The 115343-nt window shown below is 45.7% G+C and carries 94 protein-coding genes and 1 riboswitch (1 of these 95 running past the window's edge); of the genes, 29 read left to right on the top strand and 65 right to left on the bottom strand.

All coding sequences use genetic code 11. The features are described 5' to 3' along the window. Together MHZ95_RS07075 and MHZ95_RS07070 are read left to right on the top strand one after the other, a co-directional pair. Positions 1-837, top strand: partial view of a DUF2804 domain-containing protein gene (locus MHZ95_RS07075; RefSeq protein WP_239389904.1) — the 3' portion only. The gene continues 183 nt to the left of window position 1, outside the view; only the last 837 of its 1020 coding nucleotides appear in the window; its start codon lies off the left edge, out of view; the stop codon is at positions 835-837. Positions 838-1055: 218 nt separating this feature from the next. Beyond that, positions 1056-1526, top strand: a complete 471-nt coding sequence (locus tag MHZ95_RS07070) for a YusW family protein (protein WP_239389903.1) — start codon at positions 1056-1058, stop codon at positions 1524-1526. A gap of 699 nt (positions 1527-2225) precedes the next feature. Here the strand turns inward: MHZ95_RS07070 and MHZ95_RS07065 are convergent. Together MHZ95_RS07065 and MHZ95_RS07060 are read right to left on the bottom strand one after the other, a co-directional pair. Continuing rightward, positions 2226-4055 (bottom strand): ABC transporter ATP-binding protein, encoded by a 1830-nt coding sequence (locus MHZ95_RS07065; protein ID WP_239389902.1) that lies wholly within the window; start codon positions 4053-4055, stop codon positions 2226-2228. Continuing rightward, positions 4036-5778 carry an ABC transporter ATP-binding protein gene (locus MHZ95_RS07060; protein WP_239389901.1) on the bottom strand — a complete coding sequence of 581 codons (1743 nt, stop codon included), beginning with the start codon at positions 5776-5778 and terminating at the stop codon, positions 4036-4038. Before MHZ95_RS07060 ends, MHZ95_RS07065 begins: the two co-directional genes overlap by 20 nt. A gap of 281 nt (positions 5779-6059) precedes the next feature. On the opposite strand from MHZ95_RS07060, the gene MHZ95_RS07055 reads away from it, so the two are divergent. From MHZ95_RS07055 to MHZ95_RS07040, 4 genes are read left to right on the top strand one after another with little or no spacing between them, the layout of a single operon-like run. Beyond that, positions 6060-6446 carry a GntR family transcriptional regulator gene (locus MHZ95_RS07055; RefSeq protein ID WP_239389900.1) on the top strand — a complete coding sequence of 129 codons (387 nt, stop codon included), beginning with the start codon at positions 6060-6062 and terminating at the stop codon, positions 6444-6446. Next, positions 6433-7341 (top strand): ATP-binding cassette domain-containing protein, encoded by a 909-nt coding sequence (locus MHZ95_RS07050; RefSeq protein ID WP_239389899.1) that lies wholly within the window; start codon positions 6433-6435, stop codon positions 7339-7341. The genes MHZ95_RS07055 and MHZ95_RS07050 overlap by 14 nt, the downstream gene beginning before the upstream one ends. Continuing rightward, positions 7313-8053, top strand: a complete 741-nt coding sequence (locus tag MHZ95_RS07045; protein ID WP_239389898.1) for a hypothetical protein — start codon at positions 7313-7315, stop codon at positions 8051-8053. The genes MHZ95_RS07050 and MHZ95_RS07045 overlap by 29 nt, the downstream gene beginning before the upstream one ends. Beyond that, complete coding sequence (locus MHZ95_RS07040) at positions 8050-8763, top strand: hypothetical protein (protein ID WP_239389897.1); 714 nt, start codon at positions 8050-8052, stop codon at positions 8761-8763. Before MHZ95_RS07045 ends, MHZ95_RS07040 begins: the two co-directional genes overlap by 4 nt. A gap of 26 nt (positions 8764-8789) precedes the next feature. Here MHZ95_RS07040 and MHZ95_RS07035 read toward each other — a convergent pair whose 3' ends face one another. Next, entirely contained in the window at positions 8790-9692 is a 903-nt protein-coding gene (locus MHZ95_RS07035) for a DMT family transporter (RefSeq protein ID WP_239389895.1), read from the bottom strand. 297 nt (positions 9693-9989) lie between these two features. On the opposite strand from MHZ95_RS07035, the gene MHZ95_RS07030 reads away from it, so the two are divergent. Then, positions 9990-11642 carry a sensor domain-containing protein gene (locus MHZ95_RS07030; RefSeq protein WP_239389894.1) on the top strand — a complete coding sequence of 551 codons (1653 nt, stop codon included), beginning with the start codon at positions 9990-9992 and terminating at the stop codon, positions 11640-11642. 48 nt (positions 11643-11690) lie between these two features. Here the strand turns inward: MHZ95_RS07030 and MHZ95_RS07025 are convergent, their stop codons facing one another. From MHZ95_RS07025 to MHZ95_RS06990, 8 genes are all read right to left on the bottom strand, one after another. Next, positions 11691-12143 carry a threonine/serine exporter family protein gene (locus tag MHZ95_RS07025; RefSeq protein ID WP_239389893.1) on the bottom strand — a complete coding sequence of 151 codons (453 nt, stop codon included), beginning with the start codon at positions 12141-12143 and terminating at the stop codon, positions 11691-11693. Between the two features lie 20 nt (positions 12144-12163). Further along, a complete protein-coding gene (locus tag MHZ95_RS07020; RefSeq protein ID WP_239389892.1) occupies positions 12164-12910 on the bottom strand; it encodes a threonine/serine exporter family protein in 747 nt (248 codons plus the stop codon). Between the two features lie 690 nt (positions 12911-13600). After that, a complete protein-coding gene (locus MHZ95_RS07015; RefSeq protein ID WP_239389891.1) occupies positions 13601-15517 on the bottom strand; it encodes a beta-propeller domain-containing protein in 1917 nt (638 codons plus the stop codon). A 114-nt stretch (positions 15518-15631) separates the two neighbouring features. After that, the gene (phnX, locus tag MHZ95_RS07010) at positions 15632-16453 is read right to left on the bottom strand and encodes a phosphonoacetaldehyde hydrolase (RefSeq protein WP_239389890.1); all 822 of its coding nucleotides are present in this window, start codon (positions 16451-16453) and stop codon (positions 15632-15634) included. Further along, positions 16450-17544, bottom strand: a complete 1095-nt coding sequence (phnW, locus tag MHZ95_RS07005; protein ID WP_239389889.1) for a 2-aminoethylphosphonate--pyruvate transaminase — start codon at positions 17542-17544, stop codon at positions 16450-16452. Before phnW ends, phnX begins: the two co-directional genes overlap by 4 nt. Before the next feature lie 18 nt (positions 17545-17562). After that, positions 17563-18540, bottom strand: a complete 978-nt coding sequence (locus MHZ95_RS07000; RefSeq protein ID WP_239389973.1) for an ABC transporter substrate-binding protein — start codon at positions 18538-18540, stop codon at positions 17563-17565. A 22-nt stretch (positions 18541-18562) separates the two neighbouring features. Next, positions 18563-20182 carry an ABC transporter permease subunit gene (locus MHZ95_RS06995; RefSeq protein ID WP_239389888.1) on the bottom strand — a complete coding sequence of 540 codons (1620 nt, stop codon included), beginning with the start codon at positions 20180-20182 and terminating at the stop codon, positions 18563-18565. Beyond that, complete coding sequence (locus MHZ95_RS06990; protein ID WP_239389887.1) at positions 20175-20927, bottom strand: ABC transporter ATP-binding protein; 753 nt, start codon at positions 20925-20927, stop codon at positions 20175-20177. Before MHZ95_RS06990 ends, MHZ95_RS06995 begins: the two co-directional genes overlap by 8 nt. 217 nt (positions 20928-21144) lie before the next feature. Here MHZ95_RS06990 and MHZ95_RS06985 point away from each other — a divergent pair, with 217 nt between their 5' ends. Continuing rightward, positions 21145-21906 carry a DeoR/GlpR family DNA-binding transcription regulator gene (locus tag MHZ95_RS06985; protein ID WP_239389886.1) on the top strand — a complete coding sequence of 254 codons (762 nt, stop codon included), beginning with the start codon at positions 21145-21147 and terminating at the stop codon, positions 21904-21906. A 54-nt stretch (positions 21907-21960) separates the two neighbouring features. Here the strand turns inward: MHZ95_RS06985 and MHZ95_RS06980 are convergent, their stop codons facing one another. Next, positions 21961-22674, bottom strand: a complete 714-nt coding sequence (locus tag MHZ95_RS06980) for a TerC family protein (protein ID WP_239389885.1) — start codon at positions 22672-22674, stop codon at positions 21961-21963. Between the two features lie 279 nt (positions 22675-22953). On the opposite strand from MHZ95_RS06980, the gene MHZ95_RS06975 reads away from it, so the two are divergent. After that, on the top strand, positions 22954-23835 hold the full coding sequence (locus MHZ95_RS06975) for an SDR family oxidoreductase (protein WP_239389884.1): 882 nt from the start codon (positions 22954-22956) through the stop codon (positions 23833-23835). Between the two features lie 465 nt (positions 23836-24300). Here the strand turns inward: MHZ95_RS06975 and MHZ95_RS06970 are convergent, their stop codons facing one another. Next, a complete protein-coding gene (locus MHZ95_RS06970) occupies positions 24301-24870 on the bottom strand; it encodes a TetR/AcrR family transcriptional regulator (RefSeq protein ID WP_239389972.1) in 570 nt (189 codons plus the stop codon). A 246-nt stretch (positions 24871-25116) separates the two neighbouring features. Then, on the bottom strand, positions 25117-25746 hold the full coding sequence (locus tag MHZ95_RS06965) for a LysE family translocator (RefSeq protein ID WP_239389883.1): 630 nt from the start codon (positions 25744-25746) through the stop codon (positions 25117-25119). 155 nt (positions 25747-25901) lie between these two features. Continuing rightward, a riboswitch (TPP riboswitch) is annotated at positions 25902-26003 on the top strand. Positions 26004-26081: 78 nt separating this feature from the next. Between MHZ95_RS06965 and MHZ95_RS06960 the strand changes: the two genes are divergently transcribed. Continuing rightward, positions 26082-27389: an acetylornithine deacetylase gene (locus MHZ95_RS06960; RefSeq protein WP_239389882.1), complete on the top strand. Its 1308-nt coding sequence runs from the start codon at positions 26082-26084 to the stop codon at positions 27387-27389. Positions 27390-27772: 383 nt separating this feature from the next. Next, positions 27773-30244, top strand: a complete 2472-nt coding sequence (gene uvrA / locus MHZ95_RS06955) for an excinuclease ABC subunit UvrA (protein WP_239389881.1) — start codon at positions 27773-27775, stop codon at positions 30242-30244. A gap of 94 nt (positions 30245-30338) precedes the next feature. On the opposite strand, the gene MHZ95_RS06950 is transcribed toward uvrA, so the two are convergent. Both MHZ95_RS06950 and MHZ95_RS06945 read right to left on the bottom strand, forming a co-directional pair. Then, positions 30339-32072, bottom strand: coding sequence for an ABC transporter ATP-binding protein (locus MHZ95_RS06950; protein WP_239389880.1), 1734 nt, complete (start codon positions 32070-32072; stop codon positions 30339-30341). A gap of 189 nt (positions 32073-32261) precedes the next feature. Continuing rightward, a complete protein-coding gene (locus tag MHZ95_RS06945; protein WP_239389879.1) occupies positions 32262-33437 on the bottom strand; it encodes an aminotransferase class I/II-fold pyridoxal phosphate-dependent enzyme in 1176 nt (391 codons plus the stop codon). Between the two features lie 435 nt (positions 33438-33872). Here MHZ95_RS06945 and MHZ95_RS06940 point away from each other — a divergent pair, with 435 nt between their 5' ends. The 3 genes from MHZ95_RS06940 (at position 33873) to MHZ95_RS06930 (ending at position 36956) form a co-directional block, all read left to right on the top strand. Beyond that, entirely contained in the window at positions 33873-34820 is a 948-nt protein-coding gene (locus tag MHZ95_RS06940; RefSeq protein WP_239389878.1) for an agmatinase family protein, read from the top strand. 88 nt (positions 34821-34908) lie between these two features. Beyond that, positions 34909-35553, top strand: a complete 645-nt coding sequence (locus tag MHZ95_RS06935; protein WP_255726631.1) for a helix-turn-helix transcriptional regulator — start codon at positions 34909-34911, stop codon at positions 35551-35553. Positions 35554-35687: 134 nt separating this feature from the next. Then, positions 35688-36956 carry an Nramp family divalent metal transporter gene (locus tag MHZ95_RS06930; protein WP_239389876.1) on the top strand — a complete coding sequence of 423 codons (1269 nt, stop codon included), beginning with the start codon at positions 35688-35690 and terminating at the stop codon, positions 36954-36956. Positions 36957-37009: 53 nt separating this feature from the next. Here MHZ95_RS06930 and MHZ95_RS06925 read toward each other — a convergent pair whose 3' ends face one another. The 3 genes from MHZ95_RS06925 to MHZ95_RS06915 are packed head-to-tail and all read right to left on the bottom strand — an operon-like array spanning position 37010 to position 40202. Further along, the gene (locus MHZ95_RS06925) at positions 37010-38236 is read right to left on the bottom strand and encodes a Zn-dependent hydrolase (protein ID WP_239389875.1); all 1227 of its coding nucleotides are present in this window, start codon (positions 38234-38236) and stop codon (positions 37010-37012) included. Beyond that, entirely contained in the window at positions 38233-38988 is a 756-nt protein-coding gene (locus MHZ95_RS06920; protein WP_239389874.1) for an L-2-amino-thiazoline-4-carboxylic acid hydrolase, read from the bottom strand. Before MHZ95_RS06920 ends, MHZ95_RS06925 begins: the two co-directional genes overlap by 4 nt. Further along, positions 38976-40202 (bottom strand): trans-sulfuration enzyme family protein, encoded by a 1227-nt coding sequence (locus MHZ95_RS06915; RefSeq protein ID WP_239389873.1) that lies wholly within the window; start codon positions 40200-40202, stop codon positions 38976-38978. The genes MHZ95_RS06920 and MHZ95_RS06915 overlap by 13 nt, the downstream gene beginning before the upstream one ends. Before the next feature lie 130 nt (positions 40203-40332). Between MHZ95_RS06915 and MHZ95_RS06910 the strand changes: the two genes are divergently transcribed. Further along, a complete protein-coding gene (locus tag MHZ95_RS06910) occupies positions 40333-41202 on the top strand; it encodes a LysR family transcriptional regulator (RefSeq protein WP_239389872.1) in 870 nt (289 codons plus the stop codon). Between the two features lie 161 nt (positions 41203-41363). Here MHZ95_RS06910 and MHZ95_RS06905 read toward each other — a convergent pair whose 3' ends face one another. The 15 genes from MHZ95_RS06905 to MHZ95_RS06835 all read right to left on the bottom strand — a co-directional run bounded on the left by MHZ95_RS06905 (position 41364) and on the right by MHZ95_RS06835 (position 64427). Further along, complete coding sequence (locus MHZ95_RS06905; protein ID WP_239389871.1) at positions 41364-42065, bottom strand: AIM24 family protein; 702 nt, start codon at positions 42063-42065, stop codon at positions 41364-41366. A gap of 278 nt (positions 42066-42343) precedes the next feature. Continuing rightward, positions 42344-43546 (bottom strand): acyl-CoA dehydrogenase family protein, encoded by a 1203-nt coding sequence (locus tag MHZ95_RS06900; RefSeq protein ID WP_239389870.1) that lies wholly within the window; start codon positions 43544-43546, stop codon positions 42344-42346. A gap of 14 nt (positions 43547-43560) precedes the next feature. After that, positions 43561-44715 (bottom strand): CaiB/BaiF CoA transferase family protein, encoded by a 1155-nt coding sequence (locus MHZ95_RS06895; RefSeq protein ID WP_239389868.1) that lies wholly within the window; start codon positions 44713-44715, stop codon positions 43561-43563. 454 nt (positions 44716-45169) lie between these two features. Beyond that, positions 45170-46444 (bottom strand): Zn-dependent hydrolase, encoded by a 1275-nt coding sequence (locus MHZ95_RS06890; RefSeq protein WP_239389867.1) that lies wholly within the window; start codon positions 46442-46444, stop codon positions 45170-45172. A gap of 21 nt (positions 46445-46465) precedes the next feature. Further along, positions 46466-47911, bottom strand: a complete 1446-nt coding sequence (locus MHZ95_RS06885; RefSeq protein ID WP_239389865.1) for a sodium:solute symporter family protein — start codon at positions 47909-47911, stop codon at positions 46466-46468. 15 nt (positions 47912-47926) lie between these two features. Further along, positions 47927-49588, bottom strand: a complete 1662-nt coding sequence (locus MHZ95_RS06880; protein WP_239389864.1) for an amidohydrolase — start codon at positions 49586-49588, stop codon at positions 47927-47929. 128 nt (positions 49589-49716) lie between these two features. Beyond that, positions 49717-51165: an NAD-dependent succinate-semialdehyde dehydrogenase gene (locus MHZ95_RS06875; protein WP_304648949.1), complete on the bottom strand. Its 1449-nt coding sequence runs from the start codon at positions 51163-51165 to the stop codon at positions 49717-49719. 27 nt (positions 51166-51192) lie between these two features. Further along, a complete protein-coding gene (locus MHZ95_RS06870; protein ID WP_239389863.1) occupies positions 51193-53169 on the bottom strand; it encodes a hydantoinase B/oxoprolinase family protein in 1977 nt (658 codons plus the stop codon). Positions 53170-53181: 12 nt separating this feature from the next. After that, positions 53182-55221, bottom strand: a complete 2040-nt coding sequence (locus tag MHZ95_RS06865) for a hydantoinase/oxoprolinase family protein (RefSeq protein WP_239389862.1) — start codon at positions 55219-55221, stop codon at positions 53182-53184. 101 nt (positions 55222-55322) lie between these two features. Continuing rightward, complete coding sequence (locus MHZ95_RS06860; protein ID WP_239389861.1) at positions 55323-56795, bottom strand: APC family permease; 1473 nt, start codon at positions 56793-56795, stop codon at positions 55323-55325. Between the two features lie 82 nt (positions 56796-56877). Beyond that, on the bottom strand, positions 56878-58233 hold the full coding sequence (locus tag MHZ95_RS06855) for an aminotransferase family protein (protein WP_239389860.1): 1356 nt from the start codon (positions 58231-58233) through the stop codon (positions 56878-56880). 363 nt (positions 58234-58596) lie between these two features. Then, positions 58597-59787: an acyl-CoA dehydrogenase family protein gene (locus MHZ95_RS06850; RefSeq protein ID WP_239389859.1), complete on the bottom strand. Its 1191-nt coding sequence runs from the start codon at positions 59785-59787 to the stop codon at positions 58597-58599. Between the two features lie 16 nt (positions 59788-59803). Then, positions 59804-60970, bottom strand: coding sequence for a saccharopine dehydrogenase family protein (locus MHZ95_RS06845; protein WP_239389858.1), 1167 nt, complete (start codon positions 60968-60970; stop codon positions 59804-59806). 24 nt (positions 60971-60994) lie between these two features. Beyond that, positions 60995-62473 carry an aldehyde dehydrogenase family protein gene (locus MHZ95_RS06840; protein WP_239389856.1) on the bottom strand — a complete coding sequence of 493 codons (1479 nt, stop codon included), beginning with the start codon at positions 62471-62473 and terminating at the stop codon, positions 60995-60997. A gap of 439 nt (positions 62474-62912) precedes the next feature. Next, positions 62913-64427 carry a DHA2 family efflux MFS transporter permease subunit gene (locus tag MHZ95_RS06835; RefSeq protein ID WP_239389853.1) on the bottom strand — a complete coding sequence of 505 codons (1515 nt, stop codon included), beginning with the start codon at positions 64425-64427 and terminating at the stop codon, positions 62913-62915. A gap of 188 nt (positions 64428-64615) precedes the next feature. Between MHZ95_RS06835 and MHZ95_RS06830 the strand changes: the two genes are divergently transcribed. Next, positions 64616-65518 (top strand): TetR/AcrR family transcriptional regulator, encoded by a 903-nt coding sequence (locus MHZ95_RS06830; protein ID WP_239389851.1) that lies wholly within the window; start codon positions 64616-64618, stop codon positions 65516-65518. A 69-nt stretch (positions 65519-65587) separates the two neighbouring features. Further along, the gene (locus MHZ95_RS06825) at positions 65588-66388 is read left to right on the top strand and encodes a TIGR00266 family protein (protein WP_239389849.1); all 801 of its coding nucleotides are present in this window, start codon (positions 65588-65590) and stop codon (positions 66386-66388) included. A gap of 109 nt (positions 66389-66497) precedes the next feature. On the opposite strand, the gene dmpG is transcribed toward MHZ95_RS06825, so the two are convergent. The 7 genes from dmpG to MHZ95_RS06790 form a co-directional block, all read right to left on the bottom strand. Continuing rightward, positions 66498-67502 (bottom strand): 4-hydroxy-2-oxovalerate aldolase, encoded by a 1005-nt coding sequence (gene dmpG, locus MHZ95_RS06820; protein WP_239389848.1) that lies wholly within the window; start codon positions 67500-67502, stop codon positions 66498-66500. Further along, positions 67502-68389 carry an acetaldehyde dehydrogenase (acetylating) gene (locus tag MHZ95_RS06815; protein WP_239389846.1) on the bottom strand — a complete coding sequence of 296 codons (888 nt, stop codon included), beginning with the start codon at positions 68387-68389 and terminating at the stop codon, positions 67502-67504. Before MHZ95_RS06815 ends, dmpG begins: the two co-directional genes overlap by 1 nt. Positions 68390-68689: 300 nt before the next feature. Continuing rightward, entirely contained in the window at positions 68690-69451 is a 762-nt protein-coding gene (locus MHZ95_RS06810; RefSeq protein WP_239389844.1) for an IclR family transcriptional regulator, read from the bottom strand. A 130-nt stretch (positions 69452-69581) separates the two neighbouring features. Beyond that, the gene (locus MHZ95_RS06805) at positions 69582-71090 is read right to left on the bottom strand and encodes an APC family permease (protein ID WP_239389842.1); all 1509 of its coding nucleotides are present in this window, start codon (positions 71088-71090) and stop codon (positions 69582-69584) included. A gap of 199 nt (positions 71091-71289) precedes the next feature. Then, positions 71290-73110 carry an SEC-C metal-binding domain-containing protein gene (locus tag MHZ95_RS06800; protein WP_239389841.1) on the bottom strand — a complete coding sequence of 607 codons (1821 nt, stop codon included), beginning with the start codon at positions 73108-73110 and terminating at the stop codon, positions 71290-71292. 136 nt (positions 73111-73246) lie between these two features. Continuing rightward, positions 73247-73660: a VOC family protein gene (locus MHZ95_RS06795; protein WP_239389839.1), complete on the bottom strand. Its 414-nt coding sequence runs from the start codon at positions 73658-73660 to the stop codon at positions 73247-73249. Between the two features lie 128 nt (positions 73661-73788). Continuing rightward, the gene (locus MHZ95_RS06790; protein ID WP_239389837.1) at positions 73789-74670 is read right to left on the bottom strand and encodes a LysR family transcriptional regulator; all 882 of its coding nucleotides are present in this window, start codon (positions 74668-74670) and stop codon (positions 73789-73791) included. Between the two features lie 128 nt (positions 74671-74798). On the opposite strand from MHZ95_RS06790, the gene hutG reads away from it, so the two are divergent. From hutG to MHZ95_RS06775, 3 genes are all read left to right on the top strand, one after another. After that, positions 74799-75773: a formimidoylglutamase gene (gene hutG, locus MHZ95_RS06785; RefSeq protein WP_239389835.1), complete on the top strand. Its 975-nt coding sequence runs from the start codon at positions 74799-74801 to the stop codon at positions 75771-75773. After that, the gene (gene gltS, locus MHZ95_RS06780; RefSeq protein ID WP_239389834.1) at positions 75757-76947 is read left to right on the top strand and encodes a sodium/glutamate symporter; all 1191 of its coding nucleotides are present in this window, start codon (positions 75757-75759) and stop codon (positions 76945-76947) included. The genes hutG and gltS overlap by 17 nt, the downstream gene beginning before the upstream one ends. A 264-nt stretch (positions 76948-77211) precedes the next feature. Further along, the gene (locus MHZ95_RS06775) at positions 77212-78573 is read left to right on the top strand and encodes a sodium-dependent transporter (RefSeq protein ID WP_239389831.1); all 1362 of its coding nucleotides are present in this window, start codon (positions 77212-77214) and stop codon (positions 78571-78573) included. 66 nt (positions 78574-78639) lie between these two features. On the opposite strand, the gene MHZ95_RS06770 is transcribed toward MHZ95_RS06775, so the two are convergent. Continuing rightward, entirely contained in the window at positions 78640-79602 is a 963-nt protein-coding gene (locus MHZ95_RS06770; protein ID WP_239389830.1) for a 2-hydroxyacid dehydrogenase, read from the bottom strand. Between the two features lie 119 nt (positions 79603-79721). Between MHZ95_RS06770 and MHZ95_RS06765 the strand changes: the two genes are divergently transcribed. From MHZ95_RS06765 to MHZ95_RS06745, 5 genes are all read left to right on the top strand, one after another. After that, complete coding sequence (locus MHZ95_RS06765; RefSeq protein WP_239389828.1) at positions 79722-81320, top strand: ATP-binding protein; 1599 nt, start codon at positions 79722-79724, stop codon at positions 81318-81320. After that, positions 81317-82009 (top strand): response regulator, encoded by a 693-nt coding sequence (locus MHZ95_RS06760; protein ID WP_239389825.1) that lies wholly within the window; start codon positions 81317-81319, stop codon positions 82007-82009. The genes MHZ95_RS06765 and MHZ95_RS06760 overlap by 4 nt, the downstream gene beginning before the upstream one ends. A gap of 338 nt (positions 82010-82347) precedes the next feature. Then, the gene (locus MHZ95_RS06755) at positions 82348-83361 is read left to right on the top strand and encodes a Bug family tripartite tricarboxylate transporter substrate binding protein (RefSeq protein WP_239389822.1); all 1014 of its coding nucleotides are present in this window, start codon (positions 82348-82350) and stop codon (positions 83359-83361) included. Between the two features lie 50 nt (positions 83362-83411). Then, entirely contained in the window at positions 83412-83861 is a 450-nt protein-coding gene (locus MHZ95_RS06750) for a tripartite tricarboxylate transporter TctB family protein (RefSeq protein WP_239389820.1), read from the top strand. A gap of 18 nt (positions 83862-83879) precedes the next feature. Then, the gene (locus MHZ95_RS06745; protein ID WP_239389818.1) at positions 83880-85406 is read left to right on the top strand and encodes a tripartite tricarboxylate transporter permease; all 1527 of its coding nucleotides are present in this window, start codon (positions 83880-83882) and stop codon (positions 85404-85406) included. A gap of 318 nt (positions 85407-85724) precedes the next feature. Here MHZ95_RS06745 and moaA read toward each other — a convergent pair whose 3' ends face one another. The 6 genes from moaA to MHZ95_RS06715 are packed head-to-tail and all read right to left on the bottom strand — an operon-like array spanning position 85725 to position 89737. Next, positions 85725-86735, bottom strand: a complete 1011-nt coding sequence (gene moaA / locus MHZ95_RS06740; RefSeq protein ID WP_239389816.1) for a GTP 3',8-cyclase MoaA — start codon at positions 86733-86735, stop codon at positions 85725-85727. Further along, positions 86716-87312, bottom strand: coding sequence for a molybdenum cofactor guanylyltransferase (locus tag MHZ95_RS06735; RefSeq protein ID WP_239389815.1), 597 nt, complete (start codon positions 87310-87312; stop codon positions 86716-86718). Before MHZ95_RS06735 ends, moaA begins: the two co-directional genes overlap by 20 nt. Continuing rightward, positions 87309-87542: a molybdopterin converting factor subunit 1 gene (gene moaD, locus MHZ95_RS06730; RefSeq protein WP_239389813.1), complete on the bottom strand. Its 234-nt coding sequence runs from the start codon at positions 87540-87542 to the stop codon at positions 87309-87311. The genes MHZ95_RS06735 and moaD overlap by 4 nt, the downstream gene beginning before the upstream one ends. Further along, positions 87539-87985 (bottom strand): molybdenum cofactor biosynthesis protein MoaE, encoded by a 447-nt coding sequence (locus tag MHZ95_RS06725; protein WP_239389812.1) that lies wholly within the window; start codon positions 87983-87985, stop codon positions 87539-87541. The genes moaD and MHZ95_RS06725 overlap by 4 nt, the downstream gene beginning before the upstream one ends. Continuing rightward, a complete protein-coding gene (gene mobB, locus MHZ95_RS06720; protein WP_239389811.1) occupies positions 87972-88484 on the bottom strand; it encodes a molybdopterin-guanine dinucleotide biosynthesis protein B in 513 nt (170 codons plus the stop codon). Before mobB ends, MHZ95_RS06725 begins: the two co-directional genes overlap by 14 nt. Next, entirely contained in the window at positions 88481-89737 is a 1257-nt protein-coding gene (locus MHZ95_RS06715) for a molybdopterin molybdotransferase MoeA (protein WP_239389809.1), read from the bottom strand. Before MHZ95_RS06715 ends, mobB begins: the two co-directional genes overlap by 4 nt. A 61-nt stretch (positions 89738-89798) precedes the next feature. Between MHZ95_RS06715 and moaC the strand changes: the two genes are divergently transcribed. Then, on the top strand, positions 89799-90290 hold the full coding sequence (moaC, locus tag MHZ95_RS06710) for a cyclic pyranopterin monophosphate synthase MoaC (RefSeq protein ID WP_239389808.1): 492 nt from the start codon (positions 89799-89801) through the stop codon (positions 90288-90290). Positions 90291-90494: 204 nt separating this feature from the next. Here moaC and MHZ95_RS06705 read toward each other — a convergent pair whose 3' ends face one another. The 15 genes from MHZ95_RS06705 to MHZ95_RS06635 form a co-directional block, all read right to left on the bottom strand. Beyond that, on the bottom strand, positions 90495-91010 hold the full coding sequence (locus tag MHZ95_RS06705; RefSeq protein ID WP_239389804.1) for a MogA/MoaB family molybdenum cofactor biosynthesis protein: 516 nt from the start codon (positions 91008-91010) through the stop codon (positions 90495-90497). A 15-nt stretch (positions 91011-91025) separates the two neighbouring features. After that, on the bottom strand, positions 91026-92045 hold the full coding sequence (locus tag MHZ95_RS06700) for a ThiF family adenylyltransferase (RefSeq protein ID WP_239389801.1): 1020 nt from the start codon (positions 92043-92045) through the stop codon (positions 91026-91028). A gap of 76 nt (positions 92046-92121) precedes the next feature. After that, the gene (locus tag MHZ95_RS06695) at positions 92122-93636 is read right to left on the bottom strand and encodes a nitrate/nitrite transporter (RefSeq protein WP_239389800.1); all 1515 of its coding nucleotides are present in this window, start codon (positions 93634-93636) and stop codon (positions 92122-92124) included. Between the two features lie 184 nt (positions 93637-93820). Continuing rightward, positions 93821-94348, bottom strand: a complete 528-nt coding sequence (locus MHZ95_RS06690) for a hemerythrin domain-containing protein (RefSeq protein WP_239389799.1) — start codon at positions 94346-94348, stop codon at positions 93821-93823. A 21-nt stretch (positions 94349-94369) separates the two neighbouring features. Further along, positions 94370-95017, bottom strand: a complete 648-nt coding sequence (locus MHZ95_RS06685) for a response regulator (RefSeq protein ID WP_239389797.1) — start codon at positions 95015-95017, stop codon at positions 94370-94372. Next, complete coding sequence (locus tag MHZ95_RS06680; RefSeq protein WP_239389795.1) at positions 94995-96080, bottom strand: PAS domain-containing sensor histidine kinase; 1086 nt, start codon at positions 96078-96080, stop codon at positions 94995-94997. Before MHZ95_RS06680 ends, MHZ95_RS06685 begins: the two co-directional genes overlap by 23 nt. Further along, positions 96077-96541 carry a GAF domain-containing protein gene (locus MHZ95_RS06675; RefSeq protein ID WP_239389793.1) on the bottom strand — a complete coding sequence of 155 codons (465 nt, stop codon included), beginning with the start codon at positions 96539-96541 and terminating at the stop codon, positions 96077-96079. Before MHZ95_RS06675 ends, MHZ95_RS06680 begins: the two co-directional genes overlap by 4 nt. A 47-nt stretch (positions 96542-96588) precedes the next feature. Next, entirely contained in the window at positions 96589-97269 is a 681-nt protein-coding gene (gene narI, locus MHZ95_RS06670; protein WP_239389792.1) for a respiratory nitrate reductase subunit gamma, read from the bottom strand. Further along, on the bottom strand, positions 97262-97831 hold the full coding sequence (narJ, locus tag MHZ95_RS06665) for a nitrate reductase molybdenum cofactor assembly chaperone (protein WP_239389791.1): 570 nt from the start codon (positions 97829-97831) through the stop codon (positions 97262-97264). The genes narI and narJ overlap by 8 nt, the downstream gene beginning before the upstream one ends. Then, complete coding sequence (gene narH, locus MHZ95_RS06660) at positions 97824-99422, bottom strand: nitrate reductase subunit beta (RefSeq protein ID WP_239389790.1); 1599 nt, start codon at positions 99420-99422, stop codon at positions 97824-97826. The genes narJ and narH overlap by 8 nt, the downstream gene beginning before the upstream one ends. After that, positions 99412-103098: a nitrate reductase subunit alpha gene (locus MHZ95_RS06655; protein WP_239389788.1), complete on the bottom strand. Its 3687-nt coding sequence runs from the start codon at positions 103096-103098 to the stop codon at positions 99412-99414. Before MHZ95_RS06655 ends, narH begins: the two co-directional genes overlap by 11 nt. A 479-nt stretch (positions 103099-103577) precedes the next feature. After that, positions 103578-104639, bottom strand: coding sequence for a ribonucleotide-diphosphate reductase subunit beta (locus MHZ95_RS06650; RefSeq protein ID WP_239389785.1), 1062 nt, complete (start codon positions 104637-104639; stop codon positions 103578-103580). Continuing rightward, on the bottom strand, positions 104594-105037 hold the full coding sequence (locus tag MHZ95_RS06645) for a flavodoxin (RefSeq protein ID WP_239389970.1): 444 nt from the start codon (positions 105035-105037) through the stop codon (positions 104594-104596). The genes MHZ95_RS06650 and MHZ95_RS06645 overlap by 46 nt, the downstream gene beginning before the upstream one ends. Further along, entirely contained in the window at positions 105022-107244 is a 2223-nt protein-coding gene (locus MHZ95_RS06640; protein ID WP_239389782.1) for a ribonucleoside-diphosphate reductase subunit alpha, read from the bottom strand. The genes MHZ95_RS06645 and MHZ95_RS06640 overlap by 16 nt, the downstream gene beginning before the upstream one ends. Before the next feature lie 454 nt (positions 107245-107698). Beyond that, entirely contained in the window at positions 107699-108556 is an 858-nt protein-coding gene (locus tag MHZ95_RS06635) for an MBL fold metallo-hydrolase (protein WP_239389780.1), read from the bottom strand. A 202-nt stretch (positions 108557-108758) separates the two neighbouring features. Between MHZ95_RS06635 and MHZ95_RS06630 the strand changes: the two genes are divergently transcribed. The 3 genes from MHZ95_RS06630 to MHZ95_RS06620 all read left to right on the top strand — a co-directional run bounded on the left by MHZ95_RS06630 (position 108759) and on the right by MHZ95_RS06620 (position 112393). Beyond that, positions 108759-109256, top strand: coding sequence for a DUF3231 family protein (locus MHZ95_RS06630; protein ID WP_239389779.1), 498 nt, complete (start codon positions 108759-108761; stop codon positions 109254-109256). A gap of 291 nt (positions 109257-109547) precedes the next feature. Next, a complete protein-coding gene (locus MHZ95_RS06625) occupies positions 109548-111611 on the top strand; it encodes a catalase (protein WP_239389778.1) in 2064 nt (687 codons plus the stop codon). 194 nt (positions 111612-111805) lie between these two features. Further along, positions 111806-112393 carry a DUF4352 domain-containing protein gene (locus MHZ95_RS06620; RefSeq protein ID WP_239389777.1) on the top strand — a complete coding sequence of 196 codons (588 nt, stop codon included), beginning with the start codon at positions 111806-111808 and terminating at the stop codon, positions 112391-112393. A gap of 59 nt (positions 112394-112452) precedes the next feature. Here the strand turns inward: MHZ95_RS06620 and MHZ95_RS06615 are convergent, their stop codons facing one another. Both MHZ95_RS06615 and MHZ95_RS06610 read right to left on the bottom strand, forming a co-directional pair. Next, entirely contained in the window at positions 112453-113856 is a 1404-nt protein-coding gene (locus MHZ95_RS06615) for an alanine/glycine:cation symporter family protein (protein WP_370642932.1), read from the bottom strand. A gap of 179 nt (positions 113857-114035) precedes the next feature. Next, positions 114036-115070, bottom strand: coding sequence for a hypothetical protein (locus tag MHZ95_RS06610; RefSeq protein WP_239389775.1), 1035 nt, complete (start codon positions 115068-115070; stop codon positions 114036-114038). Between the last annotated feature and the right edge of the window lie 273 nt (positions 115071-115343).

The raw sequence follows: 115343 nt of genomic DNA, 5'->3' as shown, positions 1-115343 counted from the left end.
GCTGCAATCAGTCATCTTGACTACGCGGCGATCTGTTTTGTCTATATATTGGATTATGAAACGCAGCGGTTCTATGAAAAACAGGTGACCATTCCGATAGGCCGCAGTGTGAACATGCCTGAACAAGTTCTGGACAGCATCAAATTCACGAACCCGTCCATGACGGTGCAAACGATACATATTCAAGGTGAAACCCATCTATCCGTGACCATTCCGGATTTTGATAATGAAGTGCTCCATGCTGATCTTCATATCCTGCATCCTGAGCAGGACGAATCCTTGAACGTCGTAATCCCCAAAAGCCGGGATCTTTTTCAATTTACTGCGAAGCACCACACATTGCCTACATCAGGCTTTGTGAAGATTGGGGAGAAGCGCTATGATTTCAATCGGGATCATAGCTTCGCTGTGTTCGATTATGCACGTGGTATCTGGCCGCGCAAGGCCGACTGGAATTGGGCGATGGCTTCCCAACTTGTAAGAGGGCGCCGTATCGGCCTCAACTTTGGCGGGACGTGGACAGACGGCACCGGCATGACGGAAAACGCCATTTTTATCGATGGTGCCATGACAAAAATTCATGAAGATGTACTTTTCACTTATAACCGAAAGAATTTTATGGTCCCTTGGAAAATTCGTACGAAGTTTTCGGACTCTGTTGAACTGACGTTTACACCGTTTTTCGAACGTGTCGCAACGACAAATGGCCGACTTTTCCGTACGGAAATTCACCATCTTGTCGGCTATTTCGATGGGTCCGTCAAAGTCCAAGACGGCTCCGTTCTTCAAATTCGAAAAATGCTCGGTTGCTCGAAAGAATATCTTGCAAAATGGTAACGAAAACAATTGATTTTGCTCTTCATATTTTATTTCTCAACCGGCTATCTGGCCGGTTTTTCGTTGTCCGTCTATCCATGCTCTCTACATTGTCCAACTTAATGACACATAGAATTTGCGTCTTCTTTTAGCCATTTCTTCTCCACGCAATTGTTTAACATTTTGTATTTGAGGCAAAATAAGAAGAACAGGCATAATTATGAAAGGCAGTGAATGGGATGAAGTTCTTTAAATTGACAACGACTGTTACACTGACTGGCGCTTTATTGCTCAGTGGATGTGGTAATTTCGGCAAAAATGCCGATGAGCCAAACCGGGAAGATGCGGACATTATCCATGAACATGAAAAAGAAGGCGGTTCTCTTGAAACAGGGGATGGCTATGGATTTTCAACATTTGACCTTGAAATCGATGTGGATGGAAAAGATGCCATTGATGTGGATTATGATGTAACCGAAAGAGCAGATGCCGATTATGACAATAAACTAAAAAATATCAAGCTGCAGGGTAATGAAGCGATGGACCAGCTGAACAAGCTATTCCTGGATATTCTCATTACAAAAGATACGCCAAAACAAGAAGTGATCGATAAGATTTTAGACTGGTATCAATTGGACGCTTATTCGAAGTTCGATTTGGAAGTCAATTTTGATGATGGAACAAAGTTAAATATTGAAGATGTCCAATAAATGGAAAAGGCTATGAGACGATTTACTTCTCATAGCCTTTTTGTTTGGCTTGGTATTAGGTATGAGCGTTCGAGGTTACACTTTGATCAAGCTCATTTCTCGTATGAGCGCGGGCGGAAATCTTTGATCACTCTTACACCTCGTATGAGCGCACGCGAAAATCTTTGATCACTCTCACTCCCCTTATGAGCGCCTGCGGAAATCTTTGATCACTCTCACACCTCGTATGAGCGCTCACGAAAATCTTTGATCACCCACACACACCTTATGAGCGCACGCGAAAATCTTTGATCACCCTAACACCCCTTATGAGCGCCTGCGGAAATCTTTGATCACTCTCACACACCGTATGAGCGCGCACGAAAATCTTTGATCACTCTCACTCCCCGTATGAGCGCACGCGAAAATCTTTGATCACCCTAACACCCCTTATGAGCGCCTGCGGAAATCTTTGATCACTCTCACACACCGTATGAGCGCGCACGAAAATCTTTGATCACTCTCACACCCCGTATGAGCGCGCACGAAAATCTTTGATCACTCTTACACCTCTTATGAGCGCGCACGAAAATCTTTGATCACTCTCACACACCTTATGAGCGCGCGTGGCAAACTTTGATCTCCCTAACACACCTTATGAGCGCCCCCAACACTCCACAGAGCGATTAAACACTGTATTCACAGCATCATTCTCCCCATTCAAACCTTCGATTCCTTCAACATATTGTAATAAACGCCTTGCTGCTTGATCAGTTCTTCCTGTGTGCCGGATTCGATCAGTTTGCCTTGCTCCATGACATAGACTTGATCCGCTTTTCGCACGGTATTCAGTCGATGGGCAATGACAAAACTGGTTCTGCCTTCCATGAGACGATCAAGCGCTTCTTGAATCTCCAGTTCGGTTACGGTATCGATGCTGCTGGTCGCTTCATCGAGAAGTAGTAGGACGGGATCGGCTACGAGAGCTCTGGCGATGGATAATAATTGCTTCTGCCCTTGCGAAATTTCGCCGCCATCCGCTGTCAACACCGTATCATAGCCGTTTTCCAACCGGCTGATAAAGTGATGGGCATTCGCTTTTTTCGCGGCTTCCACCACTTCTTCATCTGTCGCATCCAATTTTCCATAGCGAATATTTTCGCGGACGGTCGCTTCGAAGAGAAACGGATCTTGCAGGACAAAAGCGATTTGGCTACGCAACGTTTGGCGTGGCAATTCCCCGATCGGAATGCCATCGATCAAGATGGTCCCTTTATCCGCTTCGTAAAATCGGGCGAGCAACTGCATGACCGTCGTCTTCCCGGCACCTGTTGCTCCAACAAAGGCCGCCGTTTCCCCCGCTTTCACGTGGAATGAAACATCGTCGACCGTGTAGCCATCCGTTTCTACAGCGTAACCGAAAGAAACGTTGCGGAATTCGACATCCCCTTGGAGAATCACTCCTTGATGCCCCGTTGCTTCGTCCTTCTCTTCGGGCTCATCCATAATCTTAAAAACACGCTCCGCACCTGCAATCGCAGAGAGTACCGTGTTGAATTGATTGGCCAAATCATTGAGAGGCCGTGTGAACTGCCGGGCAAATTCTGCAAAGATGACGATTGTCCCCACAGTCACAACGCCGTCGCCTTTCAACGCCAATAAGCCGCCAACCCCTGCGACAATTGCGAAACTTGCGTTGTTCAGCATATTCATCACTTTGGGAATAAAACCGGAATACGTCTGCGCCCAAAAACCGGTTCGGCGCAGACGTTCACTTTTTTGCGCAAACTCTTCCAATACACGCGCTTCCTGGGAAAATGCTTTAACGATGCGTTGTCCGGAAATCGTCTCTTCAATCATTCCGTTCAATTCGCCGACCGCCCGTTGCTGTTCTCTGAATAATAATCCGGTCCGCCTCGTGATCCAGCGCATCGCCGTGAACATAACCGGGACAATGATCATCGTCAACACGGTTAGCAACGGACTTAAATAAAGCATCACCGCCAAAGTTCCCGTCAATGTCAAGATACTTGAAAACACTTGGATGAACGATGAATTCAACGTTTGACTGACATTTTCGATGTCATTTGTCAGCCGACTCATCAATTCGCCGTGCTGTCGCTTATCAAAAAACGGGACCGGCAATTTCTGCAAATGTGCAAACAGACCGGTCCGTAAACGAAACACAGTTTGCTGTGCAATGCCAACCATCCAGTAATTCTGAAAATACATCGCGGAAGACAATCCGCAATAAATCGCAATGAGCAGACCAATTTTTGCACCTAAGCCGTCAACTTGCATCGGTATGATATGCGTATCAATAATTTTCCCGATCAGAATCGGGCCAAGAAGTGCCAAAATTGAACTGACAAACACGAGTGCGAGGACTGCAATGAGGTATCCCCGCTGTTCATCGACCAATTTCCAAATTCGGTAAAGGGTAGATCGCCAATCGTTTGCGCGTTCTTTCTTCTTCCTCCCGGCACCTTTCAGATCCTTTTTTTGAATGATCGGTTCATAGCCGAACGGTTTACGAATGGTCCGTAGCATCCGGGGCCACCTCCCCTTCCGTTTGGGATTCCGCAATTTTCCGATGAAGTGCGGACTGTTCCATCAATTCTTCATGCGTTCCATAGCCGACCACTTCCCCTTCATCAAGAAGAAGGATTTTATCCGCACCTTGCGCTGTCCGAATTTTTTGCGTCACCACAAGCATCGTGGCCGTTTCTCCTTCCAGTGCATCCCATAAGGCCGTTTCGGTTTTCACGTCAAGTGCGCTCGTGCTATCGTCCAAAATGAGCAAGGACGGTTTGCGAACAAGGGCCCGCGCAATGGAAAGCCGCTGTTTCTGCCCACCGGACAAGTTAACCCCTTTTTGCCCGACACGTGTGCCATATTTTTGCGGGAACAAGTCGATGGACTCATGGATCTGCGCTTTCTTGGCCGCCTCTTCCAACTCATCCACATGTGCTTCTGCGTCTCCCCACGCCAAATTCTCCAAGATGGACCCTGTGAATAACACGGATTGTTGTGGCACCAGTCCGATTGTGGCGCGCAACTCTTTTAACGACCATTCCGCCACATCCACGCCACTGACATAAATTTTCCCTTCTGTCGCTTCGAAAATTCGGGGAATCAAATTCAGCAAAGTCGATTTTCCGGAACCCGTCGCACCCATAATCGCCAGTTTTTCACCCGGAGACACATGAAAAGAGATATTTTTCAATATCGGTTCGGCTTTTCCAGGGTAATGGAACGACACATTTTCAAACCGTAACTCGCCTTCCATGGAATCAAATCCCGAGCTTTCCGAACGATCTTTTTCCAAGTTTTCATCCGTCTGCAGCACTTCTTCGATCCGCTCGGCGGAAGCCTTCGCGCGGGAGAACGCGATGATAATAAAAGAAAACATCGAAAATGAACCCGTCATCCGCATCGCATAGTTGACGATGGCCACCAGTTCTCCCACTTGCACGCCACCATCACGCACTTCCACCGCTCCGAACCAAAGAACCGCCATGAGACTCACATTCATAACGAGCAATAAAATCGGTAAAATCATTTCCATCATGCGCATCGCTTTCACTGTGTCTTTCCGAAGCAAGTCGGACACCTTTGAAAAGCGACTCGCCTCATACATACAGCGTAAATACGCTTTGATCAATCTGACCGCCTGCAAATTTTCCTGAATGACCCGGTTGACCCGATCCAATCTCCGCTGTACTTGTGCAAAATAGCGGACCCCTTTTCTTGTCATGAACACAAGGAAAACCAGCAGAAATGGCGCCGCAATCACTAAATAAAAAGCCAGCTTCGCATCAACGACAAAAGCCATCACCAAGCTGCCGATCACGAGTAACGGTGCGCGCATCATAATGCGCAGCCCCATGAACAGCACATTCTGTACCATCGTCACGTCACTCGTCAAACGTGTAATCAGGCCCGCCGTCGGAAACCGTAAAAAAGTGGCCATGGAAAATGCTTGGATTTGCCGGAATAACGCTAACCGCAAATCAAAACCGAAACTTTGTGCAACATGAGCAGCAAAATAAGAATTGACCACCCCGGACACGAGCGCGACAAACGCAAGAGCCATCATGGCGCTTCCCCACGTCCAAATAACCCCCTCATTCCCTGTCACAATGCCATCATCAATAATTTTCGCGATCAGCAATGGCTGAATCAGCTCGACGGACAATTCGATGAGCATCAGGCAGAGCGCTATGACGATCGGCCATTTATATGGTTTTGCATAAGAAAATACCTTTCTCACCCCATCGCCCCCAAAACCCTTTCGATTTACGAATTAATTTCATAGTCCTTATTATGCCATAGGGATAGAGGGGTGTATAGCTGACCAACCCATTTACAACAGACAAGCATAATCGAACCCGTGGCGGTCATAAACACCTCCGCGACGAGCATAAGGCGTCCTCTGCCGGTTGTAATAGGAAACGACATATGCCAAATCAAAATATATGCGTTGATTTTTATCTCCAAATAGCATATAGTACATTACAACAGTAATGCACTGATTAACAGGAGGTGACGCGGATGCTCGATATGGATGATGCAAAGCCGATTTACGTTCAAATTGCGGAATGGATTGAAAAAGGCATTATCGATGGCACACTCCAAGCCGACGAAAAAGTTTATTCACAATACCAGCTTGCGGAGCTTTTCAATATTAACCCGGCGACTGCAGGCAAAGGGCTCACCTTGTTGCTCGACGCTGAAATTGTGTATAAGCGCCGGGGTCTTGGCACGTTTGTTTCGCCGAATGCACGGACAAAACTGCTTGCGAAACGGAAACAAGATACTTTACAAAAACTCATTAAAGAATTGCTGAACGAAGCAGAGTTGCTCGATGTCGATGACAAACAATTACTGTCCATGATCGATGCAGAGCGGAAAAGGAGGGAATCACATGACAGTCATTGAGTTCCACAATGTAAAAAAATCATTCAAGTTCAATACAGTCTTGAATGATCTCAATTTCACGATTGAAAAAGATGTATTGACCGGAATCATCGGTCGGAACGGGGTTGGTAAATCGACGCTGATGAAAATAATTGCAGGCTTCATCAAGGAATCAAGCGGGGACGTGCAAGTTTTCGGGGAGCATCCTTTCAATAGTTTAAAAGTGTCGGCGAATTCGATTTTCATCGACGACACGATGAGTTTTCCAGAGAAATTGAATTTAACAGACATTTTACGAGAGGCAAAGCGCTTTTACAGCAACTGGGATGCCCCGCTTGCTGAGCGGCTTTTCGAGTACTTCAGCTTTCATCCGAATGCCCATTACAGCCAGCTATCCAAAGGTAAAAAGAATACGTTCAATGCCATTATCGGCATCGCAGCCCATTGCCCGCTCACGATTTTCGATGAGCCGACAAACGGCATGGATACAGCCGTGCGTAAAGATTTTTACCGTGCATTATTAAAAGATTATCTCGCGCATCCGCGGACGATTTTATTATCCATCCATCATCTGGAAGAAATCGAGGACTTATTGGAAGATATTTTGCTCATCCATAACGGCACTGCTCACTTCCACGGCCCCATTACAGAACTCCAAGAGATGTACGTAAAACTAGTTGGCCATCCACAGCACTTGCCCGTCCATCTGACGAACAAAAAAGTGAAAGAGCAAAAAACAACTGGCTTATCCAGTGAAGCAATCGTGGAAAACAAATTCTCTACGGAGGAAAAAGCTCGTTTGACAGAGGATGGCATTAAAATAATCCCCGTTTCAGCCAATGACGCATACTTGCAACTCACAAAGGGAACGAAAGGAGGAATCGACGATGTATTTGACAGAACCGCGACTCATTGATGTTGTGAAACAGCAATTCCGCTATAAATTGAATGCCTATACAGGCGTATTTACATCTTTACTCGTCATGCAGCTGATCGGGATTTTTATAAGTTTCGAAAATAGTAGTAGCATGGGCTTAGGTTCTTTGACGATCATCCAGAGATTTTCTTCGAATGATGCTGCTGTTGGTTTCACATTGATATGGGCGTTGTCCATGGGGATTCTTTTGACAACGATTGCCCATCGCAACGATGCATTCTCATTTGTATCCAACCGGATGAGCCACCATCTTGCGAGCATCCTATTTCTGTTATCGATTTCTACAATCGGAGGGATTACGGCAAGCCTTTCCGGCTCACTGATCCAATTTGTCACGATGATTCGGAACCATTCCGCCATCATTGAATCCGCTGGTATGTTCGACACACCATATGACTTTTCCATCCGTATTTTGACGGCCATTCTATACACAGTGTTATTTGCAGGCCTAGGGTATATGATCGGGGCTTTCATCCAGCGAAGCAAACTCGTCATTCCACTCATTCTCGTCGCCATTTTCGTTTTCCCTTATTTTCTACTGGGCATAGGGGGAGGCTTTTTGGAAGAAGTAGTGTTGTTCTATGGTGCGGAAACGTCATTTCTACTCTTTCTTCTAAAAGTGTCGTGCACTGTAGCTGCCTTTTTCATCATTTCAATGGCCATTACGAATAAAATGGAGGTGAGAAAATGATCGCCTTCATGCCCATTCTTTTGTTAATATTGCTTGTGTTAGGCGCAGTATATGGCGGCATACGTGTTCGACCGAAAATGTGGCAGATGAACCGAAAAATGACCTATGTTTTTTTCAGCGCCTATGTCGTGATTCTCCTTCTTGCAACGATAGCCATCAGTGTCATGGATAAGACTTCTTCTGCCGAATATCCACAACAGCTTACAATGAAAGAAGCCGATCAAATCGATCAGAGTTTACGTGATAAAATACTGAGCAAAGACCTTTCGTCCATCGACCCTTCGCTCATTTTAGAAAGCCGGACACATCCGACAGGAGAAACGTTACGATTAAAAAATGCTACTTATGATAGCTACGATGAACCTCCTTCCATTTATATCGAAAGGAAAAGTGAACACGACGACTTAATCGAAGAGACGATTTACAAGCCGCTCTTCATTGCGGATAACCTCGATTTCTCTGATCTCATGGGCTATGCGCTTCCCGAATGGAATCGGGACGAAGTCGTTTTCCATTCGCCTCCCGAAAAAGAAATTGTCTATACGTCTTATCAAGATGCTTATCTATTGAGTCAATTCACTAAAACACAGGCGGAAAAACGTGGCAATTTCGGTGGCATGTCGCGGCAAATCATCGTCCACCTGCTCGTCCCGGCCTCTACCGAAATCGAGGCGGATGACAGCCTAATGATCTCTTATTTGGAAGACTAAAGAAAGAACAATAGGGAGCCGCTTCCCTATTGTTCTTTCGCCTTCCCTCCCGCAATGGAAAGCCAAGTCACCCCGCCCAGCATAATGATGGCTCCTGCGGTTTGCCAGATGCCGAGCATTTGCCCGAGCCAGAGGACGGATATGACCATCGCTGTCAGTGGTTCAAAACTAGATAAAACACTCGTCTCCACAGGCGATATATATTTCATGCTCGCCAAGAACAGCACGAACGCCAACGTTCCGACGATAATGACAAGGACCAGCATCCCCGCCATCCTCCATTCCAGCAAATGATGGAGTTCCTTGAAAAATGTCACGCTATTCATCGCAAAGAGCACCAGTCCGCCAATGAGCATCGCCCAGCCGACCATCAACAGCACGCCCCACTCCTGCATCAGACGGACAGGATACAAGGTGTAAAAGGCAAACGCCAAGCCGACGACAATTCCCCAGAACAACGCTATCTTACTGAGCGTGAAGCCCGCTAACGATCCATTCGTCAGCAATAAAAACAATCCTATAAATGTCACGGCAATCCCGAGCACTTGTGCAATCGGCGGCCATGCTTTTTGTCTCAATGAAATAAAAAGTATAATATAAATGGGCGCGAGAAATTGAAACAGTGTCGCAATCACTGCATTACTTTCGTCAATCGACGCCAAAAATGCATATTGGACACCCAGCATTCCGAATACCCCAAAAATGACCAATTGCCGGACCCACACTTTTTGGCGTAACGGAAGCGTAATTTTTTGACCTTTTATTTTCAAAAAAGCAAGGATTAACAAACCAGCTAACAAGAGACGGATAATGAGCACGGAAGGAACAGACATCCCACTATTCACAAGAATCCATTCCAACATGGGGCCAGATGCTCCCCAAAATATGCCCCCTAATACAATCATCACAATACCTTTTAATCGACCCATCTCTTCACCTCTACCTCTATACTACTCTCCATTTGCATTTTTTGTATGCGATCTTATATTTAAAACCCTAGACTGAATGAACTTTACGAATCATCAACAATTACAGTAATTCGTTAGGAATTGTTACAATTATGATGTACACTTAGAAGATGTGTTTTATAATAGAACGTATCTAAGTATGCCTTGCTAGATTTTCAACAGCCACTTATGGAAGTGGTGACTTCTGTAGCTGACGCATTGCTTTCAGTACAAAAAGATTTGCTGAATCAAGTTAAATTGACTGAAGGAGACATCGATATGAAAACGGAGAACGGACAATTCATACTGGAATTTCCGGACATCATGAAAAGTCTTGAACAATTTTATATGGTGACCCGAACAGATGCTGACGGTATGATCACTTATGCCAATAAAAATTTTCTCACCACGAGCAAATGGACACCGAAAAGGATTCTCGGAAAAAGTTTTTGGCACATGTTTCCCGAAACGGAAAGTGGCCAAAACCAAGCCCATGAGATTTGGGTTAGTCTAAGCCGTGGGAAAACATGGTTTGGCACAGCTGAAAAAATGACCCGCTCCGGCGAACCTTATTTTGTCACGATGCTAGCCATTCCCGTACAACAATCAGACGACAAACAATTCTCCCACACTTTTTTGGAACTCGATATTACGAACGATATCCAGCTGCGCGATCAGCTTCAGCAAGTCGCATTCATCGACTTTGAAACAGGCTTGATGAGCCGCTACAAATTGGAGTTGACCGCCAATACATATATCGAGGAAGGAAAGCACTTCTCTTTCGTATTTATCAACATCGATCACTATTATACATTGAAAGACCTGCATTCGTATGAATTGGAAAAAGAACTTGTGAAATCATTTTCCAATCGATTGAAAAGATATTTTCAAAACAACCCGATTGCCAGAGTAGGTGTCAACGAGTTTGTCGTCCTTACTCCTTTTGGCGATTGGTATATCCAAGGTTTTCTGGATTTCTTGGAGCAGCAACCGATCTACATCGACCATAAGGCATTGCCTTTATCGATTAGTGGAGGGATTGTCCGTTATCCTGAAGATCAAAAGACGTATACGCATTTGATGATGACGGCGCTAACCGCCACAAAAGAAGTGATCCAGCAAGGAGGCCGAAAAATCGTCTCCATGTCCTCCAAAATGCATCAGGAACTGAATCGACGGGCTATGATTGATCGAAAAATGCTTACAGCGCTCAATCTGAATAATTTTCAAGTCGTCTACCAGCCACAACTGGATATTGCATCCGGTCGATTTACAGTCTTCGAAGCCTTAGTCAGATGGGAAGACGACGAGCTCGGTAATATTTCACCCGACGAACTGATCCCGATTGCTGAAGAAAACGGCCTGATTCTTGAAATTGGTGCATTTGTGCTGGAAGAAGCGACAAAACTGGCCATTGAGTGGGATCAAAAAGGACAGCCTATCCAGCTTTCCGTCAATTCCTCGGTCCGGGAATTCAGCCATTCCCGTATGAAAGATCGAATCACTGATATCCTTGCAGCCACCGGATGCCCTCCCAATCGGATCCAACTCGAAATCACGGAGAATTTTGCTTTTCAAGCCGAAGAAGAACAATCCATCTTTCGTCAGATGAAAGAATTGCAAGAACAAGGCATTGAATTTGTGTTGGATGATTTCGGAACGGGCTATGCTTCCTTCCGGTATATGCAACAGCTGCCCATCTCCAAAATCAAAATCGACCGGATTTTCACGAACTCCTTACTAACACATCCTAAAACACAGCAGTTAGTGGAAGGGATGATCCAGTTCGGTAAATCGATGGGACTGTATGTCATCGCAGAAGGCGTCGAAACGAAAGAACAGTTCGAGCTATTAAAAGAAATGGGCGTTGACGCTGTTCAAGGATATTATATCGGCCTACCTGTCACGGCAGACAACATCCAATTTGAATAAAAACAAAGATAAAACGGAATGCCTTTTCCAATCAGGCACTCCGTTTTTTCACATGATCCTTTTCCCCTTTTTTGCAATCGAACGGAAAATCAATTGGATGATGACTTCCGCAAAAACAAGCCCCATCGCAATGGCGCCTGACACCATAAAGGCGCGAGAGGCAAATGAAATCGCCGATAAATAATCGTTCTCCACCGTATGACGCATCGCATTATACGCCATTCCACCCGGTACAAGCGGAATAATTCCCGCCACGCTGAAAATGATCATCGGCATCCGGAACCGACGTGCAAAAATATGAGCCACAATCGCAACGACAAACGCCCCAAGAAACGAAGCTTGCATCGGATCATCGGACCATCCGACATAGACGCTATACATGAGCCACCCTGTCATCCCGACCAACCCACAGTAAAACAACATTCTGCGCGGCGCATTAAACAGGATGCCGAATCCTGCAGCCGCGAGGAAACTAAGCATCCCCTGTACGATCCAAGTCAAACCTTGCTTCACCTTCTCTCCTAAAAAGAAAACACCAATGCTACTCCTGCGCCGATGGCAAATGCGGTGAGGAAGGCTTCCGCCCCTTTTGACAAGCCCGACACAAAATGCCCAGCCATCAAATCCCTGACCGCATTCGTAATCAAAAGTCCGGGGACAAGCGGCATCACCGATCCGATAATTATCTTATCGAGCTCTGTACCAAGACCTGTCTGCACAGCAAAGTATCCGATCAACCCAATAAAAAGCGCCGCAATGAACTCAGCGAAAAACTTCACCTTCGTTAACTCCTGAATAACGATTACAATACTATAACCGACACCCCCGGCAACGATTGAAGCGGGAACATCCCCCCAGACACCTTCATACAAAACTAAGAAACAGCCGCTCGCAATAGCGGCAGCTATGATTTGCAACCATAACGGAAACGTGACATACCCTCTTTCGATTTCCCGTAATTTGGCATAAGCCTGTTCCAAGGTATATTCACCCGAAGACAACTTACGAGATACATCATTCACCAAGGCCACTTTTTCCAAATCCGTCGATCGATTCTTAATACGAATCAGTTTTGTATGATAAGGATTTCCCGGCGTGAAGATGATCCCCGTCGGTGTGACAAAACTCTGAGTGGAAGGAAGTTGTTGAGTTTCAGCCATGCGCTCCATCGTATCTTCCACCCGGTATGTTTCTGCGCCAGCTTCCATCATCAGGCGCCCAGCCAACAAACAACACTCGATCGCTAGTTCTTTATCAACAACGGACATGTTACGCCTCCCGCGAAAGCTCTTTTCCATTATCTTATCGAAGGAAAGCGTAAATGACAACGAACTGAAGCCGAAAACATCGCCTCATTATTTCCCTTTTTATAAGCGCGAGGAGTGGTGTTTTGAGCGTTGAAGGCTTACTTTGATCACGTAGCGCTTTCTTTGAGCGTTGGAGGATGACTTTGAGCGCACGACGAGTTCTTTGAGCGCTGGTGGATGACTTTGATCACAAGACGAGTTCTTTGAGCGCTAGGGGTTTACTTTGATCACGTAGCGCTTTCTTTGAGCGTTGGAGGATGACTTTGAGCGCACGACGAGTTCTTTGAGCGCTAGAGGATGACTTTGATCACACGACGAGTTCTTTGAGCGCTGGTGCATTACTTTGATCACATGGCGAAATCTTTGAGCGCTAGATTCTTACTTTGATCACATGGCGGACTCTTTGAGCGCTGGTGCATTACTTTGATCACACGGCGAAATCTTTGAGCGCTAGATTCCTACTTTGATCACATGGCGTATTCTTTGAGCGCCGGCGGCCTACTTTGATCACGCGACGCTTTCTTTGAGCGCTGGCGGCCTACTTTGATCACGCAACGAGTTCTTTGAGCGCTGGATTCCGACTTTGATCGCGCAACGCCTAATCAAATTGAAAAGGTCCGGCACAAGGCCGGACCTTTTCACATTTCCCTATCAATCAATCTTCACATTTCCAATCGGCTCAAATGTATCGAGGGAGTAGTTATTGATTTCCTTCATGGAAAGGGTGTAAAGTTCGTCTTTACTGTACAGCATGCGCTGGACTTCCTTTTCCCACTCGCCATATTGTTCCCCTGCTTTTTTCGCTTTTACTAGGTCACCTTTCAAGACAATGCCTTTTTCAGGTGTAATTTCATAGACGAGCGCACCGGACCCTTGGTAATCTACATAATGTTCTTTCTCGCTTTCGCTATAGGTAACGACTGGGAAGCCATAGAGATTCCGTTCCTTATGCTGGAATAGCGCTTTGTGATCATACTGAATTGGTGAGTAGGTTCCTCGCCCGCCAATAATCTCCGTATCCTTCTCTTTCGGATTTTCAAAATCAGTCACATCGAATAGGGAGACTTTCATGCCCATCGTTAAAATCAGCGGTTCGTTGCCTCCCGGATTTTTCTTCGCTACCGTTTCATAGCCGAATCCGATCAGATGATTTTCATCCAGTGGATGCAAGTAGTTGCTGAAGCCCGGGATTTTCAATTCTCCGAGTACTTTCGGAGCAGCCGGGTCTGCTACATCAATGACAAAGAGCGGATCGGTTTCACGGAATGTGACCATATATGCTTTGTCGCCCATGAAGCGGGCGGAATAGATGCGCTCTCCTTTTGCCAGTCCTTCCACAGAACCGGTGACGTTCAGCTTTTCATCCAAAATGAAGAGATGGTTTTTGGACGGGTTTTTTTCATCCCACATATTACCTTCCGTTGTGACCACCCGGAAATGGCCGTTATGCTCATCCATTGAAAACTGATTGAGCAAATGTCCTTTCAACTTAGCCGAACTGTCGAATTTGACAGTCGTCCCATCCAATGTGAATTTGAATAATTCACTATTGGCATTCCCTGGATTCCAAATCATCGAACTAGAGGTAGCATCGGAAGACGTGCTAGTTTCATAGATCGTAGACGTCAAGTACAAGTTTTCTTTCGACATATAGAGCTGTTCACTACTGCCAAGATAGCCTTTCGTTACGACTTTATTGTCCACAGGCGATGACAGATCAATTGCAGTAATGACCGAATACGATGGCTCCATCGCGCCCGGTAGAATGGCGATGTCCTTATAATCGATCGGTTCCGGTTGCTCCCCTTCCATAGTATCGAGTACACGAGGACGGAGGGCATCCCCTTCGAGATCCTCCATAATCCAGAAATTCGGTTGAACATTTGTCACCACATAGAGCAAGTCCCCTGTTTTCCGGGCACCATTCAAATAGCCTTCCGCCCCGACTTCCCGAATCAGTTTCGGCTTTTCCGGTTGTTCAACGGAATAAAACCGCAACATTGTCATGCCGTTCATCATTGGCATGATGCGCGCATCTGCTTTTTCGTCATAAGGGTAGGGCTCATATTTACTGCCCAAGACGATCAGGGTTTGCTCATGCAGGAAAAGTTGGCTCGGGTAAAACCCTTCTTCCATGTTAATTTCCGCGGCTTTTTTCATTTTTTTCGGATCACGGATATCTGTGATGACGACTTTGCCATTGCCAAGTGTGGAATAAATGTAATCCCCATCCGTCTTGACCAAGTCCGCTTCGTCGATCCCTTCCACCTGATTATTTGTCGTGGAATGATCTCCAGCTGCGTTCGCCGTATCGCTTGACTCGGATTTCGCAGTTGACTCCGCAGATTCCTGTTCAACCACCCCGGACTGGTTCATCCATGAAAGTTTCTTTTTCGCTTGCTCAAAATACGCTTTCAACTCATCCGCCGATGTGACGGTTTCAATCGTTTCCTGCGACGGCTTTGTTGAAAATGCCGTCACCGTTTCTTTATTGCCCCAAAACATAAACGAGGCGCCTGCAATGGTTACTAAGGCTGTTAAGGCAATCCAAATAGATGATTTCTTCACTATAACCAACCCTTTCTATTTTGTTAGTTATAGGATTAGACTGTGTGGGATCATTTTCGTTACAACAAATTGAAAATTATTTCTGAAAGTTCCCATCCCTATTTCCTAGCAAACTCAATGTTCTATTGAATGGGGTCTGTGTCCTTCTGATAGAAGTTGATTGATCGTAGCGATCAGCTCTGGAAGTTCACGCATTGTTCGGATTGTAAAGTCCGCGCCCTTTTCCTTAAAAACACTTGTCGTTTTAGCAATGATCGCTTCTTGCTCGGATTGTGTCAAAGCCTGATATTCATCCAAGCTTAAGCCCATTTCCGAGCTACCGATCACAACGCCGACTGACCAAACACCCGCGTTCACGCCTTCTTGAATATCTGAAACCGTATCGCCCACTTTGACGACTTTCCACGGAGCGGATAATGTAAGCTGCTCCATATTCCGATAAATCATGTACGGATGCGGTCTACCCAAACCATTCGTATCATCTGCGGTCACATAACAGTCCGGACCATAGCCTTTGTTCAAGGCATTCGGAACGACGACATCCATCATCGTCGCCGTATAGCCTGTTGTTGAGCCAATCTTTAACCCTTGCTTCCGTAAGGCTTCGACTGTCTCAACGACTCCCGGAATTGGATCAGTATAATCAGCTAATGAAGCCATCAATGCAGGCTCAAATTCAGCATACAACTTGTCCACATCTTGCTCACTAAAAGCTCTTCCGTATTTTTCTTCCCATAATGCAGCAACTCTTGGCATGGATAGCATCGCACGGATATGGTCGATTTTCAGCATGCCCATCGGCCCTCTCGCTTCTTCCATCGTGACGTCAATGCCCGCATTTTTAAAGATATCTACAAATACATTAACAGGTGCAAAACAGCCAAAATCCACTGTTGTCCCGGCCCAATCAAAAATAACGCCTTCTACTTTATTCATGCTACCACCACTTTCATATATTCTTCGATAATCGTGCATAATTCGTGGATATCTTCTTCATAGATTTCACCAATATTGCCGATGCGGAATGTATCGACATCCGTCAGCTTGCCTGGATAGATGACATAGCCTCGCTCTTTTACATAGGCATAAAATTGTTCAAAGCTGAATTGTTCACTTGGAAACAGGAAGGTTGTAATGATCGGCGATTGCTTGTCGGCTGATATATAAGCATGGATACCCACTTTTTCCAGTTGCTCTCGCAACAGGTGATTATTCTGTTGATAGCGTGCAAATCTGGCAGGGATGCCGCCTTCTTCCACTAACTCTTCCATCGCCTTCGCGAATGCAGCCACTACATGTGTCGGTGATGTGTAACGCCATTTTCCGTCCTTGTCCATCTCTTTCCATTGGTCGTATAGATCGAGTGACAAACTGCGCGCATTCCCTTCACACGCTTTAAGCTTCTCGAGATTGGCGATGACAAAGCCAAACCCCGGAACTCCTTGAATACATTTATTGGCACTGCTGATCAAATAATCAATCCCTAGCTCAGCCACATCAATGTCGATCCCACCAAAGCTGCTCATCGCATCAATGATCAACGTCTTATCAAATTCCTTCACCAGCTTCGAAATCATATCAAGCGGATTCAAAATCCCTGTCGTGGTTTCACAATGTACCATTACAATATGCGTAATCCGCTGATCTTCTTCTAAAATGCGTCTAATATCCTTTTCCTCTGGGTACTCATTGTAAGCCACGCCGTATTCAACATAATCTAGTCCAATATATTGAGCCATCTTCACAATCCGTTCCCCATACGCGCCATTCGTGACAATTAACACCTTATCTTGTTCACCAATTGCCGTTGTCAGCACAGACTCCACAACGAATGTACCACTTCCTTGCATGAGCACCGTCGTGTATAACTCTTGTGGAGCGGATGCGAATTCAAGCAATTGCGTTCTGATTTTTTGCGTGATGTCTTTATACTCTTGATCCCATGTACAACGGTCTAAAAGCATTTCCTCTTTCACCGTTTTTGTCGTTGTCAATGGACCTGGTGTCAATAATTTATAAGTATTCATTTGCTTCCACTCCTCATTTTATTTAGCAGATTTGAAAAATTCCTGATGTTGTTGTAACAACTCCACCGTTAACGGTTGTTCAAATTTCATGGAATGTGCTGGTTTGTTCACATCGGTCACCGTTTCTCCTTCATAGAGTGCGACCGGATAATGTGTGAGCAACTCTTTTCGGGCATCTTGAATGATGACTTCTGCCATTTCCATTGCTAATGTCGTTGTTGCTTCATCTTTTTTGACAACAGCCACTGATTCTGTCAGTGAAAAATTGCCCTCTATCGGATCGATAAAGTCAATTGGCAAGCCGTTTTCTTTCGCCATCACGGCTTGATAACGCAATCCGAAACCGGCAGCCACTTCTCCCGCTTGCACTTTCTTAATCGGACCTGAACCTGAACTTTCAACATGCGGACCACTATTGGCAACTAATGCTTGCAAAATCGTTTGTCCCTCTTCTTCTCCGTATTGGCTAATGATCGCTTGGATCAACAACCAGCCCGTTGAGGAATCCATAATATTTGGAATGGACACCAGCCCTTGAAATTCCGGTTTTGCTAAATCTTTAATCGATGTGGGTATTGGCAATTCTTTTTGCTTCAGCACTTCTGTATTGACAAAAATGGCACCTGTATTGGCCAAAACCGGTGTATAATACGCTGGATACTCATCTAATGCCGTTGTACTAAATGTTAAATCTTTGAACATCTTATGTTGCTGCTGCGCACTTTCGATGAAATACGAACTCATCGTTACGAGATCAGCCTCGATGTGATCGCCCTCAGCCAGCAGTTTTCCGCCTAATTCCGAAGTACCTACTGATTGAAGCACATATTGCCCTTCGTACCCCGCCCCATCCAATGCACGCTTCATCGCTTCAGACGCTGCTTCATCTCCATTCGTATAAATGATAATTTCCCCTCCGGCGGCTTTGCCGCTACTACAGCCTGCTACGATAGCCAGTAAGCTTAGAATGACTAACGACAGTAAAATCCCCTTCATCTTTTTCACAAAAACAACCTCCTCATAGATGTTTAAGTTTCCTTTTTTGATAATAATCAGCAAGCAATTTTACAGCTAAATTTGTTATGAAAATCAAGATGGATAAGATGAATATTTCATTGAATTTAGCAAAATGTTGCAGCTCTTTAATCTTACTCGCGACTAATGACGTTTGCGCTGTCACTAAAAAGATGATGCCGCTGATGGTGACCATTGCATTGATAAAATAGTAGCTGAACATTTCCACTACGGTCGCCGCTGCGTTGGGAAGGATGACCCGGTAAACGGTTTTGATCCAGCTATCGCCCAATAACTCGCCAGTCGTTTCCCAAGACGGGTTCATCTTCGCTAAAGCGTTTTTCGCCATTAAATAAGGTGTTGTGAAATAATGGACAATGTTACAAAGCACAAGAATAAGAAATGTCCCTTTTAAACTACTGCCATTGAAAAATAGTAAATACGATAGACCTAACACCATGCCGGGCACTGTATTCGTCATCATGGATGTGATGTCCATTGACGATTTCCCTTTTATACCTGTCCGGACATTTAAAACCGCCGAACAAAACGCGATGCACGTACCGAATACGGCTGTCAATAATGCCACGAACAATGAGTTTTTATAAACCGTCGTTAAATCACTCGATTGGAATGTGTCCACAAAATGTTGCAGCGTAAACGATAGATCGTATGGGAAACTGTTGAGAAATGGCGCAATAAACATCACCGCAAAAACGGAAAGCATGCCCGTTACAATCACCGTCGAAATCATCCCAAAGCTAATATCTCTTCCTTTATGTTGCATGGGCTCCATTTCGGTAAACTTGTCATAGTGGAAATTCAATTTCTCGAGATAGTTCAATAACAACACACCAAATACTGCCGGCAGCAACATCAGAACCGCAATGACAGCGCCATGATTAAAATTCGGGATGGAACCGAGCATGACTTGATACAACTGCGTCGCTACGACCGTATACGTCCCTCCGATGGAAGCCGGTATGCCGAAATCCGTAAAACTCAAGATGAAGGACAGAACAAAGGCCCCACCTAAAGTTCCCACTAATGGACGAATAATGGTATTGCTAAAACTCCTTAGGATGCCATCTCCCATCAACTTGGAAACAACGATGAATTTTTTATCGATATACTTGAACGAGTTATGTATGAGCAGAAACGCCGCTGGTACTGTATAGATGACATAGCCGATCAGTAACCCGTTAAATCCGTAAATCTCAAACAGGTTGCGTCCGATGATTTTTGTAAGTAATCCTTGATTACCGAAAGAATAGATAATCGCAAATCCATACGTAATCGTAGGAAGAAGCATCGGAAGCAGAATCCCTATTTTAATCGCCGCTTTTAAAGGTCGGTATATTCTTGTGCAATTGACGGCGTAGGCCAAGGTAAAGGCTAAAACAGTCGTAATAACAGCCGCAAGACCCGAGATTTTAATACTGTTGCCGATGGACATCATCAGCTCCCCATTTGACAGGACTGCCACATAATTCGAGAGATTGAATCCCTCCCCCGTTTCAAATGAACGGACAAACAACACGCCGAGCGGCACAACTAGAAAAGCTGCAAAGAATAATAAGATCGGAATATAAATGGCCCGCATTGCCGGTTTGACATTAGGCATTTTTGTCACCAAATAAGTGATAGATATTTTGTCTCTTGATCTGTAATTGCTTCAAAATAAATTCCTTCACAAAATCATTGCTTGGCTCGTTGATGATTTCATGCGGTGTGCCAAATTGAGCAATCGATCCTTCATTGATGATTAAAATTTTATCCGACAATGTCAGCGCCTCTTCGGGGTCGTGCGTCACAATAATCGTTGTCAGTTTAAATTCTTTGGCAATCGATTGAATGCGTTGTTTAATGGATTCTTTAATGACACCGTCCAATGCGCTCAATGGCTCATCCAATAATAATAGTTTCGGCTTCGTGACCAATGTACGCGCAAGCGCGACCCGCTGTTTCTGACCACCTGACAATTCTCCAATTTTCTTTGTTAAATGGGGCTGCAATCCTAAGAATTCAATGTAATCCTGAAGTTCCTTCTCTGTCACAGTCCCCTTCTTGTTTCTTAATCCATAGACGATATTGTCGTACGCATTTAAATGCGGGAATAACGCGTAATCCTGAAAAACAATATTAAACCCGCGGCGCTTCATGGGAACATTCGTCAAATCCTCGCCATTAAAAATGATTTTGCCGCTGTCCATCTTCGTTAACCCTAAAATAATATTCAATAATGTTGTTTTCCCACTCCCGCTCGGACCTAATAGAGAAACAATCTCCCCTGCCTGAATGTCCAGATGAATCCCATCCAAAACAACTTTTTGATCAAATTGTTTGCCGATGTTTTGTAATTGCAGCAAACGTTCCACCTCCCCGAAACACAACTTTAGTATAAAAGGGGATTGTAAATACACATCATGATTTATGTAAATATCCTGTAAATTATGAACAACTCTTTACTAACTCGTGGTCATATTATGTAGTATTTACATACTCTTTACGCAAGACTGTTGAACAGTTAATGAACAATGCGTACACTTCAATTAAGCGATCTTAAACACAGAGAGAGGTGTCTATATGTTTCCACTGGAGAGACAAAAGAAGATTCTTGATTTACTGATGATAAAAAAAGTCCTTAAAATAGCCGAGCTGGCCAAAGAACTGAATATTTCTGTCGAAACATTACGGAGAGATATCAATCAACTTGCTTCGGAAGGGAAAATCGAAAAAATTTACGGAGGCATTAAATCGGTTGAATCGAATTTCGGGGAGTCCACCATTGATCTACGTATGATCAGTCGGCTAAAGGAAAAAGAACGGATTGCACAAAAATGCAGTGAATCTATTCATGACGGCGATTGCATTTATTTGGATAGCGGCTCAACAACCTACCAAATCGCAAAATATATTAAAAGCAAAAAAAATCTCACTGTTGTAACCAATTCCATTCCCGTAGTAAATGAATTGCTCACAAGTGACGTTGAATTGTTTATTATCGGAGGAAAAATAAGAAAGAATGAACAATCTGTAACCGCCTTTGAATTCTTATTTAATTTTGATGAATTAAATATACTGAAAGCATTTATCTGCGCCAGTGGCATCACTGTTGAAAAAGGGATCTCCGACTACAACTTGGAAGAAGCCATCACCCGAAAAAAAATGATCGAATTATCAAAAGAAGTATATGTGGCCGCTGATAGTACGAAGTTCGATAAAAATGTCACCATCGGGATTGCCCCTCTTGAAAAAATTGACTACATCGTGACAGATCACCTTCCAAAGGAAATCGCTGATCCATTCAAAAATACAAATACAACTTTAATCATTGCAGAATCGTAAAAAAAAGGCTGTCCAGAAAATCAGTTTAAACTGACTTTCTGAACAGCCTTTCCATCAACCGGCTTGATTCACTTCTCTCGTTGCAACTTTTTTATTTGCTAAATAACCTAAGCCCAATACAAGAGCTGTTAAAGCAGCAACGATCAAATATGTAACAACTCCACTTTGGATGTCTAAGAACGCAACTACTTGCTTGTCCTTAAGAATCATCTCGCCTGCCGTCCAAGCAAGAATCCCTGATCCGATATAACCGATCCAGCTATATTTATCCATCGCTTTGACGATAAATTTCGAACCGAAAATCATAATCGGAATACTGATCGCAATACCGACTGCAATCATAATAATATGGCCATCTGCCGCACCTGCAACTGCAATAACATTATCCAGACTCATCACCACATCGGCTAAAATGATTGTCCCAATTGCAGCCTTCAAGCCAGCGTGTGCAGAGATATTCGCATCCTCTTCACCGCCGACAAGCACTTTATAAGCGATCCATAAAAGAAGCAATCCCCCGATCAAATTGACAAAAGGAATTTTCAGTAACCAAACGATGATGATTGCAAATAGGATACGTAGCGCAACAGCCCCACCTGTTCCCCATAAAATTGCTTTGTTTCGCAGTTCTGTTGGTAAATTACGAGTCGCCATCGCGATGACGATCGCATTATCACCAGATAGAACGATATCAATCGCAATAATCTTCAGCAAAGCAATCATTGCTGCTGATGAAATTGTGATTCCCAATAAAGTAGCAAATTCCATTTTTTCTCCTTCTTCCCCTTGATATTTATTGCTGACGTCTACTAACTATTTTGTAATCAATTAATATCTTAATTATGTATAATAGCCCTCTCTATGTTATCAGAATGTCAACTATTTTATAAGCCTTCTTTTATTAAAAGGGTAAAATTCTTTAAAATCATTTTGTTCATAAAAATCAAACGGATATGTGCCGTTCGACACTTCGGCAAGCTGCAAATTGTTTATTGAAATCGATTCGGGGAATAGTTCTTTTAGAGATCAATTGAAGGAGGAATTATTTTGTCACAAGATCAATTTGAAAAAATCAACAACAAAGTGCCCCCGCAAACACAGAACGAGCAACCCGGTATCGAATCGGAAATGCAACCCGAGCCGATCTATGACGATAAAAATTATAAAGGATCAGGTAAATTGAAAGGGAAAAACGCTTTGATTACAGGCGGGGATAGTGGAATTGGACGTGCCGTCGCGGTCGCCTTTGCCAAAGAAGGTGCCAACGTCGCCATCGCCTATCTCGATGAAAAAGAAGACGCAGACGCCGCCAAAACCGTACAGCTTATTGAGGGATATGGTGGAAAAGCGTTAAAAATTCGGATCGATATTAGCGAAGAAGAACATTGCGAGCAACTGATTGACGAAGTCATCGATGAATTAGGCAGCTTGAACATTCTTGTCAACAATGCCGGTAAGCAGTTTCCGCAAAATGATATTTCCGCAATCTCAGCCGATCAACTGCGCGAAACATTCGAAACGAATTTCTTCGGACTATTCTACTTGTCGAAAGCGGCATTGGCCCATATGACCAAAGGGGATACCATCATCAACACCTCTTCCGTCACGGCCTATAACGGTTCAGCAGGGCTGATCGATTATTCGGCGACCAAAGGAGCGATCACTTCATTCACCCGTTCACTCGCACTGAACCTCGCGCCAAAAGGAATCCGCGTTAACGCCGTCGCACCCGGTCCCATCTGGACACCGCTCATCCCAGCGACATTCGATGCACAAAAAGTGGCCCAGCACGGAGCAGACACACCTGTGCAACGCCGCGGTCAACCCGCCGAAAATGCTCCTGCTTATGTATTCCTAGCTTCAGGAGATTCCACTTACATCACAGGTCAGACAATCCACGTCGATGGCGGCGATTTTGTAGGCTCGTAAATAAGGATAAGCCCCTTGAAGAGAATTTCTCCAAGGGGCGTTTTTGGGGTGGAGCGTTGTTTCTTGTTCCACTCTGCACCTGTCATTGCTTTTTCTCAAGCTTACTGATTGATCATTTTACCCAAACCGGCATATATAAATCAATTACGCCTCGGCGTAATTGCGTCCAGATTTTTTCGAGCTCGCTCGCATCTAGCTCCGGGCGCCAGGAGCTCGGGTCATAAGTCAAAGTTGCTCTGTGGCAAAAAACGCCACGCCGCATCTTCGCCTTATGCCTGTCGCACCTAAGCAGGCGCCCTTCGCTTTCGGGAGAAAAGCTCCTCCAAAAAATCTGTGACATCCGCCGGAGGCTTTATCTTCGTTCAGCGGGCGTTTGGACACCCGCTGAACAGGAAAACAAAACCGCATTCATCTCACCACCTATAGAGGTGGGAGCCTTCTGCTGAATGAAGATAAAAAAAAGCCTCAAACTAAGAGACTTTTAAAAATGGTTCCACTTAATAACGTAGCAATCCGCTCTTCGCCAAGCTCTTCATCGTGATTTTTGCTCCAATCCGCGACAAGGGCAAGGTAAGATTTGAATAGCAAGTAGGCGACCAATTCGGTATCGCAAGGCTTCAACTCGCCTTTCGCAACCGCCTTTTCAATTTTTTCTTTAATATAGGTAACAATTTCTTGCTCGATCGCCTGTAAAACTTCGCTTACGGCAGGGGTACGCAATTCTTTTTCTTCATCAATCAATTTGGCATATAATTGGTGGGTCTTACGAAACTTGAGCATGCGCATCAATCTGGCATGTGCATTTTGCTCAAACGACGCGCCTTCCATAGAAACGGCATCCGCCTCTTCTCGCATTTCATCGATCATTTTAAGCACGACGGCATTGAACAATTCCTCTTTATTCGAAAAAAACGTATAGATGGTCCCTTTGCCGACATTTGCAATTTTGGCAACCTGATCCATCGTCGTCGCCTTGTAGCCGAACAGTGAAAATGACTTGGCTGCCGCTGCCATGATCTCCTGTCTACGGTCCATTTCTCCACCTCGCTTCAAAAGGAGTCCTCCTTATGACCAAAATACATTCCCGGTCACTTGGTCACTATAATACATCCAACGCTAAAATGATGCAAGTGTTTGCTTTAGAAGAGACTAATCAGCGCTCGAGGTGCCAATATCAGCGTTTCCCTATCACATATCAGTGAAACAGGACTTTGGATTCAATAAAAAACGAATTATGCTGGCGACTGCCCCTACACAATCAAGCTTGTCCTTAGTATTCGCTTATCGGCTTTGGAAGACTACCCGTAAACCGATGACGATATAGACCAAACCGACAAATTTATTGCCCCACCGGCCAAACCCGGATGACCCCCGCTTCATCCATCGCGTGATTGTTCCCGTACCAATCGACAAAGTCGATGTATAGAGGATACTCATTACAACAAAAATGACTCCGAGCGTTAAAAATTGGGCAAGGGTCGATCCTTTTTCCGGATGAACGAATTGCGGGAATAAAGCTAAAAAGAAGAGTGCAGATTTGGGATTCAAAGCCTCTACCAAAACCCCATGTCCATAAGCGCGTGCTGCAGAAACATGTGATACATCCGGCATCTTTGAGGTTGCCGTTTTCGCGAAAATCGCACGAATCCCCATATATAATAAATAAGCTGCTCCCACAAATTTCACGACATTAAACGCAACCGCAGAAGTCATAAGTATTGCCGAGAATCCGACAGCGGCAAGCAATACATGTAGAAAATCGCCCGTGGCAATGCCAAGCCCCGTCATAATTCCCGTTTTATGACCTCCCTGCGCTGCTCGTGTGATTGTTAAAAATACAGCAGGCCCCGGTATCAAAAACAAACCGATAACCACAACAATAAATGCACCTAAAGTAGACAAGTCAAGCACGTTACTTCCCCTTTCAACTAATTCATTTACCTAATCATAATTATCTTTCACCTTTGCATCAACCCCCAAAACGGCGATAACTATCCGCATCATCCCGCTGATTGACTTAATTTTCAAACCATGCGATGGTAAAGATAGATTCATTTCAATTATCATCGATACCCTAGGGGTGCTGCCCAGCTGAGAGAGAACCATGTTCTCAACCCTAATCACCTGACCTAGATCATGCTAGCGTAGGGAAGTGGTACAACTTGTTCACGCATTTTTCGTTGTGTGTAACCACTTTCCATTCTGTGAAAGTGGTTTTTTCATTTCAAATAAGGGGAGGATTATTTATGCGCTCAATTGAGCAAGTCATTGCACAAGTGGAAGAACGACAAGATGAGCTCGTCCATCTTGCAAAGACGCTGATTCAGTTTGAAACGCCAAGCCCGCCAGCGCGGAACACGAAAGAAGCACAGGAGTTTATTGCTAACTTTTTAAGAACACTGGACTTTGCAATCGACCAGTGGGATGTGTATCCTAATGATCCGAACGTTGTAGGTTTACTAAAAGGGACAGATGCCAAACTACATAATAGCCTTATCATTAACGGGCATGTCGATGTAGCTGAAATTGACGTACAGGAGCAATGGGCTACAAGCCCCTTTCAACCGACGATTCAGGACGGACATTTGATCGGACGAGGTGCGGCAGATATGAAAGGCGGATTAGCCGCTTCCCTGTTTGCCATTCAATTATTGAAAGAGGCCAACCTCGAACTTGCAGGCGATTTGATTTTCCAATCTGTAATTGGTGAAGAAGTAGGCGAAGCCGGAACACTAGCGTGTACGCAAAGGGGCTATACTGCCGATTTCGCGGTCGTTGTCGATACATCCGATCTTCATATCCAAGGGCAAGGCGGCGTCATCACCGGATGGGTGACGATCAAAAGCCCAACAACACATCATGACGCTACGCGAAGAAGTATGATTCACGCAGGTGGTGGTCTTCACGGTGCAAGCGCCATAGAAAAGATGATGAAAATGATTGCTGGATTACAAGACTTGGAACGACATTGGGCTGTTATGAAAAGTTACCCCGGATTCCCAGCCGGCTCCTCAACCATTAACCCTGCCGTCATTGAAGGTGGCAGACATCCAGCTTTTATCGCGGATGAATGTCGATTGTGGATTACCGTTCATTTTTATCCCGATGAAACACATGAACAAGTAGCAGAAGAAGTCGAAATGCATTTACGTAAAGTCGCCGAAAGCGATAGTTGGCTACGCGATAATCCACCGATATTTGAATGGGGTGGGACGTCGATGATTGAGGACAAGGGTGAGATCTTCCCTTCATTAGAAATAGACCCGGAAGCGCCCGGCGTCCAATTATTGTCACGTTGTCACGAATCCCAATTGAACATCCCAGCCATTGTCGATTACTCCCCTACCGTTACCGATGGTGGATGGCTTGGAGATGCAGGAATTCAAACCGTCATTTACGGTCCAGGAGACTTACAAAACGCGCATGCAGTAAATGAAAAAGTCCGCATTGAACAGCTCGTGGATTTCACGAAAGTGATGATTCGGTTCATTTATGAATGGTGTAACACCCCGAAAAATGGGTTAAGTGATACCCCTACCCTTCAAAATCTGTGACATCCGCCGGAGGCTTGGGCCAACAGGATGTTGGTCACTCAGGCGTTGCCAATCAAACAGCGAAGGGTTTGATTTGCCGTATTTCTGCGTTTTATTTGCGGAAATTAAGGCACTTTCATTCAGGACGCGGCGAACTTAGCCTGAGTTCCTCTAATCAGCAAATGTTTTTGTACTGAAAGCGAAGCGTCAGCTACAGGGAGTTTGGACTCCCTCTGATTGAAATGCCTTCTGGCATCCATCCCGCCACTTATGGAAGTGGGGGACTTCTGCTGAATCAAGTTAAATACCAATGATGATTTTATACGGTTTAATTCCCGGGTAACTTTATCATTTGCCTCATGTATGATAATAGAGAGATCCACTGAATTGGAGGGAACTTTATCTTGAAAAACAGCATTCGAATCAATGGCGCACGCGAACATAATTTGAAAAACATTTCACTTGATATTCCAAAACATCAATTTGTCGTGCTGACAGGTCCGTCAGGCTCCGGCAAATCCACTCTTGCGATGGATATTTTGCAACGGGAGTGTCAAAGGCAATATATGGAGTCCAGCGGTTTGACAACGGACGCCATTAGCAAACCGAATGTCGATTCGATTATCGGGCTTTCCCCTTCCATCAGTATCGGGCAGCATGTCACGAACCGCAATCCGCGTTCGACGGTCGGCACAGTCACCGATATGTACACGTATTTGCGATTGATCTACGAAAAAATCGGTGAACGCCCTTGTGAAAACTGTGGGACAATCATACCACCGACAAATGAAGTCATTACCAACGAGGAGGAGCCGTTTAGCTTCGACCAATTCATCGATTGTCCCCATTGTGACCATCGGCAACTGAAATTGACACGATCCCATTTTTCATTCAACACACCGGATGGGGCTTGCGGGACTTGTGACGGCATGGGAACAGTCGCCAATATCGATCTCGAAGCCGTCTTCAATGAGGAACTGAGCATCATGGACGGCGCCATCACATTTTGGTTCGAAACGTACAATACGTATCAAAGCAATATTTTGCAAGCCGCTGCCAAACATTACGGCTTTGATTTTGATATTCACGCCCCACTGAAAGACTACACACAAGTTCAACGCGACTTGCTTTATTATGGCGCTGAAGATGAACGATTCGCTTCCCATTTCCCAGATATCAAGCCGCCGAAAAGCGTTACGAAAGGGAAATTCGAAGGGGTCATCACCGGAATGTGGAGAAGGTACAAAGAGAAAGAAGGGAATTCCGGGGAAGCAGAATTTTTCTACGAGCAAACATGCCCGGAATGCGAAGGGCGACGCTTGAAAAGAGAAAGCTTGCTCGTCAATGTTTCCGGAACTTCCATTGCCGATGTTTCCCAATACTCCCTCGAAAACATGATGAAATGGCTTCGGCAAGTCGATCAGAAACTGACCGCAGAAAACCGTCAAATGGTCGAGACATTTCTGCATGATTTAACGATCAAATTGCAACGCATCATAGATGTAGGGCTCGGCTACCTTTCCCTCGACCGACAAGCCGTCACATTATCCGGCGGTGAATCACAGAGATTGCGGTTGGCATCAATTCTTGGCTCGGGACTGACGGGCGTGCTCTACATCTTGGACGAACCGACGACAGGCTTGCATCCGAAAGATACACAAGGCTTAGTGAAAGTGATGAAACAGCTCCGTGACTTGGACAATACGGTGCTCGTCATCGAACATGATGTCGCCGTTATGGAGGAGGCCGACCACATCATCGATATGGGACCAGGCGCAGGCCGTTTAGGCGGAAGAATTGTCGGAGAAGGTCTTCTGCACGCATTAAAAGAGCAACCTGATTCTGTGACAGGTGCTTATATCAAAAATGACACAGTCGTTCCAAACAACAGGCGGAAAGGGACAGGTCAACAATTGACCATCCATAATGCCCATAAACATAATTTGAAAAACATCGATGTTTCATTCCCACTCGGTTGCCTTATTTCCGTCACCGGTGTATCAGGATCAGGCAAATCGACACTGCTATTTGATGTCCTTTCCGCCAATGAAACAACAAAGAATCACTACAATGGCTGCGATGACATTACCGGCTTTGAAGCGATCACAAAAATGATCACAGTCGGCCAATCTCCAATGGGTCGCATGAAACGTTCCAATATCGGAACCTATACAGAAGTCTTTACCCTGCTTCGCAACTTATTTGCAGCATTGCCGGAAGCGAAGGCAAAAAAATTGACTCCAAAACATTTCTCCTTCAATACAGCGGGAGGGCGATGCGAAAATTGTGAAGGACTTGGATATGTGCTAGTAAATATGCACTTTCTTCCTGACTTGGAAGTTACATGTCCGGTATGTCACGGAAAACGTTTCAAAGATGAAGTACTAGCCGTCACGTACAAAGGGTACACGATCTCAAGCATCCTCGATTTGAGCATCGAAGAAAGTTTACCTTTATTTAAAGAGAATAAGAAAATCACCAAAATCGTCCAGTTATTGAATGATGTCGGACTCGGCTACTTGCAATGGGGCCAATCTGTCACAACGCTATCAGGCGGTGAAGGGCAACGGCTGAAACTGGCCCGCGAATTGAGCAAGCCGGCATCAGGCCACACCCTTTACATTTTGGACGAGCCGTCCACAGGCCTCCATCCGAATGATGTAAAGAAGCTATTAGTCCTGTTGAACAAACTCGTCGATGCCGGCAACACCGTTATCATTGTCGAGCATAATAGCGACATCATCCAAGCTTCCGATTGGGTAATCGACATCGGACCGGCAGGCGGTGAAGCAGGCGGTAGGGTTGTTGCCGAAGGGACGCCAGAGGAAATTGCAGCGAATGAAAATTCATTTACAGGGGCTTATTTGAAGGTTTGACCCTATTTAAAAAGAGTGCCAAATATCGATGATTCGGCACTTTTTTTATGTGTTCAATTGGTTTTATTGTTACCCTGAGGGGTACTATATTTCATTACGCCAATTGCTGCTCCGCAAATTCCCGGTACAATGCATGGGATTGCGTCAATTCTTGATGGGTTCCCATACCCGTCACTTGCCCATCTTCAATGAAGATAATTTTATCCGCATCGACAATTGTGGATAGCCTGTGGGCGATAACAAATGTTGTGCGTCCCTCCATTAATCGCGTGAGTGCTTCTTGGACGACACCTTCCGATTGGCTGTCGAGGCTTGCGGTCGCTTCGTCCATCATCAATATTTTCGGATCTCGCAAAAAGGCACGGGCAATGGCGATCCGTTGTCTTTGACCGCCTGACAGTTTCACACCACGTTCCCCTACTTCAGTATCCAATCCGTTCGGGAAAGTTTTGATGAATTCATCGGCATAGGCCATTCCCGCGACTTCCCATAACCGTTCGTCTGTAATGTCTTCCATCTCTTTCAAGCCGTAGCATAAGTTTTCACGGATTGTGCCGGCCATCATGGCGCTTTCTTGTGAGACATAACCGATCTGACTGCGCCAGGACGCCATCGATAACGCTTTGACTGGCGTATCGTCGATTCGGATCTCCCCTGCCGTCGGTTCATAAAAGCGTTCCAACAATCCGAACATTGTCGTCTTGCCGCCGCCACTCGGACCGGCAAAAGCGACCATTTCACCAGGTTGTGCTTCAAAGGAGATGCCTTTCAGCACCGGTTCGTCCGCTTCATAAGCGAAAGATACATTGGCAACGTGAACCGGTTTGTTGGCGATATCCATTTCCAGTCCATCCTGCCCTTCTTCCAACGGCAATTCCAAAATATCGATGATGCGCTCTGTGGCTCCTTTCGCTTTTTGCAGTTGCGTAAAGAACATGGCAAAAGAGGTGATTGGAAAAATGATCTGGAATAAATAGAGCAAAAATGCAACAAGTGCACCTGTTGTCATCGTTCCATTCGCCACACGCATCCCGCCATAGCCGATGATCATGACAATGACTACCATGACAACTAAATACATAAGTGGCGCGATCAGCGCCGTAATACGGGCTTCCTTCAATCCAAATCCAAGCAATTTCCCAATACCGGCTAATCCTTTCGCCTCTTCATTCTGTTCGGCATTGGATGCTTTCATTAAGCGGATTTCACCGAGCGTCTGTTGGATATGGCCCGTAAACACCGCTGTTTCATCTTGCAACCCCCGCGAAATCTTCGCCATTTTCGTGCCGAGCGGAATCATGATAGCGACTGTAATCGGCACAGAAATTAACATAATAAGCGTCATTTTCCAGTCCATGATAAGTAAAATCGTCACCGCACCGATAATCGAAATGATGCCTGTGATAAATTGTGGTAAATGTTGTGAAATCAACTCCCGCACGATTCCCGTATCATTGACAACACGACTGACCGTTTCACCGCTCGTTTCCTTATCAAAATGGCTGACAGGCAAGCGGATCAGTTTTGTCCACATCCGATCGCGCAACCGAGCCACCACTTTTTGTCCCACATAACTGAGCGAGTAAATGGAAATCCCGTTAATGATTGCTTGAACGATAAAGGCCGCCCCAATCCCAATCATCAGCGGAATGCTTAAAGAAGCAACTTCAAAACCGTCTACTAAATTTTTCGTCAGCAACGGAACAACTAGCCCGGCTAGCGTAGTGAGAACACTTGCCGTTAAACCAACAATGAGTGCCAGCTTGGGGATTTTTGTAGATAAAATAAGTGTGAAAAACGGCTTTAAACCGCCTTGTTTCTTTTCCAATATACAGAACTCCAATCAATCTTTTTTTGATAAACACATCTTACTAAACAAATGTAAACCCAATATAAATTGAACGACTTATTTTAAATGCATCCAAGCGAAAATGATTGGCGAGCTATTGCGGGCTAAAAAAAAGTTAGGTTGGACACATACACACATGTCCTTCCTAACCTTATACAGGCCATTCATTTAATCTTTCATAAAAACTTCTAGTTTGCTTAGTTGTTCAACAGCTTTTTGCAAGTCTTCCACACTTTGGATGAGCGCCAATCGAACATACCCTTTTCCTTCTGTCCCGAAGATACTTCCGGGCACCATGACAACACCGCATTGATCGATTGCTTTAAAGACGAATTCCTTATCTTCCATATCAAATGGATATTTCGCCCATACAAACATGCCGCCAGTCGAAGGTGCTGCTTCCCAGCCAATTTCCTTCAAGCCGTTCATCAATACATGATGACGCACCGAAAACTCCTGACGTAAACGGTCCGTAATTTCTTCTGCATGATCAAGCGCTGTTACGGCCGCTTCCTGAATCGGTCCAAATGTCCCGAAATCTAAGTTCGATTTCAACTCTTTAAAAATACGGATCACCTCTGCATTGCCGACAATATAGGCAATACGGGCGCCTGCAAGGCTGAAACTTTTAGACAATGAATTGATTTCCACTCCGACTTCCATTGCGCCTGGCGTCGACAGGAAACTGATCGGCGAATCGCCTGCAAAGTAATATTCCGAGTAAGCCGCGTCATGGAGAACAAGAATATTATGCTTCCTTGCAAACGCCACGACCTTGTTAAAGAATTGTGCATCCGGAACGGCTGGAACTGGATTTCCCGGTAAATTTAAAATAAGGATCTTCGCCTGTTGTGCAACGTCTTCTGGAATGGCATCCAGATCAGGTAAAAAGCCGTTTTCCGCTCGCAACGGCATTTCGTATGGAACCGCCCCTGCCAACTTAATACCTGCTTCGTACGCTACATAAGCGGGATTTGTCGTCAAAACGATATCCCCTTCATTGCAAAAAGCGAGTGGCAGATGGACCAAACCTTCTTGGGATCCCATCGTTTGAATGATTTCCGTTTCTGGATTGAGCGTTATACCCGAACGGCGTTTATAGTAATTGGCAACGGCTTCATGGAACCGTTTTGTACCGCCAAGCGTGTAGCCATATGTAGTTGCTTGAGCGCTTTGTTCTGCTAATACTTGTCTCACTTTTTCATCCGGTGGCAGATCGGGACTTCCAAGGCTTAAGTCAACCGTTTCTGCACCCGTCGCTCTTTTCGCTTCGGCTGCCGCTTTCAAGTCTGCGAAAATAGCAGGTTCAAAAATGGACATTTTTAACGAAGGTTCAAACTTCATTGATGAGCACTCCTTAATTGTTTAGAAATTATTTTTATGAGTAAGTTTATCATAAACTACAGGGCGATTGATCAATAACACCTCAAATAATCGCATTCCCCATTTATTTCCTCCTTCTAAACACCCAGACATAAATTTTCCGTATAAGGAAAATGGCCGAGAAAACATCTCCCCGAACTTGTAAAATTATTAAAGACACTCTTAAGGTCGGCAGTAACTTTTAATTTTTTTAAAACTTCTTCTCACCCTACAAACAATAGATAAAACAAGCTCCAAAGGCTATTTCAGGCAATTTTAAGACGTAAACCCAATGCGTCCATCATAATTAATCTTTAAAAATCACAAAAATCAATTTGACTTTTTTTAAAAAAGCGAGTACGATTCAGTTATGGATTGACAAAATACTAGTACTATTGCGAAAGGGTTTGAACATATATGACTACTACTTTATACGGAAACACGCCTTGCTTCCTCGGTGCAAAAAATATCTCCAAAGAACAGTCTTTCGAAGGTATTGATGCGGTTGTTTACGGAATTCCTTGGGAAGGTGCAGTCACATGGGGCGACTATACAGGCTGTGAACTCGGACCAAAAGTAATGCGTCTCACATCTGGCCGATACAGCGGCTATTTACCTGAACTTGACCATATTGACGTATTTGAACATATGAAACTGGGAGATATCGGTGATATCGATGTTGTACCTGCAGATGTCGACGAAACAATGACACGCATTACTAATTTCACTCGTAAACTTTGGGATAGCGGAAAATTCCTTGTCGGCTTGGGCGGAGATCACGGGGTAACTTTCCCGATCGTGAAAGCGCTTGCCGAATCAGGCAAAAAAGTAGGGATCATTCACCTCGATGCGCATTATGATAACTTGCCATCCCATAACGGTGACCAATATGCACGTTGTAGTCCATTCGCTCGACTTTACGAGCAAGAAGGCGTCAGAAATGAAAGCATTATCCACACAGGCATTCACGGACCTCGTAATGAGCCTCAAGCTGGGCGCAATGCAAAAGAGGCCGGCGCTGTAACAGTCACAGTAAACGATATCCGCAACGCCAAGGATTTAAAACAGCTAGCAGTCGAATTGCATGCAATGGCTAGCAAAGACGTGGATTGTGTCTACTTGAGCATTTGCAGTGACGTCCTCGACTTTGCATTTAACCCAGGCGGACCTGTTGACGGAAACGGATTGACTTCTTACGAATTGCTCACACTTGTGCATGAAATTTGTAAACAAGGTGTCATCGGTATGGACTTCGTGGAGGTTTATCCACAACAAGATTCAAACCAAAATTCAGCACACTTTGTTTCAACAGTTGTGCTCTATGCACTTGCTGGTGTTATTGCAAACAAAGCTGAGCAAAAATAATGTTTGCCGGCACTATCGTTATCCCCTACAATAACAGGAAGAATTAAAATAATCTTCCAAATGATTTTTAAAGAAACAGGTGATAACGTTGGAAACTACACATGATGAAAATCTCAAAATTCTAGATCGCTATAAGCCGATTGCCGATATGATCTATGCCACATTCGGCAGCAACTGCGAAGTCGTCGTGCATGATTTGCACGACGTCCAAGCGTCTCTCATCTATATAAAAGGGACTTTGACGGGAAGAGAACTCGGGGCACCGACAACTGAAGTTATCTTAAAAGAGTTGCGGCAACATGGCGATCAAGTAAAAGATAAACTCGGCTACACAACGCGGACAAAGGAAGGCAAACTCGTTAAAACGTCCATTTCCTTTATCCGAAATGATCGTTCGGAAGTGATTGGCTTTTTGGGGATTAACTTTGATATCACGGCCTTTTCATTGGTCAATCAAATTATTAAAGATTTTTCCTCCACGACGGATTTCAATCACGCCGACCATCATTCAAACGAATCCTACGCAAAAAATATTGATGAAGTCTTTGATTATTTAATCAACACGGCACTTATCGAGATAGGCGTTCCACTTCAGGAAATGTCGAGAGAGGATAAAATCCGATTTGTTCAGAACCTAGAAGAAAAGGGTACTTTCCTCATTCAAGGTTCCACCGAACGGATTGCAAAAGTGCTCAGTGTTTCAAAGCAAACCGTATATAATTACTTGGAGTAAATGAGCATCCACAATCCAATGCCTGAGAACTATACCTGTAACAACAAGACTTGTTACAGGTATCTTTCCCTCCAGGATGACTGAATTTTACAAACTACGGCAAAGGGAATGTGGAGAGAAATGGGGGAAAAGAAATGACACGTATTGATGATATAAATGTAAACGCAAACATGTCTAAAGAAAAAAAATCTTTCATCGATAGACTTAAAATAATAGGCCCAGGGGCAATCATTACTGCATCCTTTATCGGACCTGGTACGGTCACGACCGCAACACGTGCAGGGGCTTCATTCGGATTTGCACTTTTATGGGCAGTTTTGTTCTCGATTATCGCAACGATCGTCTTGCAAGAAATGACCGCGCGACTGGGGATCATCACTCGGAAAGGCCTCGGTGATGCAGTTCGGGAACAATTCACGAATCCGATCTTAAAATACGGTTCGATGTGGCTTGTCATGATTGCCATTAGTGTCGGTTGTGCAGCTTATATGGCAGGGGACCTACTCGGCACTTCACTCGGAATTACGACACTAACTGGAATTCCTTCAAATATTCTTGGTCCAATCGTCGGGGTTATTATTCTATTTCTTGGTTTGAGCGGTAGTTACAAATTGATTGAACGCGTTATGATTACCCTTATCGTCGTGATGAGTTTTACATTCATTACCACTATGATTATCGCAAAACCGGATTTAGGTGAATTATTCAAAGGGGCATTCATTCCATCTATGCCTTCCGGTTCCATCATTATGGTTATCGCGCTTATCGGAACAACGGTCGTTCCTTACAACTTCTTCATGCATTCCACGATGGTGCAAGAACGTTGGAATAAGCCGTCCGATTTAAAAGAAGCACGTTGGGATACGATCATCTCTATCAGTATTGGCGGTTTTATTACAGCAGCGATTTTGATCACGGCAGGTGCGATGATCCAAGGTATGGAAGTATCAAGTGCTGCTGATTTGTCTGTTCAACTTCAGCCAATATTAGGCGATTGGGCGAAAGTGTTCATGAGTCTTGGCTTATTTGCGGCTGGTTTCTCTTCTGCGCTCGCGTCTCCGCTTGGAGCAGCGATTACGGTAAGTAGCGTTTTGAAATGGGAAAACGGTATGAAGGACAAGCGATTTAAAACTGTATTCATTACGATCATGGCCATCGGAATCATTTCTTCCGGTCTTGGATTCAATCCACTGGATGTATTGCTTTTCGCACAAGCTTTGAACGGTATTTTATTGCCAGTCATCGCGATCTTGTTATTGATTTTCATGAATAACAAAAAACGTCTTGGCCAATATACAAACTCTTTGAAAGCCAATATCCTTGGTGGTGTCGTCGCCTTAATTTGTACAGGCCTTGGTCTTTACAGTTTAATCGATGCGATCAAAGCATTTATGGGCGCTTAACATATTTATGAAAAAGGGTGCTACATCCATTAGGATCTAGCACCCTTTTTCGTTTATTCAATAGCAAGCGCTAACACGGTTTCGTATAAGATTTCCGTACCTTTTCCACAGTCCTCTATTGAACTCCATTCAGCCGGATTATGGCTGATTCCGTCTTTGGAACGGATGAAAATCATTCCGATCGGGCAATAATCCTTAAACTGCATGCCGTCATGTCCCGCGCCGCTTGGCAATTGGAAAGGTTCAACATCCACTTTGTTAAACGCCTTCTGGATAACATTTTGAATCGATTCTGAACAAGGAACCGGTTCAACCCGCTGCATGGTTTCTAGCCTCAATTCGACAGCCCGTTTACGGCTTACTTCCTGCGCATGAGCTGTTATGCTTGCTTCAACCTGATCGCGGGTCTTTTCATCGATATCGCGAAGATCGAGTGTAAATTCCACTTCAGCTGGAATGACATTGACCCCGCCCGGCTTCACGGAAATCTGTCCGATTGTCGTTACGGCATTCGGATATTTTTTCGCTTCCGCTTCTATAAACTGCATCATTTCCGCTGCTGCCATGAGTGGATCTTTGCGGATCGCCATTGGTGTCGCACCCGCATGACCGGCTTCTCCGGCGATGGTCCATTTCATCCAATGCGGACCGGCAATTCCTGAGACGATCCCCGCTGCAAGTCCCCGCTGCTCAAGGACGCGGCCCTGTTCAATATGCAACTCCACATACCCTTTAACGGTAGCTGGCTCTTTCGCTGCATCCTTATACTGTTCCGGATCGAATCCGGCTTCTTTCATCGCTTCTGCAATCGACACACCATTCGCATCGCGGTGTTGCAACTCCTCGCTCGTCAAAATACCCGCAAGGCCACGGCTGCCGACCATTCCGAAACCGAAGCGACTCCCTTCCTCATCTGTAAAGGCATACACTTCGATTGGATGATCATGCTGGATTTGCTGCTCATGCAAAGTTTGAGCCACTTCGATCCCTGCGATGACGCCAAGCGCTCCGTCAAACCGTCCGCCATCCGGAACCGTATCGATATGTGAACCGATCAGAACAGCGGGTGCATCCTTCCGCTGCCCTTCTTTTCGGCCAATCAAATTCCCGACAGCATCTTCTCTTACTGTCATCCCCGCCTCTTCCATATAAGAAGCGACCAATGCTTTCGCTTTCTTCTCTTCTTCCGTAAAAGAGAAACGGGTAATTCCGCCACTTGCTTGTTTTCCAAATTCACTTAGTTCCTCTAAGCGGTTCCATAATCGTTCTTGGTTGATCATCGACTAACCTCCACTTTCGTTTCGTCCTCCTCTTTCATTTGAAATCGGAAATGACAGACGCCTTCTTTTAACACGTATTGATCATGAATCACTTCAAAATTCGGATTGAATCCTTTCGCAATCGATGGATCGATCATATGGCAGTACAAAATCCCGAAGTCTTCCATCCCATCTTTTTTCCACTGTTCTGCAAAGGCACATTTCGTGAACGTTTGTTCAATTTCAGTCGGATGGAATAGTGTTTCATATTCAAACAGGTCACTGCGGCCCATATCATAATTGGACAAATAATGATCCATCGTATTCGGCTTCCCGACGGCAGCGGCACGACGCGCGATGTCTCGGCCACGTTCCTCGCCGAATGCACCGACACTATCCATCATTGCTTTTTCCCCTTCTTCTTTGCCGTAACGCTCTACGATCGCTTTTGCAATTTGGGCAAATAACTTCGCCATAATCGCAAACATCGTCCATGGTTCTTTGCCTGCTTGCTTTTGCGCTTCACTGTATGCAAGAAACGCTGTCTCAATTTTACCATCATCAAACAGTTTGTCGAATGAAAATAGCATGTTTTCTGTCAACTGACCATTCAATTCGGTAGATTGTTCATCTACGACCTGTTGAACACCTGCTTGTATGCTAGCCTTTCCTTCTTCTCCAAATCGAGTTGTGACGATGTCCACGATATGCGTCATCAGTTTAGCCGTAATGGTATACATCGTTACCGGTGTCAAGTTTGTTATTTCGCCCATGCGTATGCACTCCGTTCTATATGGTTTACTTCGTTTACTTGATTGAATGCTTGCGTTAAATCTTCCAGAATATCCTCTATATCCTCAAGCCCCGCAGAAAGACGGATCAAACCATCTGTAATACCTGCCGCCACCCTTTCCGCTTCAGGTATCGACGAATGCGTCATCGTCGCTGGATGCTGAACAAGCGTTTCCGGATCCCCCAAGCTGAAGGAGATCATCGCCAATTGCAAAGTATCCAAGAACGTTTTTGCCGCCTCGCCTCCCCCTTTCATTTCAAACGATACGATCCCACCCATGCCGTTCATGTGCTTTTGTGCAATCTCATACTGTGGATGTGATTGGAGACCTGGATAATAGACTTTGTCTACCATCGGATGCGCCTCTAGAAAGGCTGCAATCTGTTCCGCGTTGCGACAATGTTTTTCCATTCTGACACCTAACGTTTTCATCCCCCGCAAGATTAAAAATGCATCCCACGCGCTCAATACTTGTCCTAAGTCACCCATGATTTGTTGGCGCATGAACTGGATGCGTTCCGCACTCGCCACAATCGCACCTGCCACGACATCCCCATGCCCGTTCAAATATTTGGTCGCACTATGAATGACGATGTCCACCCCTAAATCAAGCGGCTTTTGCAAATAAGGTGACATAAACGTATTATCCGCAATAAGTGGAATTTGATAGTGCTTCGTCACTTGCGCAATTGCTTCAATATCCAAAATGGTTAGCACCGGGTTGGATGGCGTTTCAATATAGACCGCTTTTGTATTGGGCTGCATTGCTTCCACTATGTTTTCGACATTTGTACAATCGACTAAACTGTATGTAATACCACAGCGCGCTGCCAATGTCGTTAAAAAGTGGTACGTGCCTCCATAGACATCTTTTGTGACAATGAGATGATCACCATTTTGTAAGACACTAAACAGCGCAGTCGAGATGGCTGCCATTCCCGATCCTACGCAGAGAGCTGCTTCGCCATGCTCAAGCGCCGCCATTTTATCTTCTAACGCGCGCAGCGTCTCATTCCCATAACGGCCATAATAAATGCCGTCCTTTCTCCCGGCCACTGTATCAGCGGCAGCCTCAAGATTTCCAAACGAATAGGCAACTGCCGGTACAATCGGCTGCGCGACAGCACCCGTTTTCCTCTCCGAAGCATGCTGATCATGGATAAGCGCCGTGCTCATCCCCCACCTTCTCATCATCTTCCAACCTCCTATGTTTCACAATTCACTTACTATTCTTATCTCTATTATAAAATCTCTCTTTTGCATAAATCAAATGAATAGTTATAATAAGAAGTATGAAGAAAATTAATAGTTAAAGGTGAGTTACATGTCACTAATCAAATTCGAGATTTTTAGAACCGTTATCGAATCAGGCACTCTCTCAAAAGCCGCAGAAACGCTGAAACTAACGCAATCTGCAGTGAGCCATGCCATTGCAAGCCTTGAAAATGAATTGGGCTTTACATTATTAATCCGAAATCGCACAGGCGTCATATTGACGGAAAACGGTTCAAAGATGCTGGCCTATATAGAGGAAATGTTGAAACTCAACGAACAAATGATGCAAGAAGCTGCCAAAATCAACGGAATTGAAACCGGTGTTGTCCGAATTGGAACGATTCCAAGCGTCTCCATCCAATGGATTCCATCGATTATTAAACAATTCCGAGAAGCATTTCCACTCATCGACTTGAAGTTATATGAAGGTAATTATGACGAAATCACCCAATGGATTATGGACGGTAAAATTGATTTCGGCTTTCTCTCACTCCCTGCTTCCAAATCATTTGAAACGATTCCTATCAAAAATGACCCTTTGCATTGCATCGTGCCAGATACACATCCACTCTTTCATCATGAGAAAATCCAGTTCAAAAACTTGGATAACGAACCATTTATCATGCCAAAGTCGACGATCGATAATGACGTCAGGAGAATCTTAAAAAAACATAAAATCACTCCTCACATCCAATACGAAATTGCAGAAGATCAAGCCATCATTTCCATGGTACAAAACGGGCTCGGCATCAGTATTCTGCCATCGATGATTTTATACCGCCTCCCCGAAAACGTCCGTGCCATTCCATTGGAAAGCAATGATTATCGCTCCATCGGTATAGGAGCAACTTCGTTTACACATATTTCACCAAGCGCGAGAAAATTGGTGGAGTTTATTCAAAAACTGTTTCAGGAATGAACGCTTGATCGCTTATTGAAGAAATGTCAGCGTTTGAAGTACAGTTATCAGCGTTCAACGGTCACTTATCAGCGAAACATAACCTTTGACCTATCTCATCCCCAAGAAAAAACCTTGACGGGAGCCAACTCTCATCAAGGTTTTTCCATTTTCACCTTCTATCAAGACGAAGAGCCATTCCCCGTCATATACACCTCTTCAAATGGCTGAATGATGACAAACCCCTCACCTGAAAACTCCATTTGAATGGATTCCCCACTGCCACGACCAAGGAATGTTCTAAAACTGATATCTGTCCGAAATTCCGGTTCTAAATGGCCCGACCAAGCGACGGTTGCATTCGGATCCGTTATGACAGGGGCCCCCGGCTGGACGAGTAGCGTCAATGGCTCGAAATGAGTGGTAATCGCTACTTTGCCTTTGCCTCGCAACGTCACATTGAACAATCCGCCAGACATCATTCCTGCCACTTTCCGCATCAGTTTAATATCCCATTCAATGCCCGATTCAAATGCAAGCAGGTCATTGCCATTCACCGTGATTGATTCATTGTCCAAATCGAAAATGGTGATCTTTTTTCCTTGATCCGCCAAATACAAACGACCATTGCCTGTCGCTTTCATTAATGAGGTCCCTTCACCTGTGAATGCTTTTTTGAACATCATCCCCACCCCATGCTCAAGCATTCGCTCCCGCTCGAATTTAATATTTCCTGTATAGGAAACCATCGAACCGGTCTTCGCCCACACAAGGTCGGTTAAATTCACTTCTAAAATACGCGGTGTTTCCAACTCAAAATACTCGCTCTCCCGCTCATCCTGTTGCGTCTTTTTGATGAATTCATTAATCGTATACTTCCCCATTCATTACGCCCCTTTCGCACATGCTAACTGCCTATACATACGTTTGAACCCAATAAAAGATTCAACCTATCAGTTATTCCACGACCATTTTTATAAAGTTGCAGGGTTATTGACGGTCAGCGCCGAGTTATTGGCGTTCGACCAACATAAATTGGCGTTCACCTCTGAGTTATTGGCGCTTAACCGGCACTTATCGGCGAAACATGACCTTTGACCTAAAATCTCCCCAAGAAAAAACCTTGATGAAAGACTTCCCATCAAGGTTTCATTTCCATATTTCAATTATATTGTAATTCTTCTTCCCAAGCAGGCAACATTTTACTCAACTGCTTATCCTCCCGGTACCCAAGGACATATTCCGCCTGCATAATCGTATGGATTTCGCGCGTCCCTTCGTAGATAACCGGCGCTTTCGAGTTACGCAGGAAACGCGCGACCGGATACTCGTCCGAATAGCCGTAAGCTCCGTGGATTTGGAAGGCATCGTCCGCCGCTTTGTTAGCAAAATCACATGCTTGCCATTTTGCAAGGGACGTTTCTCGCGTGTTGCGCAATCCTTTGTTTTTCATTTCCCCCGCGCGGTAAACAAGAAGACGGCTCATTTGATAGCCCGCTTCCATATTGGCGATCATTTGCTGGACGAGTTGATGTTTGCCGATCGCTTTACCGAATGTTTCGCGCTGGTGGCAATATTTCACGCTTTCTTCCAGACAGCCCATGATCAATCCGACAGCCCCCGCCGCTACGGTAAAGCGTCCGCTATCGAGTGCAGACATGGCAATTTTAAATCCTTCTCCTTCTTTTCCAAGCAGATTCTCCGCTGGAATCCGCATATCTTCGAAGAATAGTTCCCCGGTGTTGCCCGCGCGAATACCGTATTTCCCTTTGATCGCCTTGGAGGAGAAGCCCGGTGTTGTTCGTTCGACGATAAACGCACTGATGCCCGAGTGTTTTTTCGATTTATCCGTATAGGCAAAGACGAGGAAATGGTCCGCGACATCGCAAAGTGAAATCCATGTTTTCTGCCCATTCAATACATAATGATCCCCGTCGCGCACCGCCGTCGTCGCCATCCCGGCAACATCCGATCCCGCGCCTGGTTCCGTCAAGCCGAAAGCACCGATTTTCTCACCCTTCGCCTGAGGAACAAGATATTTCTGTTTCTGCTCTTCCGTCCCCCATTGCATAAGCGTCATCGAGTTCAAGCCAATATGAACAGATACTGCCGTCCGGAATGCCGTATCTCCACGTTCCAATTCTTCACACAGAATCGCGAGTGAATTATAGTCCATCCCGCTACCTCCGTATTGTTCAGGCACACAAACGCCCATAAACCCGAGATCCGCAAGCTTCTTCCAAATCGCTGGATCAAACCCGCCTTCCGAATCCCATTTCTGGATATGCGGCATGATTTCCTCATCCACAAATTGACGCGCCGTTTTTCTTAATAATTGTTGTTCCTCTGTAAATTCAAAGTTCATCTCAACCACTCCTATTATTTGTTTTTTTCGAATAAGTTTCCGATGATTTCATCGTTATGTTCTCCGGGACTTGGCGGGTGATGTTTTACGGCAACCGGTGTCCTTGAAAGCTTTAATGGACTGCCGATCATTTTGATCGTTCCCGCCGTCGGATGCTCGTGTTCAATGAACATATTGCGTGCTTGCAGTTGTGCATCGTTCACGACCGCTTCCAAATTCTGTATCGGTCCTGCCGGAATATTTTGTTCGCGGCATTTTTCGTACCAATAGGCAGTTGGTTCGTTCAAAAACTCCTTTTGCAATAAAGGAACCAATTCCTCCCGATGCAATACACGATCCGGATTCGTAAGGAAGCGCTTATCATCCGCATACTGCGGTACGTTCAACACTGTACACAATGCTCTGAACTGATGATCATTCCCGACCGCGATGACCATTTCGCCGTCCTTTGTCCGGAATGTCTGATACGGCACGATGTTGGCATGCTCATTGCCAAGCGCCTTCGGAATCTTGCCTTCCATCAAATAATTGCTGCCGATATTGACCAGCGCACTCACGGCAGAGTCATACAGCGAAATATCGATTTTTTGCCCCTTTCCAGATTGAGCCCGTTCCACTAACGCCGCTTGGATCCCGATACAAGCATATAAACCCGTCAACACATCCGTAATGGCGACACCTGATTTCAGCGGTCCCGATTGATCCGTCCCCGTAATACTCATCAACCCGCTCATCGCCTGGATAATAAAATCATAGCCGGGTACATGCCGATCCGGACCTGTCTCCCCGAACCCCGTAATCGAACAGTAAACAATGCCCGGATTGATGGCTTCTAGCGTGGCATAATCCAAGCCGAACCGCTCCATCGTCCCCGTTTTGAAGTTATGGATGATGACATCACTTTCGCTAACCAGTTTTTTAATGATGTCGACGCCTTCAGCCGATTTTAAATCGACCGTGATCGCCTTTTTGTTACGATTGGCACTTAAATAATAAGCACTGATCCCATTTTTAAATGGTGGCCCCCATTTACGCGTATCATCACTTCCCCCCGGCCCTTCCACTTTGATCACTTCGGCCCCTAAATCACCCAAGATCATCGTGCAGTACGGCCCCGCAAGCACACGCGATAAATCGATGACCCGAATATTCTCTAACGCTCCAGTCACATTCCCACCCCCTGTTATGGAAAAAGAAAAAGCCAATTCAAAAAGACAACAGATTTCTGTTAGTCAAATTGAACTGGCTTGTATCTGTGTTGTATAACCCGGTAAGGCTTTCAGCAGATTAGGCAGTACTAGCTATTCATTTCCCTGATTTCAATCGATCATGTGTAATGAACGTTTCTGCGTTTCAACATGATTCAATCAATCACGCCTTGGCGTGATTGCGTCCAGATTTTGAATTGCGCTTGCGCAATTAACTCCCTTCAAAATCCGTGACATCCGCCGGAGGCTTAACTTGAATCAGCAGAGAGTTTGGACTCCCTCTGATTGAAATGCATACTGACATTCATCCCACCACTTATAGAAGTAGGGGACTTCTGCTGAATCAAGTTATTTATTATTCTACTACATATCCTTAATTTTGTAAATATTTAATTTTCAGTTTTCTCATCGCGAATTAATGAATCGATTCCTTTATTTTAGTAGTCAATTCTTCTTTCCCTGATAATTGCAGAACACAATGCAGTAAAACATTGGCCCCTTTCTCAATATCGTCGTCTAAAGTTAACTCGCTTTCAATATGACTCTTCCCACCAATGCTCGGCACGAAAATCATACCCGTCGGTGCAATTTGGTTTATATACTTGGCGTCATGTCCTGCCCCACTAACCATTCTTGTAACGGAACAATCAAATTCCTTGGCGCTTTTAACAATCTGTTCAATAATTTCAGGATGAAAAGCAGTCGCATTAATGTCCCATAGATCAGTTATTTCAAGTTGTACTTGTTCTTGTTGGCATATCTGTTCCATCTCTTCTTTTATTTCGGCAACAAATTCTTTCCTAACCTGATCATCTATATGTCTAACATCTAAAGAAAAAACAACTTCTCCCGGTATACAATTTGCGACATTCGGGTAGATCGACATCCGACCAATGGTCATGCTTATATCTTCATCACTACTTTTGGCTTTCTCTTCGATATGAACAAAAAGTTTCGAGGCTGCCATCAAAGCATCTCTTCTCATCGCCATTGGTGTAGGTCCCGCATGCCCTGATTCTCCACTGACTTTTATCTCTAACCAAGTCATTCCTTTAATTCCCTCAACCGCACCAATAGCGATTTGCTTATTCTCTAAAACCGGTCCTTGCTCAATATGAAGTTCAATATAAGAATGGATCCTTTGTAGCCTATTTTTTATACTGCCTTTATATCCTATTTTGTTTAATTCTTCCTCAAATGTTTTTCCTGCGTTATCTTTTCGGCTATACACAAATTCCTTGTCAAAGACTCCGACTAATCCACCTGAGCCTAACAAAGGTGGCTCAAATCGTGCACCTTCTTCATTTGTGAAATTCACAATTTCAATAGGCCTGTCTGTTTCAATACCATTGTCATTTAGTGTATGAATCACCTCAAGGGCTGCTAATACACCAAGAATGCCATCAAATCTCCCTCCGTTCGGTTGAGTATCCAAATGCGAACCGATTACAACTGGAGCCAAGTCACTCAAACCTTCTCTTCTACCATAAATATTTCCGAAATCATCGACTCTAGTTGTTAAACCTACATTTTCCATCCACTCCAGAAAGAGACCCCGCATCTCTTTATCTTCTTTCGTTAAAGCCAATCGACATAACCCATTGCCTGGAATTTCACCTATTTGGGCACTTTTATCAATTGTCCTCTTTAATCTGTCTATATTCACCTGCATATTATTGGTTACTGTCATTTTAATACCTCCGTCACGTTTCTACTTTTCGGATAATCCCATATTCGTAATAATATTTTTCTCTGGTTGTGTTGATAACAGAGAAATCGTAACGATCGTTATAAGCGATAGTGGCAAGCCGATAAAAACAGGATGTAAGCCAAAAGGATGTCCTGCAATCTGCCAAATGACCGCGATTAATAACCCAACCCACATGGAGGTCACCCCAGCCTTACGCGTCGCCTTTTTCCAAAATAATCCGAGAAGGACGGGAGCCAATAGACCAGATACAAGCATGGCAGTCCCTGTTACCCATAGATTAACCAATTCAGGAATATATAAAGATAGTAATAGAGCCAATATTGAAACAATTAAAACTGAAATTCGACTATAAAACAGTAGTTTTTTGTCATCTTTATTTCGAAGTCTCGGTTTAATCACATCATTGACAATAGAAGAAGCACCAGCCATAAAGAATGAATCTGCTGTAGAGATAACCGTCGCCAAAAGCGCGATAACCATCACAATGATCATTGAATAAGGGAAAACATGGCCGATGACCTCATAATAAATCAACGTTGGATTGACATTTTCCAAATTCAGGCCGAAACGACCTGCTACTCCAATTACAATAACGACAGCTCCTGTCAAAAATGCAACGATTATCGAGTACCAATATCCTTTCACTGCAGTTTTTGAATCTTTAGCTGCCCAAAAACGTTGCCACAAATCCTGTCTGACAAATTGGTAAGCACCAATTGTAAAGAGATAGATGAATACTTCCGCCTTTGAGATATTAAAAAGACTTAGATTGTTCCCCGCATTGGATAAGGCAGCGTTTTCTTGGATATTACTCCACCCGCCAGATACAATTATCACCACAACAAACAAAATGAATATCCCGACGGTTTGTATCGTGCCGTGAAATGCATCTTGCCAAATAACCGATTTCATACCGCCAAAGTATGTTTTTAAAGTAAGTAAAATCCAACTGATGACAATACCGGTTGTCATGCTCAAGCCAATGGTTAAATTTAAGATGGTTGCGATCGCAACAAATTGCATACCAGTAATTGCACAATACGCGACGAGAATGCTGATCACTGTAGGAATCCTGGCACCTTCACCAAAGCGCAATGCCGTAAAATCACCAATCGTAACCATATTATATTTTTCCCCAAGTTGTCTAAGGCGTTTGACCAGGAAAAATGCAATTAGAACTCCAGCAAAAAGAGTGCCCAAATTCAGCCACTGCTCTCCCTGCCCAAAACTATAACCATTCGCCATGTATCCTAATAGTGTTGCTCCGCCAATTGCCGTACCGACAAAAGTTAAGATCAAAGGAAAGATGGAAACTGACCTTCCCGCAACATTATAATCGTCATATGTTTTAATACTTCTATTAATCAGCAAGGAGACCACAAAAAGAAATAGGAAATAGGAAATAACGATAATTCCTAATATCATACGTTCTTGTTCAGAATACATACTACTCCCCCTCTATCAAACTTCTACGCTTTCTTTCAATTCACTATCGCTTTGAACATTCCTACTTGAATACACTTGTTTCCCATCCACAAATGTACGTTCAACTTGTATATCTTTTATTTTTTCAGTCTCTATTTTGAAAGGATCATCAGATACGACTATGATATCCGCCTTTGCAGATGGTTTAATCACACCTAATGTTTGTTCTTCGAAGGAACTATACGCTGCATCCGTCGTATAGGCTTTCAAAGCGTCGTCTATTGTTATATTTTGAGTTGTATCTAGAACTTGTCCTGTTATCGTTTTTCTCGTTACAGCAGTATAGATGCCGGTCCAAGGGTTTCCTCCAGTAACAGGCAAATCAGAATTTCCAGGGGCTACAATACCATGTTCTTTAAATGACTTATGCGGATAGACTCTTTTCATCCTTTCAGGACCTAAATTGTTCATATAGCTATCACCAATATGATGGAGGAATCCAATGGAAGAGGCTGCAATCAATTCAAGGTTTTTAACTCTTTTCAACTGATCATCTGTTGGAAGGGCGCAATGTTCGATACGGTTACGCATATGAGTAATATCCATATTTTCATTCACCTTTTCAAACGCTTGAACAGCCACTTCTATCGCCCGCTCTCCGATACCATGTACGGCAACCCGAAGGCCTGAAGCGATTGCCTTTTCGAAAGATGGATAAATATCCTCTACACCGCAATACAGAATTCCCAACTCCGCATCATCGACATACGGCTCCGCTACTGCCGCTGTTCTCCCCCCAACACTTCCATCTAGCATGAACTTCACACCTTGGATTTTGATAAAGTCATTTCCAAATCCACTTCTAATCCCCATAGAAAGTATCTGGTCTAATAGCCCCTCCCAGCCATTTTGATTGATTGCCCATATCCATGGCCTCACTCTGACTTTTAACTTGTCTGCGCCTTGCAAGTGTTGGTACACTTGCATGTCCTTCGTCTGCGTGGACATATCATGAACCGTAGTAATTCCCCATTTAGCAAAATCTTCTTGGGCTAACTCCATTCCATGTACAATATCTTGAAAACCATACTTAGGAACAGCAATCCAATCTCGCGCTGCTTCTTTCAGTAACCCTGTTAACTCACCGGTTTCCGCATCACGTTCGATATATCCGCCTGGCGGATTTTTCGTATCTTTCGAAATTCCGCTTAGCTCTAATGCTTTAGAATTCAAAACAGCCATATGCTCACATGTCCGCGTCAGTACAACTGGATGATTCGGCGCGACCTTGTCCAAATCCCAACGAGTCGGATAGCGCTTTTCCTTCAGTTTGCTATCATCCCAACCCCAACCTCTTATCCATTCACCGACCGGAACCTTCTTCGTTGAATCACTGATCAATTCCAGTATTTCATCGATGGATGATACTGATTGTGATCGGCAATCCAGTTCTAACAGATACACTCCATAGATCGTGGGGTGTATATGGCTTTCAATAAAACCTGGTAATGTGGTTTTACCTTCCAAATCCATAACCTCAGTATGTTCCCCTTTAAATTTCAAGCCTTCCTCATTTGTGCCTACATGGATAATTTCTCCCTTTTTAATGACGATCGAGTTGGCTCTAGGAAGTTTCACATCCATTGTTATGACATTACCGTTAATAAGTATTAAATCTGCCGAATCAATAGTCGTCATCTTGATACCCACAATCCCTTCTATTCTCCAGATTTGAAAAACGTCTTACCAAACGTAAATCATCTTATTCATCCTATAATTAGGAAGAGTCATTGACTCAATTCGCTGAGCCAATGACACACCAATCCTTAATTCACACCAATCGAAACAAATTGCGTCTCCAAATAGTCTTCGATTCCTTGATGGCCGCCTTCCCTTCCGATCCCGCTTTCTTTCATGCCGCCGAACGGGGCTTGGACTGCTGTCGGAACGCCGTCATTCCAACCGACAATCCCGTAGTTCAGTTGCTCAATCAGTTTGGTACCCGTTGACACACTTTCCGTATAGACATAAGCGGACAGACCGTATGGCGTATCGTTGGCGAATGCAACCGCTTCTTCAACCGTCTCCACTTTTTGGATAGGTGCAATGGGTCCGAATGTTTCTTCGTTCATCACAATCATCGAAGCAGTCACGTTGCTAAGTACAGTAGGCGCGTAAAAGTTTTCTCCGACATCCGACAATGATGCGCCCCCCGTTACAAGGGAAGCTCCTTTTGACAAAGCATCTTCTACATGATGAGTCACTTTTTCCAGACTCGCTTGATTGATAACCGGACCGATTTGTACGGATTCATCCACACCGTTTCCGACTTTCAATTTTTTAACGGCCGCCGCAAATTTATCAACAAAGGCATCGTGGATTCCAGCTTGCACATAAATCCGATTGGTGCAGATACAGGTCTGCCCGGCATTTCTGAAAGCCGAAGCGACGACACCTTCCACTGCCGCATCCAGATTGGCATCATCGAGGACGATGAACGGGGCATGTCCGCCCAACTCCAAGGATAATCGTTTCACTTGATCCGCACTTTGTCGTATCAACATTTTCCCCACTTCTGTCGATCCGGTGAACGTAACTTTTCGCACCTTTTCGTTTTCCATAATCGCTTTCCCGATTTTGGAAGAAGAACCTGTCACTAAATTGATAACGCCTTTTGGAAAGCCTGCTTTTTCACATAGCTCCACCAATTTGACGGCTGTCAAAGGACTTTCGCCGGACGGCTTAATGACGATAGTACAGCCAGCCGCCAATGCCGGACCGATCTTTCTTGTTAGCATCGCTACCGGGAAATTCCACGGCGTGATTGCGGCTACGACACCTACAGGCTTCCGCCATACTTGCAATCGTTTGCCCGGTGTATGAGTGGGGATCGTTTCCCCGTAAACCCGTTTTCCTTCTTCCGCAAACCATTCCAAATAGGCCGCGGCGGACACGACTTCACCTCTGGACTCCTGAATAGGCTTACCCATTTCCAGCGTCATCGTTTGTGCCAATTCCTCTTGGTGCTCCAACATCAGCGCATGTAGTCGCTTCAAATAGGCTGCCCTTTCGTAAGCCGTCGTTTGGGACCACGTCTGAAACGCCTCATAAGCAAACTCGATCGCTTCATTCGTTTCCGCTCTACCGCCATTCGGTACGCACCCGACAACTTCCCCATTTGCCGGATTGAGTACGCGCAATTCGTCCAAGTTTTCGCCTACCCATTTCCCGTTTATATACATGAGCGACTGTTTTGTTTTCAACTCTTGTTTCATATTCATAACACTCCATTTCACTTGTAATTAGCTCCAGTGAGGAACCATTCTTTCTTCCAGCATTTCACGGTATTGTTGCGTCGATTTCGGCAATACCTTTTTCTGTTCATGATCAAATACAACCCCATATCTTCGAATCAAATCATACGAATCGACTGCCCCGTCCAAATACAAGCTTTCCACCTTTTCGATATCCTGGCGCAACCACGCTTTCCGGTTCTTGCGGATGTTAGCCCGAGCAAGGACGGTCGCTTCTTGATCAATTTTAAAAAGGTCTATATCTTTATCAATCTCTTTAATGACGACCCCATAATCTTTTTCCGCACGCTCAATGGAGACATATTCGTCAATCACGTCCTCCAAGACAGCCTCCGGATCTCTTTCCAAAGGATCCCCGAGACCGCCGCCACCCGCTGAAGGCCTGACGAATGAATCACCACTTTTCACTTTGACATTGGAAAAGATGGCACCGAGAAATTCCTGATCAGCCGTATACGGATTCAACCAGGCTCCATGTGGAGAGGAAGGCAATCCTCCGGAAATTCCCCATGTCACCGATCGGGAACGGTCACAGCAATAGGACATGACGGTATCCGCCACAGCTGTCAATGTTCCACCTTTTTCAACCCCGCAGCCGCCTCGGTATTCTCCCGGTCCGCCCGAATCGGTTATAATTTCATGCTTCGTCGTGATAACCGGCGATAGCCTTTCCTGCCCTTCGCAAGGCTGGATACTTAACCCGACCCCGAATACAGGAGACATGGCATTGGCCCCGTCGCGTTTATGGCGGCCGCCATGTCCACCCGCCATCCAGTCATACCACATGAAGTAATTCTTTTGCTTTTCTCTCGTATCCCAACCGCCGATGAGTAAGTATTCCAAGTTAAAAGAACAGGCTAATGCTCTTTCCGGAATGATCGCGGACCATAATTCAAAACAGGCATTCATGATTTTTTCATAGGCACCTGAACAGAAACCTGTCACCGCGATTGGATAAGGCGCATTGACGACTGAATCTTCAGGTAAATGAACGTGCACGACCCGATAAAATCCAGAATTCAACGGAATATCCGGGAAAAAGGTTTTGGTCCCCGCATACGCTGCGGATAGCGATGCTCCGAAACCTGCGTTCAAGAAACAACCGATATAGGCGTGTGATCCACTTAGATCATAAAATACTTCATCATCTTTAATAGTCATTTTCACATGGATCGGAATCAATCCATCCCCCACTTCCGGATCCATATCAATGTAATCTGTCGTTTCCCATGTCCCATCCGGCAACCCTTTCATATGCGCTCTCGTTAGCCGTTCCACATATTCTTGTACTTCATCGAAAGCGGTTAAAACCGTTTCAATCCCATACTTGCTAATTAAAGCTGCTAGCTGCGTTTCCCCTACTTTGGTCGCTTCGACTTGCGAACGAAGATCTCCAAGCCGTTCTTCAGGCACACGCATATTGGCAACCAGCATATTCGCTACATCTTCCAAATAAACACCTTTGCTATAAATCCGGAGTGGTGGAATCCGTAGACCTTCCCCAAAATGGTCTTTCGACTTAATATCGAATGATCCGGGAACGGAACCGCCCATATCCGCCCAATGCCCATTCACTTGCATGAAGGCAATGACTTTTCCATCATGAAAGACAGGCTTAATGACTCGTGTATCATTGAAATGCGTACCACCCCGATAAGGATCGTTGATTAAAAATACATCGCCGGGATGAATATCATCTTTGAAGTCTTCGATAATCGCTTTGGCAGTCAAATGCAATGTACCGACATGGACGGAAATATCTTGTGTCCCCTGCATGACCGTATTTCCTTCCGCATCGCAAATAGCCGAGCTGAAATCGCGATTATAGATGACAAACGAATAGCATGTTCTGAGGATTTGTTCCGACATCTGATCCACTAAATTCACAAACGCATTTTTCAATACTTCAAATGTCACCGGATCCAGTTTACTTTGAAAGATTGGTTGAGTTGAAGTTGTTGTCATGCCCATTCCCCCTTATGATTTCGTGTATTGAATGATGATGTTCCGATACTCGTCCGTTTTCGCTGTGAATTGCGGTGGGATGACAATGGTGGAATCGAGCTGATTAATAATTGCTGGCCCTTCCAATTCCACTCCCGTCGGCAAGTCCGCACGTTGATAGACGGTAGTCTGTACATACCCCTCAGACTCTTCAAAATAGACAGGGCGTTCTTCGATGAATGCCGATTCCAATGTCCCTTGTACAATTTTCTTTGGCAATTCCGGTTTTTCCACGACACCGATGGCTGCTACACGCAGACCATAGATCTCTACATTTTGATTGGCATCGGAAAATGCAAATTCGCGTTCATGCTCCCTGTGGAACTGGAATAGCGCATCGTCCATCGACTTCAATTCCCGACCGATTGTAATCGCTAATGATCTCCATTGCCCTGCATATCTCATATCAACGTAACGAATGAAGTTCATGTCTTCCTGTGCAATTCCTTCTTCCTCCAATAGCGCTTTCCCCTCTTTTTCCATCGATGAAAATTCCGCTTCCAGCGCTTCCAATGACATGCTTTTCGCATCTGCTAAAAATGTCTTTGTAATATCATGTTGAACGTCCACCATCAAACAGCCCATGGCAGCCGCAACGCCTGAATAAGGAGGAATGATCACGTTCGGAATATCCATCTCTTTCGCCAAATAGGCACTGTGCAGCCCACTGGCCCCACCAAAAGCAACGAGTGCAAAATCACGTGGATCATAGCCCCTCCGCACCGATATTAGACGCAACGCATCACACATATTCGCATTGGCCACTTTCAAGATGGAATTGGCCGCTTCCGCCGCTTCAAGATGGAACGGTTGACCGATACGTTCGGAAACTGCTGTTAAAGAAGCTTCCTTATCCAAGTGCATCAGCCCATCCAACAACTTCGTATCCAATCTTCCGAGCACTAAATTGGCATCCGTATTTGTCGGCTCCGTACCACCAAGCCCATAACAAGCAGGCCCCGGTTCAGCTCCTGCACTCTGCGGACCATTCCGTAAAGAACCGCCTTCGTCGATCCAGGAAATACTGCCCCCGCCAGCCCCGATCGTCAAGATTTCAATACTTGGAAACCCGATCGGATAGCCATATTCGATCGACCAATCTTTCGTAATCCTCAATTCTCCCTCATACATCAGGGAAATGTCCGTGCTCGTCCCACCCATGTCAAATCCGATGGCATTTTTATAACCGCATAATCCCGCAATGTATTTACTGGCAATCGCTCCGGCAGCAATTCCAGAACTTGCAAGTCTAGCGGCATAACGCGGTACCGTTTCCGATGTCATGACACCGCCGCCCGAGTGCAGAACGAGGATATCGCCTTCATATCCCACCGCTTTCATTTCGCCTTCCAGTTTTTTAATATAATTGCTCACGGTCGGCCCAAGGACTGCATTGACGATAGTCGTACTCATCCGATCCGTCTCGAAGATTTCAGGCAAGATATCATTGGATGCGCAAATATAGACATCGCCAAGTTCTTCCTGCAGAATTTCCTTCACTTTAGCTTCATTTCCACCATTGACATACGCGTTGATAAAACAGACAGCAACGGATTCGACGCCACGCTTTTTCAACTTCGCCCCTAAGGCACGCACTTCTTCCACATCAATCTCTTCCAAGACATTCCCCGCATAATCGATCCGTTCTGTCACTTCAAAACGATCGCGGCGTTTAATATACGGCGGTGCGACATCATTGTATGCATCCCATAGATCCAGCCTTGTCCCATCACGTATTTCAATGACATCCCGGAAACCTTTCGTAGTGACAAGCGCTGTCTTCGGTAATTTCCGCTCAATCAAAGCGTTGGTCCCAACGGTTGTCCCATGGGAAAATTGCATAATATCTTTCCCGGATACCCCTGTCTTTTTGATCCCTTCGAGTATTCCTACTTCAGGTTCTTTCGGAGTGGAGGATACTTTCGTGATCGCAATTTCTTTCCTTTTTTCATCAAACACAAACACATCCGTGAACGTCCCACCTACATCGACTGCAAAACGATAATCTGTCAATAGATTCCTCTCCCTTTTCGGTCTATTCACACTGCAAATTAGTTACAAGAAAAAGAAGTTAGAACTCAATTCTCTTTCTAACTTCTTTTTGACTTCATCTATCAGCTATACATTTCGCCCACCTTATCACGATCCTTAATGTCCTTTTCAGATGGGATATCCTCTTCTTGAAGGACCCGCTCCACCTCTGCATCCAAATGCGCATTGGCATTCGCCGCTCCGTATTTGCTCATCGACGTTTTGTAGAAGACCGCTCCCAATAGGACCCATACAAAGATGATCACCCACTCGTACGGCCAAATAAGTGCTGACGGCATCCCCGGCATGTACAAAATGGCCATCCCTACGGACATCAGTAAGGCAAGCCAGCCGATTGTCGTGCCTCCCCGAACACGGAATGGCCGCCTCAACTGCGGCCGTTTTTTCCGAAGAATGATGAATGACAAAGCGACCATCAGCCAAGCGACGACCAATGCCAATCCACCTGCATCGACGAGCCAAACGAGAGCAGGCCTTCCAAACAACGGCGCTGCAGTCGTCAAAACCGCAATCAACAATATCGCCCTATGAGGCGTCTTATATTTCGGGTGCAACTCCCCAAGCGACTTCGGCAGCATTCCCGCTTTCGCCAGTGCATAAATTGCACGGCTCCCGCCTACGTAAAAACCGACCCAACTTGATAAGATCCCTCCGATACCGCCGATGACGAGGATATTCCCCATCATCTTACTGCCTCCGAAAGCTTTTGCCATCGCATCCGCCGTCACCAATGTAGAACCCGAAATTTCCGAAGGCGTCATCACCATGGAAACACCAAAGATAATCAGGACATACCAAGCAACTGCCATCAGAACGGAAAACACCAATAATTGACCGATCCGCTTACGCGGCAAATTGATTTCCTCTGCCGCTTGCGGAATGACATCAAATCCGACAAACATGAAAGGCGTCATGATCAGCACAATCATCAAGCCCGCCATCCCATTTCCAAAAAGCGGTTGCATATTTTCAATGTTTCCAGCCACCGAGCTGCCTGTAATCAATAACACACCTGAAACGATGATCAATAACGTCAAAATCGTCATGACGATACTTGTCAGTTTCATGCCTCTGTAATTGATCCAGGCAATCAGGATGGAGCCTGCTATACCGACGCCCGCCCATGTAGCGGTAACATCCCAGCCTGCAATCGTATACATATACCCCTTCCCATATCCCGGGAACAAGTAGTCAAAAACGGTCGGAAGTGCAACCGCTTCAAACGCAACAACGGAAACATATCCGAGGATAATTGCCCAGGTCAGAATAAAAGAAGGTAATCGTCCCATTGCGGTGTAGCCATAAAATAACTCCCCTCCCGCTAACGGAAGGGCTGCAGCCAATTCGGCATACGTTAATCCGACCAAGACAACAAGTAACCCACCAATAAGGAAGGCGAGAATCGCTCCTAACGAACCTGCTTCCATTACCCATAGACCCGCCGTGACGACCCAGCCCCAACCGATCATCGCCCCGAATGCAAGTGCAAGCACATCCCGATTCCCTAAAACTTTCAACAGCTTCTGATCTTCCACTCAATCCCACCCCAGTTCCCATTCATTCCAGTGCTAGAATTGGTATTCCCTTGGTTGAAGACTTATATGATTCTGATGCTGTTTATGAAAGTTTTACCGATTGGCTTTCCAGCTCCTGCTGAACGGCAAGCACAGATTGACGTAATCTTTCAATGAGGGTATCGATCTGCTCTTTATTAATGATGAGCGGCGGCGAAAAACAGACAATGTCTGTTCCATCGTAAGTGACCCCTCGGCAGATGACTCCCCGTTCATGCAATGCTTCGATGACTCTTGACGTCACTTTCAAATCAGGTGAAAAACGGGTATTCGTTGCAGGATCTTGGACAAATTCAATTGCGCCAAGCAGTCCGACCGCACGAACATCCCCGACAATCGCACTTTCCGCTTTAATCGATTGAAGACCCTTCAGGAATTCTTCACCCATCAGACGGGAATTTTCCACAAGCCCTTCATTCTCCAAAATCTCAATATTTTTCAACGCGACAGCCGCGCCTGTCGCATGTCCGCTATACGTAAACCCGTGGAACAAGACCCCTTGTGACTTTTCTTTCAGCACTTCATGAATTTTATCCGAGACGATGACGCCGCCAAGTGGGAAGTACCCACTCGTCACTCCTTTAGCAAAGGACATCAAGTCCGGTTCAACACCCCAGTTTTCAAGTCCGAACATCGTTCCCGTCCGTCCGAAACCAGTGATCACTTCATCTGCCATAAACAAAATACCGTACTCATCGCAAAGTTTACGCACCTCTTTAAAATAATCGCTCGGTGGAATCAACACGCCGCCGGCTCCTTGCACCGGTTCTGCCATAAAGGCGGCCACGTTCTCCGGTCCTTCCGCCTCGATAACTTCCCGAATCGATTGGATCGACGCAGCTGTTCCGATTTCATACGGTGTTTTCGCATGGGCAAAGCCCGTCAGCATATGACCTGCCATATCCCAAAATTGCGGAATCCCAGTTGCACTTGTCGCACCGGCTGTCACGCCATGGTAGCCACGGTTCAGTGAAATGATTTTATTACGTTCGGGCTGCCCCTGGATTTTCCAATAATGCCGAATTAGTTTGATAGCGGAATCATTGGATTCGGAACCTCCCGATGTGAAAAACACCGCATTCAAACTGGGAGGGGCAAGATCAGCAATTTTTTTCGCTAAACGGATAGCAGGCTCATTGCTGAACGTTGAAAAAGTAGAATTAAAAGCAAGTTGCTCCATTTGTTCCTTTGCCGCTTCCGCAATCTCTTTGCGACCATGTCCGACATTGACATTCCAAAGTGATGCCATCGCATCGATGTAAACGCTTCCTTTTTTGTCGGTCAAATAGATACCATCGCCTTTTTCAATAATGAGCTTTGGCCCTTTTTCCTGCTGTTCCATAATGGAAGTCGTCGGGTGAATAAAGTGCTTCTTGTCCAGTTCGATTAATTCTTTCATGTTCTTCTCCCCCTCGTTTGTTTGGAATTATTTTTGGGCATTAAAAATGGCCAGCTCAAAAAAGATCACGGACGACCGTAAATCCATTTGAACTGGCTTTTACCTGCGGAGAAAAATCGGGATTCGATTTTCGACAGGTTAGGCAGCATTGTCTTTTCTCCATCTTCATCATGTGCGGTGAGCGTTTATCTTTATTCAGCTGAATAAAGATAAAGCCTCCGGCGGATGTCGCTTCAACATGACTCATTGTTTATACTCTATAACATATTTTATTAATTGTAAATATTTAAAATTGTCGAATGATAGGATTTAACTAAGTAATTTTCGACATTCACAAAAAAATCTATGTGATTCCCTTTCCTACTATTCAAACGGCCATTCCGGAAGCATTTGGTTCAACGGCTTATCTTCCCGATAGCCGAGTACATATTCCGCCTGCATAATCGTGTGGATTTCGCGCGTCCCTTCGTAAATGACGGGCGCTTTCGAATTACGTAGGAATCTTGCAACCGGATAGTCGTCTGAATAACCATAAGCACCATGAATTTGGAAGGCATCGTCCGCCGCTTTGTTGGCAAAATCGCATGCTTGCCATTTCGCAAGTGAGGTCTGGCGCGTGTTGCGTACCCCTTTGTTTTTCATTTCGCCTGCGCGGTAGACAAGAAGTCGGCTCATCTGATAGCCCGCTTCCATATTGGCGATCATTTGTTGAACGAGTTGGTGTTTGCCGATCGCTTTGCCGAATGTTTCGCGCTGATGGCAATATTTCACACTTTCTTCCAAGCACCCCACAATCAACCCGACAGCTCCCGCCGCTACCGTGAATCGGCCATTGTCGAGCGCAGACATGGCAATTTTAAATCCTTCCCCTTCTTTCCCGAGCAGATTCTCCGCCGGAATCCGCATATCTTCGAAGAACAGCTCCCCGGTATTGCCCGCGCGAATACCATATTTCCCTTTGATCGCCTTGGAGGAGAAGCCCGGTGTTGTCCGTTCGACGATGAACGCACTGATACCGGCGTGTTTTTTCGATTTATCCGTATAGGCAAAAACAAGGAAATGATCTGCCACATCACAAAGGGAAATCCATGTCTTCTGCCCGTTCAATACATAATGATCTCCATCGCGGACTGCCGTCGTCGCCATCGCTGCGACATCCGAGCCCGCGCCGGGTTCCGTCAAACCGAAAGCACCGATTTTCTCGCCTTTCGCCTGCGGAATTAAATATGTTTGCTTCTGTTCTTCAGTTCCCCATTGCATAAGCGTCATCGAATTCAATCCGATATGGACAGACACAGCCGTCCGAAATGCTGTATCACCGCGCTCCAATTCCTCACACAGAATTGCGAGCGAATTATAGTCCATGCCGCTGCCGCTGTATTTTTCTGGTATACAAACGCCCATGAATCCGAGATCCGCAAGCTTCTTCCAAATCGCCGGATCAAACCCGCCTTCCGCATCCCACTTCTGGATATGCGGCATGATTTCTGCATCGACGAACTGACGGGCTGTTTTCCTCAACATCTGCTGTTCTTCGGTAAAACTGAAATCCATGCCACTTCCTCCTCTATTAGGCCGATGAATCCCTTGCCTCCACGTGCTCCACGATGACAACACCGCGCTTTTTCATCTCCTGTATATACAATTCCCCCGGTACGATTTGTTCCGGTGGATGGACGCCGCGTTTGGTAATCATGCCATTGCCGATCATCTGCGCAACGACCGAAATGGTATTGGCAGTCGCGCGCGCCATCGCGGTTTCATTGACCGTCTGATCTTTTTCTGTAATTAGATCATATTCATAGGTGACAGGGTTCCCGTTCTTAATACCACTAACGATAACCCGAAGCAAAACGACATCCGACTTATCGCCAAGACGCAACTGAGGCGATAAAAGCTCACGCATCACGTCACGGATTTTTACCGGTCTACCGTCTATCATCACTACCTTATTCCGTGACAATAAACCGAGATCGACGAGCAACTGGAATTTTTCCGCATGCCCTTTATAACGGATCGTTTTGTATTCAAGCATTTCGACGTTTGGGAACGATTTCGTCAAGGTTGATGTGCCGCCCGAGGTATGAAACGCTTCCAATTCACCGTACTGATCAAAATAAATTGGCTCCACTTCAGACAAAGACGGTACTTCCAACAATTGACCGTTCCGGATGACATGAGATGGGTCCGTGTAATGATCAAACACCCCTTCTAACGAAAAGACGACATTGTAATTAAGGGGCGGTTCCGGATTCACCGGTATCCCTCCGACATACAACTTGATGGTCTTCACTTGATCAAGTTTCCCGGCTCCATACCCCGTCAAGATATTGATCATCCCCGGCGCAACGCCCAAATCTGGAATGATGGTGATCCCTTTCGCTTTCGCTTGCTCCGCCAACGCAAGAACCGCATCCGTCGCCCCTCCGATATGACCTCCCAGATCAATGGAATGGACACCGATATCTACAGCAATACGCGCCACTTTTTCATTGAATGTATAGAACAACGCATTGATGACTACATCCCCAAGTCGCATCACATCGCGTAATTGCACATCATTTTGTGCATCCAACCGCAAAATATCGAGTTTATCGGATAGAAGTTCTTCCGCAAAATCCTCTGCCTGCCTGACGTTTAAGTCCGCCAAATAGACTTTGTCGACTTCTTCGCTTTTCACAAGATCGCGGGCAGCCTCTTTCCCCATCAATCCTGCGCCAAGTATGACTACTTTCATATCCTCAGCCCCTTACATCGCGAGTTAGTCCGTGTCGATTTGTGCCCGTTGTAATTTGCCACTATAATCCACGTAAATACTCTTCCATTCCGTAAAGACATCTAATGCCGCAACACCCGAATCCCGATGGCCATTCCCCGTCCCTTTCGTCCCGCCGAACGGCAGATGGATTTCAGCCCCCGTCGTTCCCGCATTGACATAGACGATACCCGTATCCAGATCACGCTGCGCTCGGAATGCTTTGTTAATATCACGAGAGAAAATGGAACTTGAAAGACCATATTTCACACTGTTATTCACATCAATCGCTTCATCCAAATCAGCCACTTCAATGAGTGAAACGACCGGACCGAAAATTTCTTCTTGCGCGAGACGACTATCCCACTTCACATCTGTGAATAAAGTCGGTTCAACATAATGGCCTTTCGCAAGCGCGCCCTCCGTCAATAGTCGGCCGCCCGCCAGCAGTTTCGCCCCTTCTTCTGTACCGATGCGGATATAACTTTGAACCTTCTCCAGCGCTTGTTGATTAATTATTGGGCCGACTTTTACCGATTCATCCAAGCCATCGCCGATCGTTAAACCTTCCATCGCTTCTACCAGCTTTTGTTCCAGTTCTTTCTTCACGTCTTTATGGACAATGACACGGCTGCATGCTGTACAGCGTTGCCCCGCCGTTCCAAATGCACTCCAAAGTATCCCTTCCACCGCAAGATCGATATCAGCATCCTCCATGACAATGACCGCGTTTTTCCCGCCCATTTCCAGCGACACTTTTTTTAGATGGCGTCCGCCCAGTTCTGCAACATGGCGACCCGTCTCCGTCGACCCGGTGAACGAAATGACCCGAACGTCCGGATGCTCGATCATTGCTGTTCCCACCTCGGATCCAGATCCAAAAACAATATTTGCCACGCCGCTAGGTAAACCCACTTCGTCAAAGATCAATGCCATTTCATAGGCCATCATCGGTGTTTCGGTTGCCGGTTTCCAGATGAACGTATTGCCCGCGACAATCGCCGGGAACGATTTCCATGTAGCAATCGCTACCGGAAAATTCCAAGGTGTGATTAATCCAACGACCCCGATCGGTGCACGGACACTCATGGCAAACTTATCCTGCAATTCGGACGGAACCGTTTCTCCAAACAGGCGCCGTCCTTCCCCTGCCATATAAAATGCCATGTCGATCCCTTCCTGGACTTCTCCACGCGCCTCCTCGATCACTTTCCCCATTTCCTTCGTCAACACTTGTGCTAAATGTTCTTTCCTTTCTTTCATAACACGACCAATTTCATATAAAAAGTCTGCGCGCTTCGGTGCGGGGACGAGCACCCACTTTTTCTGCGCTTTCTTAGCTGCTTGCACCGCAAGATCAACATCTTCCTTTGTCGACAACCTCACTTCTGCTAGCTGTTCACCGTTCGCTGGATTGATCACTGCCGTATAGTCTGCGCCTTCCGTACTTTGCCATGAACCTCCGATATAATTGTTCAGTTGCATTGCTCCGTCTCCCCTCTTAAAGCGTCATTTTTCCGAAAATTCCTTTACTAAAATAATTCGACATTTCCTATGAAATTCCTTTCCCTCTTCTTAAGTATATGTATCTCACTGTTTGCCAATGATAGCTCTTTCAAGGCAGAACAAAAGCGCAGGGCGCCTGCTTAGACGCGACAGGCATAAGACGGAATTAGGAAGGCAGTCTAAGTTCGCCGCGTCCTGAAAAAAAGTGCCTTAATTTCTGCAAAGGACGCAGAAATATGGCAAATCGAACCCTCCGCTGTTCGATTGGCAACGACTGCATGACCCACATCCTGTGGGCCCAAGAGGCGCTTTTTGCCTCACAGCCAAAACGACTTATGACCCGAGCGTCTGGCGACCGGAGCCTAGACGATGAAAAAGCCTTGGAAAGACTATCGCTTCCCAAGGCTTTTTCAATCAATTATTTTTCATTTCCCTCCGACTGAGCAAATGACTTTTCGCGAGTCGGTTGCGTGACACGTTTCACAAAGAACGTTAACACCAAAGCAACGAGCGCGACGATTGTCGAAATGAAGAACGAGAATTGAATGCCGTCCAACATCGCTTGTGCACCAAGTTGCTCTTGCAATTTCGCGAGCCCCTCGGCAGTTGTCGGTGCGTTACCAGAAGCTTGTGCTTCCGCAAACATTTTCGCTCCCGTCGATTCCATCCGCTTCGTCATAATCGTCAACAACACAGCTGATCCGATTGCACCGGAAACTTGCTGTAACGTGTTATTCATAGCCGTTCCATGTGGATTCGATATCATCGGCAACTGGTTCAACCCATTCGTCATAATCGGCATCATGACCATTGAAATACCGAACATCCGAATCGTATAAATGAACATTATATAGTAGTAACCGGAATCCATACCAAGCGTACTTAAATAGTATGTCGAAACGGTGGTGATGACGAGACCGATAATCGCTAATATCTTCGGTCCGTATTTATCGAACAGTCTTCCCGTAATCGGCGACATGATTCCCATAAGGACAGCACCCGGTAGCATCAAAATGCCAGAATGGAACGGTGAAATCCCCCGGATCGTCTGGACATAGAGTGGCGTCAGAATCATTCCTGAAAACATGGCAATCGATAAGACGATCGAGATGGCAGATGATAGGGCGAACATCGGGTACTTGTAAATCCTGAAGTCAAGCATCGGGTCATCCATGCGCAATTGACGAACGATGAATAGAACGAGTCCAATCACGCCCGCAATGATCGTCCCATAGACAAGTGGATGTCCCCAGCCCATGTTCTCGTCCCCTGCCGAACTGAATCCGTATAGCAGACCGCCAAAACCGATACTCGATAGAACAAGGGAAAACAGATCCAACTTCATATCACGGTTCGGTGTAATATTTCGCAGTTTGAAAAACGCATAGATGAGCGTCAAAATGGCAAACGGTAAAATGATACCGAAAAGGGTGCGCCATGTGTAATGTTCGACGATCCAACCGGATAGCGTCGGCCCGATTGCCGGTGCCGTAATCATGACGAGCCCGAAAATCCCCATTGCCGTTCCGCGACGTTCAATCGGAAATGCCACGAGCATGACGTTCATCAGCAACGGCATCATCATGGCAGATCCCGCCGCCTGGACCATCCGGGCGGCAACCAATATCCCAAATGATGGCGCCAACATGGCAAGAAGCGTCCCAAGAGTGAACAGCGTCATCGCTGTCATGAACAACTTCCTATTTGAGAATTTCTGTACGAAGAACGCACTTGCCGGTATTAATATACCGTTGACCAACATATACCCTGTCGTCAACCATTGGACAACAGCCGGCTTCACTGAAAACTCATCCATGATGGTCGGTAATGCAATGTTCAACAATGTATTATTTAATAAAGCAACGAATGCGCCGATGAATAAAATCGCAATCATGCCATATGGCGGCTTTTCGTGCATTTGTTTTATATCCATATGATCCCTCCATATTACATTTCATATATCCTGCACTCTTAATATTTGAACCTCTCGTTCACTACTTGAAACATTTTATACTCATGGTATAAAAAATGCAAATAAAAAATTTCCCACCTCCAAATTCATTGATTTCACAAACTTTCCTAGATAAAATAGAAGTATACTATGAGTACAAGGGTGATTATATGAACGAGCGGAAAAGACAGGTTTTATTGACAGCGCAGCGAATTTTTATAGAGAAAGGGTTCGCTTCTACGTCTGTTCAAGATATTTTGGATGAATCCGGCATTTCCAAAGGAACGTTCTATAATTACTTCACTTCCAAAAACGAATGTTTAATGGCGATATTGGATCACGGATGGGATGAAGCTGAAGTAAGAAGGCGCGAATTACTGATCGGACAAGACCGAACAGACAAAACAGTCTTGGCGAAGCAAATCATCGTTAGAATGCAGGTCAATCACGAGAAAAATTTATTACCTATTTTTGAATCGATTTTTCATTCCAATGATCCTGAACTTAGAGCTTTTGTGAAGAAAATGCTGTTAGTCGAATTTACATGGTTAGCGGATAGAATTGTGGATATATACGGGAAGGAGGCCGAACCTTATGCCGCTGATTGCGCGGTCCTCCTCATCGGCATGCTTCACCAAATGTTACGTCTTCGCTCCCGCCACGCTGAAAAAGAACTAGATGTCGAAGCACTTGTGCAATATGTCATCCGGAGAATCGACTCCATCGTTCCCGATATGATTCAGTCAAAAGATGCACTATTAGAGAATGGAATTTTCTTCGAATTAGGGGCTCCCCTAAAAGAACAAGCTATCTCCAAAGAGGAATTGTTGGAAAAGCTTTCGGGATTTCTTGCGTTGCTTGGAGATGACGGACAGCCCGTCAACAAACAGTATGTCCAATTTCTGTTGGATGAATTACGTTCCGAAAATCCACGCATCTTTGTTTTAGAATCCGTTGTCCAATCGTTCCGCAAGGCTTTCGTCGGGACTTCGCATGCACCGGAAGCCCATGAGCTAGCGAATGATGTCTGGCACCAGATAGACGCTCTCAGAAAAGATGACACATCTATGTAATCCATTGAAACTTTTCGAACATCGATCCGTATGTTTAGATAGCAAAAAGACGATTAAAGGAGGAATTGGATGAATAACCACGAGATTGATTACAAACTGTATGGGGATGATATGCAATTCGTCGAGGTGGAGCTTGATCCGCAGGAGACGGTTGTTGCAGAAGCAGGCGCTCTGATGATGATGGAAGACGGCATTGAAATGGAGACGATTTTCGGCGATGGATCTGGCTCTTCAGGCGGCGGAATCATGGGTAAATTAATGGGGGCAGGTAAACGGATGCTGACGGGTGAAAGTCTCTTCATGACCACCTTTACGAATACGGGATCTGGGAAAAAGCATGTTTCCTTTGCTTCACCGTATCCTGGGAAAATCATTCCGATGGATCTCAGTGAGCATAATGGGAAAATCATCTGTCAAAAAGATGCATTCCTTGCCGCCGCGAAAGGTGTATCGGTCGGTATCGAGTTCCAACGTAAACTCGGTACGGGATTCTTTGGCGGCGAAGGGTTTATCATGCAGAAACTCGAAGGCGACGGCATGACATTCATCCACGCGGGCGGAACGATTATCGAGAAAAAACTGTTGCCCGGCGAAACATTACGCGTCGATACGGGATGCCTTGTCGCCATGACACGTGACGTCGATTACAACATCGAAATGGTCAAAGGCGTGAAAACAGCATTATTCGGTGGCGAAGGATTGTTTTTCGCAACGCTCCGCGGTCCCGGAACCGTTTGGATTCAATCATTGCCATTCTCCAGACTCGCAAGCCGCGTATTTGCAGCAGCTCCACAAACACCTGGCGGTAAATCCGTCGGTGAAGGCAGCGTAACCGGCGGATTATTCGACTTGCTTGGCGGGAAAAACTAAATTCAAAAGAAGTACAAATGGGGGATGTACCGTCAGTCGTTTCATCATCGTCTGACAGGACATCCCCTATTTTTCATGATGAACAAATCGTCCATCTATCCCAATCCAATCACTTCATCTTCGCCAATTCCGAAGCAACGTCCAATATCATATCTTCCTGTCCACCAACGACTTTCCTCTTCCCTAATTCCACCAAAATATCTCGCGGGTCTAGTCCGAACCGTTTTGCGGCCCGCTCCGAGTGGATTAAGAAACTGGAATAGACGCCGGAATACCCCAATGCTAAACTTCCCTTGTCTACAATTTGCGGCCGCTTCATAATTGGTGTCACAACGTTTTCAGCAAGATCCATCATCTTATACACATCGATTCCAGGATTTTGCCCCATCAAATCCAATACCGCAGTTAATACTTCTGTTTGCGTATTCCCTGCACCTGCGCCCAAACCGCACACACTACTATCAATTCTTGTCGCGCCTTCTTCAATGGCAATGAGCGTATTCGCAACAGCCAATGACAAATTATTATGCGCATGGAAGCCCACTTCGCAAGTTAGTGCTTGGCGAAGCGCCCGAACGCGTTCCCTTACTTGTTCCGGTAGAAGCGCACCTGCAGAATCGGTAATATAGACGGCTTCCGCCCCGTAACTTTCCATCAGCTTTGCTTGTTCAACCAGTTTTTCAACCGGAGCCGTATGAGCCATCATCAGAAAACCTAATGACTCCATGCCCAATTCCTTCGCTTTCGCAATATGCTGAGCCGAAACATCCGCTTCTGTTACATGTGTAGCGACACGTACTAATTTCGCCCCAATTTCGTGGGCTTGTTTCAATTCATGGACCGTCCCAATTCCGGGGATCAGCAATACAGCAATTTTGGAAGTTTGAGCCTCTGCCACAGCCCGCTCGATCAATTTCATTTCATCGACAAGAGATTTTCCATATTGTAAGGTAGATCCCCCTAATCCATCGCCATGACTGACCTCGATGTAATGCATGCCCGCTTCATCCAATGCTCGTACAACCGAACCGACTTCTTCTGCTGTAAATTGATGCGACACAGCGTGGCTTCCATCACGAAGGGATACTTCCGTCAATTTCACTACGTTTGTCATTAGTTCGTCACCTCTTCTTCAACATGTAGCATTCTTCTTGCTTGCTCTTCTGCGACTTTCACTGCCGCGGCTGTCATAATATCGAGATTTCCTGCATACACCGGGAAATAATCTCCCGCCCCTTCAACTTCTAGCAAAATGGTCACTTTGTCTTCATCAAAAATCAATTCTTGTTTCAGACGATAACCCGGCACATAACTTTGCACCACTTGAAGCATGTCGTTTACCGATTTTGTAATCGCCTCGGCATCCATGTTTTTCACTTCGCAATAAATCGTATCTCTCATTAACACCGGTGGCTCTGCAGGGTTAATCAAGATGAGCGCTTTCCCCTTATCCGCTCCTCCTACTTCCTCAATGCCCCGGCGAGTCGTAATCGTAAATTCATCAATATTGGCACGCGTCCCAGGTCCCGCACTCTTACTGGAGATCGTGGCAACAATCTCAGCATACGTCACATCCGCTACCCGATTCACTGCGTGGATCATCGGAATGGTCGCTTGACCTCCGCAAGTGATCAGATTGATATTGGAAGCGGAATTGTACGTATCGCCGTTAACCGCTGGCGATACTAATGGACCTACCGCCGCCGGAGTTAAGTCAATGGCGATCTTATCTAATTCTTTTAATACCTCGGCATTCACCAAATGGGCTTTTGCTGAAGTCGCATCAAAAACAATGTCAGCCAGATCGGGATTATTTTTGATTGCGTCAATCCCATTGCTGAACGTTTGATACCCTCTTTCCTTCGCCTTCTTCAACCCATCCGATTCCGGATCGATCCCGATGACTGCCGTTAAATTCAAAAGTTCACTTCGTTCCAATTTGTACATCAAATCCGTGCCGATGTTGCCCGAACCGATAATTGCTACATTGATTTTCCCCATTTTCTCCACTCCTTTTTCAAAGTTTCAAAGTCCCTGTACATCCAAAACCCTTTGTGTGCGCTTTCATCTTGAATCAATCGAATCTGCTTAGGCATTTCCCAAACCTCTTTATAGGTTCGTCATTACCGAACCACGTTCGACTAACCCGTTTAATAAAATATAATCAAGATTGATCATCCTGTCAATACTAAATAATCTTTCTTTACACAATTGATAGAAAATAAACTTTCGATAACCCGAAAAAAACCATATGGGTAGCCCTCCCATACGGCACATTTGATCCTCTATTTACTTAACCAGTTACTTCGTCGAACCCATTTCCCGCGATATGCTTCGGGCAGCTTCTTTTATACATTTCTTCGCAATTTCTATTTTTTCTCCCGCAAACCGGAATTTAGGTCCTGCTGTACTGACGGATCCAATCACACGATCATTGCTATCAAATATCGGGGCCGCTACACAAAATAATCCCATTTCAATCTCCTCATCGTCCGTCGCATAGCCGCTTTCCTTAATTTTTTCCAACTCTTCAAGAATGATAGTCTTGTCTAGAATCGTCTTTTCTGTGTAAGCTTCCATTTTAGTAGATTGCAAAATGGCTATTTGCATCTCTTTATCCAAATGAGCCAGTATCGCCTTCCCCACTCCTGTACAGTATAACGGAGCTTTTTTCCCCACTTGTGAATACATTCGTAATGCACGATCGCCCTCATGTTTGTCCACATAGAATGCCTCATTATTTTCCAGTTGAACTAAGTGAACGGTTTCACCTGTTTGGCTAAACACCTCTTTTAAATAAGGTCCTGCCTTTTCTTTAATATCCAATCCTTTACTCACGGTATTCCCGAGTTCAAATAGCCGAATCCCCAATTTGTATTTCTTCGTCTCGCTATTTTGAATCAGATACCCTCTCATCACTAATGTTTTAATGATCCCATGCACGGTACTTTTCGGAAGTTCCATCCGTTCACTCACTTCCAATATGCCTAATTCACCATTCCTTTCATTGAACATCTCCAAAATGGTTAACGCACGATCTACGGACTGTATTGGTTTAGACATGTTTGCCCTCCTGTAATTCGACATTGCCGAACACTATTCAATTATAAAAATAGTATAGAGAAAGCTAGCCTTTGTCAATGAAAAGCAGCCCATCCGTCTGAAATTGAACGAATGGGCTGTTTTTCATTGTTTAATTTGTAAATGAAACATTTTTGCTATCGAAATCCTCCGGCACATCATTGTTCTCGACCTCGGATTCAATCGTTTTCCCTAATACATAGTACTCCGTCTCTTCTTGTTCCAAACTATTATACCGCTTGCGGATTACCCCATAAAAACCTCCGCCGACAGCTCCCCAAATAACAAGAAGTATATACGATGGCGCCGACAATGCCGCTGGCGAGAACGGTACGAGGAGCAATAGTAAGAAAGCCGCGCTGGCAATCATGCCGACAAGCGCTAGGAACTTCTTCAACGGAGCGATTTCCCGTCCTGCCGTTTCCGCTTTCCAAGCCAATACTTTATAGGCAGCGAAGCAGGTAAAGAAATACGCAACGGATACACCGGTTGATGACATGTCAACAATCCAAGATAACGCTTGTCTGCCAAACCACGGCATCGGCAATGTAATGAGCGCAACAAACCATATTCCCCAAACAGGGATCTGATTCTTTTTCGTAATGGTCCTGAACATATCCGGCAACGCCCGTGCCCGCGCCATCGAAAACAAAAGGCGGCTGGCTGACATATAGAAGCCATTCAATCCTGTAAATATCCCCATAATGATTGCGATAGCCATAATAATGAGTCCACCTAAACCAAGCGCCGAACCGACGACATCACCCGTCAACCAAAGATTGCCGCTCACTTCCGACATTTTTGGGAAAGTCCATGCCGTTAGCCCAATCATAATTGCGTAAATCAAAAAAGAAGTAAAAAGCGATAACACAATTAAAACGGTCGCCTTGCGCGGGGAAAAATCGAACTCCTCCGCTGCTTGCGGTACATTGTCAAAGCCTACATATGCCCACGGTGCAATGGCAAGAATGACAAGAATTGAAACAATCATAGATTGGTTGCCGCTAAATAACGGTTTCATATTCTCTAACGGACTCTCTGCAACGTTGAATGTAAATACACCAAGCAGAACAACGCCCGCAATAAGCAACACGCTGAAGTAAAATTGGATTCTCCCTGATACACTTGTCCCCGTCGTGTTGATCCAAGCGAAAATGATCAGGATTGCCGAAGAGATCAGCACTTCTGGCAAATAAACATCCCAACCAGCCACCGAGTATAAATAAAATTGCTTCATGAATCCCGGTGCTAAAAACTTCAGCAATAGTGAAAATGCTGAGGCATTCAACGCAACAATCGATATGTATCCAAGTGATAAAAACCACCCACAAATGAATGCCCATTTCTTACCCGCTGCGATAAACGCATATGTAAACCCTCCGCCCGACACAGGGAATTTCTTGATCATCACACCGTAACTTGATGCAATCACCATCATGATCACCGCACCGATCAATAGACCGATCATCGCAGCTAACGGTCCCGATTCCCCGATCCAATCACCCGGCAGGATAAATGCTCCCCATCCGACGGAAGAACCGAGCGCAATCGCGAACACCCATGACGGTTTCAATGTTTTCGTTAACTTTCTCCTTCGTTCATTTGCATCTTGACCATCCATTCCAAACTCCCCCTCATTCTTTTGTACAATGTATTCCCCACCTCCCTCTCCTGAAACATAAATCTACTTAACCTTTACTTTTTTCATAATGAAACACGCATTCAAATGCGCTAGCTGTGAAATAAAACCGCTTGTCCAAAATGGACGTGAACATAGAAAAAACCGTAAGAGATAATGACTCGTACGGCAAACTTTTTCTTTATTTATTTCCTTTCAACAACCACCAAATATATCTCGCTTCTTCCACACTTCCCGGTTCAATCGATTGATGGCGCGGATATGGAATGGTCTTCGCTTTGAACGTCATCAGATGCATAACATGCCCATTCAATTGCGCGGCAGCTTTTAACATTTCTTCCGCTTCATGCGACTGTCCACCAGACGCTTCATGCTCCAGTTTCCAGTCCAAATAGAGATACGTCGCATCCTGTTGCGAGCCTTTTTCATAGCGCACCAATAGTTCAGCCGCTTCTTTATAGCGCTCGGCGTGAATAAGAGAGGCTATCGCTTCATAGCGAGCGCCTTGTTGATCGTTGCGGTTCATTTTTACTAGATCCATAAACACGCCTGCCGCCTCATCATACTCGCCGCAACTGAACAGATGAATTCCATACGCGAAAGCGGCTCGCATGAAGGGGCGGTTCGGGATATTTTGCCACGGCGAATCCCCTGGCTCGAAAACTTTACTCGCTTGACGGATCGCTTTTTCATAGAGCTCCGCCGCTTGCTTCGAATCCTCTTCCATCTCCGCGGACAAGAGCAGCACATCCGGATGATTCGGTTCGATTTCGGCTGCCTGTTTCGCAAGCCTCCGCCGATCTTCATCTGTTTGTGCGGCATACGCTTCATAAGTAAGCAGCTGTGCCCGTCCATCCGCGATGCCCGGTTTCCGCTCCGGTTGAACGACCCCCGCTGTCGTCATCGCCGTCTCCCAAAGCTTTTTCTCCGTCGGCCTCGGATCCGTACCAATTTCGTACACCCGTGCCGTCACCGGTTCATCCCCATTATCCATCATCGCATCATATAAAGTGCACAATTGTTCCGTATACAGGGCAATCCCTTCCTTAGAAGGACCGACCTTCCGTACAATTTCCTCTTCCAAACCTTCTCCCTGCACAATGCCGATTTGTAACCCCGTCTCCAAAGCTGCCGCCACAAAATCCGCCGCTACTACCGCTTGCTCATTTTCATTGAGGAAATAAGCAACGGCCAGCTTATGCATGATTTCGCGTGAATCCGCGGTTTGATCCCATGCCATCAAAATCGAATCCAGCTCTTTCAATGCTTCCAATTGCGAAGGGTCCAGCACCTCTTCCACCAGCTCATTCATGGAAGCTTGGCTCCGTTTAATAAGCAATTCATAAATCGCAAGGATATGATCCTGTAAAAATTCCTCCGAAGGTTTCTGTAAATCAGATTCCCGCAATGCCATCAGTGATTTCTTCGTTTGTTTACTCCATTTGGCAAGGAAGATCATAGAAGATACCGGAGCGACGACGTCTTCTCCTTTGCGCGGATCCCGAAGAACGATTCCGAATAACAACGTTCCACTGTCAGCAGGCATCCCCTCGGTACGGGTCAGACGATATTCCTTTTCCCCGAACAGCTCCCGCACTTTCATCGTGTCCGCTTCAACAGCGATAATCTCAGCAAGCAATAAAATCGGTTCATTCCATTGTTCCAGCACCGCAACAACCGATTCGCGTGTCGTCTCCGCGAGCTGCGCTGCCACATAGGTACGCCAAAGCTTTCCGTTCTGGATAAATAAATAAAACTCGCTGGCCGCCTCTTCAATATGTTCCTTTTCCCAACTATCCGATAGCCGGTTTGCCCATTCTCGCATGATACGCATCATCTCTGTCCGATCCTGCCCTTTCGGATACGCATCGAAATAGCCGCTCAGGATGCGATCGAGCTCTTCATTGACAATCATTTCAACCAAATCGGTCCCTTTCGATCCGCAGCATTTCTTATACTTTTTTCCACTTCCGCATGAACATGGATCGTTTCTTCCGATCATGCCAATCCCCCCTATCAGATAGTGCTTATTTCTATGTTAACCGCTTTTATGTACGAATTTCTCTGCCTAATGACCATCAAACGAACGAAAGGCCTCTTTTAGCGCGAAGACCTTCCGTTCTTTTCGCTTTAGAATACTATCCTTCTTTTTCACAATTCAAATCCCAGACAAATCCATATTTATCCCGTACTTTTCCATACTTCGTTCCCCAAAACGTCTGTTGCAATTCCATGAGCAACGTGCCTTCTTGCAGGAGCCCGTCATATAATTTTTGAATTTCCTGATCACTTTCACATTGCACCGTTAAAGACAGTCCATGTTGCACTTCTTGCGGGCGTACTTCAGTCGAGTCTGCGAGCATCAGCTGGAAGTCACCTTTTTGAAGATGACAATGAATGACAAGGTCCTCCGCTTCCGGAGGTGAAGGAAAATCGGCATCTCCATACCGCTGAACGCCAAGATTGACCAAACCAAAAAGTTCCGTATAAAACTCGGCCGCTTCCTTCGCTTGTCCATGGAAAGTCAAATAAGGGATGATTGACCCTTTCATCGCAAACACCTCTTTTCACTTTACTAGCATGCAATCGAATCAATGGAACTCTATTTTGAATACCCGAATTATCGTTTCTTCAACCTTCGCCCCCCCTCATAATCACCTGTTTTCTGTTCTAACGACTGTTACTCGAAGAATTCCGTAATAGCTGATAAAAATGATCGGATAGCCGGGGACAGATACCGATTTTTCATGTAGGTTAAATAAACAGTTCTCTCCAATGCAGTTGGTACAATGGTTCTACTCCTGATTAAAGTATCATGCGGTCCTTGCAAGTAATTTTCCGGAATAATCGTGATCCCCAAATTTTCACGCACTAAGCTTAAAGCTGTTTCAAACCGTTCAATCTCATATTTAATATTCGGCCTGACATTTTCCAATTCAAATGCACGCAGTATGTCTTCCCTTGTCTGGAATCCCTCAGTACTCAAGATAAATGGTTCCTTTATGACATCTTTGAGCGTAACCGCTTCCATATTTACAAGTGGGTGACTTTCATGATGCACCAAAACCAGCTTCTCATTGTACAAAGGAATGGTTTCAATATCAGCTTCACGAATCAACTGATTTGTTAAAATGGCATGCGTCTTATAGTTTCTAAGTGAATTTTTCACATCATTTCCACTTAGCACTTCCGTTAGCTTAATATCCATATCCGTAACTTTTCGGTGGTATTGAACAATTACTTTCGGCAACCAATGCTTGACGGATTCAATCATGCCGATTCGAATATCCCCTTTGCCTACGTTTTTCACTTCCTCCATTTCTTTTTTCACGACTTCCATTTCTGATAATAAATAAATCGCTCTGTCGTAGAGGATTTCACCCACCTCGGTCAATTTGATGGATCGCGTATTCCTTTCAATAATTTGAAACCCTAATTCACTTTCCATATTCTTTATCGCATTACTCAATGATGGCTGTGAAATATGCAGCTCCTCAGCCGCTTTTGAAAAACTCATTTTGTCAACGACAGTTACAAAGTATTTCAGTTTTTTGAGCTCCATAGTCAACACCCTTAGCACTTATAGTTTGAAGCTATCCATTTATTCTAATTATATATTAGAATTTATAAATCTGTACATATATACTTAATGAGTATTACATTTTCTGAAGTTTAAGAAAGGATGATTACATGATGAAAAAAGTAAATCCAGATGTTTGGACTGGACGCACAGACCACATTGACAATAGATCCAGTTTTCGTTATCACCAAATCGTGGAATTCGAAAATATAGATGCACTCAAGCCATCTCCCGCTACTTGTGCCATTATCGGTTTTGAAAGTGAGGAAGGTGTCCGCCGCAACAATGGCCGACTCGGTGCAGGAAAAGCACCCGATGCGTTGCGTAACGAACTTGCAAAATTACCTTGGAAGATGCCTGAAGGACAACGACTTGTCGATTTAGGGAATATTGAATGCCTAGACAATAACCTTGAAAAAGCTCAGCAACAACTAGGTGATGCAATCGCTGTAGCCTTACACAATGATATGACACCAATTATTTTAGGGGGCGGTCATGAAACCGCTTACGGACATTATCTCGGTGTTCGAAAACATGTAGGGAAAGAAGCAACCATCGGAATCATCAACATCGATGCCCATTTCGATTTACGCCCTTACGATGAACAGCCGTCCTCCGGCACGATGTTCAAGCAAATACTTGAACAGGACAAGAAAAGCAGTTATTTTGTAGCCGGAATCCAGCGCTATGGCAATACACAAGAATTGTTCGACCGAGCAGACGCGCTTGGCGTTACCTATGTTTATGAAGAAGACATGCATATGGGCAAAATGGATAACCTAACTGCAGATCTCGAAAAATTCATCGCCCAGCATGATTTTATCTTTCTCACTTTATGTATGGATGTCCTGAATGCAGCTTTCGCACCCGGCGTCAGTGCCCCTTCCCCTTTCGGCTTGGACCCAGCTATCGTCAGAGCTATTATTAAAACGGTTACATCCCATGACAAAACCTTGTCTTTTGATATCTCGGAAGTCAATCCAATTTTGGATGAAAACAATCGCACCGTGAAACTTGGGGCTTACTTGACAAACGAGGCCCTTACATCATTTTTAGGAGGAACATTGCATGACGTTAGTTCTTAACCAAGTTACAACTCTCTTTCTTGCCATCGCCCTCCTTACATTAGGAATGCTTTTAGTCAAGAAAGTCGGGTTCCTTAAAAAGTTCTGTATTCCGGCTCCTGTCGTCGGCGGCTTATTGTTCGCCATTTTTGCGACTGTTTTCAAATCATTCGGATGGCTGGAAATCACACTTGATACTTCCTTGCAAAGCTTATTCATGCTGACATTCTTTACGACAGTCGGATTAGGTGCAAGTTTTAAACTTATCAAGCTCGGTGGTAAACTGCTTGTCATCTATTGGCTTGCTTGCGGATTTTTAGCGCTTGCCCAAAATACAATCGGCGTCTCTATGGCCTATCTCTTTGACTTGCATCCGCTAATCGGCATGATGGCTGGTGCTGTATCAATGGAAGGAGGTCATGGCGCTGCTACGGCATTCGGTCAAACAATCGAAGACCTGGGCATCCAATCCGCCTTATCTATCGGAATTGCTGCTGCCACATTTGGACTCGTTGCAGGCGGTCTAGTCGGAGGACCAACCGTTAAATACTTGATTTCTAAACATAATCTGAAACCGTCTGAAATAGATGATGGTATAGGAATGCCAGTGGGAGAAACAGAGAAACCAATCCAGACGGACGCTTTCTTCACACAGATTTTGCTCATCACACTTTGTATGGCGCTCGGAACTTATTTAGGAGATCTATTTTCAGCTGCAACAGGATTCGTCCTACCCGGCTATGTTGGTGCCATGTTCGTTGCGGTCATCGTCCGGAATATCATGGACAAACTCAATCCGAAAACAGTCGACATGAAGAGCATCGGTTTAATCAGCGACGTATCATTGGGAATTTTCCTCTCCATGGCGTTAATGAGCATCAAGCTATGGGAAGTTGCCGATTTGGCTCTTCCACTACTCATCATCGTCTTTGTCCAAGTTGTTTTCATCGTCCTATTCGGGATTTTCGTTTTGTTCCGTTTACTCGGGAAAAACTACGACGCTGCCATCATGGTAGCAGGCTTCACGGGGCATGGTCTTGGAGCTACGCCTAATGCCATGGCCAATATGGCAGCTGTTACAGAAAGATTCGGTCCTTCCCGGACAGCATTCCTGATCGTTCCCATCGTCGGTGCTTTCCTCATTGACGTATTCGCGATCCCTATTATTATCACAACCATTAACTTGTTCCACTAATGCTTAACAAACCCAAAGCGTTAACCGCGACAGGCATACGCGTACAATGAATCTACACATCCCTTTTAAAGAAGTCTGCCTTTAATGAATTCACTTCATTCAGGCAGACTTCTTTTGATGCTCTCGAACGGTCGCTTTCACAAACCAAACCATCCGCTATCTGAGTCTTTGTAAATAGTGACATTTACCCTTGAATAAGCTAGTATTATACAAGGTCTTTTGCATCATAGAACGCAACACGGAAAAATCGAAAGGATTGAAAGCATGCCTCAACAAGAACATTGGAAATCGAAAGTCGGTTTTGTACTGGCTGCGGCCGGTTCTGCCATCGGACTGGGTGCCATTTGGAAGTTCCCATATGTGGCCGGAACAGGCGGCGGCGGAGCCTTCTTACTGATTTTCTTATTATTTACGTTACTATTAGGCGTTCCCCTTCTGATCGGGGAATTTATTCTCGGCCGTAAAAGCCAGAGTGACGCCATCACGACCTATAAACTTTTTGCACCCCAAACGAATTGGCATCTAACAGGAAGAATCGGTGTCATCATCAGCTTTTTAGTTTTATCTTTTTATAGTGTTGTCGGAGGGTGGATCATCCTCTACTTATTCAAGGCAGTAACCGGCGGGATTTCCGGACTTTCCGAGGAACAATTCGGACCGTTATTCGGTGGGATCATTGCAGACCCCATTTCCACACTCATCGGTCAACTGCTTTTCATGCTCATGACGATTATCGTTGTGGCACAAGGGATTCAAAAAGGAATTGAAGCAGCAAGTAAAATTATGATGCCTGTCCTTTTCATCCTGTTTGTCCTGATCGTCATCCGTTCACTCACTTTGGACGGCGCGATGGAAGGCGTGCGCTTTCTACTCGTCCCGGATTTTACGCAATTGACATCTGAATCGATTTTATTTGCCCTCGGGCAAGCGTTTTTCACACTCACATTAGGCGCTTCTGTCATGGTGACGTACGCTTCTTATCTACCCAAAACGCAAAACCTGCCGGGCTCCGCCTTTTCAATCATTACGATGAACATCATCATCGTACTCTTAGCGGGTCTTGCTATTTTCCCGGGTGTTTTTTCATTCGGCTTTGAACCGGATGCTGGTCCGACACTTATTTTCACCGTATTGCCAGCCGTCTTCAATCAACTGCCGTTCGGAATCCTTTTCTTCATCGCATTCCTGATCCTATTTTTATTTGCAGCGCTCACTTCCTCTTTTTCGATGATCGAAATCATTGTCGCAACGATGACAAAAAATGATCCGTCGAAACGGAAAAAGTTCACTTGGATCATCGGAATGGCCATCTTCATCGTCGGCATCCCATCTTGTTTATCGTACGGGGTCATGGCCGATGTGAAGTTTTTCGATAAGACGGTTTTCGATCTAGTCGATTATGTCGTCAGTAATGTACTAATGCCACTCGGTGCATTATTGATTTCCATCTTCATTCCTTTGAAACTTTCGAAAACGGATTTATTCAACGAGATGAAACAAGGATCGAATGTCGGAAAACTTTTCTTCAATAGTTGGTATTATTTATTGAAATATGTCACCCCGATCGCCATCATTATCGTATTTCTCGATGCGTTAGGGGTATGGCGTTGGTTTGGGATTAAATAAAAAAACAACGGAAGCCACCTCCCATACAGAGGGCTTCCGTTTTATCATTTTGGGGATATAGACCAATCAAACAATCCGGTTTTTCGGTTCCCGTCCTTCCAACGTATCCAAAATTGCCTGCGCACTCAATTCCATCATGCCGAGACGGGTTTTAATGGTGGCGCTACCGATATGAGGCAGGACTGTCACATTTGGCAATGTGAGCAACGGATTGTCGAGCGGAACCGGTTCCTTCTCAAACACATCAAGGCCTGCCGCCCAAATTTGCCCTTCTTTCAGTGCATGATACAAGGCGGTCTCATCGACAATTCCACCACGTGCAACATTGATGAGTACAGCCGTTTTTTTCATTAAACCGAGTTCCCTTTCACCAATCATCCCTTTCGTTTCCGGTGTGAGCGGAGCCAGGATTACCACAAAATCCACTTCCTTTAGCAATGCATCCAGCTCGGCATATTCGAAACCATAGGCCGCTTCTGCCTCGGGTTTCCGGCTGCGATTATGATACAACACACGCATATCAAAACCTTTCGCCCGGCGTGCCACCGCTTCACCGATCCGCCCCATCCCGATGATACCCAGCTTAGCACCACCGACATCCATTCCCGTATAGCCCATCGGAGACCAAGACGTCCACTGACCTTTGCGAAGCGTATCTTCCGCCTCCATCAATCGGCGCGCCGTCGCAATGAGTAGCCCGAAAGCAAGATCCGCCGTCGTATTCGTCAGCACATCTGGCGTATTCGTCACTATGATCCCCCGCTCTTTCGCCACTTCCAAGTCAATATTGTTATAGCCGACCGCCATATTCGAGACAATCTTCAATTTAGGTGCCGCCATCAGCACTTCCTGATCGATGGAATCAGCCGTCACACTCCATAATGCATCAGCTTCCACCACTTCTCGCAACAACACATCCCGCGGGGCTTTCTCACTTTCCGAATCCCACATCCGCACATCGAACTTCTCCCGTAACGGGGCAACCACTTGCTCTTCCATCTTTCTTGTAATAAAGATTCTCGCCGCCATCCAAAATCCCCCTATTCCCATAATTGTTAATAGTGTAGCATATAGAGAGGTACATTGGGACTATGCTAGACTTATATCATGATGTATGCGCATTCAAAAAAGATAGAGAGATGATATAGATGAAACCCGTAACTTTACAATCAAGGATCTTTTCATATGGAGCCCTTTTCGTTTCTTTAATCGCTATCATCATCGGTCTTTCCTTTTATTACACGATGTCACAAGGGATTGAACAGCAAATCGGGGAGCGGGCACTGAGTATCGCAATGACGACTGCAGATAGACCCGATATACGCGCAGGTTTTGAACATGACAATCCAACAGAGGCATTGCAGCCAATCGCGGAAGCCATCCGCCTAAAAACCGGCGCCGAATATGTCGTCATCGGCAATGACGAAGGCATTCGCTATGCCCATCCACTTCTAGAACGGATCGGGAAAAAAATGGTCGGTGATGACAATGAACGCGCACTCATCCTTGGGGAGTCGTATATTTCCGAAGCGACAGGATCACTAGGCCCCGCGCTACGAGGAAAAGCCCCGGTGTTCAATGAGCAAGAACAGATTATCGGCGTCGTCTCCGTCGGGTTTTTAACTGCGGATATTTCTTCCGCATTTTTCCAATATGCCGATAATATCCTCTATATCGTGCTCATCGCCATCATTTTGGGTGTAATCGGATCAAGCATCCTCGCGCGCAATATTAAAAAAGAGCTATTCGATCTCGAACCCGCAGAAATTGCCAATTTATTCACCGGGCGCAATGCCCTGATCGAATCGGTCCGCGAAGGGATTATTATGGTCGACGCTGAAGGACTGATTACGACGGTGAATGCCGCTGCCTACGAAGCACTGTCATTCCCCCGTCAGACCGAGCTGATTGGTCGCTCCATCCGGGACATTCTTCCGAATACGCTTCTCCCAAATGTGTTGGAAACCGGGGAACGGCATCTTGATCGCCCGATGGAGATTCACGGAAAAAAAGTAATTGTCAATCGCATCCCTATCCGTGTCGGCGACCAAATCGTCGGGGCCGTTTCAACATTCCGGCTCCAATCGGACATCGACCAGCTCGCGATGGAATTATCACAAGTGAAACGGTATACAGAGGCTTTGCGGGCACAAACACATGAATACAATAATTTTTTATATACCATTTCAGGACTGATCCAACTTCATTCCTACGAGGAGGCACTCCATCTGATCCACGACGAGACTTCCGAGCACCAATCTTTGATCCAGTTTGTGACGAAGCGATTGCGGGACCCTTTTCTCGGCGGGATCGTCATCGGCTTTTTCAACCGGGCAAAAGAACTGAAAGTCCGCTTTCTTCTCGATGAAGATAGCTCTTTACAAGAACTTCCCGAACACTTGGAAAAGAATCATTTTGTCTCCATTATTGGAAACTTGGTCACCAATGCTTTTGAAGCGGTCGAACCATTTCCCGCCGAGCGTCGAATGGTCCGTATTTTCATCTCGGATAACGGCGAAGAAATTTTACTTGAAGTGGAGGACTCGGGTCTTGGCGTTGCTTCCGACGTACTGGATGCGCTATTCCAAGAGAAAATTTCGACGAAGGATTATGAAGACCGCGGATACGGGTTACTGAAAGTAGCAGAAAACGTGAAGGATCTTGGGGGTTCCATCACTTTAGAAAAAGGAGATCTAGGTGGCGCATTATTCATCATCTCCATACCGAAAAGGGGGCATTTTTCATGACAAAACCAATTGAAGTGTTAATCATAGAAGATGATAAACGGATTGCCAACATCCATCAGCGATTCATCGAGAAAATTGCCGGCTTCCATGTTGTCGGGGCGGCACATACCGGCGAAGAAGCGAAAGATTGGGTCCAGGCACTGTCGCCGGACCTTGTCCTGCTGGACGTCTACTTACCAGACACACTCGGTACGGAAATCATGGCCTTCATCCATGAAAACAGTCCCGAAACGGACATTATTTTCATCACTGCTGCGGCTGAAGTCGATATCGTGAAGAAAGCCTATCGGCGAGGCGTTGCCGATTATATTTTAAAACCGCTGACGTTCGATCGGTTCGAGGAAAGTCTTCGCTCTTACAAAGCAAAGCGGGAGGCATTGACCGGCGATGGCCTTTTGCAAGAAGACTCCATCCAATTTCTGTGGAATAAAACATCAGAAACGTCAACACTCCCTGCTTCCGCCCCACCCAAAGGCATCGATCCGCTGACGAAAGAGAAAGTCGTCAGCCATATCAAACATTTGGAAGGCGGCATTACGGCAGAAGCGCTAGGATTGGAAATCGGTGTCAGCCGTTCAACAGCAAGGCGCTATTTGGAATACCTCGTTTCAGAAAAACGTGCCTTTACAGAGCTCTTATACGGTTCAGTCGGACGCCCTGAAAGAAGATACTTCCTCAAAAACCCGTGAACATTATGAACAAAATGACACTTACTTATCTTATCCAACTTATCGACTAAAACATTGAATTCAAGTAATCTTCTGATAAATTTGTGATAGCGGTTTCATACGCTATCATTTTTTTCATTTTCATTCAGCGGAACAAATAACCGCTGAATGAAAATGAAGCCTCCGGCGGATGTCACAGATTTTGAAAGGAGTTAATTGAGCCTATCCAAGTGCCTTAATTTCTGCATAAAAACGCAGAAATACGGCAAATCGAACCCTTCGTTGTTCGATTCTCAATTCAAAATCCAGACGCAATTACGCCAAGGCGAAATTGATTTAAAAAAAGGGGGAAATTGGGAATGTGGAAGAAACTCACAACATTTGCATTGGCAGGTGTAGCAGCACTTAGCCTTGCAGCCTGTTCAACAGATGGCGAAGCAGAAGAAAGCGCTTCCGCTAATTATCCGGAGCGCAATATTACATTAGTTGCACCTTCTGGGGCAGGCGGTGGATGGGACTTGACCGCCCGCGCCATTGCAAAAACGATGAATGATACGAAGTTGATTGAAAAGCCGATTACGGTTGAAAACAAGCCCGGCGGTGGCGGTGCTGTTTACATGGCGGAATTTGCAACAAAAGAAGCGAAAAACGATTATGCCCTACTCGTTAAATCCCCGCCTCTCTTGATCAACAACAACAAGGCGGAAGGAAACAGCCCTTACGGCTATCAAGATACAACACCTTTGGCGCAATTGACACGTGATTATGGTGCAATCGTTGTCAAAGCCGATTCGGAATTCAATACGTTAACAGATGTATTGGATGCCATTCAAAGCGACCCGGCATCCGTAACACTTGCCGGCGGATCAGCACCCGGATCGATGGACCATCTTGTCGGTGTCCTGCCTGCGTTCGAATATGGCATTGACCCGAAAGTCGTGAAATATGTATCGTATGACGGCGGAGGCGAAGCCGTTGCAGCATTGCTCGGTGGGAATGCAGATGTCATCGCAACAGATGCTTCCACGATTGGACAATATGTGAAATCCGGTGATGTCCGTGTCCTTGCAGTTACTTCTGCAGAACGTCTTAGCGGAGATTTAGCCGAAGTTCCGACCCTCAAAGAAGAAGGGATTGACGCAGAATTTACGATTTGGCGCGGTATTTTCGGACCGAAGGAAATGTCTGATGGAGCTATCGATTATTGGAGTCAAAAGTTGCAAGAAATGATCGAGACGGATGAGTGGAAAGCTGAATTGGAGCGAAACGCTTGGGAAAGTGAATACCGGAACTCTGAAGACTTCACGAAGTATTTGGAAGATCAAGACAAAGTCATTGTGGAATTGCTAACTGCACTCGGTATGCAAAAATAACAATGTTCAGGCGGCTTAGCCGCCTTTTCTTTTAAGGAGGTGTAAGGACTATGAGTAAAACATTCGATCGCTATACGAGTATCGTCTTTTTACTGATCGGTCTTTTATTTGTCATTGAAAGTATGAAAATAGCCGATAGTGCATACGGGTCGGCGGTTGGACCTAAAATCTTTCCGATGTGGCTTGGCATTATTTTAATTCTTCTGAGCTTGCGCTTATTATACGAAACGTTTAAATACAAAACAGAGGCAGTTGTCAAAGAAAAGCTTCAATATAAGAAATTTATCATTATTCTTGTCAGTGCGGCATTATACGCGTTCTTATTAGAGAAAATCGGATACGTCATTTCGACATTCCTTTTCTTACTTATCGCTTTCCAAACGATGGAACGGGGGCGTTACATACCTACCCTTGTGATCGCGGCGGTGTTTTCATTTGGTGTCTATTACTTTTTTGCGGAATTTCTCGGCGGCTCATTGCCTGGATTCCCCACATTTTAAGGAGAAAGGAGTCAAGTTATGAGCACCTTACAATTTTTAGCGGATGGATTTGCGATCGCTTTCCAGTGGCATAATCTATTATTTGCGTTTGTCGGTGTGGTCATCGGAACGGCAGTCGGCGTGTTGCCCGGCATCGGACCGATGAGTGGAGTCGCGCTCCTCATCCCTGTTACGGCAACGATCACTTCAGGCATGCCGACAAGTGCAGCTGCTGCCAGTTCAATCATTCTACTTGCCGGTGTCTACTACGGCGCCATGTATGGAGGCTCAACCACTTCCATTTTATTGAATACCCCAGGAGAGTCTTCCTCCGTTGTGACAACGCTGGATGGTTACCAAATGGCTAGACAAGGCCGTGCCGGAGCAGCTTTGGCCATCGCGGCGATCGGTTCGTTTTGTGCCGGCATCGTTGCGCTGATCGGTCTTGTCCTATTGGCTGAACCTCTCTCCAATGTCGCCATTAAATTCGGACCTGCGGAATATTTTTCTTTAATGTTATTAGGTTTGGCTGCTGTTAGCGGTCTCGCCGGAAAATCGATGACCAAGGCATTGATGATGACCGTCTTCGGACTGATGCTCGGTACGATCGGTATCGACGCGGTATCAGGCATCGCTCGTTTTACATACAACCAACCCATTCTATTTTCCGGATTGGAATTTTTAACGATTGCAGTCGGATTGTTTGCACTCGGTGAAGTGTTCAAGACGATTCTGGAACGCGATGGCGAAGACGAATCCATCGCAAAAATCAAGCGGATCCTTCCGACAAAACAGGATATGAAAGACAGTACCGTCCCGATCGTCCGCGGATCCTTGCTCGGATTTTTTATCGGCGTCCTTCCAGGGGCAGGCGCTACACTCGCCTCTTTCTTCTCGTATATGACAGAGAAGAAATTCAGCAAAAAACCCGAGACATTCGGAAAAGGGAATATCGCCGGCGTAGCTGGTCCGGAATCAGCAAATAACGCAGCTTCCGGCGGTGCCATGATCCCCTTATTGACATTAGGGATCCCTGGCTCCGGTACAACAGCCATCCTGATGGGTGCATTGATCATGTACAATATCCAGCCCGGTCCACTCCTCTTTGATGAACATCCGGAAGTGGCTTGGGGATTGATCGCCAGTATGTTTATCGGAAACTTGATGTTATTAGTGTTAAATATGCCACTCGTCCGTGTATTCGCCAAAGTCATTCAAACGCCGAAAAAATACTTGTTGCCGATCATCGTGGCCATTTCATTTTTCGGAGTTTACGCAGTCCAATATACGACATTTGACTTGTTCTTATTGCTCGGCTGCGGTGTGGTCGGTTATCTATTGTCGAAAAACGATTACCCAGTCGCTCCATTGGTATTAGCACTTGTGTTAGGACCAATGATTGAAAACAATATGCGCCGAGCACTCACCATTTCAAACGGGGAGTTCAGCATCTTTTTCACGAAACCGTTATCCCTTATCTTCATCATCGCCGCTGTAGCATGGCTCCTCGTCCCAATGCTCTTGAAAATGAAAGGCCGCTCAGTCATCGTGGAAGAAGAAGGTTGATAATCAGAAAAGCGCAGGGCGCCTGCCTATCAAAGGGTCGCAGTCTAAGTTCGCGACGTCCTGTCGCAACGACTGCATAACCCGCGTCCTACGGGCCTCAGGCATAAGGCGAGTCGACGGCGTGGCGTTCTTTGCCACAGAGTCGGCTTGACCATCAAGGAACGCAGTCTAAATTCGCCGCATCGTGCGGCAACGACTGCGTAACTCACATCCTGTGAGCCTCCGAGCGTCTGGTGCCCGGAGTCTGGACAATAAAAAGCGGATTGCCCGAGTGAATGGCAATCCGCTTTTTATTGAGCATTGAAATTTTGTAATGTTTTACCCACCAATATAACTCATGCCGATTTTCTTGCGATTTTTCGCAGTCTGTTCCGTGCGCTCATCCGAATAACGATCACCGCGTCGTTCCCACACACCCGTAATCGCATCGGTCAACTCTTCATCCGTCATGCCACTACGGATCAGTTCCCGCAAATCAAATCCTTCCGAAGCAAACAGACAAGTATACAACTTGCCATCCGATGACAGCCGTGCCCGTGTACAGGTCGAGCAGAACGACTCCGACACCGAGGTGATGAAACCGACTTCTGCACCGTTATCCGTATAACGGTAACGTTTCGCTACTTCACCATAATAATCCTGTTCGGCGGGCTCGATATCATGAACAGCACTCAGCATGTCGAAAATTTCTTTTTTTGTAACGACTTTTTTGAAGCTCCAGCCATTGTCATTGCCGACATCCATGAATTCGATAAAGCGCAGTGTAATGCCCCGTTCTTTGAAATAGGCAGCCATCGGAAGGATTTCCCCTTCGTTGGCCCCTTTTTGCACAACCATATTCACCTTAATTTCAAAACCGATTTTTTGTGCATAGTCGATATTGGAAAGGATCAGATCTGGCTTGATTCCCCGTCCATTCAGTTTCCCGAAAATATCCGGATCAAGCGCATCCAGGCTCATATTCAAGCGACGCAGGCCCGCATCGTAAAGCGGTTGCGCATATTGCTTGAGCAATACACCATTCGTTGTCAAGCCGATATCCTCAATGCCTTCAATCCCCATCAATTTTTCAATCAATCGCGGAAGATCACGTCGCATCAACGGTTCCCCGCCAGTAATGCGGAGTTTTTTCACACCAAGTGAGGCAAAAATCCGGGCAAACCGTTCCATTTCTTCAAACGACAGCAATTCGCTTTTCGGTAAAAATACATAATCATCCCCGAAAATTTCCTTTGGCATACAATAGGAGCATCTGAAGTTACAGCGATCCGTCACCGATATACGGAGATCTCGAATCGGGCGACCAAGCTTATCTGTGATTGCGTTCATTTTTCTCGCTCCTTTCCAATACTACTGGTGAATTGACATTTGTGAACACTTGTTTTACATCATCAGCCAATTCATTGCCGTCCACCCATGTTACGCCAACCCTTGAAAGGACAGGCATGACACGGTTTTGTTCATTTTCCAATGCTTCACGGATTACCGGTTCCGCATCCCGATCCCATACGGACACGAGCGGATGATGCCGCCCCTCTGCCATAACTGCAGTCACCCCATTGACATGGCGAGCCAACAACTTGCCCATCACTTCACTATCTACAAACGGCATGTCACATGGGAGCACGATATAGCGGTCCGCTTGCACGGATTCCATCACGGACAGGATCCCTGCGAGCGGACCAAGTCCCGCAAATTCGGGTGAATCAGTGGTGAGCCCCACCTCGACAAGGTAATGGTCAATCAGTTCAGGACGCGTTACGATAACCACTTCATCACAATGCTCTTTCAATGCTTCCACTGCCCACTCATGAAAATACCGGCCGCCCACCATGGCAAATGCTTTCGGTGAACCGAAACGCCGGGACAGCCCCCCCGCCAAGACGATGCCGACCGTCTTCCTCATCCGCCGCTTACCGGAGGGATGAATGCACAAATATCCCCCGATCGGATGACGTCCTCTTTCAAGGCATATTCTTCATTGACCGCGACGTACATCGTATCCTTGCCAAAACCCGGATAAGTCGCTTCCGCCCAATCCAATAACTCCCCGACCGTCATCGATTCCCTATCGAGCGTCTCTTCCGCCTTCCCTGTCAACTCGCGGAGCCTCGCAAAATAATTCACTTTGATCACTTTGAAACAACCCCATTCTCTGGATACTTTTTCTGACCGCCGATCCACTCTTCGCCATCTTCCCAAATTTCCTTTTTCCAAATTGGCACGACCTCTTTAATGCGTTCAATGGCATACTCATTCGCTTCATACGCCGCTTTCCGATGCGGTGAAGATACCGCAATCAAGACGGCAATATCCGAAATATGCAGTTCCCCGATCCGATGAACAATCGCCACTTTCACACCTGGCCATTTCGCCTCCATCTCGGCACCGATTTCAGCAAGCTTCTTCTCTGCCATCGGAACATAGGCCTCGTACGCCAAATACAATGTCCGTACACCATGCGTCCATTCGCGCACATGACCTGTAAAGACCGTCACAGCCCCGGCACCTGCATGCAGGACATAATCCATATACTTCTGCGCTTCAATCGGCGTTTCAACTATCTCAAATGGTTTCATCCTCATTCACCCTCCCTACCCAGTCCAGCAGCCAACTATCCAACTGCTGTTGTTCCGTTCTGGATGTAATATGTGTTCCGTCCACCGTTAGGCCAGGGCAGCCGACAATCAGCTGGATATTATCCAATGACTGCAAAGCCTCCCAGTCTTCCCGCTCACGCAATAGAACAACCTTTTCGCCTTGTTGTTCTTTATACCCTTCTATAAGTAAAATATCCGGATTACTGATCGATGCCCATCTTTTCAATTCGGTGAATTCCGGTTCGGCGTTCATCAGCAATTGGACCGCACCGCCACCCGCAACGACTGAAGCGTCGGCACCATTGTCAAAAAACTGCATCGTGTCCGTCGAAGCATCCGGCATCGCAGGTTGCCCGCCATGTCCATGATGCTTCAACACCGCAACCGACAGCCCTTCTTTTTTTAATAAACGGACCCATCTCGCTATGAGTGTCGTTTTTCCGCTATTTTTAAAACCGACAATATGGAGTGTTTTCATAGTACCCACTCACGTACGCCTTGTTCCGCCCCTATTAGGAGGATGTCCACTTCCATCCCTTTTGTGTATCCGCGTGTCCCGCTCGGCAAAACGAGGAGACAATTCCCCCTTGCAATGGAGGAGACCGCATTGGATTTATTGAAACCGGCTGGACTGGCAACAATCCCGTCCGCCGTCATTTCCCAAACAGCCCGGATAAAGCGGGTAAACGGATTCGGTTTTGTAAAATCATCGCCCAACGTGGCTTTCATATGCGGCATATACGGTGCTGTTCCACCCATTATGTTGAGTACCGCAGGGCGGGTGAACAGTTCAAATCCTGTAAAGCATGCCGATGGGTTGCCCGACAGCCCGAATAGCAGCTTTTCGCCAAGCACCGCAACCGTCGTCACACTTCCCGGACGCATCGCCACTTTGTTGAATAAAACTTTGGCACCTAACCGCTCATAAATAGCCGGTAAATAATCATAATCCCCAACAGAAACGCCGCCTGTTGTAATCAGAAAATCCGTTTCCGCAATCGCCTTTTCTACGATCGCTGTACATGCATCCAACTGATCCGCCTGCATCCCATAGGATTTGTACGGGATGCCCATCCGTGTCAACTGTGCGGCAATCATCGGACCGTTCGAATTACGGATCTTCCCGGGGACGAGTTCGTCCGCCACATCGAGCAGTTCAGTCCCCGTCGATAAGATGCCTGCAATCGGGCGCCTCGCCACTTCCACTTCCGCGTAGCCAAATGTTGCGAGCAAGGCGATTGTACCTGGGTGGACCAATGTCCCCGCTTCGATAAGTACTTCCCCTTTTTTGGCATCCTCGCCTTTATAAGAGAAGTTTTCTCCCGGGCTGAAAGGCTTCCGGATGGTAAAACCGTTCTCCTCTTCAACGGTCTGTTCCAACATGACGATCGCGTCTGCGTTATCCGGTATTTGTGCCCCCGTCATGATCCGGTAGGCCTCCCCTGGCCCAATTCCACGATCCGCCACATGGCCGGCCCCGATTTCACCAATCACTTTGAATGAAATACGGTTATCTCCCGAAGCACCGCTTGTATCTTCGGAACGTACCGCAAAACCGTCATAAGGCGACCGATCGAATGAAGGCACATCATGTTTCGCGATAATCGGTTCGGCCAATACTCTGCCATAGGCCTGTTCAAGCGGTATGGTTTCCGTCCCTAGCGGATGGCAATGTTCCATCACCAACCGGACGGCCTCCGCCACTTGAATCGGCTTTCTCGTTTCTACCATGCCCAATCCCCCACTTCCATCTGTTATACTAAATTCACTATGTATGAAAGGAATGACTCCCATGTCTGAACTCACACATTTCAACGAACAAGGCCGTGCCAAAATGGTCGACGTTTCCGATAAAGCCGAAACCGTCCGGACAGCGATCGCTTCTTCCTCCATCCTTGTCAACGAAACCATCCATTCGCAAATTACAGAAGGGACGAACAAAAAAGGCGATGTCTTTGCGGTCGCACAAGTCGCAGCTATCATGGCGGCCAAAAACACATCGACCATCATCCCGATGTGCCACCCGATTCCGTTAACCGGTATCGATATCCATTTTGAATGGAATATTGACGATGCTGCCGACCGTTATGAAATCTTGATTCAAGCCGAAGTGAAAACAAAAGGTGTCACCGGCGTCGAAATGGAAGCCTTAACTGCCGCTTCTGCCGCTGCCCTCACCATTTACGACATGTGCAAAGCCGCCGGAAAAGAGATGATCATCGGACCGACAATGCTCCAACAGAAAACGGGCGGAAAAAATGGAGACTTCACCCGAAAAGCGTAGGCGGCCCGCTTAGACGCGACAGGCATAAGTCGAATCAAGGAAGGCAGTCAAAGAACGCCGCGTCCTGCGGCAATGACTGCATGACCTACATCCTGTAGGCCCACGTGGCGCTCTTTGCCACATAGCTAAATTGCTTATGACCCGAGCGTCTGGCCGCCGGAGTCTGGACAATCGACATGCATAAGGATGCTTCACGCATCCTTTTTATTCTTCCAAATGCTTCGTCAGCTCATGGACAATATGATGGATTTCAGGAAGGATCAATTTGTCCATCGCCAATTCAACTGCTTTCACGGAGCCCGGAAGCGCGAACAAAGCCTTCTGTCCAACCACACCTGCTGCCGCCCTGCTTAACAACGCTTTCGATCCAACGTCTTCCGTATAACTTAAGTAACGGAATAATTCACCGAACCCATCCAATGTTTTCGTAAAATAAGGGGTAACCGTTTCAATCGTAATATCTCTGAAACCGATCCCCGTACCGCCTGTCAGAATGATCGCATGAATTTCCGGATTGCGTAACCATTCCTCCAAGACGGACTTGATCTCCTGCTGTTCATCGTGACAGATGCGGCTTTCAAACAATCGATGTCCCGCCGACTCAAGCTTTGTCACGATGGTCCGCCCGCTACGATCATTCCCTGCATGGCGTGTGTCGCTTATCGTCAAAACACTGCAGACAAGCCTTTTTTCTTTTTCCAACTCATTGATATGCGACAAAAACCTTCCCCCCGTTTAGCCAAAAAATTGATGGTACAGCTTACGTCCTTTTTTCATATCCTTCAGTCCATGGATGAATAGACGACCATTGCCGAATAAGATGCAACGATAGCCCTCCGCATGAAATTCGACGAAAAAGGGTGTCACTTTATAAGCTGTTCCAAGCCGTTTTGCCACCTTTTCTCCATCCTCGATCGATAAGGGACGCCCCGCAGCAGGGGTGATCTGTACGGTATCCCGTCCACATAAAACCGCATAACCTGCGTCTTCCGAACTTGATAAAGAAGGATAAATCGGTAATTCCCCACATGTTTCACATACTTCGCTACGCATACGGGAAATCCCTGCTTCGACCTGTGTATTATGCCAAACATCAAAATGAAGCACTTTTTTCCGCATGGCCGTTTTATTTCCGGTCAGCCATTTGAGCGCTTCTGCACTTTGATGGGCTGCCGTAATTTGAACGGCGGGCGCGATAATCCCGACTGTATCGCAAGTTTCATTGACAGACGGCAAAACGGGAAGCAAGCAACGGAAACAAGCCGACTCGCCCGGTATGAAAGGAAATACGGTTCCCGAACTGCCGACACAGGCTCCGTACACCCACGGAATCCCTTTTTTCCATCCTACATCATTCATCAGGAGCCGTGTTTCAAAGTTATCTGTCGCATCCATTAACAAATCCGCATCTTTCGCGATTTCCTCCAATAGCGGTCCATCGATGTGATCGAGAACGATGCGGATATCGCAATCTTCCCGAATGCTCTTCAACCTTCGTTCCGCTGCCACCACTTTGGGAACGCCATCACGCGCATCCTGTTCTGTAAACAATTGCTGCCTTTGTAAATTCGACGGTTCCACATAGTCCCGGTCCGCAATCGTCAATCGGCCGATCCCTGCACGGACGAGTGTCTCTGCAATCGATGACCCTAATGCGCCGCAGCCGATCATCACTACATGCGCCTTACTCAACTGCTCCTGTCCAGCCTGCCCGACAGGCTTGAACAATGTCTGTCTCGAATAACGATTCTCCAACAAGACCCTCCCCCTTCAAGCAAAAACTGTTCACAACTACCCTTCCGATCGCTAAAAACGAAGCAAGGGCTTCCGGTCAAATTGACCGGCTGCCCTTCACGTCCATCGGTGTGATATCACTGAACGTTCCGACATATCTCGTCACGTCTCCAGAATCATCTTTTACCGCACTGATGGATAGTAACTCTAAATATTCTTCTCCGTTTTTTCGTTTATTCCATACTTTTCCTTGCCATAAACCTTCTTGACCGATTTGACTCCACATCGTCGTATAGAACTCTTTCGACTGACGTCCCGAACTTAATAGATTCGGATTTCGGCCAAGCACTTCCTCTTCAGTATACCCGGTCAATCTTGTAAATGCCGGATTAACGGATTGAATCGTTCCGCTAACATCCGTAACAAGAATTCCTTGACCTGTTGAGTTGAATACTTCTTTCGCCGTCGTAACCCGATCCATATAATAGAGCCAAACGACAAGGACTAAGCTGACCAATGCCACTTGCGAAAACGCCATGAAGCCAATGGAATAGGATCCTGTCATGGAATGGATGGTAGCGAGAAGCAAAGGAGGGAAGAATCCGCCTAGTCCTCCCATCATCGATACAATCCCATTGACGATTCCTGCTTGTTTGTTGAAGTAAAACGGGACAAGTTTGAAGATGACGCCATTCCCGATGCCCGCCGTAATGGCGATCAACATGCTTCCTACCGTGTAAAGTCCGATCGAAGGAGAGAATGCAAGAATGATAGCACCGACAGTCAAGCCCGCAAAAACACCCATCAGCAGGAACAATGGCTGGAACTTATCCCCCAACCACCCGCCAACCGGACGGAGGATGGTCGCAACAGCGATGAATCCTGCTGTCCGCATCCCGGCATCAACTTTCTCCAAATCGAAATAAGTGACGAGGAAGTTTGGTAAAAACACCGTGAATGCAACAAAAGAACCGAATGTGATGAAATAAAACAATGAAAAGAACCAAAGTTTCTCGTTTTTATAAACACCTTTGATCTGCTCGATAATCGGTGTCTTCACTTTCGTCTCTTTACGATCACCGAACAAGAAGTTCAAAGCCGCAAAAACTAACAGCAGCACAAGATAAAGTTTAGCGGTCATCGCCCAACCGACTTGGGCTGCGATGACAGGCGCCGCAAAGGTTGAAATGGCTGTCCCGATATTACCGGCACCATAGATCCCATTGACGAGGCCAAGTTTCTCTTTCGGATAATACTTCGGCAGCGATGTTACTCCGACTGAGAAAACCGCACCGCCGATCCCGAGAAACGTACCGCCGATTATGAGGTCCACGTACGTCGAGGCCTCACTTATGTAAAACACAGGGAATAACAATAAAACAAAGCTGACGAGAAAGATGATTCTCGCACCGAAAATATTAGCATAATAACCGAGTGGAATTCTTAAAATCGATCCCAAAATGACGGGTACAGCTGTTACGATGGCCACTTTCTCTGCTGGAATCGCAATTTCTTCCTGAATGTAGGGTAACAAGGATGAAATCAAGACCCACACCATGAACCCGACAACTAAGTTCGCCGTCTGCAACGGCAACTGTATTTTTCTTATCATTTCAATCAGTCCAATCCTATTAGAAATTTAACTTGACTCAGCAAAAGTCCCCCACTTCCATAAAGTGATGGAATAAATGCCGAAATGCCTTTTGATCTCTAAATTGATTGTAGCGATTTACTCATCTAGAAACGATTGGGCGCCCCCCTATTATCGGCTAGGGAAATCCCTCAATTTGCCTTCATCACAAAATCGAAGTATACAGTTGTTCATACAGCCTATCCTGCTCTTCGATCCGAAGGACATTATTGACCATCGGAAACAGAACCGATTCCTCCTTGATGAAGTGGACAGTGATGACTTCGAAAGCCTCTCCTGCATCGCGGACGACGTCTTTCATCTCCTGCATCGTCAATTCCTCGATTCCCCTTAGCGTATGGTGCAGAAAATGACCGATATAAGCATCGATCTCTTCATGCTCTTCCTCTGTCACCTGCACCGGCCCTTGCTCATCTCCTACATAGAGGGCGAGCATCGGAAAGAGAAATTCCTCTTCTTTTTCCGTATGTTTTTTGTAGGGATCGATAAATTCGACAATCCGTTTACGAAGCTCCCGCAATGCTTCACGCCCTTCCTCGACGGAATAGGCATCGCGTTCAAATCCAAGGACAATCCCATGCCACTCTTCCATTAAATAGGACAAATACTGATGTTCATTTTCAAGCACACGCAATGCCGGAAGTTCAAACTTGAACCTTTTGGTGACCGTCAATGTTTGCCCACCTCGCAATCCTTAAAAGTTCAAAAACTTTTTCCTTAATGCATATTCGACCAGCTCGGGTCGGCTTTTCAACTGCAGTTTTTCCATAATCTTCGCCTTATGCGCCTCAACTGTTTTTACAGATATATAGAGCTTTTGCGCGATTTCTTTATTGCCATACCCTTTCGCGACGAGCGGCAATACTTCAATTTCACGTTTCGATAGAATCTTGAATGGATCTGTCTCCACGCCATCCCCGTCTTTTTTGACAAATTCTCGTACGAGCGAAGTCGCCATCGTCGGATGGATGTATGTTCCACCTTCATAGACAATCCGGATGGCCGCCAACAACTCTTCATCCGGTGAATTTTTCAAGACATAGCCGGACGCTCCATTCTTCAAGACATGGAACAAATACTCCTCATCATCATGCATCGTCAAAATAAGGATTTTCGTTTCCGGAAAATCTTCGTGGATCTTGCCCGTTGCAATAAGCCCACTTTCCCCCGGCGGCATGCTCAAGTCCATCAGCAAAAGATCCGGGCGATGTTTGGCAACGAGATCATATGCCTCTAAACCGTCCGCAGCTGTCGCAACCACTTCCATATCGTGCTGGAAGTTCAAAATATGCATGAAGCCGCTACGAACGACCGCATGATCATCCGCGATTATGATCTTCAACGAGTGCTCCCCCTTTTCGTAAAGGTATTTCTAATTGTATCCGGGTACCTTTTCCCGGTGCGGATGCAATCGTCAGTTGTCCTTCCGCCAGTTCTGCCCGCTCCCGCATCCCATATAACCCGAGACCGGTCCCTTTCGGTTGAACAATATTCAGATCGAACCCTGCGCCTTGATCGGCAACGTGTAACTGTAAAGCTTCGTTTTCTTCGAAAAGACGGACGTTTACCTCATCGACGTCTGCATATTTCAGCGCATTGAATACCGCTTCCTGACAGATTCGGTAGACGACTGTTTCAACCTCGCCTTCAAATCGTTTGGATTCTAATTCGGATGTGAAATGAACGACAAGCCCATAATTCTTTTCAATCCATTTGAAATGGGTTCTAAATGCTGCTTCAAGTCCTAAATCATCCAGCGCGGCCGGTCTTAACTCGACCGATAAATGACGGATATCATCGAGTAGCCGCATCAGTGTCCCTTCCGTCTGCTGTACTTTCTGCAGTACTTCCTGATCTACATTCATATATTTCAGCACCCGGAGTTCAACAAGGGAACTGAGCATTTCCTGCGCCACACCATCATGCAATTCCCTTGAAATGCGTTTTCGTTCATCTTCTTGTGCCTTGATGACATTTTTCATCATCATTTTCTGATTGAGCATTTCTTGCGTTTTAAATTGCTTCGTTAAATCCCGCAACATGAAAACCCGAATGCCGTTTTCCACATCGATCGTCTGGTAACTAGCCGTATAAGGGATAACCCCTTTCCCTTTCGTATCTAAGTATACTTGGAAGGAACTGATATCTTGTTGGGGGTTCTTCATATAACAGGACATGCACGTCTGCATTTCCTGTTCGCTCGTATACCCTTTACAAGTCAGACAAATCGCTTCTTTATCACCCGCAGCCATCCGATCCAACACTTCCGCATCCAATATGAGCTCTGCTGCATGGTTCAGCGCGATCACTTTTCCATGCCGATCAAAAAAGAAAATTGCTTCGGCAGAGTTTTCGAATAGCTTCAACAGCAGATCATTTAACTGGGCATCACTTACACGTATCAACTTTCGATCCTCTCCCCACTGGTATAGGGTCCGATTTGCGTCTCGATCACACGACGGAATTGTGCAAATGCTTCAGCAGACAGTTCACCGACGGATCGGTACCCTACAAGCAACACCCCTTGGACGCGGTTGGATTGATAAAGAGGGATGGCACCAAAACTTTTCAACCCTTCCACATCGATAATCGGATAATTGAACAAATCCCTGCTTCCAAGCACCTTTTCCGTATTGTCCACGAGAAATGGTTTACCCGACTTAAAAACATGCCCCGCAATACCTTTCCCGCTCTGTAAAACAATTCTCCGATAGCGTTCACTGCGATTGCCAATGGCGTATGTCCAACGCAATTCAAAACGGCGTTCAGCGGACTGAACGAGTGCCACACCGACAAAGTCAAAACCAAAATCCTCTTTGATCTGCTCTATCTTCTCTTGAAAATCAAATCGATCATGTTTTCTCATCGTCCTATACTCCCTATATAGAAAAAGGCGCTCCCACCCTTTTCCCCTTAATTTGTACGATTCTTTCTATACAGGATATAGCTTCTTCCTACGTAATTCAACGGAACACTCCATACGTGAACCAACCTTGTAAAAGGCCACATCGCAAAAATGAGAAATCCGGTTAACACGTGCAGTTGGAACGCCAACGGAACAGCAGACATGTACGCCGCTTCCGGACGGAAAATCAGAAGCGAACGGAACCAAACTGAAATCGAATCCCGATAATCGAACTCAGGCTGTACCGCGTTTGTCACAACAACACTGTAAATGCCCAAGAACACGATGAGCAACAGCAGTGAATTGACAATCAGATCGGAAGCCGAAGACAATTGGCGTACATTTTTCAAGGCGAAACGCCGCCATGTCAAAATCACCATGCCGATCAACGTCATAAATCCGAATAAACCGCCGACCCAAATCGCTCCCATATGGTAGAGATGGTCGCTGATGCCAAGTGCACGTGTCCATTCTTTCGGGATACCGAGCCCGACAACATGACCTGCAATCACCGGAATGATCCCGACGTGAAATAAAATACTGCCGATCATCAGCTGCTTCTTCTCGATGAATTCACTTGATTTTGCCGTCCAACCGAACTGATCGTTCCGGTATCTGAAAATATGGCCGACAATGAACGTCGCCATGCAAATATAAGGGAATATGACCCATAGAAATTGATTAGTCATTGGCCGTTTCCTCCTGCCGAATGCAAGATTTGAATGTTTCCCTCATCCCTTTGATAAGGTGGAAATAAGGGCTGTTATGCTTTTCGAGCGCCTTCATCAAATGATAGGTGCCGTCTTCCATCACCGCGAGCAGCATGGAAAAACTTTGTTGCGCCCGTGGATCTCCCAGCCATTCAGCGGCATAGATAAATTCACACATGAGCGGTAGAAAATCCGATAACTCGCTATCTGGCATATCCAGTCCGAACATCTCATAGAGCACTTTCAATCTCGCTAACATTTGACCGCGCTCTTTTGCATCTTCGTATTTCACAAAGGTCATGAACAGCGTCGTCTCTTTTTGGAAATCAAATGTGGACGTATACATCTCCTGGATTTCATCGAAGCTGTATGTATACATCTGTTCCCAATAGGTTTTGACCGCTGGGTAAGCCGGATGGGAAGAGTCAAAAGACTCTTCCATGACCGACGGATGAAAGCTGAGCTTCTCTGGATAGGACAACTGATATGCGAAAAAACCGAAAGCCTGCTTCTCTTCGTATAGCTTTTGCAGATCAATCACGCCAGATCCCCCCATAGAAGTTCTCTTCGTAAATTTCCTTTCCGGATTTCATCGGAGAGACCGGGCCGCAACCGTCACACCCTCCATCCGCTCCCATAGTGGAATAGCTGAACTGGCTTTGGTTCATGCCCATATTGTAATCCCCCATTTCCGTATAACCTGCGGAACCTTGGGAACGGTACATGTTCATATGCCCTTCCTTATGGGAAGTTGGGATGACGAAGCGGTCTTCATACTTTGCAAGAGCCAGCAATCTATACATCTGTTTGGTCTGTTGCGCTGTCAGACCGACCCGCTCAAGACGGGACTCATCAAATTCTTTCCCTGAACTCATCGCTCTCATATAAGAACGCATCATCGCCATACGTTGCAGTGACCCTTTCACGGTTTCTGTATCCCCCGCTGTCAACATATTGGCAAGGTATTGGATCGGAATCCGCATTTCCTCGATTGCCGGGAAAATCATATCCGGATTTTTGATCGAATCTTTCCCTTCAAAATAGTTCATGATCGGGCTAAGTGGCGGTACATACCACACCATCGGCAATGTCCGGTATTCAGGGTGAAGCGGAAATGCTAATTTGTATTCGATCGCCAGTTTGTACACCGGGGAATTTTGTGCCGCTTCGATCCATTCCTCCGCCAAACCATCCCGTCTTGCCTGTTCAATAACTTCCGGGTCATTCGGATCAAGGAACAGATCGCATTGCGCTTTGTATAGATCCTTTTCATCCGGTGTAGCGGCGGCTTCAAGGACACGGTCTGCATCATATAGCAAGACGCCTAAGTACCGGATCCGTCCTGTACAAGTTTCGGAACAAACCGTTGGCAAGCCTGATTCGATCCGCGGGAAACAGAATGTACACTTCTCCGCTTTATTTGTTTTCCAGTTGAAGTAGACTTTCTTATACGGGCAGCCCGTCATGCAATAGCGCCAGCCACGGCATGCTTCTTGATCGACAAGAACGATTCCATCCTCATCCCGCTTATACATCGCACCGGATGGACATGATGCAACGCAACTTGGATTGAGGCAATGTTCGCAAAGTCTTGGCAAATACATCATGAATGCCTGCTCAAAGTTGAACTTGATCTCTTCCTCGATTTTTTGGATATTCGGGTCGGTCGGTCCTGTTACGTGCGCACCAGCTAACTGGTCTTCCCAGTTCGGACCCCATTCTAGGTCCATATATTCGCCTGATACGACAGATTTCGCGCGCGCGACAGGCGTATGCTCGCTGTCGCCGGCCATCGTCAATTTTTCATAATCATACGTCCACGGTTCATAGTAATCTTTCATTTCCGGCATATCCGGGTTGTAGAAGATTTTACCGAGTGCGATCTTCGATAACTTGGATCCGGATTTCAACTCCAACTTACCATTGCGGAGATTCCATCCACCTTTATAGAGCTCTTGGTCTTCCCACCGTTTCGGATAACCGATCCCAGGCTTTGTTTCTACGTTGTTGAACCACATATACTCGGCACCTTCACGGTTCGTCCATGTCGTTTTACAAGTGACACTACAAGTGTGACAACCGATACATTTGTCCAAGTTCATGACCATTGCAACTTGCGCTTTAATTTTCAAGCCAATTGACCTCCTTCATCTTGCGGACTGCGACGTACACATCCCGCTGATTTCCGATTGGACCATAATAATTGAAGCCGTAACTGAGCTGTGCATATCCGCCAACCATCTGTGTCGGTTTCATATGGATCCGCGTCGGCGCATTATGGCTGCCGCCACGTTCTTCTGTTATTTCTGATCCCGGTACTTGAATATGCTTATCCTGCGCGTGATACATGAACATCGTTCCTTTTGGCATTCTGTGACTGACAACGGCTCTTGCGGTCACGACGCCGTTCCGGTTATACACTTCGAGCCATTGGTTATCGGCGATGTCGTGTTCTTCCGCGTCTTCATTGGAAATCCACACTGTCGGACCGCCACGGAAAAGGGTTAGCATATGTTGATTGTCTTGGTACGTCGAGTGAATATTCCACTTGCCATGCGGTGTCAAATAGCGCAACACAAGCGAATCCTGTCCACCGATGATCTGTTTATCGCGCGGTCCGAATACCATCGGCGGCAATGTCGGTTTATAGACCGGCAACGCTTCGCCAAAGTCGAGGAAGAATTCATGGTCGATATAGAAATGCTGTCTTCCCGTCAATGTTCGGAACGGAACAAGCCGTTCGATATTCGTTGTAAACGGTGAATAGCGTCTGCCCAATTTGTTGGAACCACTAAAGACCGGCGTCGGAATGACTTCCCGCGGTTGCGCTGTAATGCCTGCGAATGTAAAACGCTCCGCAGCACGGTCCGCTGAAATATCCTTCAACTCCACACCTGTATCTTGTTCTGCCGCTTCGAAAGCCCGTTGTGAAACGCGGCCATTCGTCGCAGAGGACAATGTCAGCATCGCTTCGGCCGCCTGTTTGGCCGTATGCAATTTCGGAAGCCCGTTTTTAATAGTGTCATCGAAATAAGTGCCATTGATGCCTTTCATCATTTCGTATTCTTCCGCTACGGAGAAACTTACGCCATGAGCCCCCACTTTTCCTGTCGATAACAGCGGCCCGAGCGTCACGTATTTATCGTAAACTTTCGTGTAATCCCGCTCGACAATCGTCATGCCTGGCATTGTTTTGCCCGGTATGGCTTCCACTTCCCCTTTTTTCCAATCTTTCACTTCCCCGTAAGGCTGGGCGATCTCCTGAACGGAGTCATGTGCCAATGGCGAAGTGACCAGATCTTTGTAGATGCCAGGAAGATGCGTTTTGGCCATTTCCGAGAATGTTTGGGCGATTGTGCGATAAATATCCCAGTCCGAACGGGATTCCCAAAGCGGATCGACCGCCGGATTGAACGGATGGACAAACGGATGCATATCCGTCGATGAAAGATCGTGTTTCTCATACCATGTAGCCGCCGGTAGCACGATATCCGCGTACATGGGCGTCGCCGTCATCCGGAAATCGAGCGCAACAAGCAGATCGAGTTTCCCTTGCACTTCATCTCGCCAAACCATCTCTTCCGGCTTCACCTCTTCGTTCGGAGATGCAAGCAAACCATCTGATGCACCGAAGAGATGTTTCATGAAATATTCCTGTCCTTTTGCAGAACTGGACACAAGATTCGAACGCCAAACGAATAACGAGCGCGGGAAGTTTTCAGGTGCACCTGGATCCTCTGCTGCAAAGTGGATTTCACCGGATTTCAGCTGTTCGAGGGTATGGTTCACAATTTCTTCTGTCGATGTCTTGCCGTTTTTCGCCGCCTCTTCGGCAAATAAAAGACTGTTCTTATTGAACTGTGGATAGGACGGCAACCAACCGAGCCGTGCAGCCAGCACATTGTAATCTGCCGGGTGTTCGTAGCGTGCTTTTCCACCGGTCGGTGACATGAGCAGATCCGCACCCATTTCCTCGTACTTCCACTGATCTGTTGCAAAGTAGAAGAATGAAGTGGCGTTTTGCAGGCGCGGCGGTGCTTGCCAATCCCTTGCAAAGGCAATTGTGCTCCACCCTTCGATTGGTCGGCATTTTTCCTGACCGACATAATGCGCCCAGCCGCCTCCATTTACCCCTTGAGAAGCCGTCAACGTCACGAGATTCAAGATCGATCTGTAGATGGTATCACTGTTAAACCAATGGTTGATACCGGCCCCCATGATGATCATCGAACGTCCGCCCGTATCCAAGGCGTTCTGTGCGAATTCACGGGCAATCTGGATGACTAGCTCAGGCTTCACGCTGGTGACCTTCTCTTGCCATGCCGGTGTGTACAGCGAAGTTGCATCGTCATAACCTTGTGCTTCCAACTCACTGCCGATGCGACCGACACCGTACTGGCTGAGCATTAGATCGTAGACGGTTGTCACAAGACGTTCCGTTCCATCTTTGAAGATAACTTTTTTCACTGGAATTGGACGTCTGAACGTTCCATTTTCCACGTTATCAAAATAAGGGAAAACCATTTCCGTCCATTCCGCTTCATGATCTGCAACGGATAGGGCTGGCTCCACACGTGTGCCATCTTCATTGTCGAGAATCAAGTTCCATTTGACATCCTTTTCCCAACGCTGTCCCATCGTCCCATTCGGAACAATGATTTCATGAGTCGTTTCATCGTAGATGACAGGCTTCCACTCTGCATGCTCGGATTCGCTGCCCAAGTCACTCGCCCGCAAGAAGCGTCCAGCTTTGTAAGAACCTTCATGCTCTTCCAACGTAATGAGGAAAGGCATATCCGTATATTGCTTCGCATAATTCAAGAACATCGGCTCTTTGCGCTGCTCGTAAAATTCATCTAAAATGACATGGGTCATCGCTTGCGCGACGGCGGCATCCGTTCCCGGATTGGCCGCAATCCAGTCATCCGCATGCGTCACACTTTCTGCATAGTCCGGTGCGACAGAAACAACTTTCGTCCCTTTGTAGCGCACTTCCGTCATGAAATGGGCGTCCGGCGTTCTCGTTAATGGAACATTCGATCCCCACATAATGAGGTAACCTGCGTTGAACCAATCACTGGATTCTGGCACATCTGTCTGTTCACCCCAAATTTGCGGGGAAGACGGAGGTAAATCCGCATACCAATCGTAGAAGCTTAACATCTCGCCACCTAGTAGGGAGATGAAGCGTGCACCGGATGCATAGCTGATCATCGACATTGCCGGGATTGGCGTGAATCCGGCAATCCGATCCGGACCGTATTTGCGGATCGTATAAATGAGTTGTGCGGAAATGAGCATCGTCGCATCCCGCCAGTTGACGCGGACATGCCCGCCTTTGCCGCGCGCTTTTTTGTAGGCATCCGCTTGCTCAGGGTTTTCCACTATGCTTGCCCACGCTTTCACAGGATCATGATGCTCGGCTAGCGCCTGACTCCACATGCGCCACAGTTTCCCGCGTATGTACGGATATTTCACACGAAGCGGACTATATTCGTACCAGGAAAACGAAGCGCCCCGTGGACATCCTCTCGGCTCGAATTCGGGCATATCCGGCCCGCAAGAAGGATAGTCAATCTGCTGATTTTCCCAAGTGATAATGCCGTTCTTTACAAATACTTTCCAACTGCAGGAGCCGGTACAGTTGACACCATGCGTTGTACGGACGACTTTGTCATGAGACCAACGTTGGCGATACATGTTTTCCCATTCTCTGCTTTTCTCTTCCAAAATGGACCAATTTCCAGAATAGCGCTCAACCGGCTTAAAATAATTTAATCCAAACGCTTTCTTCCTCGGATTCTTCATCGGCAAAACTCACTCCTTTATCAAAATAGCTTCGGAAAGATGTAGATTGTTAAGACTAGAATTACGAACAGGTTACATGCATGATTATCAATTTTTAGATGATTCGGAGATCAATATCCTTACTCATCCCTATACCCATAACTCTAAAGTTTAGTCATCATTCTTTCTATTGGGGAATGCCCTATATCCATTCCCGACTTCCCTTAAGACAGCAAAAAACCACCCTGTCTAAAAATAGATAAGGTGGCTCTGCAGTTGAAAAATAGGCAATACCCTATTGAACTATCAATTACGCCTCGGCGTAATTGCGTCCAGATTTTGAATTGAGCAAAGCTCAATTAACTCCTTTCAAAATCTGTGACATCCGCCGGAGGCTTTATCTTCATTCAGCAACTGGCACTTCACTTTCAGTACAAAACATTTGCTGAATGAAGATAAAAAGAGAGTACACGTTTTTCATGCACTCTCTTTTCGCTCTATTATAAATCGTCAAATCCGTTCAAATCACTTGTCTTGACGTATTGACGAGATGTTTGTTCAAAGAAATCGGTTTTCGTATCATCAAAGCTATCCACATAAGCACGGATCCATTTCATCGGATTATCGGTGTATTCCGGGTAGATTTCACTTAACCCTAACATGCGCAGCATCTTATTGGCACGGTATTTAACATAGCCCGCCATTTCTTCAAGATCGATGCCTTCGATATCCGCAAGGACATACTGACTCCAGATTGTTTCCTGTTCAACGGAATGACGGAATTGATCATAGATCCACTCTGTAAATTCTTCTGTGTTATACTCTGGATTCTCCGCAAGCGCTGCACGGAAAATATCACTGATCGCTTTCCCGTGTTGCAGTTCATCACGATTTATATATGAAATCATAGTCGATGTACCGACCATTTTTTGATGGCGAGCCAAATTATAGAAAAAGGCGAAGCCACTATAGAAAAACAATCCTTCTAGCAACGTCGTGTAGACCATCGCTTTCAATGCCGACTCGATTGTCGGACGCTCAGCAAACTCATTGTAAACCTCAACGATCCGCTCATTGCGTCGCATCAACACTTCATCCGTGCGTCCCATCTCAAACGAAGCCAGTTGCTTATCAAGCGTTGTGACAGACGAAAGGACATACGCATAGCTGTGGTTATGCTCACTTTCCTGATCGGCAATCGTTGCCATCAATGATTTCACCGATGGATCCGTCGTAAAATCAGAAAGTTTCGCTGCGACATCTGTTTGTGGACCGTCGAGTGTAGCAAGCAAACCGATGATTTTAAGAAAAGCATCCTTTTCCCGCTCCGTCATCGTTGGAAACTGTTTGACGTCCTGTGTCATATCCACTTCGTTCGCTGTCCAAAAAAGTGCACGAATTTGTTGGCGTAATGTATAGAAATGCGGATGGGCAAGATCATTCCAATTGAGGATGCCACTTGCTTTTCCGCCGAAAATTGCTGTAGATTTGTTCGGATTTGCTGGTTCAATGACCTTTACTCGTTTAAGTATTTCCAATGTTGAATAACCCCTTTCGACCATTCGATCACTTTCTCTTCCTGTACACCGCGTGGGCTTTGTTCGATTTGAAGCGGCTCATAACCCGATTCATAGAATCGTGCCAATTTCACTGCGGCATGGCAAAACAATGCATCGCCTCCGAATTGGGTATCCCCCGTTCCGAAGACGTAAACATTGTCGGGTTTATAGCCGATATCTGCGACGAAATCTTTCACTTCATGAGGTGTAGCGCCTTTATCCCATGTAAAGGATCCGATGAGCATCGCATCGTATTGACGGGGATCCGGAATCGCAATCCCTCCGCCAATTCGATGCATCGTAACGGCAATGCCGCTACTTATCAACGTTTCCTCAATAAGCTCCGCAACTTCCTGAGTATTTCCACTCCACGAAGCGTAGGCGATTAAGAATGACACCATTCGCACTCTTCGATATCCGCCGCAGTCGAACGCGTATAATACGTCGTTTTCATCCCGGATTTCCATGCTTGGATATGCAGGTTCAGAAGAACGGAAGCACGGATATTATTCGGTACATACAAGTTGAACGAAATCGATTGGTCAATATGGCGTTGTCTTGCCGCGTTCTGTTTAACGGACCAGCGCTGATCGACGATATACGCAGAACGACGGTAGACGTCATACGTACGGTGATTCAGATCAGGTGCGACGACCGGCAATTTATAGTCTTTCTTCTCTTCATGGTAAAACGGTTTGAAGATCGGGTCGATCGATGCCGTCGATCCTGCGATGACAGACGTCGAGCTATTCGGTGCAACAGCCATCAAATAGCCATTACGCATGCCGTTTTCAGCCACTTCCGCACGCAGTGCCAGCCATTCTTCCGATTCATACCCCTTGTGTTCAAAGTAAGCACCGGACTGCCATTCCGATCCTTCAAATAATGGATAAGCCCCTTTTTCTTTCGCCAATTCCGCGGAAGCTTTAATCGTCAAATAAGCAATTTTTTCGTACAGTTTATCCGCATAGTCTACGGCCTCATCCGATTCCCACTGAATATTTTTCAGTGCGAGTAAATGGTGCCAACCGAATGTACCAAGACCGATACCACGATAGCGTGAGTTCGTCCGCTGTGCTTGGACAACCGGAATTTTGTTCAAATCAATAACATTATCAAGCATGCGCACTTGGATGGAAATCAGTCTTTCCAATGCATCTTCCGGAACTGCGCGTCCCAGGTTGATGGATGATAAGTTACAAACAACGAAATCGCCCGGTTTCGAACGTGAAACGACAATATCATCTTCCAATGTGACAGATTCAAATTGCGTAGCACTCATGTTTTGCATGATCTCTGAGCAGAGGTTCGAAGAATAGATCATTCCTTCATGCTTGTTGGCATTGGCACGGTTCACTTCATCTCGATAGAACATGAACGGCACGCCTGTCTCAAGCTGGCTGCGCATGATGCGTTTCATGATGTCGATCGCTGGTACCGTTTCTCTGCTGAGCTCTGGATTGTTAACACATTCCTCGTATTTTTCACGGAATGAGCCCTTTCCTTTTGTCTCATCGTAAAAGTCCTCAAGCGAGTAGCCCATGACCGTGCGCACTTCATGTGGGTCGAATAAATGCCACTCCCCGCGTGCTTCCACTTGTTCCATATAAATATCCGGAAGGCAGACACCTGTGAAAATGTCATGTGCACGAAGACGCTCATCCCCATTGTTCAATTTAAGATCCAGGAATGTGAAGATATCTTTGTGCCAAACATCAAGATAGACCGCGATCGCGCCTTGACGTTGTCCGAGCTGATCAACGCTGACTGCTGTATTATTCAATTGTTTAATCCATGGAAGCACACCGCTTGAAGCACCTTTGAATCCTCGGATGGATGAACCGCGGCTCCGAACTTTCCCCATATAGACGCCGATTCCGCCGCCGTATTTCGATAAGTTGGCGACATCCGTATTGCTGTCGTAAATGCCTTGTAACGAATCGTCGACTGTATCGATGAAACAGCTCGACAACTGGCCATGCGGCTTGCCGGCATTCGCCAATGTCGGCGTTGCAACAGTCATATACAGATTGCTCATCGCCCAGTACGATTCCGCCACTTTTTCCAAGCGGTTTTCCGTCTCATCCTGCATAAGTGTCATCGCGATGATGAGCCAGCGCTCCTGTGGAAGTTCAACGGACTGTTTCGTGAAATTGATCGCAACATAACGATCCATCAACGTTTTCAAACCGATATATGTAAAGAGTTTGTCCCGTTCCGGATCAAGAAGGTTTCCAAGCGCCTCTAAATCTGTACGTGAATATTTTTCAGTCAATACAGGCGTGTACAGTCCCTGTTCCACAAGTCGGGCTACATTATCCGCAAAGTCCGTGTAAACCTTCGCTCCACGCAACTGCTCTTGACGATTGTAGACATCGCGAAGATGGATGCGTGCCGCTACAAATGTCCAATAGACCTCGGCTTCATCGATATTACTCAGCGCTTCCAATGTCATTGCCTTTGCCCATTCAGACTCGCTTCCTTCAGGATTGCGCTGTCTCCACCGGTCACTTGCAATGATCAACGGTTCAATTTTGCTAACCCCAAATTCACTTTGTAATTCATCCAATAACCGATCGATACCGGTCTTCGCAATTTTAATTGTCATGGTAATCTGTTCCCTCCATTTATTAACTAAAGCAGTCCATTTCGGTATAACTTTACGCTAACGCCCCATGGATCTGCTCCATATGGACGTGTGATCATTTATATAAGTAAGAAGTGACTGGCGCTTCACTAACCATTTGCCAAAATAGGCGGAAAAGCCGAAAACGCTTTCACTGCTTAACTTTCCGAAACACTATATATAGTGTCTTATTCGTTACATATACCCTAACATATTGTGTTCTACACGTAAATGGAAAAACTTTTGATCAAATTTCGACCACGCCACTTACCCACATTATCCACAAAAAGATGTCCACATTCAGCGAACCGTCTCCATCGTAATCCACAGGAGTATAGGAGAAGTTATAAACAACTTTTCCACGCAAATAAAAATCTATCTTCAACATGAAAATTTATGTCGAAGATAGATTTTTATTGACATTTCGGTTAGGTACCTACTCAGAAGTTCCATCGACATATTTCCCGAAATCGGGAACGGCAATGCTGTCGAACTCCTGTACAAGCTTACGCAAACTGTCCGTCAACAGTTCGCCGGACATAGGAAGTCCGTGCCCTGTTATCGCTACAGCTGGTTTCAAATCTTCCAACCTTTCCACGGATTCCCGTGCCGCTGTCCAGTCCGTCGTCAAATAGCGTGGAGGACCGCTGATTTCCTGTTCTTGCGTAATCACCTTATATAGATATTCCTGCTTCACGGTTACAAAGGCATCCCCTGCAATTAAAGCCTTGTCCTTTTCCCTGAATAGTGATACATGTCCAGGTGCATGCCCAGGTGTATGAATCCAACGAAAATCGGGCAAATAAGGGACACTGCCATCTTCGGGGAGCGGCTGTACATGACTTCCAAGATCAATCGCTTCATGTGGAAACATGGGCGACATTTTTGAGACCATCCCGCCTTCCACACTCGAATCCGGTTCAGGATAATCCATTTCACCTGTTAAGAATGGCAGTTCCAACTCATGGGCATATACGGGTACTTCCCAATGTTTGATCAGCTCGATAATCCCGCCGACATGGTCGAAATGTCCATGGGTTAAAATAATGGCCTTTGGTCGGCTCCCCTCACCAAAACGCCTTTCCGTTTCAGAAATGATCTTTTCGGCTGAATAAGGCATACCCGCATCAATCAAAACAAATTCTCTTTCATCCGGATGCCCGACCAATACAATATTCACGATTTGTATCGTATAGCTATAGAGATCAGGAAGAACCTCCGTTCCGATTCCACTTTCAATCGAGGTTGCAGGGATATATTTATAGTCTTCTCCGTATGTTAAATTCTCCTCCAATTATGTCTCCTCCTCAATTCGATAAAATCCTCATTATCCTTTACCTTAACCTCTCTTTTATACCAGCGCAGATCGGCTACTCCTTAACTTTTGGGGATTTCGAGGTAATTCCCATTTTCCCAAGATGCCGTATAGATAAACCAATGCCGCACATGCTATTGACCGGAATTGAAATAAAAAGAAGAGAAGGAGTGCTTTTAGAATGGGCATTATGGATGGAAATCCCAAAAAGGAACCGATGCATTATGGAGAGGTAATTGGTGTTTGGGCTTTTATCGGAGCAAACAATGGATTGATCAGTGGCTATGAAGCGTTTGTTAATCACGCAGGTGACGATGACCTGATCAAGCTTCTTGAAGAAGCAGTCAAAATAATGAAATCTGAAAACAAGGCGCTTGAACAACTCCTAAAAGATAACGGCGTTGCACCACCCCCTTCATTGCCTGGACGTCCCAAGGCGAAAGCAGAAGAGATTCCGGTCGGCGCAAGGTTTTCAGATCCTGAAATCAGTGCGGCTGTCTCCATAAATGTGGGGCAAGGGCTTGTCTCATGCAGCCAAGTAATGGGGCAATGCCTCAGAGAGGATATTGCCACAATGTTCGGGAAGTATATTGCCGAAAGAGCAATGTTCGGCCTGAAACTGCTGCGCTTGAACAAAGAAAAGGGTTGGATTGTGCCACCTCCGCTTCTTACTGAATAACCGCTAACACGCTCATGTGAATAGCATGCCTTTCATCAGAGGATCCTGATATTGTGTCTCAGGGTCCTTTTCTATATCCAAAGCACTTTACTATAGAAGGTTCAGAGCAAGGCAAACGTTTTGCAGAATTCATTGCCTACAGGCTGTCAAACTTACGTTAACAAACATACGCTATGTGAGTAATGGGCATAGATCATGGCTCCTTCCATAACGAAGGCCACAAGGTATAAGTGACGGAAATATGCATATGATTTTAAAGGTGTTGAAAAACAATGGGGATGGGGTGATTCCATGGATGAAAAATCATCGTCAGGCAATCAAAAACGCGTTGATGCAAACAGTAAAAATGAGCAGCTAGAGCAGTTCCGTATCAAAAATACCGGGAATCCATTAACGACAAACCAATCAAAAAAGTTATCAAATGACTCAGAACAACTGAAGGCTGGGGCACGCGGTCCTTCCTTGCGTCAGGACTTTGAGTTCTTTGAAAAGATGACCCATTTTGTCCACGAACCGATACCCGAAAGAAAGGTTCATGCAAGAGGTTACGGTGCCCATGGTGAGTTTGAATGTTATCAGTCGATGAAGCAATTTACGAAAGCCGGGTTTTTACAGGAGGCCGGAAAAAAGACCCCTGTATTTGTCCGGTTTTCTACTGTGCAAGGAAGTAGAGGCTCTAAAGATACGGCAAGGGATTTACGTTGTAAAGGTGTAAAGTTTTACACGGAAGAAGGTAATTACGACTTAACGACAATTGCCATGCCCGTATTAGTCAACCAAGACGCGATGAAATTCCCGGATGTCATGCATGCGTACCAACCCGAGCCGCGTACTGGAATGCCGACTGCTGCCGGAGCACATGACACTTTCTGGGATTATGTAGCGAATAACCAAGAATCGCTTCATATGGTGCTGTGGATTATGTCGGATCGGGGCATTTTAAGAAGTTATCGCATGATGGAATCATGGTCGATCAATACGTATCTCTTTGTCAACGACCAAGGGGTAGCGACCTTTGTAAGATTTGTCTGGAAGCCCGTCCTTGGCGTCCATTCCTTGCTCCAAGACGAAGCGCAAAAAATTGGCGGGATCGACCCGGATTTCCACCGGCGGGATCTTCGAGAGGCGATTGACCGTGGCGCTTATGCTGAATATGAATTAGGTGTCCAGTTGATTTCCATGGAAGATGAATTCAAATTCGACTTTGATGTGCTAGACCCCTCCAAGTTTTGGCCGGAAGAGATCGTCCCTGTTCAACTGATCGGCAAGATGACATTAAATCGCAACGTCGATAATGAATTTGCGGAGTTGGAACAAGTCGCATTCAACCCGGCCAATGTCGTTCCGGGAATCGATTTTTCGAATGACCCCGTTCTACAAGGCAGATTAATCGCTTATCAAAGTGCACAATACCATCGTCTTGGCAGCGCGAACTTCCAAGACTTGCCGATCAATCGACCGATCTGTCCGTTTCATAATAATACACGGCAAGGCTTTATGAGGTATCGGATCGATGTCGACCAAGTCAGCTATCATCAAAACTCTTTAGCGGATAATACGCCATACACGACGCCCCCTGAAGAAGGTGGCTATGAATCCTATCCGAAAAAAATAGATGGGCACGCCATACGGGCACGGAGCAAATCGTTCGATGACTTCTTCAGCCAGCCGAGGATCTTCTGGAACAGCCTGACAACCATTGAAAAACAGCATACGGTTGAAGCGTTAAGCTATCAACTCGGCAGTGTAGTAAGCGAATCGGTCCGCCAGCAAAACGTGGATGTATTGGTCAATGTGGATAAAGAAATGGCGAACATCGTTGCGGACAATATCGGGGTAAATCGCCCAAGCGGGACGAATGTGCCTGTTTCAACTAGCTTCGCTTCCCTTAGCCAGGCAAGTACGCCTAAGTATGCCTATTCGCTAAAAGTCGGTGTATTGGTTGGCGATGGATTCAACGGCCAAGAAGTGACCAATACCATTAACTATCTCCAACAATATGGCGTTTTTGTTGAAATTATTAGCGAAAAGCTTGGTACGGTCACAGCCGATGACGGAACAAAATTGAACGTCAATAAGACATTCCTCACATCGAGCCCTTATTTGGTCGATTCCCTTTACGTCGTTGGAGGAAATTCTAAAAACCAAGCAAAATTCCAGTCGGATATGATGTATTTCATCAATACCGCCTATAAGCACTATAAGCCAATTGGTGTTGCTTCAAGCGGTCAACCATATTTCCAAAAAGCAGATGGAACGAATTTCGCTGGCGTCGTTTTTGCCGGCAACAATCCGAACTTCGACAGCGAATTTGTCACTGCCATCGCACAACAACGTTTTTGGGATCGAAGATAGTGGATTGTTCCGTAATTTAGGGACAATTACCATGCGAAACTGCTACAAACAGCAAGGATATTTTAGAAAGCTGGGAAAGAGCCATAAAGGCCCTTTCCTTTTTCATTGAAGAATTACATATGACAGAAATTTCAAACCATGGTAACATAGTGTAACCTATCAAAAAGTATTACAGGGTTGGAGGGATTATCATTATGAAAAGAATGATTGTATTATTTGGAGCGCTATTGATCAGTAGCGGATTATTAGTAGCCTGTTCCTCAAGTTCAGATAGTGAAATAAGCGACGAGATAACTCCGAAAGAACAGGAAAAGAATGAGATCGATGATCGTTCTTCAGGTAACTTCCAAGATCAAACAAATCTTAAAATTGGTGATAGCGGACAAGCGGAAAGCACCCTTGGACAATATGAAATTACAATTGAATCAGTGAAAATGGTGGATGAATTAGACGGTGAAGTTCCCATGTTCGATCATCTCTTTATTACTGATGTCACGATAAAAAATATCGGTGACGTAGCGATCGATGCTACTGAAACAATTGACAGCTTGGAGCTTACGGATAGTCTGGATGGCAGCGGGGCTGGAGATTATTCCAGTTATTATAGTAGCATTACCCCATTAACGGGAACGATTGAACCAGGGCAATCCATAACAGGACAAGCGGTTTTTGAAGGACGAGAGTCGGGTACTTACTTTATCCGTGTGATTAGTGGGTTAATCGCTGCAGGTGGCGTTAAAAACGAAACGACATGGACATTTGATAAAACTGAAGCTGAATAAGAAAACGTTTGATAACAGCCAACCCAACATGATTGTTGGAGTGGCTGTTATCATGTAGGTCACTGTTTTTCGTCTTCCCAACATTCCGCCCCTTTGAGGCCTGGTACTGAACTGGATTTAAAGACGGGATTCAGTCCTTTTTTCCGTTGGATTGTGAAATCATCCAACACCTTGAACGCCACTTTACCAAGCACTACAATGACAATCAGATTGATGATCGCCATCATGCCCATGAACAAGTCCGCCATGCTCCAGACGATTGCCACTTCTGCCAACGCACCAAACATTACCATCCCGAGTACCAACACGCGGTAAATCGTCAGCCATGACCGGTGGGCATTGATGAATTCAATATTCGTCTCTCCATAATAATAGTTCCCGACAACTGAACTAAAGGCGAAAAAGAAAATGGCAACGGCGACAAAATACGGTGCCCAACTACCCACATGGACAGCCATTGAAGATTGTGTCAAAATGATGCCGCTCTGCTCACCTTTATCATAAAGACCGGCAAGAATAATGATAAACGCCGTAGCTGAACAAATAATGATCGTATCAAAGAAAACACCAAGACTCTGGACAAGTCCCTGCTTTGCCGGGTGGGATGAATTTGCAGTTGCTGCAGCATTCGGCACACTCCCCATCCCTGCCTCATTGGAAAATAGACCGCGTCGGATCCCTTGCAACATTGCGGCACCAACACCACCGCCGACCATTTCCTGAATCCCGAAAGCATGTTCAATGATCAATTTGAACATAGCGGGTACTTCCGCGATATTCACGATGACAATGTAAAGGGCAACCGCAATATAAAATGTCGCCATAATTGGTACGATGGCCTGCGTCACTTTGACGATTCGCTTGACGCCGCCAAAAATAATGACCGCTGTTATCAACACAAGAACTAAGCCGACGAGCCAATCCGGTACACCAAATACATCTGTGAACGATTGGCTAATCGTATTGGACTGTACCGCATTAAAAATAAAGCCAAAACAAAGTGTCAATAAAATCGCAAACACGATTCCCAGCTTTCGGACCCCGAGTGCCTTTTGTATATAATAAGCGGGTCCTCCCCGGAACGTATCACCATCCCTCACCTTGTACACTTGCGCAAGCGTACTTTCCACAAACGCTGTGGCCATTCCGATAATAGCGATGACCCACATCCAAAATACCGCGCCAGGTCCGCCAATCCCGATGGCTAGCGCCACACCGGTAACGTTTCCTGTCCCCACCCGTGAAGCTGCACTAATGGTAAAGGCTTGGAATGCGGAGACGCCATCATTATCTTCTTTTTTCTCAACGATCAAGCGGAACATTTCGCCGAACAATCGCACTTGGACGAAGTTCGTACGGATTGTGAAGTAAACGCCGACCAAGAGCAGGATTCCAATAAGAAGATACGTCCATATGAAATCATTTGCCGGACCGACTAACCAATTTAATGCATCCATGATCATGTACAGATTTCCCCTTTCTCATCACTTTTTCATGTCCTTCCCTTTTATCTACCCATAATTAGATCAAATCCAACTTTTTTCTAAGCCCTATTGAAAAACACCAGAAGCCTGATTGGATTCTGGTGTCTTCACTTAATGTTCCGCTTTTATGTTTTTCTATTCAAAGGACTTTCCCCAAGTCAACTCCCTTTCACTTTCATATGGAAACGGATCACTTTCTTATCACCGTCTTGTTCCACTAACTTTCCGGTAAAATGTTCACCGTTCTTTCCATATGTCGCAGCTACACGAGCAGACATTGAATTCTCAATCTGTGGTTCAAGAATAATTTCATAATCCTGTAAATCTTTGATTCGCTTATCACTTTCAGGATTTTTGAAAATGAGACGGAAGCTGCCATCCGGATTTACGTACGTCGTGCCAATGAAACCCGAAGTGATGTAACCCGGGATACTGGCCCTTGACTTCATTTGCGTCCCTTCTAGCAAATTGCTTTTCGCATCGATATAAACATAACGATCGTCTTTCGTTATCGTCGGCTCCATCCATATCTCAGTCTCCCCATAATCTGTCGGCACTTCCCACACAGGCGGTTCGATTTCCCTCTCTTTCTGTCCATCTTGTTGTGCCATTTCGATTTGGACAGCCGCCTTTTTATAATCGACTTCACTTTGCGTATCAGCGTAAACCCGGATAAATTCGCCTTGTAAATTTTCTCCTGACTCGCCGTAATGCTCTTTGATCGCATCATTTTGGATTGCCGGTTCGAACTTCACTTCAAGCGTGAACAATCCATCAAAACTTTCCGGTAGTGTTGTTTCATACAAAAATTCACCATTATCTTCCACAAACGCAATCATATTCCCGCCAATGAGCTGTGCCTCGATTCCATCCATCAGAAAATATAATTTGGACTCCGGTAAGAGATTCGTTAAGCCCTTCACAGTGAGTTTTTGGCCATCCAGTGACACATCCCCCTCGAACCAGACGTCCAGCTCACCTTGATCATCAGGCGCACCCGCTCCTGGGCTTTCAAATTCCACTTTTTCTTTTTCAACCTTATTCTCTTCATCACCATCGAAGCGACCTTCTAGGTTTTCATTCTGTTCTGTGCTGTCGCCTTCCGATGTTTCCTTTGCCGGCTTCTCGCTACACGCCGATACCAATAAAATTGTGAACAAAAGAACCATGAACCATTCACACTTCATCTTCACTATCCATCAACCTCCATTTCCACATGCTATTTTCTTGCGTTCAGCATAACACGAATTATTTGAAGTAAATTAGACAGTTGACCAATTCTATCCTCAGACTCATCTTCGCTATTCCTCTACTATGAATAAATGAGTAGCAAAATAAATCCCTTACAACAAAATACCTATTCACTAGGATAGACATACAACGAGTAGTTATGGGAATTTAACTCTACTATAATAACGTCTAGTTTTCTTACTCCAATTTCAGAAGCTCTCATCACTTTCTAATGA

This window comes from Sporosarcina sp. ACRSM (assembly GCF_022346545.1).
Taxonomy (GTDB): Bacteria; Bacillota; Bacilli; order Bacillales_A; family Planococcaceae; genus Sporosarcina.
This window is presented reverse-complemented; position numbering and strand designations above follow the sequence as displayed.

Excerpts from the sequence above, each read along its gene's own strand:
- gltS (WP_239389834.1), top strand. The coding sequence starts at position 75,757 with ATGACGTTAGTTCTTAACCAAGTTACAACTCTCTTTCTTGCCATCGCC.
- MHZ95_RS06825 (WP_239389849.1), top strand. The coding sequence starts at position 65,588 with ATGAATAACCACGAGATTGATTACAAACTGTATGGGGATGATATGCAA.
- MHZ95_RS06800 (WP_239389841.1), bottom strand. The coding sequence starts at position 73,110 with ATGATCGGAAGAAACGATCCATGTTCATGCGGAAGTGGAAAAAAGTAT.
- MHZ95_RS06765 (WP_239389828.1), top strand. The coding sequence starts at position 79,722 with ATGAAACCCGTAACTTTACAATCAAGGATCTTTTCATATGGAGCCCTT.
- MHZ95_RS06835 (WP_239389853.1), bottom strand. The coding sequence starts at position 64,427 with ATGGATATAAAACAAATGCACGAAAAGCCGCCATATGGCATGATTGCG.
- MHZ95_RS07030 (WP_239389894.1), top strand. The coding sequence starts at position 9,990 with ATGAAAACGGAGAACGGACAATTCATACTGGAATTTCCGGACATCATG.
- MHZ95_RS06760 (WP_239389825.1), top strand. The coding sequence starts at position 81,317 with ATGACAAAACCAATTGAAGTGTTAATCATAGAAGATGATAAACGGATT.
- MHZ95_RS06855 (WP_239389860.1), bottom strand. The coding sequence starts at position 58,233 with ATGAAAGAATTAATCGAACTGGACAAGAAGCACTTTATTCACCCGACG.
- dmpG (WP_239389848.1), bottom strand. The coding sequence starts at position 67,502 with ATGACAAACGTAGTGAAATTGACGGAAGTATCCCTTCGTGATGGAAGC.
- MHZ95_RS06930 (WP_239389876.1), top strand. The coding sequence starts at position 35,688 with ATGACACGTATTGATGATATAAATGTAAACGCAAACATGTCTAAAGAA.
- MHZ95_RS07065 (WP_239389902.1), bottom strand. The coding sequence starts at position 4,055 with ATGCTACGGACCATTCGTAAACCGTTCGGCTATGAACCGATCATTCAA.
- MHZ95_RS06890 (WP_239389867.1), bottom strand. The coding sequence starts at position 46,444 with ATGACAGTAACCAATAATATGCAGGTGAATATAGACAGATTAAAGAGG.
- MHZ95_RS06875 (WP_304648949.1), bottom strand. The coding sequence starts at position 51,165 with ATGAAACAAGAGTTGAAAACAAAACAGTCGCTCATGTATATAAACGGG.
- MHZ95_RS07040 (WP_239389897.1), top strand. The coding sequence starts at position 8,050 with ATGATCGCCTTCATGCCCATTCTTTTGTTAATATTGCTTGTGTTAGGC.
- MHZ95_RS06815 (WP_239389846.1), bottom strand. The coding sequence starts at position 68,389 with ATGGGGAAAATCAATGTAGCAATTATCGGTTCGGGCAACATCGGCACG.
- MHZ95_RS06905 (WP_239389871.1), bottom strand. The coding sequence starts at position 42,065 with ATGGGGAAGTATACGATTAATGAATTCATCAAAAAGACGCAACAGGAT.
- MHZ95_RS06725 (WP_239389812.1), bottom strand. The coding sequence starts at position 87,985 with ATGAAACCATTTGAGATAGTTGAAACGCCGATTGAAGCGCAGAAGTAT.
- MHZ95_RS06885 (WP_239389865.1), bottom strand. The coding sequence starts at position 47,911 with ATGTATTCTGAACAAGAACGTATGATATTAGGAATTATCGTTATTTCC.
- MHZ95_RS06695 (WP_239389800.1), bottom strand. The coding sequence starts at position 93,636 with ATGATAAGAAAAATACAGTTGCCGTTGCAGACGGCGAACTTAGTTGTC.
- MHZ95_RS07045 (WP_239389898.1), top strand. The coding sequence starts at position 7,313 with ATGTATTTGACAGAACCGCGACTCATTGATGTTGTGAAACAGCAATTC.
- MHZ95_RS06795 (WP_239389839.1), bottom strand. The coding sequence starts at position 73,660 with ATGAAAGGGTCAATCATCCCTTATTTGACTTTCCATGGACAAGCGAAG.
- MHZ95_RS06985 (WP_239389886.1), top strand. The coding sequence starts at position 21,145 with ATGTTTCCACTGGAGAGACAAAAGAAGATTCTTGATTTACTGATGATA.
- MHZ95_RS06940 (WP_239389878.1), top strand. The coding sequence starts at position 33,873 with ATGACTACTACTTTATACGGAAACACGCCTTGCTTCCTCGGTGCAAAA.
- MHZ95_RS06980 (WP_239389885.1), bottom strand. The coding sequence starts at position 22,674 with ATGGAATTTGCTACTTTATTGGGAATCACAATTTCATCAGCAGCAATG.
- narI (WP_239389792.1), bottom strand. The coding sequence starts at position 97,269 with ATGACTAATCAATTTCTATGGGTCATATTCCCTTATATTTGCATGGCG.
- MHZ95_RS06970 (WP_239389972.1), bottom strand. The coding sequence starts at position 24,870 with ATGGACCGTAGACAGGAGATCATGGCAGCGGCAGCCAAGTCATTTTCA.
- MHZ95_RS06845 (WP_239389858.1), bottom strand. The coding sequence starts at position 60,970 with ATGAAAGTAGTCATACTTGGCGCAGGATTGATGGGGAAAGAGGCTGCC.
- MHZ95_RS06900 (WP_239389870.1), bottom strand. The coding sequence starts at position 43,546 with ATGAACTTTGAATTTACAGAGGAACAACAATTATTAAGAAAAACGGCG.
- MHZ95_RS06755 (WP_239389822.1), top strand. The coding sequence starts at position 82,348 with ATGTGGAAGAAACTCACAACATTTGCATTGGCAGGTGTAGCAGCACTT.
- MHZ95_RS06625 (WP_239389778.1), top strand. The coding sequence starts at position 109,548 with ATGGATGAAAAATCATCGTCAGGCAATCAAAAACGCGTTGATGCAAAC.
- MHZ95_RS06910 (WP_239389872.1), top strand. The coding sequence starts at position 40,333 with ATGTCACTAATCAAATTCGAGATTTTTAGAACCGTTATCGAATCAGGC.
- mobB (WP_239389811.1), bottom strand. The coding sequence starts at position 88,484 with ATGAAAACACTCCATATTGTCGGTTTTAAAAATAGCGGAAAAACGACA.
- MHZ95_RS06805 (WP_239389842.1), bottom strand. The coding sequence starts at position 71,090 with ATGGATGGTCAAGATGCAAATGAACGAAGGAGAAAGTTAACGAAAACA.
- MHZ95_RS06615 (WP_370642932.1), bottom strand. The coding sequence starts at position 113,856 with ATGATCATGGATGCATTAAATTGGTTAGTCGGTCCGGCAAATGATTTC.
- MHZ95_RS07055 (WP_239389900.1), top strand. The coding sequence starts at position 6,060 with ATGCTCGATATGGATGATGCAAAGCCGATTTACGTTCAAATTGCGGAA.
- MHZ95_RS07070 (WP_239389903.1), top strand. The coding sequence starts at position 1,056 with ATGAAGTTCTTTAAATTGACAACGACTGTTACACTGACTGGCGCTTTA.
- moaA (WP_239389816.1), bottom strand. The coding sequence starts at position 86,735 with ATGAACGCAATCACAGATAAGCTTGGTCGCCCGATTCGAGATCTCCGT.
- MHZ95_RS06735 (WP_239389815.1), bottom strand. The coding sequence starts at position 87,312 with ATGAGGAAGACGGTCGGCATCGTCTTGGCGGGGGGGCTGTCCCGGCGT.
- MHZ95_RS06880 (WP_239389864.1), bottom strand. The coding sequence starts at position 49,588 with ATGACGACTATTGATTCGGCAGATTTAATACTTATTAACGGTAATGTC.
- MHZ95_RS06770 (WP_239389830.1), bottom strand. The coding sequence starts at position 79,602 with ATGGCGGCGAGAATCTTTATTACAAGAAAGATGGAAGAGCAAGTGGTT.
- MHZ95_RS06870 (WP_239389863.1), bottom strand. The coding sequence starts at position 53,169 with ATGACAACAACTTCAACTCAACCAATCTTTCAAAGTAAACTGGATCCG.
- MHZ95_RS06715 (WP_239389809.1), bottom strand. The coding sequence starts at position 89,737 with ATGGTAGAAACGAGAAAGCCGATTCAAGTGGCGGAGGCCGTCCGGTTG.
- MHZ95_RS07000 (WP_239389973.1), bottom strand. The coding sequence starts at position 18,540 with ATGAAGGGGATTTTACTGTCGTTAGTCATTCTAAGCTTACTGGCTATC.
- phnW (WP_239389889.1), bottom strand. The coding sequence starts at position 17,544 with ATGAATACTTATAAATTATTGACACCAGGTCCATTGACAACGACAAAA.
- MHZ95_RS06655 (WP_239389788.1), bottom strand. The coding sequence starts at position 103,098 with ATGAAGAATCCGAGGAAGAAAGCGTTTGGATTAAATTATTTTAAGCCG.
- MHZ95_RS06790 (WP_239389837.1), bottom strand. The coding sequence starts at position 74,670 with ATGGAGCTCAAAAAACTGAAATACTTTGTAACTGTCGTTGACAAAATG.
- MHZ95_RS06840 (WP_239389856.1), bottom strand. The coding sequence starts at position 62,473 with ATGCAACTGAACAATTATATCGGAGGTTCATGGCAAAGTACGGAAGGC.
- MHZ95_RS06960 (WP_239389882.1), top strand. The coding sequence starts at position 26,082 with ATGCGCTCAATTGAGCAAGTCATTGCACAAGTGGAAGAACGACAAGAT.
- MHZ95_RS06750 (WP_239389820.1), top strand. The coding sequence starts at position 83,412 with ATGAGTAAAACATTCGATCGCTATACGAGTATCGTCTTTTTACTGATC.
- MHZ95_RS06745 (WP_239389818.1), top strand. The coding sequence starts at position 83,880 with ATGAGCACCTTACAATTTTTAGCGGATGGATTTGCGATCGCTTTCCAG.
- MHZ95_RS07035 (WP_239389895.1), bottom strand. The coding sequence starts at position 9,692 with ATGGGTCGATTAAAAGGTATTGTGATGATTGTATTAGGGGGCATATTT.
- MHZ95_RS06640 (WP_239389782.1), bottom strand. The coding sequence starts at position 107,244 with ATGACAATTAAAATTGCGAAGACCGGTATCGATCGGTTATTGGATGAA.
- hutG (WP_239389835.1), top strand. The coding sequence starts at position 74,799 with ATGATGAAAAAAGTAAATCCAGATGTTTGGACTGGACGCACAGACCAC.
- MHZ95_RS07020 (WP_239389892.1), bottom strand. The coding sequence starts at position 12,910 with ATGTCCGTTGTTGATAAAGAACTAGCGATCGAGTGTTGTTTGTTGGCT.
- MHZ95_RS06810 (WP_239389844.1), bottom strand. The coding sequence starts at position 69,451 with ATGTCTAAACCAATACAGTCCGTAGATCGTGCGTTAACCATTTTGGAG.
- MHZ95_RS06650 (WP_239389785.1), bottom strand. The coding sequence starts at position 104,639 with ATGGTCGAAAGGGGTTATTCAACATTGGAAATACTTAAACGAGTAAAG.
- MHZ95_RS06945 (WP_239389879.1), bottom strand. The coding sequence starts at position 33,437 with ATGAAGTTTGAACCTTCGTTAAAAATGTCCATTTTTGAACCTGCTATT.
- MHZ95_RS06830 (WP_239389851.1), top strand. The coding sequence starts at position 64,616 with ATGAACGAGCGGAAAAGACAGGTTTTATTGACAGCGCAGCGAATTTTT.
- MHZ95_RS06920 (WP_239389874.1), bottom strand. The coding sequence starts at position 38,988 with ATGGGCGAAATAACAAACTTGACACCGGTAACGATGTATACCATTACG.
- phnX (WP_239389890.1), bottom strand. The coding sequence starts at position 16,453 with ATGAATAAAGTAGAAGGCGTTATTTTTGATTGGGCCGGGACAACAGTG.
- MHZ95_RS06675 (WP_239389793.1), bottom strand. The coding sequence starts at position 96,541 with ATGAGAAAACATGATCGATTTGATTTTCAAGAGAAGATAGAGCAGATC.
- moaC (WP_239389808.1), top strand. The coding sequence starts at position 89,799 with ATGTCTGAACTCACACATTTCAACGAACAAGGCCGTGCCAAAATGGTC.
- MHZ95_RS06630 (WP_239389779.1), top strand. The coding sequence starts at position 108,759 with ATGGGCATTATGGATGGAAATCCCAAAAAGGAACCGATGCATTATGGA.
- MHZ95_RS07050 (WP_239389899.1), top strand. The coding sequence starts at position 6,433 with ATGACAGTCATTGAGTTCCACAATGTAAAAAAATCATTCAAGTTCAAT.
- MHZ95_RS06925 (WP_239389875.1), bottom strand. The coding sequence starts at position 38,236 with ATGATCAACCAAGAACGATTATGGAACCGCTTAGAGGAACTAAGTGAA.
- MHZ95_RS06995 (WP_239389888.1), bottom strand. The coding sequence starts at position 20,182 with ATGCCTAATGTCAAACCGGCAATGCGGGCCATTTATATTCCGATCTTA.
- MHZ95_RS06645 (WP_239389970.1), bottom strand. The coding sequence starts at position 105,037 with ATGGTGTCATTCTTAATCGCCTACGCTTCGTGGAGTGGAAATACTCAG.
- MHZ95_RS06775 (WP_239389831.1), top strand. The coding sequence starts at position 77,212 with ATGCCTCAACAAGAACATTGGAAATCGAAAGTCGGTTTTGTACTGGCT.
- MHZ95_RS06850 (WP_239389859.1), bottom strand. The coding sequence starts at position 59,787 with ATGGATTTCAGTTTTACCGAAGAACAGCAGATGTTGAGGAAAACAGCC.
- MHZ95_RS06620 (WP_239389777.1), top strand. The coding sequence starts at position 111,806 with ATGAAAAGAATGATTGTATTATTTGGAGCGCTATTGATCAGTAGCGGA.
- MHZ95_RS06915 (WP_239389873.1), bottom strand. The coding sequence starts at position 40,202 with ATGATGAGAAGGTGGGGGATGAGCACGGCGCTTATCCATGATCAGCAT.